At 43.9% G+C, this 115,343-nt stretch carries 103 protein-coding genes (2 of these 103 cut by a window edge); 34 read left to right on the top strand and 69 right to left on the bottom strand.

The features are described from left to right. On the top strand, positions 1-748 hold the 3' portion of the coding sequence (locus ACTHQF_RS07645; protein WP_440429455.1) for an SDR family oxidoreductase. 23 nt of this gene lie to the left of the window's left edge; the window shows 748 of its 771 coding nt (coding positions 24-771); its start codon lies off the left edge, out of view; its stop codon occupies positions 746-748. Between the two features lie 145 nt (positions 749-893). Then, positions 894-1,118 carry a CDGSH iron-sulfur domain-containing protein gene (locus ACTHQF_RS07640; protein WP_440429454.1) on the top strand — a complete coding sequence of 75 codons (225 nt, stop codon included), beginning with the start codon at positions 894-896 and terminating at the stop codon, positions 1,116-1,118. A gap of 84 nt (positions 1,119-1,202) precedes the next feature. Here the strand turns inward: ACTHQF_RS07640 and ACTHQF_RS07635 are convergent, their stop codons facing one another. Then, positions 1,203-2,099, bottom strand: coding sequence for a hypothetical protein (locus tag ACTHQF_RS07635; protein ID WP_440429453.1), 897 nt, complete (start codon positions 2,097-2,099; stop codon positions 1,203-1,205). A gap of 339 nt (positions 2,100-2,438) precedes the next feature. Between ACTHQF_RS07635 and ACTHQF_RS07630 the strand changes: the two genes are divergently transcribed. The 6 genes from ACTHQF_RS07630 (at position 2,439) to ACTHQF_RS07605 (ending at position 7,898) form a co-directional block, all read left to right on the top strand. After that, complete coding sequence (locus ACTHQF_RS07630; RefSeq protein ID WP_440429451.1) at positions 2,439-2,633, top strand: hypothetical protein; 195 nt, start codon at positions 2,439-2,441, stop codon at positions 2,631-2,633. Positions 2,634-2,742: 109 nt separating this feature from the next. Beyond that, positions 2,743-4,446, top strand: coding sequence for a tetratricopeptide repeat-containing sensor histidine kinase (locus ACTHQF_RS07625; protein ID WP_440429450.1), 1,704 nt, complete (start codon positions 2,743-2,745; stop codon positions 4,444-4,446). Further along, positions 4,447-5,112, top strand: a complete 666-nt coding sequence (locus ACTHQF_RS07620; RefSeq protein WP_440429449.1) for a response regulator — start codon at positions 4,447-4,449, stop codon at positions 5,110-5,112. 194 nt (positions 5,113-5,306) lie between these two features. Then, on the top strand, positions 5,307-5,711 hold the full coding sequence (locus ACTHQF_RS07615; protein ID WP_440429448.1) for a hypothetical protein: 405 nt from the start codon (positions 5,307-5,309) through the stop codon (positions 5,709-5,711). A gap of 2 nt (positions 5,712-5,713) precedes the next feature. After that, positions 5,714-6,982 carry a hypothetical protein gene (locus ACTHQF_RS07610; protein WP_440429447.1) on the top strand — a complete coding sequence of 423 codons (1,269 nt, stop codon included), beginning with the start codon at positions 5,714-5,716 and terminating at the stop codon, positions 6,980-6,982. A 1-nt stretch (position 6,983) separates the two neighbouring features. Next, positions 6,984-7,898 (top strand): hypothetical protein, encoded by a 915-nt coding sequence (locus ACTHQF_RS07605; RefSeq protein ID WP_440429446.1) that lies wholly within the window; start codon positions 6,984-6,986, stop codon positions 7,896-7,898. A 46-nt stretch (positions 7,899-7,944) separates the two neighbouring features. Here the strand turns inward: ACTHQF_RS07605 and ACTHQF_RS07600 are convergent, their stop codons facing one another. The 4 genes from ACTHQF_RS07600 to ACTHQF_RS07585 are packed head-to-tail and all read right to left on the bottom strand — an operon-like array spanning position 7,945 to position 12,029. Then, complete coding sequence (locus ACTHQF_RS07600) at positions 7,945-9,015, bottom strand: dipeptidase (RefSeq protein WP_440429445.1); 1,071 nt, start codon at positions 9,013-9,015, stop codon at positions 7,945-7,947. A gap of 51 nt (positions 9,016-9,066) precedes the next feature. Then, positions 9,067-10,179, bottom strand: a complete 1,113-nt coding sequence (locus ACTHQF_RS07595; protein WP_440429444.1) for a D-TA family PLP-dependent enzyme — start codon at positions 10,177-10,179, stop codon at positions 9,067-9,069. A gap of 18 nt (positions 10,180-10,197) precedes the next feature. Then, a complete protein-coding gene (locus tag ACTHQF_RS07590) occupies positions 10,198-10,668 on the bottom strand; it encodes a RidA family protein (protein WP_440429443.1) in 471 nt (156 codons plus the stop codon). 47 nt (positions 10,669-10,715) lie between these two features. Continuing rightward, on the bottom strand, positions 10,716-12,029 hold the full coding sequence (locus tag ACTHQF_RS07585; RefSeq protein WP_440429441.1) for a gluconate:H+ symporter: 1,314 nt from the start codon (positions 12,027-12,029) through the stop codon (positions 10,716-10,718). Positions 12,030-12,295: 266 nt separating this feature from the next. Here ACTHQF_RS07585 and ACTHQF_RS07580 point away from each other — a divergent pair, with 266 nt between their 5' ends. From ACTHQF_RS07580 to ACTHQF_RS07555, 6 genes are all read left to right on the top strand, one after another. Beyond that, positions 12,296-13,180 (top strand): NmrA family NAD(P)-binding protein, encoded by an 885-nt coding sequence (locus ACTHQF_RS07580; protein WP_440429440.1) that lies wholly within the window; start codon positions 12,296-12,298, stop codon positions 13,178-13,180. A gap of 88 nt (positions 13,181-13,268) precedes the next feature. Beyond that, entirely contained in the window at positions 13,269-14,033 is a 765-nt protein-coding gene (locus tag ACTHQF_RS07575; RefSeq protein WP_440429439.1) for an SDR family NAD(P)-dependent oxidoreductase, read from the top strand. Between the two features lie 72 nt (positions 14,034-14,105). Next, the gene (locus ACTHQF_RS07570) at positions 14,106-14,318 is read left to right on the top strand and encodes a hypothetical protein (RefSeq protein WP_440429438.1); all 213 of its coding nucleotides are present in this window, start codon (positions 14,106-14,108) and stop codon (positions 14,316-14,318) included. Positions 14,319-14,334: 16 nt separating this feature from the next. Continuing rightward, a complete protein-coding gene (locus ACTHQF_RS07565) occupies positions 14,335-15,021 on the top strand; it encodes a helix-turn-helix domain-containing protein (RefSeq protein ID WP_440429437.1) in 687 nt (228 codons plus the stop codon). 295 nt (positions 15,022-15,316) lie between these two features. Next, complete coding sequence (locus ACTHQF_RS07560; RefSeq protein ID WP_440429435.1) at positions 15,317-15,667, top strand: DUF2200 domain-containing protein; 351 nt, start codon at positions 15,317-15,319, stop codon at positions 15,665-15,667. A gap of 401 nt (positions 15,668-16,068) precedes the next feature. Further along, positions 16,069-17,358 (top strand): polysaccharide biosynthesis protein, encoded by a 1,290-nt coding sequence (locus tag ACTHQF_RS07555; RefSeq protein ID WP_440429433.1) that lies wholly within the window; start codon positions 16,069-16,071, stop codon positions 17,356-17,358. 924 nt (positions 17,359-18,282) lie between these two features. Here ACTHQF_RS07555 and ACTHQF_RS07550 read toward each other — a convergent pair. The 29 genes from ACTHQF_RS07550 to ACTHQF_RS07410 form a co-directional block, all read right to left on the bottom strand. Beyond that, the gene (locus ACTHQF_RS07550; RefSeq protein ID WP_440429432.1) at positions 18,283-19,164 is read right to left on the bottom strand and encodes a glycosyltransferase family 8 protein; all 882 of its coding nucleotides are present in this window, start codon (positions 19,162-19,164) and stop codon (positions 18,283-18,285) included. Positions 19,165-19,245: 81 nt separating this feature from the next. Further along, positions 19,246-20,955 carry a hypothetical protein gene (locus ACTHQF_RS07545; RefSeq protein ID WP_440429430.1) on the bottom strand — a complete coding sequence of 570 codons (1,710 nt, stop codon included), beginning with the start codon at positions 20,953-20,955 and terminating at the stop codon, positions 19,246-19,248. Positions 20,956-21,174: 219 nt separating this feature from the next. After that, on the bottom strand, positions 21,175-22,338 hold the full coding sequence (locus ACTHQF_RS07540; RefSeq protein ID WP_440429428.1) for a DegT/DnrJ/EryC1/StrS family aminotransferase: 1,164 nt from the start codon (positions 22,336-22,338) through the stop codon (positions 21,175-21,177). Between the two features lie 5 nt (positions 22,339-22,343). Further along, positions 22,344-23,351: an SDR family NAD(P)-dependent oxidoreductase gene (locus ACTHQF_RS07535; protein WP_440429427.1), complete on the bottom strand. Its 1,008-nt coding sequence runs from the start codon at positions 23,349-23,351 to the stop codon at positions 22,344-22,346. 6 nt (positions 23,352-23,357) lie between these two features. Next, positions 23,358-24,074, bottom strand: coding sequence for a NeuD/PglB/VioB family sugar acetyltransferase (locus ACTHQF_RS07530; RefSeq protein ID WP_440429426.1), 717 nt, complete (start codon positions 24,072-24,074; stop codon positions 23,358-23,360). 53 nt (positions 24,075-24,127) lie between these two features. Further along, a complete protein-coding gene (locus ACTHQF_RS07525; protein ID WP_440429425.1) occupies positions 24,128-24,496 on the bottom strand; it encodes a hypothetical protein in 369 nt (122 codons plus the stop codon). 1 nt (position 24,497) lies between these two features. Then, a complete protein-coding gene (locus ACTHQF_RS07520) occupies positions 24,498-25,469 on the bottom strand; it encodes a glycosyltransferase (protein ID WP_440429424.1) in 972 nt (323 codons plus the stop codon). 47 nt (positions 25,470-25,516) lie between these two features. Further along, positions 25,517-26,632 carry a DegT/DnrJ/EryC1/StrS family aminotransferase gene (locus ACTHQF_RS07515; protein ID WP_440429423.1) on the bottom strand — a complete coding sequence of 372 codons (1,116 nt, stop codon included), beginning with the start codon at positions 26,630-26,632 and terminating at the stop codon, positions 25,517-25,519. Then, positions 26,633-27,136, bottom strand: a complete 504-nt coding sequence (locus ACTHQF_RS07510) for an acyltransferase (RefSeq protein ID WP_440429422.1) — start codon at positions 27,134-27,136, stop codon at positions 26,633-26,635. After that, positions 27,137-28,192, bottom strand: a complete 1,056-nt coding sequence (locus tag ACTHQF_RS07505) for a Gfo/Idh/MocA family protein (protein ID WP_440429421.1) — start codon at positions 28,190-28,192, stop codon at positions 27,137-27,139. Positions 28,193-28,794: 602 nt separating this feature from the next. Continuing rightward, complete coding sequence (locus tag ACTHQF_RS07500) at positions 28,795-31,350, bottom strand: adenosylcobalamin-dependent ribonucleoside-diphosphate reductase (RefSeq protein WP_440429420.1); 2,556 nt, start codon at positions 31,348-31,350, stop codon at positions 28,795-28,797. A 342-nt stretch (positions 31,351-31,692) separates the two neighbouring features. Continuing rightward, positions 31,693-32,709 carry a glycosyltransferase family 2 protein gene (locus tag ACTHQF_RS07495; protein ID WP_440429419.1) on the bottom strand — a complete coding sequence of 339 codons (1,017 nt, stop codon included), beginning with the start codon at positions 32,707-32,709 and terminating at the stop codon, positions 31,693-31,695. Then, positions 32,696-33,877 (bottom strand): hypothetical protein, encoded by a 1,182-nt coding sequence (locus ACTHQF_RS07490; RefSeq protein WP_440429417.1) that lies wholly within the window; start codon positions 33,875-33,877, stop codon positions 32,696-32,698. Before ACTHQF_RS07490 ends, ACTHQF_RS07495 begins: the two co-directional genes overlap by 14 nt. A gap of 6 nt (positions 33,878-33,883) precedes the next feature. After that, positions 33,884-35,050: a glycosyltransferase family 4 protein gene (locus ACTHQF_RS07485; RefSeq protein WP_440429416.1), complete on the bottom strand. Its 1,167-nt coding sequence runs from the start codon at positions 35,048-35,050 to the stop codon at positions 33,884-33,886. A 27-nt stretch (positions 35,051-35,077) separates the two neighbouring features. After that, positions 35,078-35,953 (bottom strand): class I SAM-dependent methyltransferase, encoded by an 876-nt coding sequence (locus ACTHQF_RS07480; RefSeq protein WP_440429415.1) that lies wholly within the window; start codon positions 35,951-35,953, stop codon positions 35,078-35,080. A 61-nt stretch (positions 35,954-36,014) separates the two neighbouring features. Beyond that, complete coding sequence (locus ACTHQF_RS07475; RefSeq protein WP_440429414.1) at positions 36,015-37,337, bottom strand: WcaI family glycosyltransferase; 1,323 nt, start codon at positions 37,335-37,337, stop codon at positions 36,015-36,017. A 76-nt stretch (positions 37,338-37,413) separates the two neighbouring features. Then, the gene (locus ACTHQF_RS07470; protein ID WP_440429412.1) at positions 37,414-37,995 is read right to left on the bottom strand and encodes a hypothetical protein; all 582 of its coding nucleotides are present in this window, start codon (positions 37,993-37,995) and stop codon (positions 37,414-37,416) included. Positions 37,996-38,063: 68 nt separating this feature from the next. After that, complete coding sequence (locus ACTHQF_RS07465; protein ID WP_440429410.1) at positions 38,064-38,276, bottom strand: PID-CTERM protein-sorting domain-containing protein; 213 nt, start codon at positions 38,274-38,276, stop codon at positions 38,064-38,066. Between the two features lie 65 nt (positions 38,277-38,341). Continuing rightward, positions 38,342-39,247, bottom strand: a complete 906-nt coding sequence (locus ACTHQF_RS07460; RefSeq protein WP_440429409.1) for a glycosyltransferase family 2 protein — start codon at positions 39,245-39,247, stop codon at positions 38,342-38,344. Further along, positions 39,216-39,743 carry a DapH/DapD/GlmU-related protein gene (locus tag ACTHQF_RS07455; protein ID WP_440429408.1) on the bottom strand — a complete coding sequence of 176 codons (528 nt, stop codon included), beginning with the start codon at positions 39,741-39,743 and terminating at the stop codon, positions 39,216-39,218. Before ACTHQF_RS07455 ends, ACTHQF_RS07460 begins: the two co-directional genes overlap by 32 nt. 66 nt (positions 39,744-39,809) lie before the next feature. Then, positions 39,810-41,012: a glycosyltransferase gene (locus tag ACTHQF_RS07450; RefSeq protein WP_440429407.1), complete on the bottom strand. Its 1,203-nt coding sequence runs from the start codon at positions 41,010-41,012 to the stop codon at positions 39,810-39,812. A gap of 9 nt (positions 41,013-41,021) precedes the next feature. After that, positions 41,022-42,179 carry a glycosyltransferase gene (locus ACTHQF_RS07445; RefSeq protein WP_440429406.1) on the bottom strand — a complete coding sequence of 386 codons (1,158 nt, stop codon included), beginning with the start codon at positions 42,177-42,179 and terminating at the stop codon, positions 41,022-41,024. A gap of 36 nt (positions 42,180-42,215) precedes the next feature. Further along, positions 42,216-43,574 carry a hypothetical protein gene (locus tag ACTHQF_RS07440; protein WP_440429405.1) on the bottom strand — a complete coding sequence of 453 codons (1,359 nt, stop codon included), beginning with the start codon at positions 43,572-43,574 and terminating at the stop codon, positions 42,216-42,218. A 32-nt stretch (positions 43,575-43,606) separates the two neighbouring features. Next, a complete protein-coding gene (locus ACTHQF_RS07435) occupies positions 43,607-44,845 on the bottom strand; it encodes a glycosyltransferase family 4 protein (protein ID WP_440429404.1) in 1,239 nt (412 codons plus the stop codon). A gap of 65 nt (positions 44,846-44,910) precedes the next feature. After that, positions 44,911-47,253 carry a GumC family protein gene (locus tag ACTHQF_RS07430; protein WP_440429403.1) on the bottom strand — a complete coding sequence of 781 codons (2,343 nt, stop codon included), beginning with the start codon at positions 47,251-47,253 and terminating at the stop codon, positions 44,911-44,913. 12 nt (positions 47,254-47,265) lie between these two features. After that, positions 47,266-47,793, bottom strand: a complete 528-nt coding sequence (locus tag ACTHQF_RS07425) for a UpxY family transcription antiterminator (RefSeq protein WP_440429402.1) — start codon at positions 47,791-47,793, stop codon at positions 47,266-47,268. A gap of 45 nt (positions 47,794-47,838) precedes the next feature. Beyond that, a complete protein-coding gene (locus ACTHQF_RS07420; RefSeq protein ID WP_440429401.1) occupies positions 47,839-48,594 on the bottom strand; it encodes a polysaccharide biosynthesis/export family protein in 756 nt (251 codons plus the stop codon). Positions 48,595-49,187: 593 nt separating this feature from the next. Further along, on the bottom strand, positions 49,188-49,862 hold the full coding sequence (locus ACTHQF_RS07415; protein ID WP_440429400.1) for an ATP-binding cassette domain-containing protein: 675 nt from the start codon (positions 49,860-49,862) through the stop codon (positions 49,188-49,190). Between the two features lie 314 nt (positions 49,863-50,176). Then, complete coding sequence (locus tag ACTHQF_RS07410; protein ID WP_440429398.1) at positions 50,177-51,118, bottom strand: NAD-dependent epimerase/dehydratase family protein; 942 nt, start codon at positions 51,116-51,118, stop codon at positions 50,177-50,179. Between the two features lie 91 nt (positions 51,119-51,209). Between ACTHQF_RS07410 and ACTHQF_RS07405 the strand changes: the two genes are divergently transcribed. Continuing rightward, positions 51,210-52,055, top strand: coding sequence for a helix-turn-helix domain-containing protein (locus ACTHQF_RS07405; protein WP_440429396.1), 846 nt, complete (start codon positions 51,210-51,212; stop codon positions 52,053-52,055). A gap of 110 nt (positions 52,056-52,165) precedes the next feature. Here the strand turns inward: ACTHQF_RS07405 and ACTHQF_RS07400 are convergent, their stop codons facing one another. Both ACTHQF_RS07400 and ACTHQF_RS07395 read right to left on the bottom strand, forming a co-directional pair. Further along, complete coding sequence (locus ACTHQF_RS07400) at positions 52,166-54,340, bottom strand: cation:proton antiporter (RefSeq protein WP_440429395.1); 2,175 nt, start codon at positions 54,338-54,340, stop codon at positions 52,166-52,168. A gap of 12 nt (positions 54,341-54,352) precedes the next feature. Then, entirely contained in the window at positions 54,353-54,904 is a 552-nt protein-coding gene (locus tag ACTHQF_RS07395; RefSeq protein WP_440429394.1) for a hypothetical protein, read from the bottom strand. 148 nt (positions 54,905-55,052) lie between these two features. Between ACTHQF_RS07395 and ACTHQF_RS07390 the strand changes: the two genes are divergently transcribed. After that, positions 55,053-55,337, top strand: a complete 285-nt coding sequence (locus ACTHQF_RS07390; RefSeq protein WP_440429393.1) for a hypothetical protein — start codon at positions 55,053-55,055, stop codon at positions 55,335-55,337. A 7-nt stretch (positions 55,338-55,344) separates the two neighbouring features. On the opposite strand, the gene ACTHQF_RS07385 is transcribed toward ACTHQF_RS07390, so the two are convergent. Then, a complete protein-coding gene (locus ACTHQF_RS07385; RefSeq protein ID WP_440429392.1) occupies positions 55,345-56,424 on the bottom strand; it encodes an acyltransferase family protein in 1,080 nt (359 codons plus the stop codon). 135 nt (positions 56,425-56,559) lie between these two features. Next, positions 56,560-58,512, bottom strand: coding sequence for a sialate O-acetylesterase (locus ACTHQF_RS07380; RefSeq protein WP_440429391.1), 1,953 nt, complete (start codon positions 58,510-58,512; stop codon positions 56,560-56,562). Between the two features lie 116 nt (positions 58,513-58,628). Between ACTHQF_RS07380 and ACTHQF_RS07375 the strand changes: the two genes are divergently transcribed. Beyond that, positions 58,629-59,396 carry an oxygenase MpaB family protein gene (locus ACTHQF_RS07375; RefSeq protein WP_440429390.1) on the top strand — a complete coding sequence of 256 codons (768 nt, stop codon included), beginning with the start codon at positions 58,629-58,631 and terminating at the stop codon, positions 59,394-59,396. A gap of 15 nt (positions 59,397-59,411) precedes the next feature. On the opposite strand, the gene ACTHQF_RS07370 is transcribed toward ACTHQF_RS07375, so the two are convergent. Further along, on the bottom strand, positions 59,412-60,614 hold the full coding sequence (locus ACTHQF_RS07370; RefSeq protein WP_440429389.1) for a multiheme c-type cytochrome: 1,203 nt from the start codon (positions 60,612-60,614) through the stop codon (positions 59,412-59,414). A gap of 141 nt (positions 60,615-60,755) precedes the next feature. Here ACTHQF_RS07370 and ACTHQF_RS07365 point away from each other — a divergent pair, with 141 nt between their 5' ends. Then, positions 60,756-62,558 carry a glycoside hydrolase family 15 protein gene (locus ACTHQF_RS07365; protein ID WP_440429388.1) on the top strand — a complete coding sequence of 601 codons (1,803 nt, stop codon included), beginning with the start codon at positions 60,756-60,758 and terminating at the stop codon, positions 62,556-62,558. 35 nt (positions 62,559-62,593) lie between these two features. Then, positions 62,594-62,869 carry a hypothetical protein gene (locus ACTHQF_RS07360; RefSeq protein ID WP_440429387.1) on the top strand — a complete coding sequence of 92 codons (276 nt, stop codon included), beginning with the start codon at positions 62,594-62,596 and terminating at the stop codon, positions 62,867-62,869. A 45-nt stretch (positions 62,870-62,914) separates the two neighbouring features. Here ACTHQF_RS07360 and ACTHQF_RS07355 read toward each other — a convergent pair whose 3' ends face one another. The 4 genes from ACTHQF_RS07355 to ACTHQF_RS07340 are packed head-to-tail and all read right to left on the bottom strand — an operon-like array spanning position 62,915 to position 70,236. Further along, complete coding sequence (locus ACTHQF_RS07355; RefSeq protein ID WP_440429386.1) at positions 62,915-64,000, bottom strand: Gfo/Idh/MocA family protein; 1,086 nt, start codon at positions 63,998-64,000, stop codon at positions 62,915-62,917. 9 nt (positions 64,001-64,009) lie between these two features. Next, positions 64,010-65,464, bottom strand: a complete 1,455-nt coding sequence (locus ACTHQF_RS07350) for a Gfo/Idh/MocA family protein (RefSeq protein ID WP_440429385.1) — start codon at positions 65,462-65,464, stop codon at positions 64,010-64,012. Between the two features lie 26 nt (positions 65,465-65,490). Then, a complete protein-coding gene (locus tag ACTHQF_RS07345; protein WP_440429384.1) occupies positions 65,491-68,916 on the bottom strand; it encodes a DUF1080 domain-containing protein in 3,426 nt (1,141 codons plus the stop codon). A gap of 48 nt (positions 68,917-68,964) precedes the next feature. Then, positions 68,965-70,236, bottom strand: a complete 1,272-nt coding sequence (locus ACTHQF_RS07340; protein ID WP_440429383.1) for a Gfo/Idh/MocA family oxidoreductase — start codon at positions 70,234-70,236, stop codon at positions 68,965-68,967. Between the two features lie 228 nt (positions 70,237-70,464). On the opposite strand from ACTHQF_RS07340, the gene ACTHQF_RS07335 reads away from it, so the two are divergent. Next, the gene (locus ACTHQF_RS07335; protein WP_440429382.1) at positions 70,465-70,755 is read left to right on the top strand and encodes a hypothetical protein; all 291 of its coding nucleotides are present in this window, start codon (positions 70,465-70,467) and stop codon (positions 70,753-70,755) included. Between the two features lie 16 nt (positions 70,756-70,771). On the opposite strand, the gene ACTHQF_RS07330 is transcribed toward ACTHQF_RS07335, so the two are convergent. Next, positions 70,772-71,494 (bottom strand): response regulator transcription factor, encoded by a 723-nt coding sequence (locus ACTHQF_RS07330; RefSeq protein ID WP_440429381.1) that lies wholly within the window; start codon positions 71,492-71,494, stop codon positions 70,772-70,774. A gap of 218 nt (positions 71,495-71,712) precedes the next feature. On the opposite strand from ACTHQF_RS07330, the gene ACTHQF_RS07325 reads away from it, so the two are divergent. Further along, the gene (locus tag ACTHQF_RS07325; RefSeq protein WP_440429380.1) at positions 71,713-74,166 is read left to right on the top strand and encodes a TonB-dependent receptor domain-containing protein; all 2,454 of its coding nucleotides are present in this window, start codon (positions 71,713-71,715) and stop codon (positions 74,164-74,166) included. Between the two features lie 5 nt (positions 74,167-74,171). Here ACTHQF_RS07325 and ACTHQF_RS07320 read toward each other — a convergent pair whose 3' ends face one another. The 3 genes from ACTHQF_RS07320 to ACTHQF_RS07310 form a co-directional block, all read right to left on the bottom strand. Then, positions 74,172-75,431, bottom strand: coding sequence for a mechanosensitive ion channel family protein (locus ACTHQF_RS07320; RefSeq protein WP_440429379.1), 1,260 nt, complete (start codon positions 75,429-75,431; stop codon positions 74,172-74,174). A gap of 96 nt (positions 75,432-75,527) precedes the next feature. Continuing rightward, positions 75,528-76,859 (bottom strand): Gfo/Idh/MocA family protein, encoded by a 1,332-nt coding sequence (locus ACTHQF_RS07315; protein ID WP_440429378.1) that lies wholly within the window; start codon positions 76,857-76,859, stop codon positions 75,528-75,530. Positions 76,860-77,090: 231 nt separating this feature from the next. Next, the gene (locus ACTHQF_RS07310; protein WP_440429377.1) at positions 77,091-78,596 is read right to left on the bottom strand and encodes a catalase; all 1,506 of its coding nucleotides are present in this window, start codon (positions 78,594-78,596) and stop codon (positions 77,091-77,093) included. 191 nt (positions 78,597-78,787) lie between these two features. On the opposite strand from ACTHQF_RS07310, the gene ACTHQF_RS07305 reads away from it, so the two are divergent. Then, positions 78,788-79,558, top strand: coding sequence for a DUF5602 domain-containing protein (locus ACTHQF_RS07305; protein ID WP_440429376.1), 771 nt, complete (start codon positions 78,788-78,790; stop codon positions 79,556-79,558). Here the strand turns inward: ACTHQF_RS07305 and ACTHQF_RS07300 are convergent, their stop codons facing one another. Beyond that, the gene (locus ACTHQF_RS07300; protein ID WP_440429375.1) at positions 79,559-80,821 is read right to left on the bottom strand and encodes a YeiH family protein; all 1,263 of its coding nucleotides are present in this window, start codon (positions 80,819-80,821) and stop codon (positions 79,559-79,561) included. A gap of 79 nt (positions 80,822-80,900) precedes the next feature. Further along, positions 80,901-81,989, bottom strand: coding sequence for an ATP-binding protein (locus tag ACTHQF_RS07295; RefSeq protein WP_440429374.1), 1,089 nt, complete (start codon positions 81,987-81,989; stop codon positions 80,901-80,903). A 124-nt stretch (positions 81,990-82,113) separates the two neighbouring features. On the opposite strand from ACTHQF_RS07295, the gene ACTHQF_RS07290 reads away from it, so the two are divergent. Next, positions 82,114-82,596 (top strand): GNAT family N-acetyltransferase, encoded by a 483-nt coding sequence (locus ACTHQF_RS07290; RefSeq protein WP_440429372.1) that lies wholly within the window; start codon positions 82,114-82,116, stop codon positions 82,594-82,596. On the opposite strand, the gene ACTHQF_RS07285 is transcribed toward ACTHQF_RS07290, so the two are convergent. Continuing rightward, the gene (locus tag ACTHQF_RS07285) at positions 82,597-84,024 is read right to left on the bottom strand and encodes an MATE family efflux transporter (protein WP_440429371.1); all 1,428 of its coding nucleotides are present in this window, start codon (positions 84,022-84,024) and stop codon (positions 82,597-82,599) included. It abuts the gene before it with no gap. Positions 84,025-84,113: 89 nt separating this feature from the next. Between ACTHQF_RS07285 and ACTHQF_RS07280 the strand changes: the two genes are divergently transcribed. Next, positions 84,114-84,986 (top strand): sugar phosphate isomerase/epimerase family protein, encoded by an 873-nt coding sequence (locus ACTHQF_RS07280; RefSeq protein WP_440429369.1) that lies wholly within the window; start codon positions 84,114-84,116, stop codon positions 84,984-84,986. Positions 84,987-85,051: 65 nt separating this feature from the next. Here the strand turns inward: ACTHQF_RS07280 and ACTHQF_RS07275 are convergent, their stop codons facing one another. After that, complete coding sequence (locus tag ACTHQF_RS07275) at positions 85,052-86,017, bottom strand: TIGR03885 family FMN-dependent LLM class oxidoreductase (RefSeq protein ID WP_440429368.1); 966 nt, start codon at positions 86,015-86,017, stop codon at positions 85,052-85,054. Between the two features lie 159 nt (positions 86,018-86,176). Here ACTHQF_RS07275 and ACTHQF_RS07270 point away from each other — a divergent pair, with 159 nt between their 5' ends. After that, entirely contained in the window at positions 86,177-87,178 is a 1,002-nt protein-coding gene (locus tag ACTHQF_RS07270) for an SDR family oxidoreductase (RefSeq protein WP_440429366.1), read from the top strand. 216 nt (positions 87,179-87,394) lie between these two features. Next, positions 87,395-88,627, top strand: a complete 1,233-nt coding sequence (locus tag ACTHQF_RS07265; protein WP_440429364.1) for an alpha/beta hydrolase family protein — start codon at positions 87,395-87,397, stop codon at positions 88,625-88,627. 18 nt (positions 88,628-88,645) lie between these two features. Here ACTHQF_RS07265 and ACTHQF_RS07260 read toward each other — a convergent pair whose 3' ends face one another. The 4 genes from ACTHQF_RS07260 to ACTHQF_RS07245 all read right to left on the bottom strand — a co-directional run bounded on the left by ACTHQF_RS07260 (position 88,646) and on the right by ACTHQF_RS07245 (position 93,882). Continuing rightward, positions 88,646-90,643, bottom strand: coding sequence for a PAS domain-containing sensor histidine kinase (locus ACTHQF_RS07260; protein WP_440429363.1), 1,998 nt, complete (start codon positions 90,641-90,643; stop codon positions 88,646-88,648). A gap of 75 nt (positions 90,644-90,718) precedes the next feature. Beyond that, entirely contained in the window at positions 90,719-91,147 is a 429-nt protein-coding gene (locus ACTHQF_RS07255) for a DUF1810 domain-containing protein (RefSeq protein ID WP_440429361.1), read from the bottom strand. Between the two features lie 204 nt (positions 91,148-91,351). Beyond that, positions 91,352-92,608 carry a murein hydrolase activator EnvC family protein gene (locus tag ACTHQF_RS07250; RefSeq protein WP_440429359.1) on the bottom strand — a complete coding sequence of 419 codons (1,257 nt, stop codon included), beginning with the start codon at positions 92,606-92,608 and terminating at the stop codon, positions 91,352-91,354. An 83-nt stretch (positions 92,609-92,691) separates the two neighbouring features. Further along, entirely contained in the window at positions 92,692-93,882 is a 1,191-nt protein-coding gene (locus ACTHQF_RS07245; protein ID WP_440429358.1) for an NAD(P)/FAD-dependent oxidoreductase, read from the bottom strand. A 56-nt stretch (positions 93,883-93,938) separates the two neighbouring features. On the opposite strand from ACTHQF_RS07245, the gene ACTHQF_RS07240 reads away from it, so the two are divergent. Together ACTHQF_RS07240 and purE are read left to right on the top strand one after the other, a co-directional pair. Next, positions 93,939-95,078, top strand: coding sequence for a 5-(carboxyamino)imidazole ribonucleotide synthase (locus ACTHQF_RS07240; protein ID WP_440429357.1), 1,140 nt, complete (start codon positions 93,939-93,941; stop codon positions 95,076-95,078). Next, on the top strand, positions 95,078-95,575 hold the full coding sequence (purE, locus tag ACTHQF_RS07235) for a 5-(carboxyamino)imidazole ribonucleotide mutase (protein WP_440429356.1): 498 nt from the start codon (positions 95,078-95,080) through the stop codon (positions 95,573-95,575). The genes ACTHQF_RS07240 and purE overlap by 1 nt, the downstream gene beginning before the upstream one ends. A gap of 28 nt (positions 95,576-95,603) precedes the next feature. On the opposite strand, the gene ACTHQF_RS07230 is transcribed toward purE, so the two are convergent. Further along, positions 95,604-96,167, bottom strand: a complete 564-nt coding sequence (locus ACTHQF_RS07230; RefSeq protein WP_440429354.1) for a YqgE/AlgH family protein — start codon at positions 96,165-96,167, stop codon at positions 95,604-95,606. A 51-nt stretch (positions 96,168-96,218) separates the two neighbouring features. On the opposite strand from ACTHQF_RS07230, the gene pdxH reads away from it, so the two are divergent. Genes pdxH through ruvB form a run of 3 tightly spaced genes read left to right on the top strand, consistent with a single transcriptional unit; the run spans position 96,219 to position 98,832 of the window. Then, entirely contained in the window at positions 96,219-96,869 is a 651-nt protein-coding gene (pdxH, locus tag ACTHQF_RS07225) for a pyridoxamine 5'-phosphate oxidase (protein ID WP_440429352.1), read from the top strand. A gap of 9 nt (positions 96,870-96,878) precedes the next feature. Further along, the gene (locus ACTHQF_RS07220; RefSeq protein ID WP_440429350.1) at positions 96,879-97,769 is read left to right on the top strand and encodes a 3-hydroxyacyl-CoA dehydrogenase family protein; all 891 of its coding nucleotides are present in this window, start codon (positions 96,879-96,881) and stop codon (positions 97,767-97,769) included. Between the two features lie 40 nt (positions 97,770-97,809). Then, on the top strand, positions 97,810-98,832 hold the full coding sequence (gene ruvB, locus ACTHQF_RS07215) for a Holliday junction branch migration DNA helicase RuvB (protein ID WP_440429348.1): 1,023 nt from the start codon (positions 97,810-97,812) through the stop codon (positions 98,830-98,832). Between the two features lie 165 nt (positions 98,833-98,997). On the opposite strand, the gene ACTHQF_RS07210 is transcribed toward ruvB, so the two are convergent. Continuing rightward, on the bottom strand, positions 98,998-99,207 hold the full coding sequence (locus ACTHQF_RS07210; protein WP_440429346.1) for a hypothetical protein: 210 nt from the start codon (positions 99,205-99,207) through the stop codon (positions 98,998-99,000). Between the two features lie 77 nt (positions 99,208-99,284). On the opposite strand from ACTHQF_RS07210, the gene queG reads away from it, so the two are divergent. Then, positions 99,285-100,220, top strand: a complete 936-nt coding sequence (gene queG / locus ACTHQF_RS07205) for a tRNA epoxyqueuosine(34) reductase QueG (RefSeq protein ID WP_440429345.1) — start codon at positions 99,285-99,287, stop codon at positions 100,218-100,220. A gap of 73 nt (positions 100,221-100,293) precedes the next feature. Here the strand turns inward: queG and ACTHQF_RS07200 are convergent, their stop codons facing one another. After that, positions 100,294-102,153: a M1 family metallopeptidase gene (locus tag ACTHQF_RS07200; protein ID WP_440429344.1), complete on the bottom strand. Its 1,860-nt coding sequence runs from the start codon at positions 102,151-102,153 to the stop codon at positions 100,294-100,296. Between the two features lie 12 nt (positions 102,154-102,165). Continuing rightward, the gene (locus tag ACTHQF_RS07195) at positions 102,166-103,197 is read right to left on the bottom strand and encodes an exonuclease domain-containing protein (RefSeq protein ID WP_440429343.1); all 1,032 of its coding nucleotides are present in this window, start codon (positions 103,195-103,197) and stop codon (positions 102,166-102,168) included. A gap of 132 nt (positions 103,198-103,329) precedes the next feature. Here ACTHQF_RS07195 and ACTHQF_RS07190 point away from each other — a divergent pair, with 132 nt between their 5' ends. Then, the gene (locus ACTHQF_RS07190) at positions 103,330-105,306 is read left to right on the top strand and encodes a DUF3857 domain-containing protein (protein WP_440429342.1); all 1,977 of its coding nucleotides are present in this window, start codon (positions 103,330-103,332) and stop codon (positions 105,304-105,306) included. Next, complete coding sequence (locus tag ACTHQF_RS07185; RefSeq protein WP_440429341.1) at positions 105,306-107,210, top strand: DUF3857 domain-containing protein; 1,905 nt, start codon at positions 105,306-105,308, stop codon at positions 107,208-107,210. The genes ACTHQF_RS07190 and ACTHQF_RS07185 overlap by 1 nt, the downstream gene beginning before the upstream one ends. Here the strand turns inward: ACTHQF_RS07185 and ACTHQF_RS07180 are convergent. The 10 genes from ACTHQF_RS07180 to ACTHQF_RS07135 form a co-directional block, all read right to left on the bottom strand. Beyond that, positions 107,207-107,332 (bottom strand): hypothetical protein, encoded by a 126-nt coding sequence (locus tag ACTHQF_RS07180; RefSeq protein WP_440429340.1) that lies wholly within the window; start codon positions 107,330-107,332, stop codon positions 107,207-107,209. The two genes, ACTHQF_RS07185 and ACTHQF_RS07180, sit on opposite strands and share 4 nt — an antisense overlap. 1 nt (position 107,333) lies before the next feature. Continuing rightward, on the bottom strand, positions 107,334-107,834 hold the full coding sequence (locus ACTHQF_RS07175) for a C40 family peptidase (RefSeq protein WP_440429339.1): 501 nt from the start codon (positions 107,832-107,834) through the stop codon (positions 107,334-107,336). A 2-nt stretch (positions 107,835-107,836) separates the two neighbouring features. Beyond that, positions 107,837-110,446, bottom strand: coding sequence for a DNA mismatch repair protein MutS (gene mutS / locus ACTHQF_RS07170; RefSeq protein ID WP_440429337.1), 2,610 nt, complete (start codon positions 110,444-110,446; stop codon positions 107,837-107,839). A 98-nt stretch (positions 110,447-110,544) separates the two neighbouring features. Beyond that, the gene (locus ACTHQF_RS07165; RefSeq protein ID WP_440429336.1) at positions 110,545-111,270 is read right to left on the bottom strand and encodes a menaquinone biosynthetic enzyme MqnA/MqnD family protein; all 726 of its coding nucleotides are present in this window, start codon (positions 111,268-111,270) and stop codon (positions 110,545-110,547) included. Between the two features lie 5 nt (positions 111,271-111,275). Further along, the gene (locus ACTHQF_RS07160) at positions 111,276-111,887 is read right to left on the bottom strand and encodes a histidine phosphatase family protein (RefSeq protein ID WP_440429334.1); all 612 of its coding nucleotides are present in this window, start codon (positions 111,885-111,887) and stop codon (positions 111,276-111,278) included. Beyond that, the gene (mqnE, locus tag ACTHQF_RS07155) at positions 111,887-113,080 is read right to left on the bottom strand and encodes an aminofutalosine synthase MqnE (RefSeq protein ID WP_440429332.1); all 1,194 of its coding nucleotides are present in this window, start codon (positions 113,078-113,080) and stop codon (positions 111,887-111,889) included. Before mqnE ends, ACTHQF_RS07160 begins: the two co-directional genes overlap by 1 nt. A 101-nt stretch (positions 113,081-113,181) precedes the next feature. Continuing rightward, positions 113,182-113,652 (bottom strand): beta-carotene hydroxylase, encoded by a 471-nt coding sequence (locus ACTHQF_RS07150; protein ID WP_440429330.1) that lies wholly within the window; start codon positions 113,650-113,652, stop codon positions 113,182-113,184. After that, on the bottom strand, positions 113,652-114,164 hold the full coding sequence (locus ACTHQF_RS07145; RefSeq protein WP_440429329.1) for a hypothetical protein: 513 nt from the start codon (positions 114,162-114,164) through the stop codon (positions 113,652-113,654). Before ACTHQF_RS07145 ends, ACTHQF_RS07150 begins: the two co-directional genes overlap by 1 nt. Continuing rightward, positions 114,164-115,000, bottom strand: a complete 837-nt coding sequence (locus ACTHQF_RS07140) for a phytoene/squalene synthase family protein (protein WP_440429327.1) — start codon at positions 114,998-115,000, stop codon at positions 114,164-114,166. Before ACTHQF_RS07140 ends, ACTHQF_RS07145 begins: the two co-directional genes overlap by 1 nt. Next, positions 114,984-115,343: the final stretch of a phytoene desaturase family protein gene (locus ACTHQF_RS07135; RefSeq protein ID WP_440429326.1), read on the bottom strand. It continues 1,137 nt past the right edge of the window; 360 of the gene's 1,497 nt are visible here — the last part of the coding sequence; its start codon lies off the right edge, out of view — the gene reads right to left on this strand; it ends in the stop codon at positions 114,984-114,986. The genes ACTHQF_RS07140 and ACTHQF_RS07135 overlap by 17 nt, the downstream gene beginning before the upstream one ends.

Below are 115,343 nucleotides of genomic sequence, written 5' to 3'. Positions count from 1 at the left end.
GGCCGTAATTACAGGTGGTAATAGCGGCATCGGATACGGGATTGCAGAAGCTTTCAGAAATGAAGGTGCAGTTGGGGTGATCACCGGAAGAAACCAGGCAACACTAGACCGTGCTGTCAGCGAACTTGGCGCCGGTTTTATGGCCGTTGCTGGGGACGTCACAGATTTGGAGGCACTGGAAAGGACCTTTAAGATGACCTATGAAAAATTTGGTAAAATAGACGCCCTGGTGGTTAACGCCGGTGGCGTGGTAGACGGTAGCCCCATGTCCGGTATCGCTGAGGTGACTGAAAGTAACTATGACGGATACATGGACCTGAACCTGAAAAGTTCGTACTTCACGGTTCAGAAAGCACTTCCGTACCTGAATGATGGAGCCTCGATCATCCTCATTGCTTCCAGCGCTGCACACCGAGCCGCACCAGGCATGTCCATTTATGCGGCAGCTAAAGCTGCAGTGATATCTTTAGCGGCAGGCTTGTCGCTCGACTTGCTTTCCAGGAGTATCCGGGTTAATGCGCTTTCTCCAGGCTCGATTGATACACCTGTCTTTGGTAAACTTGTGCCGGAAGAACACCTGGCGCAGGTGAAACAGCTCTGGACGGACATCATTCCAGTGGGCCGCCAGGGCCTACCATCTGAAATTGGCAAAACCGCGGTATTTCTTGCCTCAGACGATTCTTCCTTCATCGTGGGTACGGAAGTTCTGGTGGACGGCGGTATGACCAACATCAGTTTAATGAAGTAGCCATTATGTATGCACGCTCCTGATCAATCGCTGCGCCGAAACCTGCGTGCCTGGTTGGCCTTGTCAAGGTTGAATGTTTCTAAATTAGAATCATATTCCAGCGGTAGATTCCAATAGCCTACTTTTGATGAATAATCTGAATCAAATGGCAAAAACGAAACTTACGATCAATAATAATGGATCAGTGAAAATAGAGGGCGATTTCGAAATCGTTGACAAGAATGGCAATGTGTACGGGCTCCAGGGACGTACGGTTTTAGGCATCTGCCGTTGCGGAATGTCTAAGAACAAGCCATTTTGCGATGGTTCACACAATGGGCATTTTGAGCATGAAGCGGTTGCATTTGATCTTCCGCCGAAAAAGGTGTAAGGTTTACTACTTTAAAACCCCTGCAATCTGATGATTGCAGGGGTTTGTTGTATATAGCCTTTTTGGTGCAGCTGTCTGCCGCTCCTACTTGTGTCTTGATTTTAGTTCCCGTTGAAAGATATAAGCGCTTAAACGACTTAGCTTCTTCTTGTGCAGGGGATGCTTGCCGGGAGCCGTGAAGTACTCGAATTGTTTTTGATGTTTTAAGTACCAGATCTTTCCTATTGATCTTTCCGTGATCGTATCTAGCAGGGTTATTTTTTTGAAGCTTTCCAACAGGAAAGTGTCTAAGGCAATCTTTTCTATTTCAGTGCCTAGGCTGGTATTACAAGCCACCGCCTCATAATGATCTTCCTGCCAGTACATACATTGTTTACCATCCATTCCCTCTCCGCTGAGCTTATGAGCGATCATGCCACCGGAACCAAAGAGAACAACCATAACGGGGATAAACATCCAGTCGCGCCCTTTAACACCGCGCAGTAGTCGAATGAAGCTTACCTTTTTACTGCTTTTAGTCATGCTGCTTCCTGCCGGGTCCTGGGTATTTCCTGAAAGCTTGTTGGCTTCATTTTCTCTTTCCTCTGTATTCATCAGGCTTTCCTTCTCTTCCTCCCCTAAGCCATAATCCCTTCCGAACACATACGGCCGATGCTCATAATTTATCAGCAAGGCTGCAAGATGCACCTGCTTATCATCCGGATTATCAGTCGAGCCTTTAAGAAAATTGATCACAGGTTTAAACTTGTCGATCTCTGTTCGCTGCACGGCCTTGATGTATTCGCCAAGGTTTTCCTGATGCCCAAAAAATAGTATCAGTGTTTGTTGATCTTTCTTGGAGTCATAACCTTTTTGAAGAACGTGTAATAGCTCCTCTTTGATACCAGCCGGTGTAGGAGATTGTAGCCGCAACGAGACCTCGCCGGCATGTACTTTTTCACGATAGGTCCGCAGAATAACTTGCTTGTAAGTAGAGAACATTAGTTTGAAGTTTCGGCGAAAATAAGTCGGAATTATTGGATTTCAATACGCTTTTCCGGAATACAGGCGGAAATAGCGGAATGAACGGAATCATCTGGTTATCAAGGCCACTTACGCTGTCACCTTTGTTTTGAAATCGACGCCGGGTTTTCTACTGCCCGGTTAACAGATCGCCTGAGCAGCAACAATCGGGGCAATTAGAATTGAACTGGGAAGCAATCTTTTTCCCCGCCCAAGCTGCTCGAAACCCTTCCCAAAAGCGGCGCCGCTTAAAACTGCAGTAAGCTATCGATGAGGTTCGATATGCCCTGCCATTAAGCAAATCAATTTTTCAAACAAATGTTTTTACCTTTTGTAATTGCCATGTTATTGGGCCTGGCATCCCCTATGCAACAAACTGCAGGAAATATCAATACAAGTATTCAGACCACTAATGGTACAGACCCAACCGAAGGAGGTGGTGTAGACAATGGTGGTGGCACCGGAGGTGGACACAACGGCGACAATGGTCAGATTCCGCCACCAAGGCCTTAATGCAAATTTGCCCGGGTGCATCTAAAGATTGTGCCCGGGCTTTTTATACGCAGTAAATTAGTGTATAAGCGTTCCGCTGTTTTTCTTAATTTAGGCAAAAACATGATCATTGAAACCTGCGATAATAATAGGCTTTTTAATTCTGATATTTCAACTACTTTCAAGTTGCTCAAAACATGAGGATAAGTCCCATAAGGATGTAAAGAATCCGAAAACAAGATCCCCATTTACCGATAAGGCATATGCATTTCAGGATGCTGGAAAGTCTGATAGTGCCTTCCTTGCCTTTGCACAGGCCAAAGAGGCTTATCTTAAGGCCAAGGATAGTATTATGCTGGCCAGCACGTTGACTAACATGGCCCTAATTGCTACAGAAGCCGGCGACAACTTTGATGGCCAGGAGTACAGTATGGAGGCATTGAAGTATTTGGATCGAGCAAATGCGGAACACCATCGTTACATCCTTTCCAACCTGAACAATCTCGGGATCGCCTGCTATGACCTGAAAAAATATGATCAGTCGATTGAGTTTTACAATCAGTCACTCCCTCTAATCACCGATAGCTCAAGTTTACATATCACGAAAAACAATATTGCCAACGCATACCGTGAACTGGGCAAACACCAGGTGGCTATCCGCCTCTACCAGGAGGTTTTGGCTAAGGCGCCGGCGGATGGTACAAGAGCTAGAACAATTACCAATTTAGCAGAGGCTCAATGGCGGTACTCACCTCAGTATGATCCGGTTCCATCTTACCTGAGCGCACTGGAAATACGCAGGAAGATTGGGGATCTTTGGGGCCAGAATTCAAGTTACGCGCACCTTGCAAACTATTACTGGACCATAAAACCGAAGGCTGCCTTACACTACAGCAGGTTAATGTATGAACTTGCTGTGAAGCTCAGGAACCCCGACAACCAACTGGAAGCACTTAGTAAACTGGCAGATCTGGATGGTCAGCATAGATTGAACTACTTTAGACGTTATCGCAGGCTCGAAGACAGCGTTGCCAAAGTTCGTAATGCAGCAAAAAACCAATTCGCATTGATCCGCTACGAAACAGAAAAACATAAATCGGAACGATTCAGGCTGGAGAAAGAAAATGCGGAGAAGGAAATTCAGATTAGTCGCCGTTCCTATGCTTTAGGAATGGCAGCGATTATCGTGCTGGCAACAATCATTATATCGATAATGATCTATCGGAAGCGGAAGCGGCGGTTAGCAGAGGAGGCCGAAAAAGCTGTTCGCGAGAGTAAGTTACGCACCTCAAAAGACATTCATGATGTGGTTGCAAACGGTCTCTACCGGATGATGTCGGAGGTGGAATATGGTACAACAATCAATAAGGATAGGCTTCTGACGCAGATTGAGGGGTTATATTTTAAGTCGCGGGAGATTTCACATGCGGTGATCGCCGAGCCTGCGGAGTTCTTAGCACGTTTCAACGAGCTCACCTCCTCTTTCTCTACAGATGAGGTCAAAATTGTAACGGCAGGGCTAAATGATGAACTTAACGCAATCCTGGACGAACCGCTTAAAGATGAGGTCATTTTGATCTTGCAGGAATTGCTGGTGAATATGCATAAACATAGCCAGGCAAGCCTGGTTGTACTTCGATTTGAAACGACTAATAGAAGTTTGAAGATCCAATACCGTGATAACGGCATCGGATTGGCAGCTGATGCCTCAGAGGGACTGGGTTTGCGCAATACGGAAAGCCGTATTGCTGCTTTGAAAGGAGTAATTACCTTTGAAAATCATGCGGATGGCGGGCTCAAAATAATTGTTCGCGTTCCTTTAAAGTCGATTTAAATGTTTGAAAAAGTACTTATCGCAGAAGATCACCAGACCAGCAGTAGAGCCGTAGCCAAGACAATTCAGGATCTTGCAATTCCGGTTTTTGATTATGTTTATTATTGCGATGATGCATACACCAGAATTAAGAAAGAACTGGCAGCTGGAAAGCCTTATGACTTGCTAATTACTGACCTTTCATTCATCGAAGACCACCGGTTGCAACACCTTAAAAGCGGAATTGACCTCATTAAAGCAGCACGGGAATTACAACCCTCGCTAAAAGTCATCATCTTTTCTGTAGAAGGTCGCCCGGTCTTGATTAAGTCATTCTTCTCAACGTTGCAGATAAACGGATTTGTACAAAAGGGACGCCTGGACGCCATTGAACTTGAACAAGCGGTTCGGACGATTGTCAAAGGCCAAACCTTCATTTCTCCAAGGATAAAAGAGCAGATCAGTCCCAGCAATAGTCATCAGTTTACGAATTATGATCTAACGGTTATATCGCTCCTGGCCGCTGGCATGCAGTTGAAGGAAATTCCGGCTAAACTTTCGGAGTTGAGGATAACGCCCAATGGCATGAGCAGCATGGAGAAGCGGCTGAACCACATCAAGACGGTGTTGAATTTCAAAAAGAATGAACAACTGATCGCCTTCTGCAAAGACATGGGGATTATCTAGCTCCATTACAGCACTTTGAGCAAATTGAACATATTTCCGGCAAGCTATGACTTCCTTATTAGAGGGTTAAACTTTCATCTTCATCAATACGGTTTTCCGTATGGAATACTTTCGCGGTAAAACTAGCTTTGGAATTGGCAATAACTTGAATATTAGTTAAATATCAAGCCTCATTAACCCAAAGCAATAAAAAAATGGAAAACCAGATTACCGCTACGCTTCAAAGCCGATTCTTACGGCTTTACCAAATGGCCTGTGCTGACGAAAACTTTGACGCTCCCGAAATGAAACAACTATACCTTTTTGCTGAGCAGCGAGGGGTCGAAACTGCTCAGCTGGAAAGGATTCTAACAGATCCTTTGGCCAGAATTTCCATTCCTGAGTCAAGGGATGAAAGAATTGAATTCCTTTATGACTTAGCCCTAATGACATGGGCGGACAAGGAAATTACCGAAGATGAATACAGTGCATTACAAAAATTCTGTCGGCGTTTCCAATTTGAAGATGCTCATATAGATGACATTTGCAACTTCCTGCTGACCTGTGCAAAACAGGACATGACTCTTTCTCAAGTAATTACTCAAGTAAAAAATAATTAATTATGGAAGCGATCAGTAAGATATTTTCATTAAAACAGCCGACGAGGTCGAGTGCTAGTTCAAACGATGAAGTTAACGATGATGTCCAGGTGCGTATCACTTATTACCAGAGTGGTTACGGAGCCTCACAAAAAGCGTACGGACAAGCGATAACATTGAAAGCATGTCTGCAAAATGTATACAGCAGTTTTGAAGAACAATGTCGCAAGTTGAAAGAAGAGCAACGAACATTGAAACAACCCTACGTGGAAGAAAAGACCCGGCAAGAAAGCGAATTAAGGAATGCAGAAACTGCCTTGTCAATTCAGCACGACAAATTGCAACAACAGGAACAAAAAATAGAACTCGTAAAACAAGATATCGAGACTATTAAAAGCAATCCTGAGAAGCACGGAATAACTGATAGCAAACAGCCTCACGCATTGTTTTACATTGGATTACTATTGCTCGTTCCGATCACTATTTATTTGTTTGTTTTCTATATATCAGCCACTTATTCAGCACTGTTCAAAATCTTTTCGGATGATAGTCTGAGTACCGCAATTTTTGACGCCCAGGCGCTTAACAATGCTATGAAAGAAGGTTGGTTAGAAGGAGTTCTCGTTCTCACAATACCTAGTGTATTCCTTGGATTGGGCTACATTATACATATGATGCAAAAGGGAAAAGGAATCAAGAACCTACTCAGGCTTGTCTCACTTTTTATAATCACATTCCTTTTTGACGGCCTTTTAGCATATCAGATTGAAAAGAAGATATATGACTTCACCAAAACACCTACTACGCCGGCTTACAACCTGAGAGTAGCACTTGGTGAGGCGGAATTCTGGATGATTATTTTCGCGGGCTTTGTTGTGTACATTATCTGGGGACTTGTATTTGACTTTGTTATGAAAGAATTCGAAGAAATCGACAAGATCAAAGCTTTTATTAGAGTTAAGCAGCAGGAACTAAAGAGGTTAGAAGATACGCGGACACAAATCAATATTGATATTGAAAAAACAAAGCAACTTATTAGCACTATTAAGGGCCGGATAGAGGAACTTCAGAATAAAATAGACGGGTTCATTCTCAACATAAAGCAGTATATGCATTATCACAATCAATATATCGAAGGATGGTTTCAGGCGATAAATGGGGAGTTAGCTTTGCCGGATGCAAGGAAGACCGCGTTGTTAGCGGATTGTGAAGCAGTGGCTAATGAGCATTTAAAAAGTCTTGACCTAATTAGGCCACAGCATCAACATATCATTTACTCGAAAGTCTCTTAACATGAAAAAAAATCTATTCTTCTTCACCACATTAGTGCTCGCAGCTATGTTATTGATAAAAGCCGGTTGCGCAAGTGATAATACGGAAACAACAAATAAACCAGCTGTATCAACGAAAAAAAAGGTCGACAAGCACCTTAACTTGAGTATTTTCCTTGACCTTTCTGACAGGATAGATCCTAAAAAATATCCCAATCAGACGATGGAAATCTATCAGCGTGATCTGGGCTACATCAAGAGTGTGGGCGAAGCGTTTCAAGCTCATTTAAATGGCAGTAAAATTAGTGGAATGGACGAGTCCATACAATTATTCTTTGAGCCTGAACCAAAGGCTCCTGAGATCAACGATTTAGCTAGGGAAATGAAATTCACCTTTGACAAGTCGAACGTAACCACAGAAACAATTTCCAGTGTTGTGCCAACCTACGTGTCTTGTTCGGAAAAAATTTACAATATAGCCCTGAAAGACAACAAATATATCGGGGCTGATATTTGGACATTCTTTAAGAATAAGGTTAAAGACCAATGTATTAAACCCGCTCATCGTAATGTTTTAGTGATTCTTACAGACGGTTATATGTTTCACCAGGACAATAAAGTAAGGGTGGGAAATCAGACCTCTTACTTGACGCCAGAGTTAATAAAAGAAGCAAAGCTGAACAGTTCAGAGTTCGCTAGTAGAATGGATGCTGACAAGTTTGGATTTTTACCAGCGACTTCTGGACTTGAAGACTTGAAAGTGTTAGTGATCGGGATCAATCCCCAGAAAGGAAGAAATTTCGAAGATGACGTTATTAAAAAATACTGGAGCGACTGGCTGCAAGCAATGGGCGTAACCGCCTTCGAAATAAAGGGCATCGATTTGCCTACTTACATGGATAACATAATAAAGAATGCCGTGACTGTAAAAAATTAGACCACTTCAAAAGCCACCCTTAAGGTGGCTTTTTCTTTTTAAAGTCTTAAGCCCAAGCCTTTCTTAAAAACCGTAACCAATTGCCATGCATCAACTTTTCAATGTCTGTGTTACTATAGCCGCGCTTGGCAAACAATTCGGGAACTTTGCCCAGGTCTGCGATGGACTCCAGATCATAAGGACATTGCTCCTTGCCAAAGCCACCATCCAGATCTGAGCCGATGCCAACATGATCGGTATTACCCGCCAGCTGGCAGATATGATCTATATGATCGATCATCACTTCCAAATTACAATTCGTACTTACTGGCGTTGAGAGGCCCCGCTCCCAACCTGGCACCATCATCCAGGCATCCAGTGCAGCTCCGATTACAGCACCCCTGCTTATTAATTCTTTGATCTGCTCATCTGTAAACTGCCGGTTATGATCTACCAGTGCCCTGCAGTTGTTGTGTGAAGCCCAGACTGCGCCGTTGAAATGATCCATTGCATCCCAAAAGCTTTCATCACTCAGGTGGGTGGCATCCAGAATAATGTTCAAACGCTCCATTTCCGCCAGTAAAGCATAACCATGAGGCCCCATTTTCCCGGTTGCATTGGTACCCTGCGCATACCTGCCAGGCCCATAATGTGCCGGGCCAACTGCACGCAAGCCATAGGCATGGGCGATTTCCAGATGGCCAACATTTACCAGCGAATCTGCACCTTCAAGGCTCAGGATATAGCCAATGGGTTTATGCTCGCTGGTATTGTCCTCCTGCCAAAGTTTTATATGCTTTTCCAGACCATCCAGGTCCTTCACTTGCAGCATCTCCCCTGCAGCTTCCATGGCCCTGTACCAGGCCAGCTGCCCCTGGGTTTGCGCCCATGCTTGTTCTGGTGAATGCCAGCCAGGTAGTGGGTTGTCTGGTGCAACATAGCGTGCGATTTGCGTGGCGACAACCAAACCGATATTCCCTTTTCTCAGCGCTGGAAGGCTAACCACCGCCTTACCACGGTCGGGTTTATCTTTTAAGCCTACTTCCCGGCTGTTTATAGTTTCTATCGGGAGGCGAAGGTCGCGGTTCCATTCCATCGCATTCATGCTCAAATCCAGGTGGGCATCTATTGTAAACATCGGTGTTGGGTTAGATTATCTTATATTCTAGTTAGATCATGTATTGGCTTCTTAGATCGTGTTTTTTCTTTTTCTCGAAATAATCTGCCAGCTTTCTGGAGCTCTTCTCGAGGAAACACTTATTAGCTGGTCATATAGTGCTACAGTTGGACAGACGTGGAATGGAAGCCCATATAGCACATCGCCAATTTTGTACTGATGGTTCTCGCCGGCGTCCATTACCAGGTGTTCTTCACTTTGGCTAACCGGCACAAGTTCTGGTGCATTCAAAAAAGTGATCCGGTTTGATAAGGTGTTTTCAGCCGCAACCGCTTTATGCCCAAGATCCAGGCAGATGAGCCTTTCATCCGGCAGAGAGACAACCCGGGAGATAACCAAGGCTGCAGGTAAGAAAGGCTGCTCTGAAAATGCTTTTTGATAGCCTTCGTCCCAAAGCGCAAAGGTTCCCGGGCTGCATTCAAAATCCGTATCTTTTGCGAAAATAGGCATGGTGGGTGTACCCCCGGCAATAATAATTGGTTTGTGCTGATGCTTTTCTTCTATCGCTCGGCTTAAGGTCTGCAGTACTGTGATGATTTCCGCTGCCTTTTGCTGCCGTATACTGAAATCAGCGTCGTGGATGTGTCCATCATAGGCATGAAAACCAAGCACATTTAGGCCTTCTACATTGAGCATGCTCTCGTAGAGAAGCTTTGCCCGGTCCGGCCGAATGCCAGTTCGGTTCATGCCGACATTCAAATCAATGTAGACCTGGAACGTTCTATGGTGCTGCCTTGCAAGTTTGGCGATGCTTCTAGCTGTTTCCTCGTTATCAACCAGACAGGAAAATTTGGTGTTCGGAAACTGCTCCTGTAAAGCCAGGAATCTTGTCAGGTTTGGTCCAACCGGCTGATAAGCCAGCAGAACATCCGGCGCAGCACAAGTACCTAGCATTTCCGCTTCTGCGATGGTTGCACATTTGAATTTCTGCAGGCCTGCAGCCAACATCATTCTGGTAACTTCAGCTGATTTATGGGTTTTTACATGTGGGCGTAAACGGCTTTTCTGATCGATCATGCTGATGAGCAGGTTGATGTTCTCCTGAATTCGATCTTCATAAAAGATGAGTCCCGGCGAGTTTACGCTTGCAGGATCTTCCAATGGATACCAGTTTGCTTCTATCATGGATGATTTTTATTGGTTTTAATGAAGTTCAAAAAGCGCCTCAATTTCCACTGGAATATTGTCCGGGAGGGATCCGAAACCAACGGCGCTTCTTACACCAATTCCATGCTCAGGTCCCCATACTTCTGCGAACAGCTCGCTGCAGCCATTGATGATGAAAGGGTGCTTTTCGAAGTCTGGACTGCAATTCACCATGCCGAGTACTTTGATTACACGCTTTACTTTGTCGAGACTGCCTATGTTGGCCTTTATGGTTGATAGCATCGTGAGTCCGACCTGTCTTGCTGCAAGCTTGCCTTCTTCCTGACTCATGCCGGCACCTATTCTGCCGATGATCAATGATTTGTCGTCTTTTACAGGTCCGTGTCCACTTAAGTAAAGGTATTTACCATCAATAAGGCAAGGTTTATACACCCCGAGCGGTGCAGGTGCTGGTGGCAGGTTTAATCCCAGTTTCTCAAAACGTTGATCTGCTGTTAAGTTTTCCATATAAGTTGTAGTTCTTTGATTTATTAAGGAGTGGCCTTAGCGGCAAGTTACAAAAGCGCATGGAGAATCAAAACGCCAATCAAGCCCATTGTGCCGACAATGGTTTCCATCAGTGCCCATGACCGGAAGGTGTCTTTAAGGCTTAAATTGAAATATTCTTTGAACAGCCAGAAACCGGAGTCATTTACGTGTGAGAACATCAGGCTGCCAGCCCCAACGGCTAGCACCATTAGGTTCGGATCCGTGTGTGCAGCGCCCATCAGCGGGAAAATGATACCTGCCGTTGTAAGGCCTGCTACAGTGGCGGACCCTACCGCAAATCGGATAAGCGCCGCGATCAGCCATCCCAGGATCAAAGGATCGATCGCAATGCCGTCCAGGTATCTTGCGATTTCCAGGCTTACACCTGTTTGAACCAGAATCTCCTTCAAAGCGCCCGATCCGGTAATGATCAAAAGGATCATCGCAATATCTTTTACCGCATCACTGTACAGATTCATGATGGCATTCATTTTCATTCCTCTGACCAGGCCAAGGGTGTAGGTCGCGATCAGCACCACAATCAACATGACTATCGAAGGATTGCCTAGGAAGGTTACCACTGGCGTAATGGGCGATCCGGCCGGTAAGGTTAAGGGAAGAAAGGACGCAAGCGCAAGCAGGATTACGGGTAACAGTGCTGTTAAGAGGCTTACCCAACTTCCTGGCAAGGCTTCTTCCGGCAGTTCTTTAGTCCGAAATGCCGCCAGTGGCTGTGCTTCTATATGTTTAAGTGATTTCGCGAAGATCGGCCCGCCAATAACAATTGCAGGTATGGCGATGATCATACCGTAGAATAGGGTTAGTCCCATATTGGCATCAAACTGTACGACTAGCGCAGCCGGTGATGGATGCGGGGGAAGGAAACCATGGGTGACAGACAACGCGGCTAGCATCGGTAGACCGATGTAAATGGCATTGAGCTTATAACGGTAGACCACGGAAAAGATCAGCGGAACCATCAACACAAATCCAATCCCGTAATATAGCGGTATGCCAATGATAAATCCGGTAATAACCATTGCCCATTGGATGTGTTTTTTGCCGAAGGTGCTCATCATGACCTCTGCAATTTTTTGCGCTGCACCACTTTCCGCGACGAGCTTACCAAGCATCGCTCCTGTCGTAATGATGATGATGAGCGATCCGAGTACATCACCCATCCCTTTCTCTACCGCTCCGGCAATTTTGGGCAGTGGTAAGCCTAACGTGATGCCGGCGATAATGGATACGATGAGGAAGGAAAGAAAGGCGTTGATCTTGAATACCGAGATCATCACGATCAGCAGTAAGATGCAGAGGAGTACGGTGAGTATGGTCATCAATTAAATATCAATGTATTTAATTAATAATCAAAGATTAATTCTTAGATGTCAAACGATTTGTTAGTTGCTCTTCTACTTCTAGAGTATAGTTTCAGTATATGCATCTATTCCGGATCTATCATCATCAAAACGGCATGGCCGGATTTGTTCCGCATTGTTCTTATTGGCTGCTATCCCGGACGATATTTGGCTACAAGGAGAGGAGATTCGGCTACTTCAGCGTTGTATATGTTGTACACTTTTGTATAAATCAAAAGGAGCACATGAAAATTATTGTTACAGGATCTTTAGGACATATCAGTAGCCTACTGGCCATTAAGCTGTTGAGTATGGGTCAGTCCGTTACCCTAATCAGTTCAAAGCAGGAGAAAGCAAAGGATATTGAAGCATTGGGTGCCAGCGCAGCCATCGGCAGTGTTGAGGACAGGCAATTTCTAGCCTCGACCTTTGCTGGCGCTGATGTGGTCTATTGTATGATACCCCCCAACTTTTCCGCAGTTGACCAAGGTGCCTATTACGAGCGCATTGCACATTCCTATGCAGAGGCGATCCGTGTTGCTGGTGTTAAGCGTGTAGTTCATTTAAGTAGCTATGGGGCACATCTTCCAGCAGGTACGGGCATTATTGCAGGTTCGTATAAGGCAGAGCAAATCCTCAATGCAATCTCTGGTATAAGCCTGACGCATATTAGGCCGGCTTATTTCTACTACAATCTTTTAAGTTTTATTCCGATGATCAAATCTTTAGGCTATATCGGATCGTTGTACGGTGAAGAAGATTTATTAGCAATGGCGGCTCCTGATGATATTGCTACGGCGATTGCAGCCGAAATTACGCAGATTGAAGGGATGAACAAAGTACGTTACGTTGCCAGTGATGAAAGAACCTGCACTGAAATCGCTTCCATTCTAGGGCAAGCCATCGGAAAACCGGATTTAAAATGGCATATCTCACCTGAAGAACAGGTGCTTCAAGCCTTACGTTATCAGGGCATTTCGGAGGAATTGGCCCAGAGCCTAGTGGAACTCGCAAGGGCTACACATAGCGGTATGCTGCGGGAAGATTTTGATAAGCAGAATGTTCAACCTGGAAAAGTAAAGTTGGAAGCATTCGCAGAAACGTTTAGTTCCATTTACCAGGGATCATAATATAACAGGATGCGAGTAAGCACCAGAGACAGAAGTCAAAAAAATAACAGAAAAGCAAATCAGAATAACAGTATAAAAACGAAATAAAATGGAAAAAAGAAGCAAAATAGCGTTGATTACCGGTGGTAGTCGAGGTTTAGGAAAAAACATGGCATTGGCGGTCGCAAAAAATGGCTTGGATGTATTAATTACCTACAATGCAAATCAACAGGCTGCAGATGAGGTTGTAGCAGAGATTAAGTCTATGGGTCAGAACGCTGCAGCATTTCAACTTGACACAAGTGATATTAGCAACTTCGCAGCCTTCGTGAGTACGATAAGCGCGTATCTGCTTGAGGAAACCGGAAGTTCAAAAATTGACTATCTGGTAAACAATGCTGGAACAGCCTTATATGCGCCTGTATCAGACACAACTCCGGAACAAATGGACGCAATTTTCAATATTCATTTCAAAGGCGTGTTCTTCTTAACACAGCAGTTACTGCCTCTGATCAACGACGGCGGCGGAATCGTGAATATCTCTTCTGGCCTTACTCGTATTGCAATGCCGGGATCGTCTGTTTATGGTTCGATGAAAGCTGCAGTAGAAACGCTTACCAGATACCTGGCGAAAGAACTCGGCAGCAGAAAAATCCGCGCGAATGTCATAGCTCCGGGTGCAATTGCGACGGATTTCGGAGGCGGTCGCGTACGTGACAACGAAGAGATCAATGCTCAAATTGCCAGCGTAACAGCACTGGGCCGTGTAGGTTTACCAGATGACATTGGTGGTGTGGTTGCGTTCCTTTGTAGCGATGAAGCTTTCTGGGTTAATGCGCAGCGGATTGAAGTTTCCGGTGGCCAGGCGATTTAATAACGAATGATCCAGCTAGTCGGCGCAAGCATTTAGCGTTCGTGATCTGGCAGCAATAGTTATCTTTATATTATGAAACCTTACAGGATAAAATCGATAAGTGAATTTCACAACATCTTCAATCTACCGAAGCCGGAACATCCGCTGATCAGTGTGGTTGATTATGCTGAACTTGTCGTAGCGAAAAGAACCAGTGACGTTACCGTAACGGTTTCAGATTATTATTCGATTTCGGTAAAACGTGGACTGAGCCAGAAAAATCCGCTATGGTCAGCAGGAATATGACTTCGATGAGGGCGTGATGTACTTTCTTGCACCCGGGCAGGTGTTACATGCAACACCGTCAACCGATATGGATCATCATGCGTCTGGGTGGATATTACTGATCCACCCAGACTTTCTTTGGAACAGCAGCCTTGCTGCTATAATTAAGCGGTACGAGTTTTTTGACTATTCCGTTAATGAGGCACTATTTCTGTCAGATAAGGAAGAGGCCATACTGAATAACATCATCCAAAACATCCAGCAAGAGTATCATGCGAATATTGATCGTTTTAGTCAGAACATCATTATCTCACAGTTGGAAACACTCTTGAACTATGCTGAACGCTTCTACCAGCGACAGTTTATTACGCGAAAGATCACGAACCACCAGGTTCTGGACAGGTTGGATAAGTTACTGAAGGCATACTTTGAAGATCCTGCGCTTGTGAAGAAAGGGCTGCCAACGGTGCAGTATATCGCTGATGAACTGAATGTTTCTACTGGTTATCTAAGTGGACTGCTGAAGGTGTTGACCGGACAGAGTACGCAGCAGCACATTCACGACAAACTTATCGAAAAAGCAAAGGAGCGGCTATCGACGACGGACCTTTCCGTAAGCGAAATTGCATATGGGTTGGGCTTTGAGCACCCACAGTCGTTTAGCAAGCTGTTCAAGTCCAAAACCAGCACTTCTCCGCTGGAATTTCGACAGTCTTTCAATTGATATTTACCTACCCTTGTGTGGGTTGGTGATAGCCTCTTTTAGGCAGACCTGGTCACATTGTTTATTTCCGCTGACATAGATCCAATTTTGAGGTGTATGCGGTCTTAACTGCGGCTGGTCATCATGGCAATGCCCATTTTAACTGGCAAGTCGTCAGTGATTGAATTTTTTGGATGCGTAGTTAGGGTACTTGCTGATATAAGAACCGGCAAAGAGCAGCACCTAATATTGATTACTTTTCCGGTAAGAAGAAAATTCGTTATTTTAGTTACTACCAAACCAGCACGTTATATAAATGGATCATTCAAGAGTATATAAGATGTCTGTTGCAAGTGTCTATCCGCACTACATCAACAAGGCAGAGCGAAAAGGGCGCACAAAGGATGAAGTAGATGAAATCATCTTTTGGTTAACGGGGTATAATGCAGATGAGTTAGAGAAGCACCTGGAGGATCGCACTGACTTTAAAACATTTTTTGATCAGGCACCGATGATAAACCCGAATGTATCTAAGATCACGGGTGTTATTTGCGGCTACCGGGTAGAGGAAATTGAGGATGAATTGATGCAGCGGGTGCGTTATTTAGATAAGCTGATTGATGAATTGGCGAAAGGGAAAAAGATGGATAAAATCCTCAGGAAATAACCAGAAATGCAACGGTCTTGACGCTAAAAGATGATTTTTTGCGCACTAACATTAAAGGTTTATAGCCTACCGAATTTCAATTGGAATTCATTTGGGTATACGTTTGATCATGCCCGCAGCAGCATTAGCGTATTCTAGAATCGGCCGTTAATTACCTTGATTAGGATGGCATACATCATCTAAAAACCAGTTTAAGTAAATTCTATTTTCCATCCCTTTTTTTTTACAAGTAAGATATACATCTGATAATAGATGACTATATTGATGTGCCTATTAGCGAGTGTGTTATTGCTTTTAAAATGGATCTGTGTTAAGTTAATTTGGCATTGTAACAGATAATCTGGCTATTGTGCAAGGGGATCTTTTCTGTCTGATTTATTTACAATCATTAAAATGCAAAGATGATTATATCGCTCCATAAAATTAAGACGCATCCTAAGTATGAACAAGTTTTAACATTTCTTAAACTGACGCTAATCACGGGTAGTGCTCAGCTTTCTATCCAAGTTGTTGGTTTAATTTCAGGTATCGTAATAATTCGACTTCTTCCACCTCAGGAGTATGCATTCTACACCTTAGCCAATGCCATGATCGGAATGATGTCACTTTTGGCTGATGGAGGCATCTCGACTGGCGTGATGTCACAGGGCGGGAAGGTCTGGGATGATCCGGAGAAATTGGGCACCGTGTTGTTCACCGGTATGAAGTTAAGACGGCAATTCTCGCTGATCACGCTAGCCGTAACTGTACCTGCTTTCGCGTACCTTCTACTCCATCAAAATGCAAGTTTACTGGTAACTTTCTTGATCATCCTTTCCGTTATTCCTGCGTATTATGCATCCTTGTCGGACTCACTTCTTGAAATCGTACCGAAGCTACATCAAGACATTAAACCCCTACAACAAAACCAAATGGCGGTTGGTATATCAAGGTTGTTGCTATCTGCAGTTTTCTTGTTTTTCTTTCCCTGGGCTTTTATTGCTGTGATAGCGGCTGGTATCCCCAGGATCATCGGCAACATAAAACTTAGGGCAATAGCAGATAAATTTGTTGCCAAGGCAAGAACTGCTGACCCTTTGGTTGAAGCTGAAATAATAGCTGTAGTTAAGAGAAGTTTACCAGGCCTGATATATTACTGCTTATCAGGACAAATTACCATCTGGATTCTTTCCATATTCGGAAATACTTCATCATTAGCAGCTAGTGGGGCGCTTTCCAGACTGGGAATGGCCTTAAATGTACTTTTGGTCATGATGGGTACGCTTGTCGTTCCCCGATTCGCCAGATTACTGCCTGATCGAAAACTCCTGCTCACTAGGTTTTTGCAGATTTTCACTTGCATGGCAGCCGTTACTTGTATTGTACAAATGCTTGTCTTTACTTTCTCCAGCCAATTACTTTTTGTGCTAGGGCCGACTTACTTCCATTTAGAAAACGAATTGTTCGTCTACTTTTTGGGTAGCAATGTCACTCTATTAGTTTCAACCTGTTACGGGTTACATACCAGTAGAGGCTGGATCATAAAGCCTGTTTTTTCAATAGCTTACAATATTACCTTTTTGATTGTTGGAGTTTTGATCTTCAACGTATCTACCTTAATGGGTGTATTTTGGTTTACTCTGTTTGTTAGTTGTTCTCAACTATTGATGCATTCTCTCTTCACGCTCTACAAAATTCATCAAGAAGATTAAAGGTTTGTTAATTGAAGCTGCAGCTAACCTAGACCATGCAATGGATAATTTTTCCCATCAAGTGGGATTTACATCAAAGCCTGGAGCCTGAATACCTTAATTAAACGGAGGTACTGAAACGACTATATGCAACTAAACCAAAGCCAATTAGGACTAATTGTTAACTGTATTATAAACCTGATTTAGCATCAGTGATTTTCGATTTCGGCGTACACCACGAATTTGGAAACGGATTAGTTTTGATTGATTCAAGCTGAATAAGTATTTCGGTATGGTTGTACTAATTAGTTAGGTGACAGCAGAATACCGCTCCAGAATAATTCAAAAGATTTTTAATTGCGCAGGTGCGAATGTTGAAGGCATTTTCTGTTGCTGTCGTGTGGATCGTACAAAACCTCGCTGGTAATAAGCTAAAGTATCTTAAAAGCTTGATTAATTAGGGTTAAAAAAACGAAAGATCACAGAATATATATGCGCTTGTAAAAACACTGTTTTTGATGCGACCGAGTATTAAAGGATAGTGGAGTTCCTGTCATTTAATTACATAGTTGAAAGATCAACTTCCTGATAAGTTTAGCAGTGGATTTTAAGTTCAGAAAGATGTTATCTGAACATCAATGAACCTTTCAGAAGGAAAAGTTCAATTGCCTTGAATACTCAGGAGGACGAGTAAGTTTTTCAATGTTTTCCGATGATTGAGATTATCTTGAAAACATTTTGGCTATGAGGCGTTGTATTGGTGGATGTTAATAGGATTGAAAACTAATCAACCGGTAATAGTAGAACATTTGACACAGATTAAACATCTAGTTAGATGGGTATAGTTCCGTTGAAATCCATGAATAATAAAACGGCAGAGTTTCTGTTTATCGTTTTTCTGAATTCTAGATTTTAGTAGTGTGTTAACACGAATAGATTTCATTGTCATTGAACAAGTTTGTCCTTAAATGAACGGACGTATGATCTTCGAATATTCCAGGCCCTTACCAGATCAGCAGTGGTTACACCACTTAATCTGGTGATCCAGTTTTTGCGATCGTATTTCGACCAGGTTTGATACCCACTATGAATCAGAAAAGCAAAAGGATCCCAGGGCTTAGGAGAGCCGATAAAGTGAAGTATCATCTTCGTGGAAGCTTCTGGTCTTTGTGAAATTGGCGACCATTCGCAGTTGAACGATTTTGGAAGCTTCGCGAAATGACCGGAACACAAAATATTCAATATTGATTGATCTACTGATGGGAGTTCCAATGCATGTTGTCGTCCAATTTTCATACAATCTTCCTTTATGTTTTTTATTCTCCATTCTCGTAAATTCAAGAGCAATACACCGGAGTTAAAATATTCTAGGTTTCCGTCCAACCCTACTCTATCTGCATAAAACTTGTTTCCATAGGTAAATTTGAACCGTCCCCCGCCGACTGCTGCCAAACAGTGACCATCGAAATTAAATTGCTCGACTTTCAATACGTCTTCTTCCACGACCAGGTCGGAATCTAAATAAAGAACCTGATCTTCAGGGATGAGGTCGACCAGAAGTAGTCTACCATAACAGGTCCAGTCACCATGCAAGGACCGGAAGGAACCAAATGTTGCGTAAGGGTCGAAATCAATAAAGGAGAACTTGCCTCCAAATCCTTCCTGATTCAAGAGCTTTGCGATGTTCCTCTTATCCTTTTCGCTATGACCTGCACAAAGGAACCAAAGGGCCAACTTGCTTGAATCCGAACAATTTTGAATAAGCGAGGCAAGCGCAACGTGAAGTCCCTTTAAGCCTAACCTATTGTTACAAAAAGCAATATTCATATGTACTTTGGTTTTTGATTATATGATTACAATTTCACAGTGGTTTGCGATCGTAACGACGATGGAGAATTATTAATCTAACTATTGGCTTTTTTGTACCAGGATCGTTGATGGGCGTGCTTTCTTGTCAGCACGTGCAAAAAGCATGTATGGCCCATAGCTTGGAGCGCCTTGTATATACCAGCTAAAAATACCTCCTATGCTCCTATCGGAACTGGTAATGTTACTTTTAGGTTGTTGCATGCCGATATGAATGGCGCCATGATAATCTAGCCCAGAAGACCTCAGCTGGGCACTGAGATCTTCATCAAGTTCGCTTCCGGAGAAAATTGCATAATCCATCTGTGCCAGGAGTTTCATAAACCTGTCTTTTGGCTTGAAATCATTTTCCCGAATCCAATTACCATCATCGTCAAAACTAAACTGAATGTATGGGGTATACATTTCCCAGCCAAGTGATCTGCCGGTGAAGTAGAATTCGTAGGTAAAGGCTAAAAAGACCTTGTGATTACCAGTGCCAATTGCCGACCTTGCGGCCGCTTCAATTAGGTTCCTTTCACGTTGCGCACCATCCTTGTAAGCGAAGGCTGACCGGAGAACTACCGAGATGCATATGGACCAAAGCACTGTAAAAGCTAACAAACCTGCACTTACTCGTTGCACGGCAGGTTTGACTGATTTACGCTCTGCTTTTAGAAAAAGATTGCCCGTTAGTACCATAAAATATGGCAAGAGGTATAAAAGACGAAATTCGTAAACAAGGGTCGTTAAAATAATAATCAACGTAAATATGAAAGCTATTATGATACCCCGCTCCCGTCTGAAGAACAGCGCCCATACACCAAGTAATGGTAAAAAAGGGCCTAACGTTTTTATAAATGCCTTCGCGATTTTAGCCCAGGATTGGTAATTGAAAATACCAGAGATGCGTTCGAAGGATGTTTTGCTAGCATTAACATTCAATGCAACCATATTTTTCATATCCTCGAAAATTGGCGTTAGTTGATGCCGGATAGGGATAAGAAGCAATATCGAGGTAAGTAAGCCTCCAATAACGAAATATAAAAATAGCTTGCCTGTTTTTTGTAAAGAGTTTCTGGTAAAATGTCCGTCGTAAAAGGAGCTTAAAAACTCTGCAAGGATCAGGGGATAAAGGAACAAAGCGGAAGGCCATACAAAAGCGGATAAAGCAGCGAGTACGCCTGCAAGCATCACCAGAAGTATTCTCGTTGTTCCTTCTTTATTGCTGGAAAGCCGCAGCAGCCAACATGATGTTAAGCAAAAAGCGATCACCCAACTATCTGTTCTGGCCATCCGCTGTGAAAGCGTGAATAAAGGATCGAGCAAAAAAGCCAAGGAGAGTAAGCCAGCGAACGCTGCAGGAACCTTTCGTTGATTAAGCCAGGCTAATGCAACTGTTGCTGCTGCAAGGCCACCAATTAACGCGACAATACGGGGGCCCACTCCGGAAGTACCCCCAAACTGATAACCAAGTTCTGCAAAGACCGGACCCAAATAAGACCAGAGTAGAAGCGGTTTGTCGCCGGCGACCCACCAGGTTACAGACCACCGGCTTAGTGGATCCAGTGTGAGTCTGCCGTAGTCGGTAATCTGTGCTTCATCTTGCATTAAGCTAGGTAAGACATCTAGCGTACTTGCTTCTACCAAACACAAAATGACTGCTAGGATGAACCAAGTGATGAAAATCAGTTTAGTTATGCTTGCCTTGTCTTCGTACTTGTGGCTAATCGGATTATAGTTATTCGTTTGAAGCGCTTTAATGATCATCATTGAATTTGAAAGCTTTTCGATTTGTTAAATTTTTGGTGCCGCTCTCCGGATAGATCGCAAAGGCCACCTGATTTGTGAAGTAGGATCTCGGCTATAAATAGTTAATTGGCATGGGATCATGTGTGAGCAGTTCCGGCCCACGATTCTTGCATCTTAATGGTGACTACGGTTCCGCTAATCGCGAGTGCCGTCATGTTGCATTTTAGATCACCAGGAGGCCTAGAAATTTTCAACTTTCGCCGAAAATGCTTTTGGATTCTTAATCATGGCACAGAATGTCTCAGCGATATAAATTACCTCCTCCTGTTCCATAGGTACGTATAATGGTAGTATGATAGAATTATCCTGCATATCCTCCGATATAGGTAGTACAACCTCTTTGTGGGACCGTTTGTAAGCCGATTCCCGGTGCGTGGTCATCACTCCTCTCCGCGTAGCGATGCCCCAGTCTAGCAACAGTTGCATGAGTTCATTTCTTTTTAACCCGTATCCCGCTTTCAAATAGATGCTGTAAGATTGGAAGTTACTAAACTGTCCATTCTGCTCAGCCGGCAGTTTTATGTGTGGTAATCCCCGAAACGCTTCATTATAAAACCTTGCAACTTTGCGTCGTTCATTCACGATCCAATCCAGTTTCTCCAGCTGCTTTATTCCTATGGCCGCCTGGATATCTGTCATTCGATAGTTGTAACCAACTTCTACATGATCTTCAAAAACAACTTCTTTTGACTCGTGCCGAATTCTGTCATTTACAGACATTCCATGTTGGCGTAACATTTTAAGCCGCTCATAATAGTCTTGCCTACTCGTTGTGATCATTCCACCATCACCTGTAGAAATGACCTTTCGTGGATGAAATGAAAAGCATACAAGGTCCGAATGGCTGCCGATTTTGGCTTCTTTGTATGCTGATCCTGCAGCACAGGCCGCGTCTTCTATAATTGTCAGATTATATTTAATTGACAGTGCTTGAAAGGCATCCAAATCTGCAGGAAATCCAATTTGGTGAACTACTAATATGGCCTTTGTCTTTGAAGTGATGCGTCGTTCAACATCTACGGGATCAAGGTTGTAAGTTCCGGGTTCCACTTCCGCAAAGATTGGGGAGCCACCAACGTAGGTTATAGCGTTTGCCGTTGCGATATAACTTAAGGAGGGACAAATTACCTCGTCGCCCACCGTGATGCCGGCTACGATCATGGAAAGATGTAGAGCTGTTGTACAGTTGGACACGGCAACGGCATATTTCGCTCCTGTATAGGCAGCAAATTTCTCTTCAAATTCCTGCACTTTAGGACCCTGTGTTATCCATCCAGTCAATATGGTGTCGTAAGCTGCTCTTGCATCTTCTTCGGTAATGTAAGGTTTTGCTATTGGTATCATATTCTCTACTTTATCCAGTTTATTTCTTGAACATCACTCAGAAGATTTTGACAAGATACCCTTTCCGTGTAGTAAGCGATTGTCTCTTGAATGCCTTGGTCAAATGAATAAGAAGGTTCGAAATCGGTAAGTGCTTCAAATCTATCTGGTCGCACCCACAAGCGAGGTACATCAGCGGGTCGTTCAGGCTTGAAATTGATTCCAAGATCTGATTTCCTCATTTTAGAAAGTATATTTTCGAGTAAGTCCTTCATAGAGATCTCCCGCCCAGTCCCAATGTTGAAGGTTTTGCCTGTCAGCTCGTCTTGTCGACCACTTTCAGCAGTATCAAGCAGCGTCTGTAAGGCCAATGCAGTATCCTTTACAAAGAAGAAATCTCTTGTGATGTCCCCCTTGCCGAATAGAACTGGGGCTTCGCCATATAGTATTTTGACGATACTCCGGGGAATGATCTCGCCTGCGTCACCTTCATAATGGGCTCTAGGTCCATAATTATTGAAGATCCTTAGAACGGTAATTGGAAGTTTATAACACTCGTAGTAGGCATTGGCATAGTGTTCTCCGGCCAGTTTACTCGCCCCATAAACTGTGAGCGGATGGGTTGGAGCCGCCTCTGTTATGGGGAAGTTAGTCGTACGTCCGTAGATTTCAGAAGTTGATATATAAAAAACATGCTTGACTGCTACATTTCGGGCCGCTTCTAAGATGTTTAGGGTCCCCTCAGCATTTACCCTGTGATTTTCGAATGGACTGTGAATGGAATGACGTACGCCCAGGCATGCCAGGTGAAACACGAAATCTACCGCCTCCATAGCTTCTCTACAAGTAGATTTACTTAATATATCTCCCTGAATAAAGCTGAAATCCCGATAACTTTGCGCATGATCGAGATTTTCCAAAGATCCGTTGGATAAGTTATCCAACACGGTCACGCGGTAACCGCTCTCCAGCAGTCTATCTGTTAAATGAGAGCCAATAAAGCCAGCACCTCCTGTTACTAAAATATGTTTCATGTTGACTTAATGTTTTGGGATTTGTTCTAACCCTTCTAGCTGTGCCCTTGGTGGAAGGGTATGGAGATTATTTTTGGACTCAAGTACCAGCGCCGGGTTTCCTGCGACAGTAGTGTTCTCAGATATACTTCTAATAACATTACTTCCAAGGCCAACCAAGGCCTTATCTCCAATCTGTACTCCATTAATGACGTTTGTACCACTTCCGATGTAGCAGTTCTTCCCTATGCTTGTGCCACCGGCGATCACCACGTTACTGCCGATAAGCGTATAGTCATTCACCTTGACGTCATGATGAATGACTGAATTTGGCAATATGCATACGTGATTTTTGATTATTGCATTACTTGTAATAACAACGCCAGCCATGATCAGGCAATTGTAACCGATACTTACGTTTCTTCCGATAGAAGCTCTCGGATGAATTGCCGTGATAAACCGATCCGGGTTTAGCTTTAGCGAGTTGATGTTTTCATTACGGTTCCGGAATGAAGATGGACTCCCGGGCACTGCCAACACCAATAACTCGGAATAATCTTCGATAATCGATCTCCGGAATATCTTGTGGTTGGAAGAGCACTTTCCTTGGTCATCATCAATGAAACCAATCACTTCATATACCTCATGGTCTATGCAATCCAGGGCCTCAATCCCATTCCCATTATAGGGGAAGATTACCAGCTTTCGTTTCGCCATTAGTCGTTCGGTTAATTTTAGTCTCATGTGAAGTCGTTCTAACCTCAGGGAATTGAGCATTGAACCAGCGCATGTCGCATTTAGGCTTGCGCCTGGTTATTCAGGCTCAGTATCAGAATTCCGGCTATTATGAACAGGAGCCCCACGTAAGAGCCAAAAGAAAGGCGGTCTTGAAATAAGTAGTAGCCGACCACGACGGTTAACAAAAAATTTATGCCCGTGGCGATAGGAATTACAAATGAAAACTGACTGCCTGATAGTGCTTTAAACATGGCCAGCGCAGAGAAAATAATGAATAATGCAGCAACCACAAAATGGCCATTGAAAAAAAGGCTCACCCAGTCTTGCCAGCCAGCTAATTTAATATGCTTTAGTTGGAGCTTGACAATAGCCGCACCGCAGACATTAAAAGTCGCGTAAATCAGTATATAAAAAATTGTTAACTGCATTTTACAAAACGTGTATTTCTTCAGGTGCCATAACCTTGGATAAAATGTTAAGGTCCGCTGCTTCCTCAATTACAAACACTGGGCGCTTTCGACTCGCGTCAAGTGTACGCCATAAATATTCGGCAATAATGCCAAGCGATATGTTTGTAATTCCGAAGCCAAGCATAAGAACGGACATGAGTGCAGGCCAGCCACTTGCCAAATCATCAAACAGGAGCGTGCGAACAACAATATAGGCAGTCCAAATTAGACCGAGAATAAAGAATGTTATGCCGACTAGCGATACCAGCCGTATCGGTGCAAACGAAAACGCTACAAACGAATCGATGAATAGCTTTATCTTTTTAGAAACCGTCCATTTAGATTTTCCGACAAGTCTCGCTTTTTTGTAATAGGTGACAGCTGATTGTTTAAAACCGAGGCTAAGTACCTGAATGAAGATGGATGAATTACTTTCAATATTATTGTTGAGGCAATTCTGAACCTTTCGGCTGAACATCACAATATCAAATCCATTTTTTGGAAAGTTCGATACAGCATATTTTTGCATCATGTATGCGTATCCTTTGGAAAAAAGCTTTTCCGTTCTAGTCGTTTCCGTTGAGTTGCGGTAAGCCCAGCATATATCGGCTTGAGAATCTTTAATTTTGGCAACCATGCTGTCTAACAGCTCTATCGGGTCCTGCAAGTCTGCATACATAAAGGTGATGTATTCTCCAGTTGCACGTTCAATCCCAGCTCTCAAAGCTGCATGTGAACCGAAGTTCTTGGATAAGCTGATAATTCTTGCAACATACGAGAAGTGTTTTGCAGTTTTTAGCTTTTCGACGGTGTTGTCGGTTGAGCCATCATTTACAAAGAGGACCTCTGCGGAGTAATCAGTTCTTTGGAGAAAAAAGGTATTTAGTTCCCCGACCAACATATCAATATTATCCTGCTCGTTCAGAACAGGAATGATCACAGAAAGTCTCATATTCCAAAATTTTAGGATTCTGCAAAAGCTTGCTTAGTATCTGCAGTTTAAAAGGTGTTTACTGTTTCGATTATGTAGGACACCTCCGAATCACTCAATTCAGCATACATAGGGAGTGAAAGACAGTGTTGAGCTAGATATTCAGCATTTGGACATGCACCTGAATTATACTGCAAATGTGAATAGGCTTTTTGTAGATGACAAGGTACAGGATAGTGTAAACCGGCATGTATATGATGTTTCTTAAGATATTCGCTTAGTCCATCCCTGTCCTCAGTGAGTACCACAAACAAATGATAAACAGAATCTGCCCAGTCAGGTTGCGCTTGCATGGTTATCTTGGTATTGTAGATTTCGGACTGGTACCGTGCAGCAATTCCCTTTCGTCGGCGATTCCAGCCTGGAAGATGCCTTAGCTTAACTTGCAAGGATGCCGCTTCAAGTCCCCCCATTCGCATATTGTATCCTATCTCGTCATGATAGTATCGAATCAAGGATCCATGATTACGCAGACTTAACAATTGCCTATGAATGCGGTCATCATTTGTACTGATTCCGCCAGCTTCTCCGCAGGCACCAAGATTTTTCCCGGGGTAGAAGCTGAAGCATGCCAGATTACCGAAGCTCCCTACAGGCTGACCAAGGAATTTAGCACCTTGAGCTTGGGCCGCATCTTCTATAAAATGCAAGTTGTGTTTAATGCACAGTTCCTGAATGCCTTTTACATCAAATGGCTGTCCATATAGATGCACCCCAATGATAGCTTTGGTTCTGGAATTAATCTGCTCTTCAACTGCATTTACATCTATTTGCCACGTGTCCGGTGTGCAATCGACAAATACGGGCGTTGCTCCGCTGTATGTTACTCCCCAGGCTGTAGCAATAAAGGTATTTGCCGGTACAATGACCTCATCGCCCAGCCCGATGCCCAATGTAATCATCGCGAGTTGCAAAGCCGATGTGCCATTGTTTACTCCAACAGCGTGTTTAGTGCCACAAAAAGTAGCAAACGCCTGCTCAAATTCCTCAACAAATGTGCCCCCGGAGAAAGCGGCACTATCATAAACTTTCTCGAAAGCAACAAACATCTCCTCTTTTATTTGTTGATGCTGTTTCTTTAGGTCCAGGCAGGATATCGTGTCCCTGAATGCTACTGTTTCCATCTAAGCTGTTATTTGATTTAGTGATTTGATAAATCTGGCGGGATTTCCTGCGTAAACGGTGTCTGCTGGAATATCTTTGGTGACCACTGAACCAGCACCAACCAATGCATTCTTGCCGATCTTAACCCCACATAGGATCGTGACGCTAGAACCTATCGAAGCCCCTTCAGCTATGAAGGTTTCGATACAAGTCCAGCTTTTCTCAGTTTGCAGGGCCCCATTCTGGTCCGTGGCGCGCGGAAAAAGGTCATTAATGAAGGTGACATTATGGCCGATAAAAACATTATCCGAGATGTGCACGCCTTCACAAATGAAACTATGACTGGAGATCTTGCAGTTCTTGCCGATCGTGGCACCTTTTTGAATTTCCACAAAGGACCCGATTTTGGTTCCATCACCTATGGAACAGCCGTAGACGTTAACGAAATTATAAATGTGAACATTATCTCCTAATTCCACGTCTATAATACTCTGTCGCTCGTTGTTTATGGTAATTCTTTTCATCTAGTTAGTTAAAATAGGTGCAGGTACATGGTTTTCTTCAGGCACAAGTGCGTTTAAGAGGACTTCACATCCGTTGTGCTTAATAGACTTGTTGGATGCCTCCAGGATTTTTATGACCGCTAAACCCAGATTTGAAGAGGATTTTGGCTCTTTATTGTTTATTATGCATAAAATGAAGTCGTTTGCCATTTCCAGCAGTGCTTCATTAGTATTTAATTTTGGTACATGTATGTCCCCGATCCTGTAGTCGACCAGAATACTATTTTTGTCTTGCAACCTGGAATGTTTATATCCTGAATCATAAATCTTTACCTTTTCTGTCGGTTCCAGGTCGTTGTATAAGATCATTTTCTGGTCGCCTCCAATTAGCATCGTCCTCAACTTCACCGGACTGGTCCATGAGCAACTGAAATGTGCTATGAAGCCTGATTTATAGTTGACAGTTAAGTAGGCAATATTCTCCATTTCATTGCTGGTATGTGTAATTCCAGTTGCGTTCACGCTGTACGCTTGTTCATCAATTAAATAGTTCAGGATAGAGATGTCATGTGGTGCCAGATCCCATAGTACATTAATGTCCGGTTGAAACAGTCCCAGGTTTATTCGTGTAGAGTCTAGATATTTAATGCTTCCGAGTTCACCACTGTCGATTAACTGTTTCATTTTTGTAACCGCCCCAGTGTAAAGAAAGGTGTGGTCTACCATCAGCAATAAATTTTTCTCCCGGGCAAGATTTATAAGGATTTCAGCCTCCTCTATAGAGGATGTCATCGGCTTTTCCAAAAGCACATGTTTTCCCTGCATCAAAGCCAATTCTGCGAGCTGAAAGTGCGTCGACACTGGTGTAGCAATGATTACAGCATCAATATCCTTACTGTAAATTAAACTATTAGCGTCCTTGTACCCTTTGATATTCGCGTACAGCTTGCTCATGTTCATTAAACGTTCTGGACGTGGATCGGCGACAGCGACAACTCTGCAATTGGTTGCAAGGTTAAAATTTCTGACTAAGTTGGGGCCCCAATAGCCGAAGCCAATTATTCCTACATTGACCATAATAAGTTTGTCTTTATGAAGTTGTTGTTGATAGCAGAATCGGTTCAGCTTACATCTTTGAGAATGGCTGATCATAGCCGTTTCAAATCCGTGCGGAACTAAGATTTGTGAATGTGCTAAGTTGTATTGATAGTGAAACTATTGAGTTATTAGGAGCGTTTGCAGACCTGCATATTCGTCCTTTGGAGGTTTGTTAGATGTTGAAACACGGCTTCGCCCTTTGTCAGTCCCAACAGGAGTCGTTTTCTGTATTATGGATTCAGAATCAGCTTTTGAGCTTCTTACTGATGTGAATTTAAGTTAAGAACTTTAAATAAACGAACCTTTTTGTGAATTGTGAAGTGTGTGGCTGTTGTATGTGAAATGATGTGCAACTGTCTTTATTTCAGCATTATATCTGCTGTTGAGTTACAGGTATACCGTGCCGGTGTAAACATAGCGTCGGAATTAGTTTTGATAGACTTAGTGAAAGCTTAAGCAATAAAGTGGTACAACTTGCTTGGGCGGCTAAGTGTTAAATGTCGTGACAAGAGAATACTAAAAAACAGAAAAGCAGATATAATATTAATCACATCTGCTTTTCTGCTTTCATCCGACCGATCTTAGCCGCATTTAGAAGACCCACAGTCTTTACATGTCAGGCAACCTTCCTGATATTGAAGGTTTGTAGAGTTGCAATTTTGGCAAAGTTGTTTTTTTGCTTCCGTACCATCAGGTACATAACGCTTTAGGGCGCGTGCCACCCCATTTTTCCAGGTGTTTATCGCCTCATCCAGCTGTAAACTATTTATCAGGTCAACGACTTTCTCTATTGGCATGCCGTGTCTAAGTGTGCTCGATATTAACTTTGCGTAATTCCAATACTCAGGGTTGAACTTGTAGGACAATCCCTCTATCGTAGTTTTATGTCCACGCTTGTTCTTGTACTGAAAGTCATAACGTGAATTACCATCTGCGTCACGATTCTTAATTATTACTCCATCATTTACCCAGCGTGGAATTAGAATTCCATCTTCATCATCAGCGAATCCCGTGAATATTTCATATGGTTTGCCGTCTATTAGGCCAATGAAAGCAATCCACTTATCTCTACTATTTTGGAATCTAACCACATCAGCTTCCAATATCACGGGCCGGGTAGTCGGAAAAGCACGTTCTGCAGTTTCGGTTACGGCTTCTTCCTTTTTCTCTGTGTTCGATATCAGTACTCCTGCACGTGAACCGTCTCGGTAGACAGTGACACCTTTACAGCCAGACTTCCACGCTTCCATGTAAAGTTCACCTACCACCTCTTCTGTAACATCAGCCGGCATGTTGATCGTGACGCTAATAGAATGATCAATCCATTTTTGAATAGCACCTTGCATTCTCACCTTTTTAAGATAGTCTACATCGTTAGATGTTGCCTTATGATATGGAGATTGTGCAACAAGGTCATCAAGTTCTTTTTGTGTGTAATTTTTAGTAAGATCCTTTCCATTGACCTCCATCCACTGCTTGAATCTATGGTGAAATACCACATATTCTTCCCAAGAATCACCAACTTCGTCGACGAAGTCTACACGAACATCTTTATCATTCGGATTGACCTTGCGCCTGCGTTTGTAAACTGGCATAAATACAGGTTCAATTCCAGAACTGGTTTGCGACATCAAACTGGTCGTACCCGTCGGTGCAATGGTAAGCAGGGCGATATTTCGTCTACCGTGCTCTAGCATCTCGTAATATAACTGAGCATCGGCCTCTTTCAAACGGAGTATAAAAGGATTTTTCTTCTCTCTTTCAGCATCGAATATTGCGAAGGCTCCTCTTTCTTTAGCTGTGTTTACAGAAGCTCTATACGCCTCGATCGCAATAAACCTGTGTATCTCAATTGCGAAGGCCGTGCCTTCGTCACTGCCATATCGAAGTCCCATTGCCGCAAGCATGTCTCCTTCTGCGGTAATGCCAATTCCGGTTCTTCTGCCTTCATTAGCCTTATTCCTGATGTTTATCCACAAGTTTTTTTCTGTACGTTTAAGTTCTTCATCTTCAGGATCATCTGCAATCTTCTGTAAAATCGCATCGATCTTCTCCAGTTCCAAGTCGATAATGTCATCCATGATGCGCTGAGAGGCATGAATATGCTCTTTGAATAAGTCCCAGTTAAAGTAAGCCTCTTTTGTAAATGGGGCCTCCACATAGGAAAATAAGTTTATTGCAAGTAGCCTGCAAGAATCATATGGGCAAAGTGGTATCTCGCCGCAGGGATTCGTTGAAACCGTATTGTAACCTAAATCTGCATAGCAGTCAGGAACGGATTCCCTGATAATGGTATCCCAGAACAAAATGCCTGGCTCCGCAGAACGCCATGCATTGTGGACTATTTTTTTCCATAGTGCCACTGGATCAATTTCTTTGCTATAAAGTGGATCTGCAGAATTAACTGGATATTGTTGTTTGTAGGTTTTTCCGGCCTGCACTGCTTCCATAAATTCATCATCTATCCGTACAGAAACGTTGGCACCAGTAACCTTTCCTTGTTCCAGTTTAGCATCAATGAAACCCTCAGAATCGGGATGTTTAATCGCAACTGAAAGCATGAGGGCACCTCTTCTTCCATCCTGAGCCACCTCACGAGTAGAGTTTGAAAAGCGTTCCATGAAAGGGACAATACCGGTTGAGGTTAATGCTGAGTTTTTTACCGGCGACCCTTTGGGGCGGATATGGGAAAGATCATGACCAACACCACCGCGCCTCTTCATCAGCTGCACTTGCTCCTGGTCTATTTTCATGATGCCTCCGTAAGAATCCGAATCACCTTCGTTCCCGATTACAAAGCAGTTAGATAAAGAGGCGATCTGATAGGGATTACCAATTCCGGTCATTGGGCTACCCTGAGGAATAATATATTTAAAATCTTTAATCAACTCATAAATAGCCTCCTCAGACAAAGGGTTAGAGTACTTTTGTTCAATTCTAGCCACCTCTCCTGCTATTCGTCGATGCATGTCATTGGGAGTTTTCTCGAAGATGTTTCCAAAGGAATCCTTCAATGCATACTTGTTCACCCACACTCTGGCGGCAAGATCATCCCCATTGAAATATATAAGTGATGCTCTATATGCTTCATCTGCGGTATAGGTCACTTCCTCTTTAGACTGATTTGCTATTTCCATGATAAATTAAGTTGATTTAAAAGAATTGATTCAAATCTAATCAAATGTCAAGTTTAAATAGTCATTCAGGTATAAAGTTATCAAAATAAATATGTAACTATCTAGTAACCACAACAATATTAATTGTCGTAGGTAAAAATGTTTCAAATTATTGTTACATATATAGAAGTTTGTGTATTTTATTTAAATGAGTGTCAGACAAAGTGGAATTAAATGGTTGCGACTTTCTGCGGCATGACCTTCCGCTTGTTCCAAGCGTAAATCTTGTTTGACATGCGAAAACCATGTGAAATATTAGCATTGATACATGCTGAACAAAAAACACCCACTATTTAGGTCAACTCACATTTTAAGTCGTAACAATAGTGGTGGCAAAGAAGACTTTAATATATTTTTCAACGAGCCTTTCATCTCGTTGTAGTAGTCCAGCGCACCTCCATATCCATTTAAGTAAAGCCATGAAAAGAGCCTTACCCGAATTGCAGGTGATAGCTTGCGAAGTTCATCCAGCAAAAGCATTTTTTCTTCATTACCATAGACGTCCCAACCTAGGCAGTTAGCATGACTGCAAGCCAGATGAGTTTTTCTCCGAATTAATGCCTGCTGAGTCCATCTTCGAGCGTTGTAAGCTGGACCAATCACCTCATCAAAAACCCTCCTTATTCCTTCAATCTCGCTTCTCTTGCGTCGGGTTCTCAGCTTTTGTTGATCCGTCCATACACGATAGCAGGCCAAGGTTTCTGAGATGTAAATGTTCCCATAGCCAGCAGCTGAAATGGCGGTAGCTAAGTGATAATCCTCCCCAAAATTGGGTCTGTCTGAAAGATAGTTCACGCGTTTAAGCGCACTTTTTCTAAACATGATAATATTTGCGGCTACTTTGTAGCCTTTAGGAGCCTCCTTTAGTGCTTCAACATCGGACTGAAATCCAGCTTTTCTAAAAAGCCTTCGCTCTTTCGAATTTGAGCCGTTTTCATCCACCTCTTGCACTGCGGCATGCGCATAGCCTGCATTGGGATGTCTCAATAATGCCGTGGCGAGCTGCTCAATGTAGCCTGGCTTCAGGTAGTCATCGGAGTCTAGACGAACTATAAATTCACCTGAGGCCATGCGAAGGCAGGCGTCAACATTTTTGGCAATACCAAGATTATACGAATGTCTTATAACCTTCAGACAAGAGATTTCTTCCGAAAGTCTATCCAGAATCATGCAGGTTGAGTCTGTACTGCAATCGTCGCAAACAATAATTTCAAATGGCCTTGAGGTTTGCTCCAATACGCTTCGGATCGCTTGCTCGAGAAAGACATCTTGATTATACGTGCAAATACAGACGGAGATCGTTGGTCTATTTTTTTCCATAAGGATCACTATGCTCTAGGTCTTTAATCAGTTTTTTGGCTGCTTCTACCGCGCAAAACGGCTTTTTTGGTCTTGCAGGGCTCAAGCATGCTTCAATGCATCCATCATGAAGCGCGTAGATGCCATCAAAAAATTTAGGCGTATCAACGTCTCTTGCAATCCAGGTTTGCCCTACACAGATCACCGGGAGTTTATGTTCCAGCATTGCTGCAACCGTACCGCTTTTATCAATCATCGCAAATGCGCTTGTTGAAATGCCGATGTCTGCGTTGCTCAATAAAAAGGAAATCGTTTCTGCAGGTTGTTCACCTTTCACATCAACAGAGATTCCCGCTGACATACAGGACGATACCCAAAGCTCCTGACATGTTCCGCATCTACCGACTAGCGTCAGCTTAATCTTAAGGCCATGTCGTTCCATAAATTTAGATGCCAGTTCGATAAACTTAGCCAGCTGTGCTTGAGGATGTATTGTCCCAAAGACAATCAAGGAAATTTCGGAGAAGTTTGGACTATTGAACCAGTTATCGGCACAGTTAATATCAGGTACAGCCGATTCAACGTGCTGTAATTGATACGCCCTAGCTTTTACTGGAATGTTGGAAAATAGTGGCAAATATCTGACATTAAGTCCCAGATGAATCAATTGTGCATGATATAGTTGACAAGGAGTATGAATACTTTTCGGCCGTAACTTGGTGATTAAAGCCTTTATAATCTGCTTCTGAAGGCAACCCCATATAACATGTTTTCTGGATGTGCCTTTTGGCATTCCAACCCAGAGTTCATGAAACATGATGTGCCACTTGAATCCGACCTCCAACTTTTTCAAAAAGGATCCTAAAGCCAATGGCAGCCCTTTGCTTTGGAAGGAAAACGGTACAAATTGCAAACTTACCCAATCTGGATTCAACTGCTTAAGCCAAGCTTTAGAAAGTTCAAGCCGGTGCTTCTCTGGCAGAGTCGAAGGAACTCTCAACGTGCGTACCTCGTGTATCAATCCTGGCACAATATCATTTACGTCACTATTGTTTACGAACCAATCATTTATGGAGAGAATACTAACCTTGTGCCCGACGCCACTGAGCACTTCAGCTAACCTAATGGTATAATCTCCTACACCATCACACCCGGGCTCAAGCGTACCACAAATAAAAACGATTTCCATTATCAGTTAGGCTGTTTTCAGAGGATAAGTTTTGTTTAAAAAATCGATAAAATCTTGTATAAGCTTTTTGCTTGCAAATTTCTCAACTACAATCCTCCTTGTTCTTTCCCCTTCAATGCTTAGTCTGTTCATTTGCGCCGATTCGATGTTTATTCCATTCACCACCGTACAATCTTTGATTTTTTTGTATAAATTCCCCTTCACACTCAGATCTACAAAGCCAGAGTACTCGTTACCTAAAATAAATTGAGCAGCTTTATGTGGGTGACAGATAATAGGAAGTCCGTGCAAACCGGCTTCTACTAGCACTGCACCTAGCCCCTCATTTAAGCTGGGTAACACAAATAGGTCTGCCGCGCGATATGCCTTCCCCAAATCGTCCTGATTAAACGTGTGCCATCGAACGTTAATATGCAACTCCGCAGCTAGTCTTTTTAGATATGGCGTTTCATTTTCAGGCTGACCACAAAGGAGTAACAAAACGTCATTTAAGCCGTTGGCCATTTCCTCAAGTAAGTAATTTATGCGCTTATGATGAATGTTCCATGCTGCTACACACAACAATACAAATTGACGCTCATGAACGCCGAGTGCATTTCTGGCCTCAGACTTTGTGTATGCATAATCCGGTTCTTTACAAATATGAGGGATAACAGCACATCTTTCTGCCGCTGTGCCGGCTACTAATGCTTCCTGAAGGGCAAATTGGTGTAAATAAATCTGATAGTCAAATTGCTTTGCGAAATCGTGTCCAACAGGAGCACCATCACAAAACATCAAGCGATACTTCAGCTTAAATGCTTTCCGGTATTTCAACAGCATTTTAGCAAGCGTAGCTTCCTGGAGCCATATGATATCGGGTTTGTAGACAAGCAGCTGAAGTAGGAAGCCGAAACTATACGTCAGTTGCTCAAGTCTACACCCATCATGGATTACGCCTGTAATCCTCAGGATCTGGGCAACTTTCCCGTTTCTGGGTAAGTTCCAAATTCTGCTAGCACCCGGGAACTTGCCACCAGAAAATAATTTCGCGCTGATTTGCTTTTGAAGCTTGATATGATTGTACCAGGTGCTCGTCGAAATTTCAAAACCTCGGGAAATGTTACCTAATCCTGCACTTAGGAAAGCGATTTTCAATTCTCTTTCACCGATAAAGACCTTTTGTGTTTCCATTTAATCAGTAACAGCTATTCTTGTCTGCTAATTGGCAAATTTCTTAGCCACACACATCAGTGAAAGAGCACTGGTTTTTGCGCCCGGATTTCTTCCTGACAGAATATTTCCGATTCGGTATTTCAAGTCGGCTTTGCCAAGTTTTCCTTTTAGTGCATCAGCTCCTACCTCATGATTATGAGGATAAACGTTTACCGAGAACCCGAGCGGGCCAAGGAGATTTTTAAACATATCTTGTGTTACACCATGCCCGGGTTTGTGATGTATTTCAGTGGCGAGTGCCCAATACTGCTGATTATCGGTTTTGTGAAACCCGTGCCCAATTAGCTTGTAGTAGTATAGCCGACCATTCCACAGCAACTTTGCTAGACCCTTATAGTTCCAGGCACTTTTTTGAGGATCATGATCTGTAACTAATAAACCTCCGGGCTTAACAAGGCGGGCTGCTTCCTTTAATACAGCTTCCATATCTTCACAGTGATGTAATGCCGCATTCAAAGTGACGATGTCGGCAAATCCCGATATCAGCGGTAAATTGGTAGCGTCGGCGAGTAATGGCGTGTATCCAAGGTCCGCTGCAATCTCTAGAGATTTTGGAGCCACATCGATGCCGATAAGCACTTTAGGTTTACCCTTCAAGGTCGCAAAGATATTACCAGGACCACAGCCAATATCTACCACAACTTTGTCTGTCCAGTCGCCCAGTGCCGCGGTCCATCTGGATTTAAAGTTTTCATTTCTGTGGCAATAAATTAAGTATTCTTCGGCCCAATCGAAATTTCCGAAATAGTAGGCGTTGGCCTTAATTGCTTCTGATGGGTTTGGGATTGAACACTCTAGGTAACTGCCCACTTCATTGATTTCAGTACCTGCTTTGAGGTAAGGACTAATGATCGTTTTCATACTCGGTTTTTTTGTTTATTTGGTAATATTTGAATTGTGAATTTTTATTCTGCACTCGTACTCAAACCTTAACCTCCATCGGTGCGAATTGAGCATTCATATTGTATTGAATCGTTTCAGGAACATCAAACTCATAAGCTTGTTCAAGGTGCGATGAGTACTGGGAGATAATATTTGCGATAGAAAAATTTTCCGAAGCATAGCGCTTAGCATTGTTACTTAGCTCGCTGATGTCACTTTCCAGCCCAGTTCGAATAACCGAAATCAAGGATTCGACATTCTCTGGAACAGCAATCAGACCAAGGTGGTGTTCGGCTACTAATTTGTATAATGAGGAACTTTTAATTGTAGTTACAACCGGGACGCCTCCGACTGCCAGTATGTTCGTCAACTTAGAAGGCATGACCAGATCAGTGGCATTCGCTTTTTGAATAATCAAATGCAGGTCTGCCATATTCAGGAAGTGGTTCAATTTCTCGATCGGCTGTGTTGGAAGAAAAGTTAAATTGTCAAGTTTTAGCTTTTCCTTGATGGCAAAAAGTTTGTTTAGGTATGGACCGGAACCACAAATAACGAATTTGATTTGTGGTTGGTCACAAAAGGAAGCTGCAGCATAAAGGATGTTTTCTAAGCCCTGCTTTTCACCAATTGCACCGGAATAGAGCACAATTTTATCGGTCTTTTTAAAATTAAACTCTTCCTTCAACGAAGATTTATCATGTTCGGGAAAAATCACCTTGTAATCGACCCAGTTTGGAAAGAACTGAACCCTACGTCCGCATTTTAACGTAACCTTTTCCATCATGCCAGCGGAAACACTGCTAACAACATCTGCCCTTTTCAGAATGTACTTTTCAATGCCAAAAAGGATTTCAATAAGTGGTTTGGATTTTATAATATTTAGGTCCCGTGCAGCATCAATCTGTAGATCCTGAATGTGATACAGAAATTTTGCACCCTTTATCTTCTTGTACAATATTGCGAGAAGGCCCGTTTCAAACGAGGGAACCACAGAAATAACATAATCGTGCTTTTTCTTAAACAAAAGGGCAAAAATGATCAGGAACGATGAAACGAAAAATGAAAGACCATTAAGCATTCTCTTAGCACCTGTAGGGGTACTTGGAACATATTGCGGACATCTGTAAATACTCACATTCCTTTCATAAAAAGGCTTGTAATATTTGACCTCTTTCCGGTACCAAAACGCCTTTTTTGCGTAGGGTTGCTGAACTTTCCATTGTGGATAATAGGGAAATGACGTAACGACTGTACAATCATATCCATTTTGTGCTAACCAGTCTATCATCTCCCCATTGTATTTTCCAATTCCGATGGGTTCTGGATAGAAGTTGCCTCCGATTAATAGTACTCGAGGTTGCATAATTTGAGATGTTTGTGATGAACATTAAAAAAGATTTAGTCACGTTGAGCAATTTGACCGCTAGAGTAGCAGTTGTTTAATTCGCAGATTGAATGTTCTTTGTAATAGTTGTAGGTTCAACTTTGTCTTCAGAATAGGAATACATCAATAATCCTATTAGGGTATACGCGGCAATGTTAAAGAGATCGTGGTGATCAAGTGAGGAGTTCTGAGCCCAGTTTCTGTCTAATGCAACCAGAAACAGTGCTATTCGAAAGCAGTTTACCAGGTAAATACAAAATATTCCGCCAATCCACCATAGAAGTTTCTTTTTCAAATTTCCTGAGTTTACGATAACAAAGGCCGTCCAGAAGCTCATGATTCCAATTCCCAAACAAGGAAGCCATATTTCTACTTCTATATCAGTTCCTATTTTCATCATCTGGGCGCCGGAGATATAGGACTCGGTTCCGAGTGCATTCGCGATAACATTAGCGGCTACCATCAAAATGCTCCGAATCCATTGAATGTAGTTAAGGTAGCTGTCAAGAAACGGGCTATATTGTGCCCCCTCCGGAGATACTATTCCGTGGTAACCAATGGAAAAGAAGTTTAGAACCAAGGTAACCGCTGTGAGCTTCAGAAAAAATGTAAAACTGAAGTGTTTTATCCATTCCATTTCATTGTAGTAAAACAATAGTCCTTATCAGCCGGGTTGGTTTACTAAAGACTATTGTTGGTTAAAGGTTAGTTCTGATTTGCCTTGCGTTTGTTATAGGCTTTTTTAATACCATATGCCACGCCGGCAGCGATTAATAAGCTGGCGCCACCATCAAAAGGTGCACCATGGTGTCCCGGATTACCCGGGTTGGTCTTCGGCGGAATGTTAAGCGCACTTGCCGCCATTGTCATGCAGGTTAAACATGACACCAGGAGAATTTTCATTGTCATTTTTTTCATAATAATTGATTAAGGGTTTAAACAGATAAGTAATAAGTTCACGAGATACGTGCTGGAGATGTGATTTAGAGCTGGCTTTCTCTTATTTTGCAGTAAATCTGGGTGTAATAAGAAGTCCGGAGTATCGCATGTGCAAACCCTCTGGCACCATCCCGAAATCCGCGGAATAGAATATATGTTCCTAAAAAAAAAAGAGGTATAATAAAAATGCTCTTCATCAGGCGATACTTTAACTTTTGCTTCAATGTCCAGTGCTCAGATGCATTTCGTTTTTGAATCGCTTTCAAGAACCTTGCGGCCTCCCAACTTGCATATTCATTATGTTTAATCACAAACTTTGAAGTTCCATTTAAATCCCTGTGGTCGATCTTGCATTTAATGCTTCCTATTTCGCCAAGAATAATCGGGTGTTCGTGCACTTCCATATCGAGGTTGCTCCACCTATCCTCATCAATTTGTTCGTATTCGCCTTTGCCGACCTGAAATAACGCTAGCTTTTTCAAGGGATAACCACCTTTAAGCTCTTTCCCAAGGAAGTAAACCGTATAGTTCAGCCAGTATCCGCTTTTTTCACTACCGGGTAGTGTAGACCAAAGCTCTGTTTTGAATTCTGGTGTAAGATACTCGTCTGCATCGACGAACAACACCCATTTAGTGGCGAGCGTATGATTTCTTAAAAACCAGTTTCTTTTTTTTGGAAATTTTCCATTCCATGCAAAGTCAATCACCTCTGCTCCATAACTTGCGGCAATTTCTTTGGTACGATCGGTACTACCAGAATCAAGTACAACAACATGTGCAGCCAGATCTCTACCAATCGCTTCAAGACATTTCGGTAAATTTATTTGTTCATTTTTTACTGGAATTGCAATCGTTAGGTCAAGCAGGTCATTGTGCGACAGCACAGGCAAAGTCTGCACCTTTGCGGGATCTAGTGTTTCACTTTCTAAAATTATGGTACTGTTTATCATAGGTATTATCGTTGAATATTCTTGCTTTTATTGGTTTACAAGGGTGACCAGCGCAAATTGTCCAGTCTGGCATATTCTTGGTAACCACGGAACGAGCACCTATTACGCAGCCCTTGCCGATGGTAATTCCTGGGTGGACGAATGCTTCTGCAGCTATCCAGGCATGATCTCCGACGTGTATAGGCATCGTGATCAGCGGGAAACCACTGCTACTATGATCGTGAGTTCCAGTGACCAAATGGGCTCCCTGGGATACTACTGCTCGCTTACCAATTGATATTTCTCCTTGCGAATAGAGGGTCACACCTTTCGCAATGCCGCATTCATCTGCGAGTATTAAGTTCCATGGGGCCCAGATTTTTACGCCAGGGTAAACATGAACCCGTTTACCGACCTTTGCTCCGAAAATGCGTAGTAGAAATCCTCTCCACCTATGGAATGGACGTGGTGAAGGATTAAAAAACAGGGTAGCTACAACTTCCCAGACTAACCTCATCACCCTATTTTTCAAAGAAAAAGACGCTCCAGCGTGAGTGTCGCTATTTATCATATTCTGGATTGCTTAATGGAGTGCATTAATTAGATTAGTTGTTGCAGAGGTAATGGCAAAATGCCGCTGAAAACAAATTCGAGCTCTTTCCTGCATTATTTCTCGGAGGCTCTGGTTTGTCGACATCCAGCGAAATAGCATATCAAATGTCCCATCAATCGTGTCATCACCAATGATTGCTGCCTGTTCTTGTAGAATCTCCGCCTGGATGTTTACCTGGCTAGAGATTAGAACTGGCTTTCCGCATGCTAATGCCTCTACAACCGCGATCCCAAAATTTTCTTGATGGCTTGGCAGAATGAATGCTTCGCATCCATATAGTGCTGCCCACTTGTCCACGCCTGCAAGCATACCTGTAAATCGAACTTTTGACTTTAGCCTTGGTTTTTCCAACGTAAAACTCTGCAGCATCATCCCATAGGAAGAGTTCATTCCAGGTCCTGCAATTACAAGCTGGGGCACTTGTGTCGCATCATAAAGCAATAGCAACTTGTCGTAGGCCTGTAATAGCAAGTCTACCCCTTTTTTATTGTCAATCCTGCCGAGAAAGAGAATGTATTTTCCATATTGAACATCTGGGCAAATTTTACTGAAGTGTTCAATCATGCTGAACTCAAAACGAGGTGGATTCATAACACCTAAGCCAACTATGAGCTCCTTTTTCGGACGGTACGGCCGGAATGGTTGTCTGGCAAGCATACATTCTTGTTTACACGTAAAGAGTAAGCCATTAGAGTTGTTGACAATACTTCCTTCAATTACTTTCCAATACAACCAATTTCTAAGCGCTTTGGCTCTTCTCACTTTTGAACGTTGAAAATACGGGTCTAACATACCATGTGGCATAATGAAGAGATTTGGTATTTGTTCGTTTTTCTCTCGCCCGGAATCAACGAGGCTCTTATACTTTGATAGGGCCTTAGCAACAGCAAAACTGGAGTAGAGCCACAATCCATGAACGATTACGGTATCGAAGCGGCTGAAATTATTCAGGAGCCAGGGAATCAATGCGTCTGAATAACTCCACCTTCCGCTGGAGGGGCCAAGGTTGTTTACTCGATAGTTCACACCAGTTTCTTGCCTAACGGGTGCATCCAGGGTTAAAACCTCATTGTATATGCCTAATCTGGTAATTTCAGCGGCCATGGTTCTCACCGCCTGACTAACACCTCCTCTTTCCGGGTCAATCGTGTCTACTACATGCAGCAACTTCATATTTGGATTTTATACAACCTCTGAATATATTTTCTCAATCCTATTCAATGTAGATTCAAGATTAAAGCGTTTTGCATTCTCAAAACCAGCCTCCCTCCTGATAATAATAACATGTTCAGGTGCGGAGATGGCCTTTTCCACTACTTGAGCAGATTGATCGGCCCAAAATCGAACTTCTCGACCGCCCTTAGGTCTGCGGTCAATGTACAATGCGGCATTTCCGCCTACCTCAGTCATAGGTGCCTGGTTGGTGGTTATCACCGCACACCCACAAGCCATAGCCTCTCCAATCGGCCAACCAAAACCTTCGGCTAAAGAAGGAAAGAGTAGTATTCGAGCACCGGAATATGCGTACCGAAGAAAATCATCATTTCTTCCGGTAATGAAATGGATATCCTTTCGATAGCGTGATCCACAAACGACCTCAATTAGTTCCTCAGATGGATATTCGCCAACTAAAAGCAAGGGTATGTTAAAGTCGGTGATCAAACGCCAAGCACTATATATTTCAACAACTCCTCGCCTGTTCTTGTACCACTGATTTCCACCCACATGTAGGATGTAACCGTTGGACACCTTTATGCCGGTATTCGTGTGGATGTATGTTCTTGCCGACATAGGATCAAGTGGATAAAACTTATCTTTCAAGCCGTTATAAACGACTTCATTCATTATGTTGCGTTCTGCATGAAAATGCTTCAAATGTTCACTGGTCTTTTTCGAGACTGCAATGAAATTTTTTGCACGACAGAAGCCTCTTTTAATGAAATTCTGATAATACCGTCCCGTCCAGCTCGTAAAATTTTCTTCAATCAACCCTGAGGCAGATTGCAGTGCCAAAAAGTCGTGGCAATGGACTACATGCCTTTTCCTGCAAACGAGCGGTATCCAAGGTCCAAGTGCCTGATCAGTAAAGACAAATAAGGTATCCTTCTTACATCTACTAATTTTTAGGCGCACGATTGCTGGAAAAATGATAAACTGATCGAGATAGCCAAGCCATTTACGGGTTCCCCCACCAGCTGAAAACTTGGAGAATTCAGCCTCAGGTCGCCAAATTTGAACGTTGTGTCCTCGTTCCTGCATGCCGCTGTATAAGATGCTTGTAAAGTCATCCATGGAACGTAACTTCAGAAATAAGGGATGTGCAAAAAATACGATATCCACGCTTCTAAATTCTTTAAAGTCGATGATGAGAATACGTTAATAGACCCTGGCTGGAATACCATGATTTTCGCGACTATGAAGACTTGCCAATGCTAAGCCTGTTACGATAATACAAAAACCTAATGAGGTCGGTTGAGCCCATCCGGCATGAGCGATTGAAAGTGCACCTACACTAGAGAGTATCCATGGTAAAACAACGCCATGTCTTGCCTTATTCAGGCTCATAATGACCAAACGCATCGCGAGTTTGAACCTTAAGAAGACGATTGCCAGTCCGAAAACAGGACCTATTTCCCCTATTATTCTGCCCCATTCACCTTCAGCAATCAAAAATTGTCTGCCGCCGGTTAATAGCATTGAGCCAACATTTGTGCCCATACCGACACCATTGCCGAAGAACGGCTGATTTGGAGATAACATGATGGCATGAATTAAGCCCCCGAGAAAACGGTCGAGAATAACGCCGTCCAACCCCCCTTCGGTCGCATTCGCACTCTCAAATCGCGAGGTGAATGCTGCCGTAGCCGTACTAAAGTATGGGGTGAAACTTAGGATCACCAATGCACCAAAAGTTGCAGCGATAATCAAGATCAATCCTCCAGTATACTTTGGATTAAGTAATATCGCTATAAATGCGAAAGACAAGGAAATTGTCAACTGAAATAGCAAAGTCCGGCTAATCGAAAATGGAACTGCAAGTAGAATGGCAATGCTTCCAGCCACCAGCAACATTCGGTTAATTTCCTTGACATGAAACCAAAAATAAATCACAAAGCACGCTGCGAAATTGAAAAAAAGTGCGGTCCCATTTGTGAATGAAAATGTCCCGGGCGGCCGATAAAAATTCATTGCACCGCTAAACCCACCACCGGCCTCCCCACCAACACTTTTGTTAATCCATGCTGTTTGCGGACTATAGAATTGGGTGATAATCAACATGACCATGGGAATACTGATAAATACTGTCCACCGACCAAGCTTGAGTATGTCCTCGCTATTTAACACCTTGGCAATAACGAATATCAGCGGGAAATGCAACAGGAAAATGCGGGAGCCATAAATCGCAACAAACAGGTCACCATGTCCCACAAAGAATGCAGTATAGATCGCCAGAAATCCAATTATTGCTGTCGACATGGTATATTGGTTATATTCAATGTAACCTTGCCTCCAGGCAGCAATCAATATCCACAAGGCCAGAGGATCTCTTAGCACCAACAAAGGCCCAGATAGGGAAGGCAAAAACCACTTGCGCAATGCGCCGTCAAATAGGACTAAAAGAAAATAGATCCATACCGCAGTAACAATGCGGTCTTTGGCAATTTCCCTTTTTTCGATTTTGACATCCACGGCAGTGTTTGTTTGGACACCTGCTGGATATTTGAGCGTATTCATCTGTATAAACCGTAAATGTTTCAGGGGTTAGTCTAGCTCGCGGAATGTTCCAGAAGTTTCGAAACAATGTGAGACCCATAGGCCTCCCAGGTATAGTTAGCGGCATGTTTTTGTGCGATACGCCCCATCTCCTTTGCTTTAGATCTGTTTTCCAAAAACCAATGGAGCTTATTTGCGATTGCCTCTGCTGAACGTATTGGAACCAGAAACCCTGTCTCTCCTTCTACTATTAAGTCTGCGCCCCCAGTATTTGGGGTGATGATTAAAGGAAGTCCCTGACTCATGGCCTCCTGCATCACCAAGGCGCGCCCCTCAACAATTGAAGGCAAGCATAACACATCGCAGGATCGCATAAGATCCAGAACTTTATGATGAGGTCGGTTTGTCATATAGGTGAATGATGGAAGTTGAGCGCGGTAGAATTCCAGTGGAGCCGTTAAAGAGCCCATGACGACCAGCTCAATATGAGGGCTATTCACCAACTTTAATGCTTTGAACAAATCTCCTAAACCTTTCCTTTGGGACAATGACCCCACAAACAACACTCTTAATTTTCCTGCATTAGCTGAGCGATGGGCACTTATGTTTGCTATTGAGCAATCTGGTGAACCAAAAGGTGACACAATAATTTGTTTTGTTTTCGCCCAGTCTGGAATAGACTCCTTTACAAACCCACCGGGCGTAACTACCACATCTGCCAATGCCATTTCCTGGGTTTTACGTTCAAGTTTTTCCTCGGAGTCGTTTATACCTCCGCCTAAAGTCACCGCCCAACAAGGAAGTCGATCCGCTTCTTCCTGCATTAGCAATCGCCCGGTTTCCCAGTAGGCAATTGGTAAATCATAAATACAGGTTAGTCCGCGCTCCTTGGCTCGTTTAAATGTCTGCAATGAACCATCTTCATATCCGTATACGGCACTTACTTGCTTTTGCTTTTCTAATCTGCATACCCGCGATGCCACTTCATGGTCTAATTTTCGGTACACAGCATCAATACCCGCCCAGGAATTTTCCTTTGTGGTGTATCTTTCAAGGCCAAATTTAGGAAGTAAGATTCGTGCCAGTTCCACTATCGGGTGTGACTTTAACAGGTTTGACGAAACCGGAAAATGCCGCCTAAGAAGTTGCTCCTTAATATTGGAGCTCATAAAGTTTAGCCATTTAGAACCGGAGTGAACAGCAATCGTGGTATTAAACTCCGCAAGCATATTCGTGCGTTCTAAAGCGCTTATAACTGCTCGGACGTTTGCGTTTCCGGTCGGATGAGCCATGAGTATTTTCATCTCTTTAGGTTAATATTCAAAATATACGGGCTCGAAGCACCTTAGGGTTCGAATCAGTTGGCTCTGAAAATTGAAAAACTCAATTTGTTCTGATCACCCGTATAATACTGAGCGCCATATTTCTTAGAATAGGCAAGGCCTTCCCCGCTTACCACCCCATTAAACACAAGATGAAGGTTATTTAAACTTCCATCGTAGCTAAGTTGGTTGATAGACCTTAGCTGAGATTTGAGTGTATAGTTCTGGCGTAAAATAAATAATGTTGAATCACTATATTTTGTCAATATCAGGGCGTCCGTCACCAGTTCAACGGGTGGTGTGTCAACAAGGATCTCGTCAAAATGCTGGCGGAGCCAGGCAATAAGGTCATCCATTGCGGGTCGCTCTAACTTTTCCGAAGGATCTTCATTACTTGCTCCTGCGGATATTACAAAGAGATCTGGATGGAAGTTTGAAGACTGCACAATTTGTTCTTTAAACGCCTTTCCATCCAAATAGTCACTCAGCCCAAGTTGTTCGCGAAGCTGCAAGGAATTGGCAAGCTGAGGCTTTCTTAGATCCGCATCCACAATTACCGTCTTGCGTCCGGCAGCTGCCATTACCGCAGCCAGATTTCTGCATATCATGCTCTTTCCCTCACCAGGAATTCCAGAAGTCAGCATGGTAACTTTGCCATATCCATTTCTACCGTTTATATGACTAAGTTTGGTCCTTAACGTTCTAAACTGTTCAGCCATCATTGTTCTTGAACTTGCTGCATCCAGCATCGTGGGCATTGACTTTTGGTAGGATAACTCACCGATCATCGGTACCTGCACCATTGCTTCAATTTCACTTGCCGTTATAACTTTATTATTCAATAGCTGTCTTGCAAAGATAACTCCAGCAGGAAATACCAAACCAAAAATGAAAGCCAATGCATAAGTGAAGTTTGCGTTGTGTGTTTCTGGAAATCCAAAATGTGCCTGATCTACAATTCTACTGTCGAGTAGCTTGGATGCATTATTCATCCCTGCCTCTTCTCGCTTTTGAAGTAAAAAAATGTACAGCTCTTCCTTAATACTTTGTTGGCGCTTGATATTGATATATTCTCGTTCCTGCCCAGGCAACTTCTTGATAGAATGCTCAAAGGTTTTGTTGAAGCCCCTAAGTTGGTTTCGGGTTGCTAATAAACTCCGCTTAATTCCTTTTATATTTTCCCTGATCGCGTTTTTTGTGATGCTGATTTGGCGGTTAATGGGAATAAATAAAGGATTTTTCTCGGGAGTATTCGATAGTAAGCGTTCTCGTTGGGTTTCAAGTTTGATAAGCTGATCAATTAGGGAAACCAGTCCTGGATCAGAGATCCCAGTAATCGCAGGTGCATTACCATCACTCACAGGAGAATTGATATATTTCTGAATTTCGTTAATGATTTCAAGCTGTACATTTACGTCATTCAACCTGGAATCATTAGATTTTACATTTTCCAGGTATACTTGAGACTCAGCAGACAAATTCGTGATTCCTCTACTACTTTTATACGTTTCAATCCGTTTTTCTATGTTGTTCAGCTCAGCCGTGATCGAATTCAGCCGGTCATTTAAAAAATTCAGGGTACTCTGGTTTACCTTGTTTTTATAATCTATGGAAGCCATATTGTAGGCTCTGATGACTCCGTTAATTACGTCTGCACCACGTTCAGGAACAGTCTCGTACATACTAAGCAGTACAATGGCGCTTTGTTGGGTTTGCATTACGGCATTGAAGCTCGAAAGATAGCTTCCCGTAACAGCGCCCGGGTCTTCTACATAGATTCGAATCGTTTGACCTAAGTATCTTTCAATGTTTTCAGTTGGTATAAGCTTCCATGAGCCCCAGGTACTCTTAAGTGGTTCACCGAACGAATAGACAGTTTCCGACCTGGCTTGCTTTAAAGAGAATGATTTTTTATCGTGAATAATGATCTCCAGGAACTGCGTGGAATGGTCGCGTCGCGGCTCATTGACAACCAGCCTTACTGGAGTACTGCCGTATACATCAACTGGTTTGAAGTCGGCCATGGTATAGTACGAAATTGCTAGATCCAAATCTTTAACTACTTTCTCCATGATCGTTCTTGATCTTAAAATTTCAATCTCGTCTTCTACCTTTTTAGCCACCGATACCTGTTGGCCTTCCATCTTTACGCTTGGGCCAACATTCTCATCATTGATCAAAATCTTGGCCTGCACTGTAAAAATAGGCGTGTCCGATTTTAAATAGACATATCCAGCCACTAAGCAAAGTAAGATACTGATCACAAAGTAAGGCCAAAACCGAAAATAGGCCTTGAATACACCGACTAGGTTTATCGGACTATGGTCAGATGGAGCATTCTTCAACCCTACGGGCAAGCTATATGGGGCGTTACTCATTTTCTCTTATTTTTAAATCGCAATCCGTTGGATCATCTGCCCCTGCTTAGTTATCTTTTTTACGTTATCGATTTCAACTTCTGTCGTCATGAAGTATCTTAAGGAGGGTAGTGAAACACGCACAGACTTTTTGCCGATTGAAATTACACTCCCTTCGATATCCGCAAAAGGCCCATTTATTATTTTCACAGGGTCCTGCACATTAAGCAAAAGCGGTTCTAGTCTCACATTCACATAATTATTCAAAAATTCTTTGATGATGGAGATCTCCTTAGCCGGAATGATCGCCGGTCGACCAAGCCAATAAACGAAGTTAACAACGCCCAGTACCTGCCGGATCTTGGCTAATTCCTTGTTTGAAATTTTAACAAATACGTAAGACGTAAAAAGCGGTTCTTCCACCGTTTTTTTCCGGTCACTCCATTGTCGGACGACTTTGTTTAGGGGACAATAGCTTTCAATGTTAAGTTTGCTTAGTTGTTCTGCAACTTTCTTTTCCCAGCGTGACTTTGTGTACACGGCATGCCATTGATATTCCATAAAGCGTGGTTTGAGCGTAAGAGAATTATTATTTAGATTTTAAAATTATCGTGTGAGAAAAATTGCAGCAACCGATACGATAGACAATAGAAGACCTATCCGTTGGTAAGTTGGATCGAGTGAAGCAAACTTACTTTTTCCGGCTTCCGCGTAGATGATGTCGTTATTTCTAAGATAGTAATAGGGTGAATTAAATAAATCCTTAGAGCGAAGATCTACAGGGATGTACTCGCGCTCCCCATTCTGCTCGCGAATAATAATTAAACGCCTGATTGCAGTAATGTTCAGGTCGCCTGCCAGACTCAAGGCTTCAGGAATGGACAACCTAGTGCTTTGTACATTGAAAAGTCCTGGGTTACCAACGTCACCAATTATGGATATTTTAAAGTTCAGCAGCTTCGCAATAACTACAGGTTCTTTCAAATAAGGCTGCAATTTGACCTGAATCCGCTCGCGTACCTGTGCAGTTGTTAAATTTGCCACCTGCATGGATCCAATTACCGGAAGTTGTATTTCTCCGTTCTGGTCAACAGTATATCCGGCAGAACTTGCTGTGGCACCTCCTACGCTGTTTGAAGCAAAGTTAAATATTGCTGATGATTCAGGATTAAGACTACTGATGCTGATCGCTAGAACATCTTCAGGTTGAATCGTAATCGGACTGAAGTTTTTGATCGGTTCCCGCGTTGTCGACTCTCGGTTAAGATCCTGGAAATAGGTCGCTTTCTTGTAAGAGTTGCAAGAAATAAATAGCAAGCTTATTAAAACAAGGAAGCTGGAAAGCTTAGTAAAAAATCTCATAATTATGTAAGGAGTTTGATTTGCGTTAATTTCTTCCTGATGCTGAGCATCACTGAGAATTTCTACTTCGACTGCATGGCTTCGCCCACTTTCAGTCACATTTACTTGTTGATCTGAAGGTTTGTTTTTAAAGCAACTAAAGACTTAATTGCTGTTAGTGAATTTACCTCATGTGTTATAAATAAAAGAATCAATTTAATTATTGTGTAAATACCTGCGTAATTCGAGAAATTTCAGGTGTACCTGTGTAATTACTTATGGTGAAGCTGTGAAATTCAGGGTAAAGTAGTCATCGTTATCTGTAACTCCGTGTTCCACAGTATATTTGGCCCAAGTCTCAACGGACATTTGGAAGCCTAAAATCCGCCCATTTATCTACATTTCGAATCTTATTTCCAATTCTCCAGGCTAGCCCACCGAACCGACCTGAATTGAGCCCGAAACAAAATTTTAGAAATCGATGTCTTTGTTTAACATTTACGAAATGCTTGCCAGATACTTTCTACATCATAAGGCGCTTCCTCTATAAAGTCAGGCTTGCCAACTGTGCGCGTAGCGCCAGGAATATTAATATTGGTCTTTGTTAAATGTGCTTATGTTTCCGGAAGCGCTGTAGCCGGCAAATATCCGAGTGCCACCAAATCCCTGTACTCCTTTACAGGTTTTGTATTTCCATTATCAAGCATTACCACATTCGTAGATAGGTCTAAAACATTTTGATAATCGTGGTCAGTAATGATAAAACCTTTGTCTTTTGAATGTTCTTTGATTAAGGTTTTGATTACCTCGATATATAATGGTGATATGCCACTGAATGGCTCATCAAGCAACAGATATTTTGCACCTGAATGTAGCATGATCACAATTTCGACCAGCCGCCGCTCTCCTCCAGACAACTGTCCAGGCTTATGCTTCAAAAAGGGCTTAATAAACTCGTTTTGTTTGACTGGCATTCTTGATCCCTCGGTACAAATGCAGCTAATCATATCCTTAATCTTCACGTGACCTGGTAGGAAGCCTTCAAGTGGAAGGTATTGTATCATTTTATGGCTATTATACAACGAGCCGACTTTAACACCATCCACAGAAACAAACCTGTTCTCTGCCCTGATTGTCCCAAAGATGATCTTCATTAAAGTCGACTTCCCTGAACCATTTCGTCCAAGCAACCCGACAATCTGCCCGGTTTTACATGAAAGAAAAATGTCGCTAAGAAGCTGTCTGTCCCCAAACTGCTTCCTAACACTATCGACATGTAAGCCGTTCATAATAGCATAAAACTCAATCCCACAAGCGAACTGATGACAACTGTAGTTAACCAAAGAAAAGGCCTATTAAGTCCTTGGTTGTGATAAAAATAGTATTCTCCAGGATATCTGATTTCATAGCTCAAATAATGGAATAGTGGAAGTAAAAAGAAAAAGGAGAAACCAAGCCCGCCGAAAAAATTAACCAGGGTCATACCGAAACTTGAGAGTACAGCAGAAAATAGGAACGCTGGGAAAACAATCCTTTTATAGAACAGAAATAATCCTTTAATCGTGCGCATTATGCAAGAGCTTTAGCACAACAATATAGATATTTATGGTCGATAATTAAGCTTAAACCAATCTGCTGTTGTTTTAATTGCCTCCTCATAGGGAGTTGGAACAAATCCGTAGGCCTTTTCGAATTTTGCAGAACTAAATAGAAATGGGAATTCATCTTGATAGTTCATCTCATAAGCGTCATGCATAAATGGGTTAAACCAGCCGATCATCTTTAACAGCCATTTAGGTAACACCGTTACCTTATCTGAAGCGTTCATATATTTTGCCGCGATTTTAATGAACTGTCTACCGGTTGCAGCTGGTTGGACACTAGGCAGATGCCAGACCTGTCCATAGGCACTTTCATCATGGCTTAAAATGTCCAATGCACGAGCGGCATCCGGGATGTAGTTGTAGGACCTTGGTACATCTGGGTTTATAAACCATTGCGCTTTTTTCCCTTTAGCCATATTCGTAAAGACCAGAAGCCCTGCCGCACTTTTGTCTACGACTTCAGGTCCGTAGAAATCAACTGCCCGTGCAATAACCGCATTGATTTTCCCGGCTCGCATTTCTGATTGCAAGGTTGCTGCCACCTCCGCTCTAACAGCCCCCTTTTTACTCGATGGATGATAAGGTGTATCTTCCGTGATCACACCATCTACTCTACCATACATATAAACGTTATCGAAAAATACCAGCTTGGCGTTTGATGCTTTACAGGCCTCTATAACATTATGAATTATTACAGGCCATTCTGCTTGCCATACCTTAGCATTATAAGTTATTCCAACAAGTAGATAAACGATGTCCGATCCCTCAACAGCCTTAAAGACCTGCTCCCGGTTAAGCAGGTTAGCCGACATGTTTTCCACGCCCGGTACTGATCTCGATGATCTGGATACCAATCTGATCTGATGTCCTTTCGCACTTAGAATTGGAAAGAGTGCATTTGCAATGGTGCCATTGGCACCAAGTAAAGTATGAAGTCCCATGTTGTTGTAAATTAAAGTGTTACTTTTGTTTGTTACTTTACAAATCTACAAGTAAGGTCAACATCGAAATTGTAAGAAAACGAAATGATCTATGAAATATGCTGGTCATAAATACCCCGCATCGGCAGCTCTTTCAGCGTTGATAGAATACATCTATACGATCTCTATCCCTGATCATGCAGAAGCACAGCTTTATCACATCGCGCCAAGCCTGGAGCGAATGATTGTATTCAACTTTGGCAGCACCTATCAATGTGCGGCGGGTCCGGACGCAGCTTTTAAGGATGTTTCAGACCGGGTTGTGATATTAGGGCCAGTGCGTCAGATGTTCAATGCCTTGCTTACTCCGGGATCTGATTTGCTGGTTTGTTGCTTCATCAATGATGGTTTTTATCGACTTGAGTCCTCGATAGGCTCCAGTAAACTATTGGATGAATTGAATGTCCTGTGGAGTGCCTTGAAGGGGGTATTTCAGGATGAAGACCGGATAGATGTACTAAATGCGTACCTGCTTGCTCATGCCGCTTCATCGGATCCGGAAGTTCATGCATTGGTAGACAGCATTACAGAAATCCATCATTCCAGTTTGAATCCTGTTGATGTCGTTGCTGCTAAAGCTTCCGTGTCATCGCGCACGGTTCAGATGCGCTTTAAAAAATATGCCGGATACTCTTCTAAGGCTTTACTTCGGTATCTTCGCTTCAAGCGGCTGATCGCATGGCTAGTCGTTAATCACGCATCAGAATTCAGTTGGATGGACCTCGTCCTGAGATTTGGCTATCATGATCAAAGCCATATGATCAAGGATTTTAGATACTTCACAGGATTATCACCAAACAAGCTGTTGCAAATATGCCGGCAAGAAAATCTTTGTCTTAGCCGAGATTACCTGGAACACCAGGTGGCACTGCCAGCAGCAAATCAGGAAATCGACTGACGCCCGGTAAAATAATTCAAAATATATTTTGCATCTGATATAATATTGATGTTTATCCGACGTAATATTACACGAGAGCGTTAATTAAATGGAGCGGTAATGGTCGGAGATCATTGCCGCTTCTCTTTTCTGCCAAGTCGACCTTGAATCACGCGCCTGAATCTACCTAAGGTGCCAAGTCTGTTTCCGATACTTTCGATCACATTGTCCTTTGCAGGCTGGATATCGGCAAGGTCAAGCCCCATATCCAGCTGTTTTGGATAGATTATCAAAAAGCTATTTTGATCAAAATAGGTGATCAAATAATGAGGCAATTTGTTTAGCTGCCTCAAATAGGAAACATGACCTTTCCGCGAGGATACAATAACAAACAAATCATTTTTTCTGATTTCACGAGAGAAGATCAAAAAGTCATCCCAGTCATTAAACTCTTTAAACATCATGGAAAGTTGAGGGGAAATGCGCAGACCGGCCTGCCGGATTTGCGCTAATGTCCGCTCCGCCCCATAGAAAGTTGTCGAAAGCGCACTGTGTTCAGCCAGGGTGATGATGTTGCTGAGCCAGTGGATAAATCCGGGTTCCAACTCTGCATTTGGCGGCACCACAACCAGCATCCTCTTTATGGTATTTATCGGTTGATGTGGCTTATAGATATGGACTGTTTCGCGCACCCTTTTCAAAATGTTTTCTGCTTTAAGCCCTAAAAAATCATCTCTGCCGGCATTCTGGTGTAAGCCAATAACGACATCCGTGATGTTGTATTCCTTAATCGTATATACAATGCCATTGCTCGCACTTGCATCAAATCGGGTAAGGGGAATGATCGTATTATCTGTAGCAGAAGCATGATTTATTGCTCGATCGAGCAGCTTTTTCCCTTTTTCATGGCTTGCACCATCTATAGCTTCTTCATTTACCACATGCAAGGCAAAGATGTCGCTCATGGCTTTCTTAGGTTTCAGCATAAGTCCAAGGTCTACGATGCTCGCGACACTATCTGGATAAGCCAACGAAAGTAGTATCTTCCTGTCGCCTAATTGGGGAATGTTCTCCTGAACATCATTGGCTTCTAATACTAGTTTGCTCGATGCACTTTCTACGACAAAGGAACTTACCGCACAACTTACCAGAATCAGTAAAATTGTTCCGTTTAATACATCTTCGTTCAAGAGCCTTATTGGTTCACCGGTTGGTGCTTCTCCAATGATAATGTTGTAGCCAACGAGTATAATGGCTAATGTCGCTGCAGCATGCGAGGTACTCAGTCCAAATATCAAGTTACCCTCTGTTTTACTTAGCTTGAATGCCTTTTGAGTTGCTTTAGCAGCGATGTACTTGGTTATTATAGCTACCCCGGTAATCACCCCCGCAACTTTCATCGCCCCCCAACCGCGTACAATTATAGATACATCAACCAGCATTCCAACCCCTAAGAGAAAAAATGGTATGAACAAGGCATTCCCAACGAAGTTAATCCGGTTCATCAAAGGAGAGGAATGTGGAACAAAGCTGTTTAAAACCAACCCCGCAAAGAACGCCCCGATAATTGCCTCCAGTCCAGCGGCTTCGGCCAGGAAAGAAGCCAGAAAGACCGTTGCAAGTACAAACACATATTGTGAAACACTATCTTCATATTTCTTAAAAAACCATCTGATAACCACCGGAAATAAGAAGAATACAATACAAACGAACACTATTGAGGAAAGGCCAAGCTGAATCCAGAAAGCTCCTGAAACATCATCTTTTGTAATGCCCGCAACACCTGCCAGGATAAGTAAAGCTAAAATGTCGGTGATCATCGTCCCCCCTACAGTAAGTGTAACAGCCTGTTTACTGGCAAGTCCATACTGACTGGCAATTGGATAAGATACGAGCGTATGGGTAGAAAACATGGATGCAAGCAGCAGCGCAGAAAGAAATCCGTACCCAAGTATATAGTAACAGGCTAAGATCCCGACCGTTAAGGGTAGCACAAATGTAGTAAGCCCAAAGAAAATAATCTTGTTCCGGTTTTTTTTGAACTCCGAGAGATCAATTTCCAATCCAGCGAGGAACATGATATACAGCAAACCAACGGTACCGAATAATACAATGCTACTGTCCCGCCTAAGGAGATTCAAACCATGCGGACCGATGATCACCCCGGCTAAAATCAGCCCAATAATATGAGGAACCTTAATTTTACTAAAGATGATCGGAGCAAAAAGAATTATAAAGAGTACAATGGTGAAAATGATCACCGGGTTTGCAAATGGCAACGAATAGTCTATGTTCAATAATATCATAAATATCCGATTCTATAGTTTATTCAAGTTTAGCCTGTAGAAGATTTTACATCCTCCTGCTTGGGTAACCTCGCGGCGTCCAACCATGACTCCACCTTCAGCCGGTGTCAGCACAATTGAAATCACAGTTCCGGTTGCCTGGTTGTCCGCATTCAACTGCAATTCACTCCCATTATAGAGTCCGGTGTAAAGCGTATTTACAGCCCCATTAGTCATCCCCTCAACAATGAACAGGTCATTTCTATACGACAAATTCCATTGCTCATTCCTTACGTCTCCTATTGCTGAGCCGGAGCAATTGGTCTCAACACAGGTCATCTTAACCTGCCATTTGCCGGTAAGGTTTGGGTTAATAATGCCTTCAGGAACATTGCTGTTTGTAGTATCCAACATTTGCTCTCGTTTTTCCAACTCCTGAGCTTTAAGATCAAGCTCGCGTTCCTTAACCAAAAGCGAGTCCCGCAGTTTTTCAAGCGCAATGCCCCGAGCTTTCATTTGCTGCGCTTCCTGATTGTTGCAACTGAACATGATAAATGAAAAAAGTAAAAGATAAATCTTTTTCATACGTTCTCAATTTTTATATAGGCCTCTGTAAATATTATAACTTAACGTAAAACTTGGCACTTTGTTGGCTAACGTGGTATGTATCCAATTTATTTCCAGCAAAGTGGATTGAAAATTGTGAAATACAGGTACAACTAACACCTATACCATGAAAAAAATCAAGCTTTTCTCCTCCCTTGATACGGCAATGCTTCAGGCTGATATTAACAGCTGGTTGGCTGAAAACAAAGATGTTCATATTCTCGAAACCAACTTAACGAGCCTGACTTCTGCAAGCAGGGGCATTCATTCAGACAGCGCAAAAGCTGAATATGCTTTTTACATCCTCTATACTCCGGCGACTGAAAGTGAAGAGGAAAGTGTAATTGCTGCGAGCAAACAACTGCCAGAGGAACTTACACAGGTAATTACGAATATCTCCGAGGCAAATTAAGTGCATATTACTTTTTCATTTTATTACTCAAATATCGTCGAACTGGAAGATCATAAAACTTCATGGTCAAGTACGCAAAAAGCAGCAGCAAAAGCAATCCAATGATAACTATACCGCCAAGAAAAAATCCCTGAGGTTTGTTAGCGGTGTAATAATGCAAAAACATAAACATCACGGCATAGTGGGTCATATATAGCGGATAAGATATGTCTGCAGACAACTTGCATATGTTCTTAGCCGCCAAGCCCGTTATTGCACCGGCACCCAACATAATCATCAGCGGAAAATATACCAGAACAATGGCAAGCTCCGCTGGCCAGCCCCAGTTTGAAGGCATCAGAAATGCAATACTCAACAAAACCGTCATACCCAGAAACCCGAGTCCGTTTCGAAGAATCAGGTTATAACGAAAAATGAGCATGCCTGCCAGAAAAGAATAGGAAATCCGAGCTGCGCCATCCCAAAAGTTTGATCCAGCCCATCCACCTAACAGCGAGCCGGCACTGGATGCAACATAATACAGCCAAGCTGCCGAGAACACGAGCAAAATCAACAAGATTTTGCGGGGCAGTCTAACCAAAACTAATGCATAAACAATATTCGCAATGTACTCCCAGAACAATGACCATGAAGGCGCATTCAAGCCAAACAGGTTAAAAAACCGGTCTTCCATCACTGGAAAAGGAATCATCAGCATCGAGCAGATAAAAATCAACAAAAGCCGACCAGCACGGTAAGCTTCTGGATTTCCGCCGAATGGGTCAAACAAAAAGGCCAATAATCCTAAAACCGATCCAAATACAACCAAAGGATGTAACCTGATTATTCTTGCCTTAAAAAAGGTCGACAAGCCCATTTTTTTAAGCCGGTCATCGTAAGCATAGGCCATAACAAATCCCGATAAACAAAAGAAGAAATCAACCGCCATAAATCCGTGCCCAATAAAATTTTCGCTAGGATCCGGGTATATGATCTCCATAAAATGAAAGATTACAACCGCTATCGCGGCCACTCCGCGTAATCCATCTAAGGTGTCAAAATGATGTTTCGACGGAAGGGTTTGGGTTCTGGCACTGGGGTCAAACATGTATATTCATTAAGTTTTGCTGCAAGATAACAATCCTGAATTGAACACCACAAAACTACAGCAGCCATTTCGCTCTATGATGATCTTCACAGATCCGAAGGCGCTAATCACCAGGTGTTAAAGCTGCGCTATAATTTACTTATTTTTTGGCGGGTCTGTACGAAACGGTACCGCAGGAAGTCCGGCGCTATTAACCAGGTTGCACGCAGGATTGTCTGCCCAAGCATATCTTACCGCTACGGGATTGGCTACGCCGGGTGCGGACACAATCACATTATTACCTTGTATACTTGCTTCCGCCCAATGGAACTTGCCGTCAGAGCCAGCTATAGCAAAACCCTTTACTTCTTTGCCATCGCTGGTCTTCAATCCTTTCCCTGTCTCTTCAAAAGTAACACGCAGCCGCTGCCCTTCAATTTGATGGTTTTTGTAAACCGGACTTTGTGCCTGTATATTCTGCTGATAAACCTGCTTCTTAGCCAGCAACGCCAGGCGCCGCCCAACCTCCTGTTTGTTCTTTGGATGGATATCATCGGCCGCCCCTACATCGATAATTACAGCCATCCCCGTATTAGGTTCCGATAACGTCATCGTTTGTGCCTCCCGTAACTTCGCCCAGTCACTTTCGGCGGGCATCTCCTGACGTTTCATGTAGTTTGCGAGCTGTACATACAAAAATGGCAAATAACCCTGGCCCCATCTTTCGCGCCAGTCTCTGATCATCATTGGAAATAAACTTCTATATTCATCTGGAGCAGATGCATTGTCTTCTCCCTGATACCAAAGGAATCCTTTTGCACCATACGAAACAATAGGATTGATCATCGCATTGTACAGGTAACTTGGATAGCGATGATAGTTCTTTATGGTCGGTAGAGATGCCTCCATATCCGTCATAAATTTCCAGGTGCCTGCCAAACTGAACCTGGTATTTCCGGCGCTAACGTACATACCATCGGAAGCGGGATTAAAGCCGCCTCCGCCCCATAGGAAAGCCATTCGTACGGCGACTACGTTTCTGCCCTTCTTAAGCAAGCCGCTCGGTATGTTATACTTATGACTGAGATTCGCGTTCCATTCCGTTTTTGCGATCTCCCGCCCGTTAATATACACAGAGTAGTTCATCTCGGGATGTCCAAGTTCAATGCTCAGGTCCACTGCCCCTGGTATATCGGCGCCCACTGCTAGCTCTCTTCTAAGCCAGACAATGCCTTCATAGCCCGGCATATTCATGTCCTTAAGTGTTGCTGGCATCTCGATGGTTCTCCAACGGCTATCGTTGTATGCCATACCAGTTACGCTGCTGACAATCGAAGTGTCGGCCTTATAAACAATGTCCCAAAATTTAAGAAGATCCAGGCTGTCTTTGACAAAATGAGCCGCTGTAATAGAATCGTTCGTCATCACCCGCGACTTTGTTATGGGCGACTCCAGCAATTTGGGCCTGCTTGTCCAGGCTTCCACCGGTGTGCCACCCCAGGTAGACTGCACAATGCCGATCGGCACCTTTAAGTCTCCATGCAGCGATCGTGCAAAGAAGTAAGCGACCGCCGATGCTGTCTTAACACCAGCAGTATCCATCGAAACCCAGGAACCGCCAGCTAAAGTGTCCTGTGGGACTACTTGCTTGGCATGTGGCACATTGAAAAACCGTATCGCTGGATAGTTGGCGTTTTTAATTTCCTGCCCCGCATTTTGGCTCTGCGACACTTGCCATTCCATGTTGGACTGACCTGAAGCAATCCATACATCCCCGATTAAAATATCTTTAAATGTCAAAGCTTCCTGTGTACTTTCTTCCCCAAACACCGACATTACATATGGCCCCCCTGCGTTCATTGCTGCCATTTGTACCCGCCACTTGCCATCTCGTCCGGTTATTGTATGATAACGCTGCCCTCCAAATTCAATGGTAATTCGTTCACCAGCTTTTGCACTCCCCCAGACCGGGATCGGCTTGGTCCGTTGCAGAATCATGTGATCACTGAAAACCTTGGGCAGACGGAGCTGTGCAAGAGCTAAATTGCCCGCTCCCAGTAACGCAATCCACAGCAAGAGTTTTCGAATGAAGTAAAAAAATGAATGCATATCGTTGTAATTTGAATTTGATGTTAATATACATAATTGATATAAGTACAGGTCCAATGTAGGGGGCGTTAATTGAATTTGGCATATACATTGGAACAAGTTGCAAACGATTGGTCATGAGCTATTTTGTAGATAAAAATTCTATTGTCCGAAGAATATGGGGTAAAGGCGACACCATATTGTTTATTTTCGCTGGTGCTTCTGCCGAATTTGCGCTAAACAAGGCTGTAGATTGGCTGTACTTTACAGGTCGTCTCCCTGCGGATCCACTGGGCAGATTGTTCTCCACCGTTTCTTACGCGCGCGGCATCGTTTTCGCTGAATATGAGCAAGCATTGCAGGTTATTGACAAGATTTCCCACATTCACAAAGCAGTTGAAAATAGCCGTGGAGCAGAAATACCAGCATGGGCCTATCGCGATGTCTTATTCATGTTGATTGACTATTCCATTAGATCTTTTGAACTGCTGGAGCGGAAACTTAAGCCCGAGGAAAAGGAAGAGGTTTTCGAGGTCTTCAATCGTATGGGTATGCGGATGGGGATAGAGAACTTACCATCTATTTATCACGAATGGTTACCCGCACGGCATCAACATCTGCAGCAGGATCTTCAGAAAAGCGGCCTAACTACAGACCTGTATAAGCAGTATCGAAAACACCTTGGTACAATCCGGTATTGGATCTTAAAGCAAGCACAATTGCTGGTGGTGCCTGAAAAGGTTTGTGGGGAACTCAACTTGGGCAGGTTACAACTATTAAAGCCAATGTTGGTACTGTATAAACTCAGCAGACTATTTAAGCTGGATCAACGCTTAAGGAACATTATTCTTCCTAAGGATTACAAGGCACAAATCCTAGACTTGGATATTATTCAAAGCCGTTAACCGGTCTGGCTCAGCTTATTTTACGAGATCGTTGTATATCGCAATTCGATGGGTTCTGAGCTGATAAGGGATCTTCTCTTTACTGTCGCTTTTCTGAAACCCAATTACATTAGAGCTTTTTTCTGGCATATGGCAGTCGATGCAGTTTTGCTTGAGCACCGCCTGCGCCAAACCTTTTAACTTCGGATGGTTGTCTGCCTCATGACAGGTCATACACTTGTTTGAATATAGGGCAATGTTCTTTGGCTTATCATCATGAATATCATGGCACGAAATGCAATCCGCCTTCCCAACAATAAAGCAGGGACTGGCTTTGAGCAGTTGCATCTGGTTGCCGTGTACATCGGGTTCACCGCCATTAAAGGTGTTAAACTGGGGGATATGGTTCAGTGTATCTCCCGGCTCAAAGGCGAACTTTGATCCGTTGGCTTGAACTTCGGTACCTGAATGGCATAAACCACACATGTCTAACCTCCGACTTAAAGGCAGATCCTTATAGCTGATCATGTGCGATGGCCGCTTCTCTTCTGGATTATCAAGGTGGAATTCTACGTGTTCGGCAGCAGGGCCATGGCACCGCTCGCAATCAATACCTGAGATCATCGAGCCTTTTACGAATTGCTCTTCTGCGTTCAATCCATCCGGTTGTTGTGGCTTTTGTTCAATATAGGAGCTATGACACTCTAAACACCGGGCAATTATCGGCCGTCCAAAGTAGATCTGGTCATCAGGGAAACCAGGACTGTTTACCCACTGATGTGCTCTGCTCAGGTAGTTCAGTGGCATTTGCATCATCTGATCTCCATACCAGAAACCAAAGGTGAAAGCCCGGTTGCCAGATCCAAAAACAACTTCAGTACGCTCCGCTTTAACTTCACGACCATTTACGTAGGCAACCTGGTACAGGCTGCCATTCCTTTTCTCGATGCCCACTCTTGTGCCTGGATTAAAAATAAACTCACTTACCGGTAAAGCTAAACTGTCCAGATATTTACCATCTCTTACCGTTCCACTGTCAGCCAGCAGATCCCTGGAAGTCCTGAAATGGGCATTATGAGCAAAATTGCTACTGAGGTCCTGATGACATTTTACGCAAGCCGTACTCCCGGCGTAGGCCACTCCTCGTGGATCGCTGCTTTGTATTTGTGTGCATTGTACAATGACAATAAGTACAGTCGTTAAGACAAATAGCAGTAGGACGAAACGCCGTTGACGCATGAAATATCTGGTTTATTTGGATCGGTAAATGGTTGGTTAAATTACAAATATTTTAAACTAAACCAAGTCCTGCTGGAATGCCGCATCCCGCACTTCGGCTTCCGCAAACAAATTTGTTTTTGTGGGTGTTAACTTTTAACTATGGCAAAGACAAAGAACTACCTTCCTATAGAAGACTACGGGATTATCGGGAATATGAAAACCGTTGCAATTGTCTCCTTAGAGGGTGCAATAGACTTTATGTGTTTCCCCAGCTTCGATTCCCCAACGATATTCTCCAAGTTGTTGGATCATGACAATGGTGGTAGTTTTTCTGTTACCCCACAACTTAGATTCAGTAGAACAAAACAACTTTATATTCCAGGTACGGCAATATTACTAACCAGATTTTTCTCCGATGAAGGGATATCTGAAGTCACCGATTACATGCCAGTAGCCGGTAATAATGGAAACAGCTTCTGCGCCATTGTACGTAAAATAAAAACCATCAGGGGGAAAGTTACCTATAAAATCAGATGTGAACCTCGGTTCGATTATGCCCGTGCAGCACACGACATTCACCAAAAAGGTGCTAACGAGCTGAATTTTTGTGCTGTTAATGACGGCGACGCTATGGTTCGACTACTCGCAGACTTTCCATTGCAGCACAACGAAAGAGACGGCTTCGCGGAGGTCACGCTGAATCACGGTGAAGAAGCGCTCATTGTGCTGGAATCTGTAAAACGAACACAGTCAGATCTGTTACACGATCTGGAATTTTATCAACATAAATCTTATCAGGATACGGTTCATTATTGGAAAAAATGGATTAGCAAATCTACCTATTCCGGCCGGTACACAGATCTCGTCGTACGCTCAGCAATTACACTGAAGCTATTAACCTCCACTGAGCATGGCTCCATGGTCGCTGCACCTACATTCAGCATCCCGGAAAGCATGGAAGGAGACCGCAATTGGGACTACCGATTTACCTGGATTCGGGACGCTGCATTTACCATGTATGCCTTTCTTCGCCTGGGATTCACTGAAGAAGCTGCAAGTTTTCTCAAATGGATCCAGCTACGTTCAGCCGATCCGGTGCTGCACCTGATGTATGCCATAAATGGCGAAAAGGTCATGGAAGAAACTGAACTGGAGAACTTTGAAGGCTATATGGGGCGTGGAAAGGTGAGGATTGGCAATGCCGCACGTGACCAGTTTCAGATGGACATCTATGGCGAACTTATAGACACCATCTACATCTATAATAAGAATCATACAAAGATCAATTATGAACTTTGGCTTACCATACAGAAACACATCGACTGTGTCATCGATTACTGGGAGAAACCCGACCATGGTATTTGGGAGTTTAGAAATGGAGAAAAAGAATTTTTGCACAGCCGGCTGATGTGCTGGGTAGCTATGGATCGTGCTATAAAGATTGCCACAGATCGCTCCTTTCCTTATCCTGGCCCGGAATGGAAATCCATCCGCGACAAAATCTATAAAGACATCTATGATGGTTTTTGGAATGAAGAACTCGGTGCCTGGGTGCAATACAGAGGCGCTAAAGTTGTGGACGCTTCTGCCCTGCTTATGCCACTTACACACTTTATAACTGCTGACGAACCACGCTGGCTATCCACCATGCGCGTGATTGAAGAACAGCTTAGCACAGACGTGCTCGTTTATCGCTATCATAGTGAAGATGGCCTCGATGGAAAGGAAGGCACTTTCAATATGTGCTCTTTCTGGTTTATAGAGGCCCTAGCCAAGAACAAGGAAACCGACAAAGCACTGGAGTACTTTGAAAAAATGACTGGATATGCTAATCACCTGGGCCTTTTCAGTGAGCAGATTGGAAAACGCGGTGAACACCTCGGGAACTTCCCTCAAGCTTTTACTCACCTGGCCTTGATCAGTGCAGCCTTGGAACTGGATAAACAGCTTGACCGGATTTAAGTTGAACTATTCAAAAACTTAACTGTTATCGGAATATGAACGAAATGGACGAATTTGAGTTTGAAGCTTCAGAACAACCTGAAGAGGCTTTTCATATTGAGGTAGATCTTTATGAAACGGGTGATCATAGTAATGTACTGGTTGTACCATGTAATGACACCTATATCGTGGTATCGGGCGATGAGCATCTCTGTACGCTGCAGAAGACCTGTGATGAACCTGAATGTTGGGAACAAACAGACGGACTTGTAGAGGATGAGCTGGTAGAACGCTTGGGATCAGCGATTAGTGGTTATATCAGTCAGCTGTAGGACCCTCTGCCACTAATCGCTGGTATTTTGGTTTTGGTTGTTCGCTTAATGTAAGCGAACAACCTGGCCTGTTTTTACAGACTCGTCACTTGCAAATGCAACCATCAGACTATTGATCGCGTCTGCCGCTGGCTGACTAAGATCAAGATCTTCTATTATTGCCTTCAAGAAGTGACGCTGTTCCCTGTTGCAGAGTTCCTGATGGTCCGGTTCATCACTAAGATCAATCCAATCATCTGGTCTGGAGAACTCTTCATGCTCATCCAGATCTGCGTAATGAACTTTCAGCGATTCTGTTTTGGTATGTGCATCGATAACATCTGAGTGTCCAGCGGACGCTGCTTGCTTTGCCACGATGGATACTGCGCCTTTTGGTCCAAACACATCCTTTACAAAGAAAGCCGTTTCACTGATCATTGGCCCCCAGCCTGCCTCATACCAACCCACAGAACCATCCTCAAAGCGAATTTGCAGGTGTCCGTAGTTGTAGTTTCCAGCTGGGATTTCTTCTGTTAAACGTGCACCAATTGCCGTAACTTCCACTGGTTTCGAGTTCGTCATCTGACACATAACATCAATGTAGTGAACCCCGCAGTCAACGATAGGACTTAAGCTCTTCATCAGATTACGATGAACCGTCCATTTAGAACCCTTGCTTTGCTGGTTTAGGTTCATCCGCATAACTAAAGGTTTACCCATGTCCTGTGCAACCTCAATGAATTTTTGCCAGGATGGATGATAGCGTAAAATGTACCCTACCAAAAGTTTACGATTAAATTTAACTGCCGCCGCTGCCACACGCTTAGCACCTTCAAGGGAATCTGCCAGCGGTTTTTCAATGAACACGTGACAACCTTGTTCCATTGCCCGGATCGCAAAAGCTTCATGGGTATCCGGATAAGTTGAAATACAAACTGCATCGGGCTTTGTTGCAATTAGGGCTGTCTCAAAGTCGGAGAACAATTCATATCCCCCGCCCAACTTCTCGTTTAGTTTATTTTTGCTGGTGCCGGTTGACACCAGACCGCAGATTTCAAAGCCATCCAAAAGGTGGTATGCCATGGCATGTGATGCACCCATGTTTCCGCAGCCAACAACCAGTACCCTAAGGTTCTTATTTTCCTGTTCCATATTATGCTTTTATGCGCCGAGGCTCCAGCCCTGGCGGTATTCTCTTTTAACAAATTGATTTACTTCATCGAAGTTCGTTACCCGTAAATTTTCCTTATCCCACAGTAGTTTGATGTCACGACCGGGATAAGTAAACCGCTTTCCATCCGCTGTTGGCTTTTGAACGTCTGTTCCCCTGATGGCCAGGTTTGCGATCAATAAGGTTTCGGTAAGCGGACCAGCGATCTCAAATGGGGAACTTAACTGCTTTTTGCCATAACCGGCGATGCAAGCTTCCACCCAGGACCAATAATGTCCGTCTACGCTACCTGGAACACGTTCCACGCTTTGTTTTACCCGCACCTCATTCGTGCGTGATAAAGGAAGCAGTCGTGGATTTGCCCCGTATACGTCACAGATCATTTTGCCTTTGGTACCTTCGAAAAGCACGCCATTTGCTCCGAACGCCTCGTTCGGTGCAAGTTCCTCAGGTCTTTCGGGCTTGATACCCCCATCCATCCAGTGGATTTTCAGATCATCCTTAGTCTTTTTCGTTTTTTTGAAAGTCATGATTATATGGCTTGAAGGTGGACAGCTGTCTGGGAAATAGCCACGTTTAAATTCATCAACATAGATACTTCCAACGCTGCATTGTACTTCTATTGGCGTATCAAGCTCGAGAATGCGAAACGGGGGTTCTACAAGGTGTGCACCCATATCCCCGATTGCCCCGGTGCCAAAATCCCACCAGCCGCGCCAGTTAAATGGCACCAGCTTTTCTACATAGGGGCGGTAGGGCGCACTTCCTAACCAAAGATCCCAGTCCAATTCTGAGGGCACCTGCCCTGATGTTTGTGGCCACAAAATTCCCTGAGGCCAGGAAGGCCGGTCGGTCCAGCAGTAAACGTCCTTTACTTTACCGATGACGCCGCCATTTACCCAGTCTTGTAGTTGCCTCACGCCGTCACCTGAAGCACCCTGGTTGCCCATCTGGGTAACAACTTTATAACGCTGAGCCGCTTCTGTCAGTTTACGTGCTTCATAGATGTCGTGCGTCAAGGGCTTTTCTACATAAACATGTTTACCCAGCTGCATGGCAGCCATCGCAATCATCGCATGGTTATGGTCTGGCGTTGAAACCACCACAGCATCTATGTTTTTGCCCTCACGATCTAACATCTCCCTGTAGTCTTTATAATACCTTGCATTAGGAAAGTTTTTAACGGTTGCAGCTGCACGACGGTCATCAACATCACACAGGAATGAGATGTCGGCTTTTCCGCCTTTATAAATGTTGGCAATGTTGCTTTGACCCTTGCCTCCAACACCAACCCCAGCGACCTGAAGCCGGTCGCTAGGTGCGGTAAAGCCATTTCCGCCAAGTACATGCCTTGGCACAATCATAAAACCAGCGGCGGCAAGGCCCGCTGTTTTTATGAAATTTCTTCTTGAACTTAAAGCTGAATCTTCTTTCTTTTCAGTCATTTTAACGATTTCTATTTATCGGGAAATTATTTTTTACTTAGATCTTTGATTCTGATATTTCTGAATTTCACCGGCGAACCATGACCTAAAAAGCCAATGTGTCCGCTGTCACGCTTAAGGCCCGGATGTGGCTTACCATCAGCAGCACCATTCTTACGTGCCTCGGTAATATCAGCATCCAGGATCTTGGTGCCGTTTAGGATCACCTGGATCTTAGGTCCCTTTACGATAACCTCCTCATAGTTCCACTCACCAGTTGGCTTTAGGAAGCCACGTTTGGCAGCAGCCGTTCCATAAATGGATCCATGATATTGGTATACATGCAGGTCTTTATAAATTGGAGCATCATCATCAAGAATTTGCAACTCCATACCCTCATATGCGGCGTCGCCTTCAAGCGGTGCCCGGATGCCCAAACCATTGTTCGCTCCAGGAGTTAATTGGAATTCAAATCGGAAGATAAAGTCACTATACTGATCCTTGGTGAACAGGTTGCCACCAGAACCCTTACCTGGTTTCGGGCGAATGGCCATATCACCATCTTCAATCACGTAATCGGTTGTATTTCCAATCCATTCATACATATTTGTACCATCAAAAAGTACTTTGAAACCTTCTTTTTTCTCTCTAGCACTAAGTTCAAAAGGTTTAACCCTTGGTATTTCTCGAATGTAGACATTGCGATAAGCCACCGGTGAGCCATGAGCCTGCAATTCAATCTGCTCTTCAGCAAATATCGGAAGCGTCCTGTCCCAGTAGTTCTCCAGAATTACGTTATCAGTCACCAGCTCTCCATTCAGGTAAACCGTTACGCGGTCACCTTTCATCAGAATACGGAAGGTATTCCATTCATCAAGGGCGTTGTCGGCCACTTTCAATGGTTTGCTTGGATGAATCTTGTTGTTGTACAGGCCACCTGAGCCCACCTGTGCACCATCTTTCACACGTGCCGTATCCCAGATCTGCACCTGTGGGGTGCCGCGCAGGTAAATACCGGCATCGCCATTTTGCTTTTTATCGTCAATGATCTTCCAGTCTACCAGCATTTCAAAATCACCATACTTCTTTACCGTAGCCAGGTTATCGCCATGGATCTGGAAGCGCAGCTCACCATCTTCTACTTTCCAGCCTTTATGCATCAGCTCATCCGCTTTAACCTGGGCAGCGGCAAGGGTCTTAGCATCCATCTTGGCTCTTTTAATTGGGTTTTCAACCAAGCCCTTCCAGCCAGTGAGGTCTTTACCATTAAACAACGGTACAAAGCCTTCTCCCTTTGCCATTTCGTTCATGTATTTTACAATGGCTTGCTTTTGATATTCACTGTCTCCACCCTGAAGGGTATTCATGGTTTTATTAAGCAGATCTTTGATGATGCTGCCATGATAGATGCTATCGGCTAGAATGATGGACATTACCGTTGACGCCGCCCGTTGTTTCAGTTCCGGATCATCAAGAAATTTACCCGCTAATACCGCCGCATTGAAGGTTTTTGCCTGTTCCAGATCAGCAAGGATCGCCATGCGCTGCTGGTTTGTTTTTGCCACTGACATGGCATCATTTAACTTAAGATATTTTTGCTCTGGCGTAAAAGCTGCCTGACGTACCAGACGCAGATAACCGGTTAATGCCTGATCCAAGGCCTGCGTGCTTGCCGCCGTTCTGCTGATCTTCAGCAGTTCTGGTAGGGACTGCAAGTCTTTCCAAGAGCCTAAGGCTAGAATTGCCGCGTTTTTACTTGTTTCATCTCCTGATGCATAAGCGGCGGAAACCGCTTCAAGTGCCTTTGTTCCGCCGAGGGCAGCAAGGATACGGTAATAGGCAGGCTTATGCTCCGGAGCAGCTGATGCCAGCTCTTGCAGCACCACAGCAAGCTGTGCCTCGGTCTGCTGTGTACCCTTTAATGCGGAAATCACCGCATCCTGAAGGGCTACAGACTCCATTGACGTTGCAGGCTGCTGTTTTAGCAGGCTGAACAGTTTGGGAATATCCTTTTCTGAAGCTACATGTCTCAGTGCGGAAAAGGCCGCGCTGCGAACAGCAGGATCTTTTGCTTCCAGGTAAATATAAACTGCTTCAATATGTGCATTTGCTCCTCTAGCGGCGAGCACATTCAATAGTGCCACCTGAACCGCTGGTTTGGCTTTCGGAAGATACCCGGCCAATTGATTAGTAATGCCATCACCTTTCATGCGCAATAAAGCGTGTGATGATCCTGCTATCGAGGCACTGTCACCCTTACGCATTACATCGTACAAATCTGGTATCACCGAGGCACCACCAAGTTGCGAGGCACTTTGTATCGCTGCCTGCTTTACACTTGCATCTTTATTTTTCATGAGTTTAACCAGTGCAGGTAGCGCCGCCTTGGCATTTGCCTGACCTAACATAGTAGCAATAGCGGCTTTGGTCTGGTCATCAGCTTTACCCATTTTCTTGGTCCACAATACGCTGTTCGCTTCATTTACATCAGCGCTTGCAAATTTCAATGCAGCAGCCTTGTATTCCATTTGCTTATCCCCCATGGCATCAAGAAGCAGCTCCATGCCTTTTGCTTTATCCGCATGATACATGATGTTTAAGGCTGCAGTACGTACATGTAACTGGTTTTCAGCCTGTACCTGCTCATGTAGCTTTTTAGCAGTATTTAAAGCCAGGGCATTGTTCCCCTCTTTCTGCAGGTTTGCCGCATATTCAAGCAAAGCAGCAGTTGATCCGCCTTGGTCATATTGAAAGTTTGCGTTTTTTGCTGCTGAAAAAAGTAAATCTGCAGAGGAAGGGTCAGCAAGATCGGCCAATGCAGCGAGCGTCACCTTCTGTAGTTTCACATCGTTAGTTTGAACCAATTGATTCAAGGCTGGTGCCGCTTCTTTGTTGCCAATCAGGCCAAGAGCTTCAATCAAGGATAGTTTAGCTGCCCCCTGAGCTGTAGGCAGTGCGGCAAGCAAGGCCGCTTTTGCCTTCGGGGTGTTAATCTTCACCAATGCTCTTGAAGCTGGATCTGCAAGCATTTCATCATTTAAATATTGCTGAAGCGTAGTGACTGCATCATCTTTGCCTATGAGTTCAAGCTGGCTGATCAGGAATGATTTAACCTGCTGATCACCTGCCTTACCTAAGGCCGTAATGTAAGCCTGTACGGCTTGGCCCCGTTGGGCTTCTTTGCCCCTTTGTGTCACAAAGGCAGAGTAACCACCAATGGCATATTCGAGGGTCGCATTATTGCCCTGCCCCGCACTGGAAAGTCCAGAGATAAGGGTCAGAAAACCCTCTTGTCCAAGCTGCTCAATCTCGAGCATATTGCCCTGGAGTTGCTTCGCATCCCGGGCGGGCAGCTGTGCCAGTAGATCGGCCACCTTAGTGGTAACCGTACGCTGGTCTGAACTCGCCTGTCCATGTACAGAAATTTGGAAGGAGGCCAATGCCAGCATTAAAAATATTGATCTTTTAAACATGATTCTTTTGTAAAGTATTTTAATGGATTGTCTGAATGGAAAACAGGCTTATATAATGTATGGTGCACGCATCACTGGATTGATCATCCGGTTTGCTGCATCATCATCCACAAACACTTGTTTTTCGGGATCAAACTTCAATGATCTCCCCAGCCGCAGTGCCGCAAGTCCTATATTGATCAGGGTGCATGAACGATGCCCATTCTGCTCGTTTAAGGCAAACTGCTTCCTGCTTCTTACCGCCTGAGAAAAGTCGGTCACTTGCTCTGGTGGTTCCGGAAATGCCGCAAGTTTGCGCTCCAGATTTGGAATATCCGATTTGAATCCAGGGTATAATTTTCCTTTAGGTCCTTCGATGTATGGCACGTTTGCATCTTTACCTTCCCCATCCAGTATAATCTGGCAGCCATCAGCATAGGTGTATGTAATTCTGTTCCAGATGCCCACAGCATCCGTATGCTGTTGCGGCGCATCAATTTCCACCGAGACCGGGCTGGTATCATCTTTACCTAAAAAGTACTGGATTGGATCAAGGTAATGTTGTCCCATATCACTCAACCCGCCACCATCATAGTCCCAATAGCCGCGGAATGTCTGGTGTACGCGATGTGCATTATACGGTTTATAGGGTGCTGGCCCAAGCCATGCCTCATAGTCCAGTTCCGCCGGAACTGGTTCAGGTGCCAGATTATCTTTACCTATCCAATAAAACTTCCAGTCGAAACCGGTGTGTTTGCTCACCGTGACTTTCAGCGGCCAGCCTAATAGCCCACTATCGACCAGCTTTTTGATCGGCCGAACCGGGGTGCCCATTCCATAGAAATTGTCTTTAAACCTGAACCAGGTGTTCAGCCGGAATATCCTACCATGTTGCTGTACAGCTTCCATAACCCGCTTTCCCTCACCAATGGTGTGGGTCATCGGCTTTTCGCACCAGATGTCTTTTCCGGCATTCGCAGCATCTACAGCCATGATCCCATGCCAGTGCGGCGGGGTGGCAATGTGTACGATGTCAACCTCCGGCAATTTGATCATCTCCCGGTAGTCGCTAAAGGTTTTAACGCCCTTATCTAACATGGTCAGGGACTTTGCAATATGTCGCTTGTCCACATCACAAATGGCTACCACTTGCGTGCCGTCGTATGGGAAATGGTTTCTGCCCATGCTGCCCACGCCTATTACAGCTTTAGTAAGTTTATCGCTAGGTGCAATAAACCCCTGCCCGCCCAGTACATGCCTCGGCACAATGCTGAAAACGGCAAGTCCTATCGCCGACTTCCGAATAAAGTCTCTTCTGGAGTTTTGTTGGTTTTCGTTCATTAGTATTATATAATTTGATTAGGAATGAACATTTTCTCGTTCATTTCGAAGTTAATGGAAAATCCATTTGCTAGTTTGAATTTTTAGTTCAATTTCGAGTTGAGACATGTAGAAAATCTGTGACGGAATTTAAAATCATAGGCAAATACCATCTAACAAAATGAAATTCAAACCCTAACAAGCCTGGATTGTTAATGATTGAGAACCTGAAATCAAATGAATATGGCCATGGTAAATCCAATAGAAGATTATGAGCAGCAAAAGATCAACAGCACTGCGAAGCAGACAGTAATCATCAACGAAAACGAAACCGGAGAAACAGATGAACATGATCCAGACTTTCATGATACCGCTGGCCCGGAAGATCCGGACTCAGCACCTGATAGTAGTGGCGATGCAACACCCTTGGATGTCGAAGGCGCAAAGCAAACGAAGACTGAAGACCCCGAGGATCCTGGACTTAATCATACTGCGGAGGATGATCTTAGCCTTAATAAGCCAGACAACGACTTATTCTAAGGCCGGCATCTGAAGTTTATACCAAGTTGAAAGCTACTGCAAATTTGATCAGGCCGGCCAGCGAGTTGACTTCAAGCTTGTGAATGATGTTTTTGCGGTGCGTATTGATCGTGTGTATGGATCGAAATAGTAATGTGGCAATTTCATAGCTGCTCTTTCCCTCCACGATCAAAACAATGATTTCTTTTTCTCTGGTGCTTAGTGTATTGTACTTGTGGAAGTTTCTTCGAATATAATCGTCATGCGTTATCATTGTGCCAATTCGAAAACCAGCCAGGTTTAGCGTGTTCACTGGAACAGCAATATGAACGAGATTTGTCGTTGATGGATGCTCTGGAGCAGCAATGAGACGTGAGCTTGTGAAATACCAACCATATGCAGAATCCACATCGGGACGTACGCGCTGCAAAAAAGAATGAACCTTGCCAGGGTCATTAAGCGCAACAAATTCAGTAAGTGCAGCCTTATGCGCCAGTAGCTCTTCGGGTGGGAAAAATTTTCTGAAGTATTCTGCGCCAAGTGACGTGAGCTCTTCGCTACTTTGGTGCAGGATGTCACAGCCAAACTTATTCATGTACAGATTTGTCATTGCATCTAAATCCTGAATCATGACACTGCCAGGAATATAGTCGCAAAGATCTGTAAGCGTTAAGGATTGTTTGCCAACCTGATTGCCTAAACAAAAGATATCTGATTGGAAATCTAAAAGCTGTTGTTGGAGGGCGCCTGTTAGAGACATTTTAGCGGAATTAGAATATGTAACGTCTGTTTGCTAATCATCCTAACCCCGTATTAAAAATACTAAATAAACTTTCAGATTTCATCCACACACATCCGGAATATTCAAAGATTTTTTTGAGCTTTCTGATGATTTCATACTCCAGTAGGTTGAATGTAACGATCATAATATGAACCTTATACCTTCGGGCTTGTTGAATAACTGAAAGCTCAATATATATGGCCAGATTTCTTGTAATAACCTTTTTATTGAGCGCGGTTTCGCTGCTCAAAACCTACGCACAGACTAACACAGGGATAAGCGGAAAAATAGTGGATTCCCTTAGCAGAAAACCGTTGAACTACGCTAGCGTGGCATTGCTGAACCAGGCTGATCGTAAACCCGTTGATGGGAGCCAAACCGATGAAAAGGGGATTTTCAACTTTAAAACAGTTCCAGCTGGCACCTATATTCTTCGCGTAGGCTTTGTGGGCTATCAGACCTACGAACGTGGAGGAATCAAAGTTGATCCAAATGTACCCCTCAATTTAAATGAGATTAAGTTACGCATATCAGGTGCGAACGTCTTGAAAGAAGTTGTGGTGGAGGGCAGCGTGCCCGATATGCAGATCGGCATTGATCGAAAAGTGTTTAATGTTGATCAGAGCCTGGTTTCACAGAGTGGATCCGTTACTGATCTGCTTAGTGACATTCCATCTATCTCTGTTGATGCCGACGGAGCAGTAAGCTTGCGCGGATCCAGCAGTGTCCGCATACTCATCGATGGTAAGCCTTCAGCGATGGCCGGCAGTGACATCACCCAGGTGCTACAGTCCCTCCCGTCCAATTCCGTGCAGCGTGTTGAGGTCATCACCAACCCCTCTTCGAAATACGATGCAGAAGGGCAGTCTGGTATAATTAATATCGTACTGAAGAAAAACCAACGCACCGGGCTTAATGGGGCGGTTACGGCCTCCGGAGGATCCTATCGAAATTACAACGGAGGAATTGCCCTGAATTATCGCGACAGCAGCTTCAATTATTATGGCAACTATGATTTTAGGAAGTTCAGGAGACTTAGCGAAGGCCGCAGCGACACCAGGTACTTTGAAAATAACGGACTGATAAATAACGAAAATGAAGGTGACCGTTCAGGTGCCGGCCATACCGCTAAACTCGGTGTGGACTATTTTATAAACCAGACGACGACAATCGGTGTGTCTGGAAACATAAGTGTACGGGACAACCAGCGGAATGAAAACATCTTTTATCGTTATGAGAACCTTCCTGATCTCGATGGCACAAGTACGCGGTATGCAAGGCAAACTGAAGATGATTTTGGATACGACTTAAATTTAGATTTTAAAAAAGAGTTTAAACGGGAGGGCGAGGTATTGACCATCAATGGCGCGTACGGCAAGAATAAAGAAGACGGCGTGAATACCTTTAATCAAACCTTCAGTAATCCACTAAGTCCAGCGGATCGTCAGATCAACGACACCTACGAACGTGGCGATAACATTAATGTTCAGCTTGATTATATCCGACCGATCAATGAAAACAGCAAACTCGAAGCAGGATATCGTACCACCATTGAAAAAGATGATGAATCTCAAATTTCAAGGCGATTCGATCCAATAAGTGGGAATTTCCAACCAGACTATAACGTTAGCAATAAGTTCGACCTGGAAGAAATTGTACATGCCGCTTACTTCAATTACCAGAACAGGATCAACGAAAATCTAGGCTATCAGGTCGGATTACGTGCAGAACAGGCCTACCTCAATACGATCACGGAGAACGTAGATCCAGCCACGCCGGAGAATGAGCGTTTTACGCCGGGTAGGCTGGATTACTTCCGGCTGTATCCAAGTATATTTCTGACGCAGTCATTTTCACAGGATCAGCAACTACAGCTCAGTTATACCAGGCGTGTAAACCGCCCTAATGGCTGGCAGGTAAATCCCTTTATCAATATTTCAGATCCCTTGAACATCCGCCAGGGAAATCCGAATCTAAAACCAGAGGACATCCATTCCTTTGAACTTGGTTATACACGCGAAATCGGCACCACCACCCTCACTTCTTCGATCTACTACCGCAGGGTGAACGACGTTATCCAAAGTATCACCCAACGCATCGAAGGCACAAATGCAGCAACGATATCAGAATGGCGTAACATCAGTAAAAATGAATCGACAGGCTTTGAATTAATATCAAAAAGTAGCATCGGCAAAGCAGTTGATCTTACCGGCAACCTGAACGTCTTTTACAACAAATTCAAAGGTGCTCCAGAATTTAACCTGCCGGCCCGTGAAGGTATAAACTGGGATGCAAACCTTTCTACAAACATCCGCCTTTCAAAGGATCTTTCAGCCCAGATCAGAGCGGATTATTCCGCACCAAGGGTATTGGCACAAGGACGCTCAATCGGCAACTTTGCCACCGACGCAGCACTGCGCTGGAGTATATTGAATAACAAAGGTAGCCTTCTGCTAAATGTACGTGACGTGTTCAATCAACGGCGGTTCGGCGGCTACACGCAAACAGAACAGTTTATCCGTAACTTCCGTGACCGGAGGTCCTTGCGTATGGCAATGTTAACCTTCAGCTATCGCTTTGGTGGCCAGGATCGTGAAAAGGAACAAAAAGAAGACTGGGATGATCGTGAAGAGAACAACCAGGAACCATAATCCTCTTAATCGTTCATGGTAACGCCCTCATGTTCATAGATCTTAAGGTCAAAATAGGTCGCTGCAGCCAAAAGATGGTCAAATATATCCGCCATAATATGCTCGTATTCTACCCATTTGGTCGTACCCGTAAATACATAAAGTTCTATGGGCAATCCTGTTGGGGTTGGGGCTAACTGCCGTACCATCATCGTCATTTTTTTGTTCGTACCAGAATGATGAGCCAGATAACTATCAATATACTTACGGAAAAGACCCGCATTCGTTAGATTGCGTCCATTTACCAAAAGGCTTTTATCAACGCCATTCCGGGCATTACTCTTGTCAATATCTTTCTGCCGATGATCAATGTAGCTGGTTAACGACTGTATCTTACGAAATTCCTCCAGCTCCTCTGGTTTAATGAAGCGTATGCTGGTTTGACGGATATAGATGGCCCTTTTGATCCTTCTCCCCCCGGATTCACGCATCCCCCGCCAGTTGTGAAAGGAGTCTGAGATCAGCGCATAGGTGGGAATCGTAGTGATCGTCTTATCAAAGTTCTGAATCTTTACCGTAGTAAGATTAATCTGAATAACATCACCGTCAGCTCCGTATTTAGACATGGTAATCCAATCCCCTATTCTAACCATGTCATTGGCACTTACCTGTATGCTTGCTACAAAGCCCATGATGGTATCTTTAAACATCAACAGCAACACTGCTGATAAGGCACCCATTGCAGTAAAAAACGCCACAGGTGATTTTCCCGTCAATGTAGAAAATATAATTACCGCACCCAGGATCATCAGGATAATACGGATAATCTGTAGATAGCTATCAATCGGCTTCTCTTTAAAAGCTTGTTTTTTACGGAGCGTATCAGCGCCGGATTTAATGACGGACATGATCATCCAAATCATCACTAGAACAAGATAAACATCAGACAGGGCACCGAATAAGCGGCTGAACTTCGGAAAATCGATGAAAACAACTGGCAGCGCGACGTTGATGATTACGATTGGGATGATCAGGGCAAGATAATAGGCAAAGCGATTTTCAAGAAGGAAGTGAAAAAATTCCAACCTTGAGGTTTTAACGATTCTAATTAGTGCGATACGAAGCAGACGCCGGATCAATTGGTGAACCACATAGACCAGGATGATTGTGATTACCGCTAATAGAAATGCATTCAGGAATTTAACGATAGAATGGTGAATACCAGAATGCATCAATAGATCGTATGTCCAGCGTCCTATAAAATTTAAGTCATTGTCTTTATTCATGTATTGCGTGCTATGGCTGCAGGATACTAATAATAAACTAAAAAACCAACCTGATCAGGATCAGGCTGGTTTTTAGAATAGGTTTTCATCGCTTCGTTATACTTTCGGCAACGTATAGCCATTATGATATTCAGACATCAAATATTTCTCATTGATGGCTTTATTTGTGAATAATTTGCTGTTCTCATCCCAGGTGAGCTTCTCCCCGCTTCTAAATGCAATATTACCCATCTGGGCGACAGTAGCAACGTGTGCACCTGCCTGGATGGAACATGCCAACTCTTCTTTTTTTCGGGAGCGTAAGCAGCTGAAGAAGTTGACCATATGGTTATTCAATCCATTATCTGAGGCTTTTACAAATGGCATGGAAACCTTTTGTTCACTTTGTTTTTCTTCGATAATTTCCCAGCCACCACGGTTCAGAATCAGTGTTCCGTTATTACCAACATAAGCAATACCATGATCTCGGTTGTAAGATCCGTTGTCGATGCCCATGGCAGAATCCCACACTAAATTGAATTTATCGAACTCATACAGTGTGGTTAAGGTATCTGGCGTTTCTTCATAAAGGTCAGGATAAGCAAAGCGTCCACCAAGTGCCGATATCGTCTTTGGTACTGGCGACCCCATTCCGAGCAAGCCATAATCCAAGAGGTGAACCCCCCAATCGGTCATCAAACCGCCCGCATAATCCCAAAACCAACGAAAGTTAAAGTGATACCGGCTGGCATTAAAGGGGCGCTTTTTTGCAGGACCAAGCCAAAGGTCGTAGTCAGCACCTTTTGGAGGCGCGGAGTCTGGAACCACGGGTCCAGGTTTCATCCAGCCTTGGTAACACCAAACCTTTACGGTCCGGATATTTCCAAGCTTCCCGCTTTGCACAAAGTCTACCGCATCCTTGAAGTGCTGCTGACTGCGTTGCCATTGACCTGCCTGTACTACTTTGTTGTATCTCTCCTGCGCAGCGACCATAGTTCTGCATTCCAGAATGGAGTTTCCGACAGGTTTCTCTACATAAACATCTTTTCCAGCCTGCACCGCATGAATCATCATCAATGCATGCCAATGATCAGGACTGCCAATGATAACAGCATCTATATCTTTTCGATCGAGCAAGCTGCGATAATCTTTGTAGGTTTTAACCTTGGCGGGATTTACTTTAAGGTCTTTTAGTTCAGCCATGCGCTTATCCAGCACATTTTGATCGGAGTCGCAAAGGGCAACAAGGGTCACGCCTGGCACCAACAGGGCGGCTTTCAGGTTTGCCCAGCCCATTCCATTGATGCCGATCACGCCGATATTGATCTGATCATTTGCGCCGATGGTCTTTTCATACAAAGCATAGGCAGGATTGTCGAGCGTTGAAAGCAAAATGGTACTGCCAAGCGCAGCACTACCTGTACGTAGGAAATTTCTTCTGTTTAGCATTTGGTTTTATTATAGGTTCATACAGCTTGTAAAATACGAAATCCCTTTAATACCGCAAACAGAATGAATCATTGTCGATCCAGCTACGAATTCGAGTTCGCTCCTGGCCGCCCTTTCGCCGCCTCTTCATCGCCTATTGTTCGCCTATGCTTCGGCTCCAACCGAAGAAAAGGCGTTCAAGAAGCGGATAAAAGCCCTTGAACGCCTGATTGAGGTCGCGGAAAGTCTAAACTAGTGCCTTGATGCCATAGCTTGTTCGATATCTATATTCAAGCCCTTGGCAATTGCCATACCCAATTGAATATCCGCACGGAAGAAGTGGCAAAGCTGAAGATTAATGATCTGCATACGTTTTGGTCCGCTGATGCCCATCATGGAACCTACTATGTTATTTACCAGGTTCTTTTTGTCCTCAGGACTTAATACTTTTCTATAAAGATCGCCAGGTTGCGTATAGTGATCATTGTCACCTTCACCAGCATTGCGGTCGTACCAGTCGGCCACGTTAGAATCAAGTTCCCATGCTGGCTCTTTATAGCTTGGATCCGGCATAACATCACCGAAACTATTCGGGAAGTAGTTTGGATCATCACCGCCGTTTTCGTCAATTCGCATCTGCCCATCGCGGTGGAAATTGTTCACCATGAAAGGACAACGATTTACCGGAATTTGTTCGTAGTTGATTCCCAGGCGGTAGCGCTGTGCATCTGCATAGGAAAGGATTCTACCTTGCAGCATTCTGTCCGGCGAGAAACCAATTCCGTCAACCAGGTTAGAAGGTGCAAAGGCTGCTTGCTCCACATGTGCGAAGTAATTGTTTGGTAGCTGGTTTAATTCGATCTCCCCCACTTCGATAAGCGGAAACTCAGCGTGTGGCCAGATCTTGGTAAGATCAAAAGGATTCCAGCGGAAGGTCTTCGCCTCGGCTTCAGTCATCACCTGTATTTTCAAGGTCCACTTTGGAAATTCCTTGTTATCGATTGCGTCGACGAGATCTCTTTGTGCATGGTCCATATCTACGGCATGCATCTGATTGGCTTGTGAAGCATCCAGATTTTTAATGCCTTGCTGTGTCTTGAAATGGAACTTCACCCATACCCTTTCATTATCCGCATTGATCATCGAATAAGTATGGCTACCAAAACCATCCATGTGTCTGTAGGTCAATGGCGTACCCCGGTCAGTCATCAGGATCATCACCTGGTGCAGGCTTTCCGGATTTAGAGACCAGAAATCCCACATCATGGTAGGGCTTTTCAGATTAGTTCTTGGATCGCGTTTTTGAGTATGGATAAAATCACTGAATTTCTTTGGATCCTTTACAAAGAAAACTGGAGTATTGTTACCTACAAGGTCCCAGTTTCCATCCTCTGTGTAGAATTTAATGGCAAATCCACGTGGATCACGTTCTGCATCAGAACTTCCTTTTTCACCACCTACCGTGGAGAAGCGAAGGAAAATGCGGCAGGTGTTTCCGATTTTAGAGAAGATCTTCGCTCGTGTGTATTTGGTGATATCGTGGGTGATCTTCAAGGTGCCGTAAGCACCGGAACCTTTTGCATGTACCACGCGTTCTGGAATTCGCTCTCTGTTGAAGTGGGCCATTTTCTCATGCAGAATAAAATCCTGAAGAAGCAAAGGCCCGCGGCTACCTACGGATTGCGTATTCTCATGTTCAACATAAGGTCTGCCGGATGCGGTAGTGAGTTTTCTGTGTGTTATATTTTCATTTTCCATACTTATAAATTTTTTCTAAAAGTATAGAGAACACCCGAGCAAAGAAAAGCATTAATATCTATAAGAGAATAGACAATATCTATTTGATACGAGTAAAACGCAGATTATTGCGCATCAGAATGCCTGATTCTCACTTGAATGTTCGAATATTTATATAGTTTTGATTTACCATAACATTACCACCAACCTCCATGAAAAAACACCATCAAACGTTTTTGCGTAGAACGCTCCTTTGTTCATTTTTTGTTATAGCACTTTATGGCTGTAGTAAAGATGAAAACACGAATGACCAGGCCCGAATGTTGCTGGGCGACGAGGTAACGGTTGGCGAAGGCACAGCCCGCTCCTTTATTTCTTTAGATAGCCAAGGTGATCCAGAACAAATTGGCTTTACCTTTACGGCCTCGACCTTGGAAAATCTACCAATGCACAGCGCCATGTTCGAAATACCTGTTCCCAAAGGGAACAACTCCATGGTCGATCATATCTCCTTTGATTTCAATGCACACGGGCATGAGCCTCCTGGGGTGTACGACGTTCCGCATTTTGACATTCATTTTTACAACATCAGCAAGGCCGAACGTGCGGTTATACAACCAAATACGGCTGCAATGGACCTCTTGCCTTCAGCAGAATATATCCCGAAAGACTATGCGCCTATTCCAGGTGGTGACGTCAACATGGGAAAACATTGGACCGATACTACAGGCAGCGAGTTTCATGGTAAACCGTTTGACAAGACCTTCATCTACGGTAGCTATAACGGTATGTTCATCTTTCATGAAGCCATGGTTGCCCTTAGCTATCTGCAAACCAAGCAGAATGTCACCATGCCTGTTAAGCAACAAGCAAAGGTGCAGGTAGGTGGCTACTATCCAGCTGCTTTTTCCATCACATTCGACGAGGCTAAGCAGCTTTACACGATTTCAATGGACAACCTGCAGCGCAGGATTGCACAGTAGTTAGCCGAACAGCAGATAAGCAAGTAATAAGGTTACCAGAATGTTGAATAACTGCGCAAGCAGAAATGCATATAGTGGTTTCTTATTGTCATGTTTAAAAAGGTCCTTGAAGTTTGTCTCCAGTCCGATGCTTGTAAAAGCCAAGGTGAACCAGGTATTTTGAAGGTTTTTCAAGCTGTCTTTCGCAGGCTTGATGACGTCCGGCGACAAGGCAAAGGAAAAAAGCAGTGAAGCTGCAACGAAGCCCAATACAAACTTTGGAAAGCGCTCCCAAATGACTTTTAGGGTTGGCTTTTCGACTGTACCCGAGGATTGGGAACTGCTGTTGTAGGTCCAATAGATGCTGATCGCGAAAGCAGCCATTCCGAGCAGCACGTTTTGAGAAAACTTCACAATTGTGCTGATCTTCAACGCTTCTTCACCGACCAGGGTGCCCGATGCCACTACCGCCCCGGTCGTATCTATACTACCGCCCAGCCAGGCACCTGTTACTTGCTGGGAAAGCGACAGATAAGAAGCAATATAGGGCATGAAGATCATCATGGGGATTGCGGTGATAAGCACCATTGAGATCACGTAGGATAATTTCTTTGGATCGCCTTTTATGGCTCCGGATGTGGCGATCGCAGCGGAGACACCGCAAATTGATACCGCGCTGGATATCATCATGGTCAGTTCTTCATCTACCTTTAGCTTTTTACATAGCCAAAAAGCGAAATACCAAACGGAGAGGACAACAACCAACGCTTGAATGAGCCCCAATGAACCCGCCTTTAAGATATCAGAAAAGATGACGCCGGTACCTAATAGTACCAGACCAATTTTTACGAATAGCTCCGTAGATAGCGTGTCTTTGAACCATTGTGGCAGTTTAAACAGGTTTCCAATGGCGAGGCCGATAGCAAGACTAAAGATGACTGCTTCCAGATTAAGCGTTTTTACAAAAGCATTGCCGGTGAAGATCAGCGCTACAATGGTGATGAGGAATACCAAAGGGAATCCCATGGTAAAGCGACTTATAGATTTGCCGAGCAGCATGGTCCCAATGATCCCTACCACTAGTAGAAAGACAAATTGTATTCCGATGATGCCGAGGTTGGCCGCTGAAAGAACATTGTCGGTTAAAGAAGCAGCACTTTCCCACTTGAACGCGGGTACCGGAATGATGTAAAGGAATAAGGAGCAAAGGATCACAAGAAATCCGAGGATAACAACAACCCAGTCCTCGTGTAAGGATAAACGTTTAGTAGAGCTTTCAGGCATAGATTTAAAATTTAATCCGCCAAGCACATTGAACTTGACGCAGCTTTTAAAAATAAAGGGAAAAATTGTAAATCATGCCTTATTTGGGAATTGTAATATAAAAGGTACTGCCGGCATCAACCTGACTTTCGAACGAAATCTTGCCACCATGCAGCTCAACAATGGTTTTTATGATAGACATACCCAAGCCTACCGGCTTTTCTCCTTTAAGGCCCGTACGACGTGCAGGTGTAAACTTTTCAAACAATACGTCGTGAAACTCCGGAGGGATTCCAATGCCGTTATCTCGAACGGTGACCAACACACTCTTCTCCTTTTCGGTAATATCAACCTCAATCATTCCATTGTCGTAGGTGAATTTGATGGCGTTGGAGATCAGGTTGTTGAACACTTGCATAAGCTTGAGGGTATCAAACTGCAGATATATCTTTTTTGCGCTGCTGCTGATCTTGAATTGCTTCAAAATAATATCGGAAGACTTTCTATAATTTTCAATGACATCGGTGATGCCAAACACAATGTCCGCGCGCTCCTTTCGCAGGTCCACCTGGGTCGATTCCAAAAACTCCTGATTTACGAGGTCTCTGATCAGACTAATGTTTCTCTCGCAAAGCTTTTGTATGACCTGCAGATAATTTTCTATAGCATCTTCTGGTGTATTCTTGGCATGCTGCTGAATCGCCTGGGCCATCATGTTAATCATGCCCAATGGTGTTTTCAAGTCATGGGCCAATACTTCAAGTGTTGAATTCTTCCGCGCATTGATTTTCTCTGCGTAGAGGATATTCGATTTGATTATGGTAATGTCCGTGGCAATGCCAACAAAAAGCTGTTGCTGCGCAGGGTTGCTTAGCGGCAGGACTTTTAGCAAAATATATTTTTTAGTTTGTTCGTCCAGCAAAATCCTAAACTCGATACTTCCGGTTTTTCTAGTTGAATAAATTTGCGATAGAAACTCGAGCACATAAGCTTTATCTTCCGGGTGTATGCTGTCTAACAATAAGGAGGGCTTGTCATAATATGCTGATGCCGGCTTGCTCCAGATCTTCTGAAAAGCAGCACCTATGTATTCCAGTTTATCTGCCTTCGCATTATAGATCAGGTACAAATCTTCTGAAAGTTCAGCAATCTGTTCTATGCTGATAACGTTATTTTCATTAACCTCCATGGTCACTCAATTTTATGTTCGACAAAAAACACCTTTCAGTTGGCTGTAGATAACCTGCATAATGCTTTTTTGAATAAATTTGGCATCCAACAGCATTAAGCAAATCTAAAAAACGCGTCAAACAATGACCACACTAATCAGACCAATTGAACCGAAGGACGACCAGCAGATTGCAGCCCTTATCAGAAAGGTACTTACAGAATTCAAGCGAAATCAACCTGGCACGGTATTCACTGACCCAACAACAGATCAACTTCATCATTTGTTTACTACCGGGGGTTCTTCATACTGGATTGCCTGCAATGATGAGCAGGTTCTTGGTGGATGCGGTATTTATCCCACAGCAGGACTTCCGGAAGGTTGTGCAGAGCTGGTGAAATTTTATCTTGACCCTGCAGCCCGGGGACTTGGATTAGGTAAGCTTTTGCTTGAAAAGAGCTTTGAAGCGGCTAAGGCTGCGGGTTTCACGCAACTGTACCTGGAAAGTTTCCCTGAATTCACAACAGCTATTGCATTGTATGAACGATATGGTTTTAAGCACATTGATGCTGCACTCGGAAACTCCGGACATTATGCCTGCAATGTCTGGATGCTGAAAGATCTTTGATCAGACCTTTATCGTTTTCCAACGGCCTCGTTTAAACAAAAAGTAACCTGCAATACAGATCGCTGTTTCAGCAACTGGAACTGCAATGAATACACCTGTCGGCCCGAATTCAAAGAGCTTTGCAAGTAAATAGGCTAATGGAATTTGAAATAACCAGAATCCAAAGAAGTTGATCCATGTAGGTGTCCAGGTGTCGCCGGCACCGTTGAACGCATTAACCAGCACCATGCCAATCCCATAGAAAACATAGCCCAGACTCATGATGTAGGTAGCTTCAACTGCAATCTCCTGTATCAGCGCATCTTCTGTAAAGAATCCAATGATCTTAGGGCCGAAGACATAAGTGATGAACATTACAAAAGACATAAAACAGATACTGAAGATTGCCGTTTGTCGTACCGATTGTTCCGCTCGGTCAATGTTCTTGGCACCAAGATTCTGTCCCACCAGTGTCGAAGCTGCATTACTCAGCCCCCATGCCGGCAGCATAAAAAACATCATGATACGCAAAGCCGTTTGATAACCCGCAGAACCATGATCCCCTCCTGTTGTTGCAACAAGCTGTGCAAGAAAGATCCAGCTGCAGGAAGCAATCACAAATTGCAGGATTGCCGGCGCAGCGATCTTCACCAGGGTGACAATCTGTTGCAGATCAGGCTTGAGGTAAGCGAGCTTCATCTTAAGCACGCCATTTCCTTGCATAAGGCTGTAAAGTTGGTAGATTACGCCAAGGCTGCGCCCGATGGTTGTTGCAATAGCGGCGCCGGTTAGGCCAAACGCTGGAACCGGGCCGAATCCGTTGATAAAGATCGGACACAATATTATATTTGAGATGTTAGCAATCCATAGACTCCGCATGGCTATTGCAGCATTCCCCGCCCCTCTGAAAATTCCGTTGATCAGAAATAGCAAGACAATGATCAGGCTTCCAGCCATCATAATCTGGATGAAAGGCTCTCCTGCTTCAGCAGTACTGGTTGAAGCACCCATCAATATCAGGATATCCTTGCCATAAAGGAAGCCGAAAATACTGATGAACATATTAATCATGAAAGCCACAATGATGGCCTGCATCCCAGCCTTTGCTGCAAGTTGGGGGTTCTTTTCGCCAATGCGCCGGGCCACAACCGCAGTCGCGGCCATGCTCAGTCCTATCGCCAGGGCATAGATAATGCTCAAGACAGATTCTGTTAGCCCGACAACTTGAATGGCCACGCTGCTATTTGGAAGATGTCCAACAAAATATAGGTCTACCAGTGCAAAAACCGATTCCAGTACCATTTCCAGGATCATCGGGATGGCGAGCAGAATAACCGCTTTCCTGATGCTCCCTTGAGTGTAATCAAATGCATCGCCTTTGATGGACTGCTTGATAAGTTGTAATAATGAGCTTCGCTCCTGATTTATGTTGGTATTAGTTCCGATCATTGCCTTAATAGTGTTGGAATATAATATTGTTTTCTGAAGGTTTTATAGGATATTATCTATATTTAAAAAACTAACCTGAAATATAAACCATGACAAACAGACGTTCGTTTCTCAAAACTTCGGCGCTCCTGACCGCAGGAATACTCGCCGCACCTAATCTTTATGCCTTTGACAAAAAGTACGTTGGCCTGCAACTCTTCACCATTCGCGAGGCAATGGCGAAGGATCCGAAAGCTGCATTAGCAAAGGTAGCAAGCCTCGGCTATAATGCAGTAGAAGGCGCAACATATACGGGCACACAGTTGTTTTACAACATGTCGGGCGTGGAATATGCAAAGACTTTAAAAGATAATGGCCTTATTTCTCCGAGCAGTCATTACATGCTTGGGGAGTCCATGGATGCAAAAGGTACGATTACGAACGGCTGGGAGAAAGCTGTTGATGATGCCGCGGCGATTGGGACAAAATACATGGTATGTGCATATCTGCTAGATCCGGAGCGTGGTAATCTAGACCATTATAAAGCGACCGCTGAGAAATTCAATAAAGCTGCAGAAGTATGCAAGAAAGCAGGCATCCAGTTTTGTTACCATAACCATGATTTCGAATTTGAGGCCCAGAATGGGAAATATCCCTTTGATGTGTTACTTGAAAACACAGACAAAGATCTCGTAAAATTTGAGCTTGACCTTTATTGGGCAAGTAGAGCAAATCAGGATCCTATTAAGTTGTTTAACCGCTATCCAGGACGTTTCCCGTTATGGCATGTAAAAGACATGGATAAATCTACTGCTAAAAACATCACTGAAGTAGGTAACGGATCGATCGATTTCAAGAGAATTTTCGCACAGTCTAAGAAGGCCGGTTTAGACTACTTTTTTGTGGAACAGGACATTTGCCCGGGAGATCCATTTGATTCAATTTCACAAAGTATCTCTTACCTTAAAAAGAATCTGATATAAACTTTTACAACATTCATTAAGCGAGGCTGCCGAATCAGGCAGCCTCGCTTTTTCTTAGGGAGATACTACTGCAGCTTGGGAATGACATGTTTCCCGAAGTCTTCTATAAAGGTTTGTTGATTCTTATTAACGTTATGCAGAATCAATGTTTCAAAACCCATGCTTTTGTAGCTTCTTAAGATTTCGAGGTGTTCTTCCAAGTTTGCAGAAATATGTACAGCTTCATGCATGTCCTCAGGTCTTACATATTTCGCTGCAGCTTCAAACTGTTCTACAGTTGTCAGGTCTGACAGTAAGGAACTCTCAAATATATTGGTCTTCCATTGCTCAAAAGCCCCTTGCAAAGCTAGATCGCTATCGGTGTCATAGGAAAGCTGCACTTTTATCGAGATCGGCTTGCCTGCTCCTCCACCGGAACGAAAAGCAGCGACAATCTCCTTTAATTTTTCCATAGGTTTATTAATGGTCACCAAGCCATCAGCCCAGCTACCTAACCAGGCGGCGGTTTCAGGCGTTACTGCGGCACCGATAAATTTTGGTTTCACTTTGGGCAGGGTGTATAGTTTTGCCTTTTGCACCTTTATGTGACCAGAATAATCAACAAGCTCACCGTTGAGCAATTTTACAATTACATCATGGCATTCTTTAAGACGTTCATTGCGTTGTGCTTTTGCCGGCCAGGGTTCAGCACTGAAGTACTCGTTTATGGCCTCACCGCTTCCCAGGGAAATCGAAAGGCGGTCTGGAAACATCTCCGCTAAGGTTGCTGCCGCCTGTGCAACCATTACCGGATGGTATCGTTGACCAGGAGCACACACCATCCCTATGGGTAGTGTTGTTGCTTGCATTGCTGCACCAATCCAAGAAAAGGTGAAGCCACTTTCACCCTGTGCAGAATTCCAGGGCTGGAAGTGATCAGAGCTGTGCAGGGCGCTGAATCCTGCCTTTTCTGCCAGCACAGCAAGTTCTAAAAGTAGCGATGGTGGGAATTGCTCATGCGAAGCATGATATGCGATCTTGAAGTTGTTCATAAGGATGTTTTGCTAATGGCCACATTAAAACCCAGATAAGGTGATAATGTTTAGGGATTTAGCATCGAAATGACGTTGAATAACCAGTAGGATATTGAGGTTGATCTTGCAAACAAGGCGTGACTCGAACTGTTATAAGGAAACATCTAAATCTATCCTATGAATAATGAGCATAAAATTAGCCGCCGCCAGGTTGTTGGCGGCATCGGAGCAGGACTGGCTGCAGTAGCCGTATCGCCGGTGTTTGGCGCTTCCACGAACAATGGTTCCGACACAAGCCAACAGATCCAGGACCCAAGAAACAAATATCCTAAGCCGCCTTTTAAAGGGCAGTCACAGCCTTGGCCTGGGCTCGCCGGCCAAATGGATCCTAAACCTGACCATGGTGAAAACAGTTACAAAGGCTCAGGCCGGTTAAAAGGGCGTAAAGCTTTGATCACCGGTGGTGATTCGGGCATGGGACGCGCTGCGGCTATCGCTTATGCGCGTGAAGGTGCAGATGTGGCCATCAACTATTTGCCTGATGAAGAGCCTGATGCAAGGGAAGTAATTAAGTTGATCACCGCCGCAGGCCGTAAAGGCGTTGCCATTCCGGGTGATATACGCGATGAGTCTTTCTGCAGCAAGTTAGTTAACGAAGCGGTGCGTGCACTCGGTGGCTTGGATATTCTGGTCAGCAACGCCGCAAGACAACAGACGCATGAGTCCATTCTGGATATTTCCACTGAACAGTTTGACTGGACCATGAAGACAAACATCTACGCGCCTTTTTGGATCATTAAGGCTGCATTGCCACACCTGAAGCCTGGGTCTGTAATCATTGGAACAACATCAGAACAGGCTACAGATCCATCTGCAGAGTTGTACGATTATGCACAAACCAAAGCAGCAACCACAAGTTTTGTCAGGTCGTTGGCAAAACAACTTGCCCCGAAAGGTATCCGGGTGAATGGCGTTGCCCCAGGTCCGATCTGGACACCGCTGCAGGTGAGCGGTGGTGCCACTCAGGAAAAGCTGAAGAGCTTTGGTGGTGACACGCCACTTGGCAGGCCCGGCCAACCAGTGGAGCTCGCATCCATATACGTGCAACTTGCAGCAGAAGATGCAAGTTATGCTACTGGCCAGATTTATGGAGCAACCGGTGGTGCGGGACAACCTTAGCAGCATATTAGTTTATCATTCCATACCGGTTTATTGCTAAACCGGTATACAAAATACAAGCCTCCTGTGCTAGCATCATGCTGTGCAGGGCTTGTATAGAGCAGGTTTTCAGGATCAAAGTGAGAAATTTCTATGAAAATGCACAGTTTTCGCGCAGTATGTTGTGTATACAACGTTTTTGTAAAGGCCTATTTTTGTAGTTTGAAACTTTAATCCATGAAAAAAAATTTTAAACGCTTCGCTTATTTACTGCTCTTCGTTGCCGTTTCGGCCAGCTGTAAGAAGGACAAACCTACACCGGATCCAATACCTCAACCAGGTCCCGAGCCCGCACCAGTAGAAACCAACTATGTATCTGCTGCACCTATTAAAAACTTTACAAGTGTCGACTTGAAAGCAAGAGCTGCTCAATTTGGTTTTAAGAAAACTGCGGAAGATTTCAAGTATGATGTAGACTACGTTAAGCTTGTGTACAAAACCACCTACAAAGGAAAAGTGGTGAATGCAAGTGGACTATTAGGTATTCCTAAAAACACGCCGACTGCACCTTCTATTATCAGTGCACAACATGGTACCATTTTCGTTGATGATGCTGCTCCAACCAACATGGCCAACAATCAAGAAGCTTTCTCAGGACATGTCCTATTAGCATCTGCTGGTTTTATCACTGCTGTACCGGATTATATCGGTTATGGTGATACTAAAGATTTGCAGCACCCTTACTACGATCAGGAATATGCTGCAACTGCAGTCCTTGACATGCTTAAAGCAACAAAAGCATATTTGGCTAAGGAAAAAATTGCGACAAGCAACAGATTATTCCTAACCGGATATTCAGAAGGTGGTTATATTACCATGGCTGCACAGAAGGAAATTGAAGGCAATGCTGCTCATGGCTTAACCCTTACAGCAGTTTCAGCTGGTGCAGGTGCTTATGACTTGCCGGAAATGCTGAACAAGGTAGCAAATGCTTCATCTTACGATGAGCCAGGTTTCTTGGCAACCCTGTTGATTTCATACAATTCACTTTATGAATGGAACCGTCCATTAACAGATTTCTATAAGGAGCCATATGCTTCAAGGTTGCCAGGTTTGTTGGATGGCACGAAAAATCGTGGAGACATCAACAAGGGTTTAGATAAGAGTACTGCTAAGTTGTTTAACAACACGTTCTTTGCGAACCTGCAAAAAAGTGGCGAAGAAACTAAACTGAAAGAAGCCTTAGACCGCAACAGTTTTAACAACTGGACACCTAAAACACAATTGAAGATGTTTCATGGTACAAAGGATGAAGCGGTTTTTATCTCGACTTCGAAAAAAACATATGATAGATTTTTAGAAGCTGGTGCAAAGGTCGACTTCAAGCAAGTTCAGGGAACTACCCACCAGGGAACTTTCATGCCAATGCTTGATGAAACCCTTGAATGGTTCTTACAATTAGATAAATAAGTTTAACACAATAAGCGGCTATTCAGCCGCTTTGTAAATAGGTAAAGTGAACCAGAACTGGCTTCCTTTACCTATTTCGCTTTTAACACCAATTTCGCCTTGATGGCGTTCCACTATTTCTGCGCTCAGGTACAATCCTATTCCGAATCCTGCAATGTGCTTGGTATTCTCAGCCCGGTAGAAACGTTCGAACAAACGTTTCGTGTCTTCGACACTGATACCAGAACCTTGATCCGTAACCTTGATGGTGGCTACCCCTCCTTCAATTCTACAGATTACTTCTATTTTTGAATATACTGGTGAGTATTTAGCCGCATTGCTTAAAAAGTTGCAGATCACGTTACTAATCTTTTCCCGATCTGCATTTACCATAACCTGTTCACAGGGGTGCAAAATGATCTCATGGTTGGCAATCAGTACATGATGTTCTTCAATAACTTCCATAACCAACTCATCTAGATTAAACACTTCTTTTTCCAGGTATATTTTTCCAGATTCCAGCCTGGATAGGTTTAAGAAACCATTTACCAGGGCATTCATCTTGTCCAGCTGTCGATCTAACTTCTCCAGAATCTTGATTGTAAATGCATCATGATTTATGATGGTATTTCTATGTAGAATCTGGATGTAACCTTTAAAGGACGTAAGCGGTGTCTTGAGCTCATGGCTCACCATGCCGATAAAGTCGTTTTTTCTGATTTCGTCCTTTTTCTGTTCAGTAATGTCGAAGCTCACGACCCCCATCTTTATTGGCTCGCCCAGGTAGTTGTACCGTGCTTTCCCGGCGGCCCTGACCCAGTGTTTAGAGCCATCTGGCCATTGAATCGGATACTCGGCATGATAAACAGCATGGTCCTCGATGGCTTCTGTTAATTGTCGCTGTACATAATCTTTAAATTCGGGCGATATTGCGTCGAGCAGGTCTTTGAATGTGAAAGGATCATTGATATCAAGGCCATAGTTCAGCTTACATTGATCTGAGCTGCTCAGCTCCATAGTTTTTAAATCCAGATCATAGGAACCCAGTTTGGCAGCATGAAGTGCGATCTCAAAGCCCTCTTGAGCTTCTGCAAGTGCAATCCTGTCCCGCACCTCCGCAGTAACATCCTCGATGATCCCACTAAAGCGATAAGGTTGCTGATACTCGTTGAATATGGCCTTCCCCTTCGCACGGACAATCCGTGGATGCGTTTGCCGGCGTCCTAAAATAGAGAACTGAATTTCAAACTTCCCATCAGATCCATAGCTTAGCGCTTCATTTACGGCCTTCAATACCCGTTCACGATCTTTTTCTACAATAACCTGCATAGCGTTTGAAAAATCTATCTCATTTAGACTTTGCAGGCCTATCCAGGATCTGAGTCGCTCATTTCCACTGAACTTCATGGATTGCGGGTCTATATCCCAGGTTCCTAGCTGTGCGGCATCTATGGCAAAGTTTAACTGATCCCTGCTATCTGAAAGGCTTTCATTGAGCTTGATGACATGTTCGGTTGATTGCAGTAATTCTTCATTCGCACAGGTAAGTTCTTCAACCGTTGCTTCGAGTTCCTCGTTTGCTGCGGCGAGTTCTTCATTTAACGCCTGTTCGCGGGCTTCTGACTCCCGGATGCTCATCTCCGTATTGTACCTGTCGGTTACGTCTGTAGCCGTATTTAAAACGCAGTAGGTTTCACCCTGCTGGTTTTTTATGGCCTTGTACATAAAGTCGAAGTAGAAAAGCTGAGCGGTGCCATCTACCACGAGCGTGGCGGGGAAATTTACAGTTTTGAAGGTTTCTCCGGTGTGCAGTACGTTTCGATAAATCTCCAAAAAGGGTTGATCTTGCAGTTCCGGCAGCGCTTCTTCCATGGTTTTACCAATAACATCCTTGTCTTTCCCCCAAAGATTGATCATAGCATCGTTTGCTGCCTGAATGATCATATCTTCGGAACTATAAATAGCGGTGGCAGTTCCTGAAAGCGAAATTATCTGGAGCACATGGCTACTCGCGTATGCGTTTTGATTACTGAACATTCTTTAGTCTTTAATTCAAAGATAAAAAAAATGAACAATAGACAATTTGTGCCGGTTATGATGATCCACAAAGGCTTAAGCCCCGTTCAAAATACTAATCGTTTTCGAGTCAGGTACGCCCAGAAAGAATTTATCCAGAACCTGCTGAAACACAGGGGCAGTCCCGGGAACTTGACTGAACAAGGTCATTGATGATCTTAATTTAAGATCATCAGGGCTACCAAAAATTGCCCTGGCATCATTTCCCGCCGAGCTAAGTAACACTTTTGTGATCTCAATTAATCGCCTTCCGAGTACAGGATGTTGCAGGTATGCTTCAGCTTCTTTTAGATCTTTGATTGCGTAGTAGCTTGACATAGCACTGAACCCCAATCCACTGATCTGGGGGAAGATGTTCCACATCCAGTGGCTTCGTTTATGACCGGCATTGAGCTCTTCAAGCGCAAGGCTGTAGTCCTGCTCCTGGGCATCTAGAAAGCGAATTATTCCTTCGTTGTTCGACATAGATCAAGATTAGGTTTACCAGTAAAAGTACTCTCCAATTAGGAGAAGTATATGAGGAACCATTATTATTAATGCGGAGCATTATGATCCAGACACTAATGGAAGCCTTGTTCTTTCAAAATAGTTCGACCTCTAGGTGCACAACGCAAATCCCTGTACAAAAGTGTTTATAAAAGGTACACGAAAATGCAATACGGACAGCGGCTATCGTCTGAGAATCCAGGCCTCTGGATTCAATGGTGTTACAACTCTCCAGATCTGGAAATCGAGTTCCGAAACGCCATCTTTAGTAGCAACTGATCCAATCTGTTGTCTGGTGGTTACGGTCTCTCCTTCCTTCACCGTAGGATTTCTTACGTTCTGATAGATGGTGCGGTACTCTCCATGGCTGATTAAAAGCGTATAGGTACCCATTGATGGGATGATTCTGGAAACTTTACCATTGAACACTGCTTGAACAGCGGCTCCTTCCTGCGTGGCTATCTTGATGCCTGTTTGGTCGTACTTTGCCTGCCCTACGGTGTGTATTCCGAAGTGCTCTGTAACCGCGCCCACGTCTAATGGCCATGGCAGTGAGCCGCGATTGCTCTCGAAATCGGCCGACAGCTTGGCTGCACGCGGTGTAGCATTAAGATATTCGGCATTTGTTTTTGTAGCTGTTGCGGGTGCTTCCCGGTTTTCGGCCTTCGCTTTGGCTGCTGCAGCCAGCTCTTCAGCTTCTGCCTTACGCCTTGCGTCTTCAATGTCTTTCAAAATTGCCGCTCTAATGGCCCGATCAAGCGCAGCTTGCTGGCGCTTCCGCGCTGCGATATCACCTGCAAATCTCCGTTCTTCCTTCTTGTACTGATTCAGTACCGCCGCTTGCTGCGATTTATTCTTCCCGAGTTTTTCACGTTCTATTTCCTGCTCTTTAAGCAGTTCGCTTTTTTGTTTCAAACTCTTGTCCAGGTCAGCAAGCTTTACATTAAGATTCTGCTCCGTGCCCATGATGTAGTTTGCCTGCTTCATCCGGTACTTACTGAACTGCTGGAGATACTTAACACGTTTGTAGGCTTGGTTGAAGCCCTCGGATGCAAAAATGAACATCATTTTATCATAAGAATTCCTGTTGCGTTGCGCGAATCGAATCATACTGGCGTATTCTGTCTTCAATTGTGCAAGTTGGTCGCGAAGGGAAAGCACCATGTTTGTGTTTTCATGGATCTGACCGTCAAGATTCTTGATCTCGGTGTTAATTACACCTATCTTGTTTTGCATCAAGGCTATTTTAGCATTGATGGCTCGAATTTCTGCTAATGTCAGCTTTCTGCTGGTTGCAGTTTTATTTAAATTACGCTGCAACAACTCAATTTCTCTTTGAAGCGCTTCTTTCTTGCTTCGTAGCTGGCTGCTGCTTTGCGCGAACACTGAAGTTGATAGAAATATTAGAATCAGGAGCGCGAATAGTTTGTTGATGTTCATTTATCGAGTAAAGTGGAACTTTTTTATTTCTTAAAGATTGGAATTCAAAATGATTTTTCAAGGATTTAAAGCAATAATCTTCACTATAGGTGCTGCGCGATCACGAAACCGCTGGCCCAGGCCCATTGGAAATTATATCCGCCCAGCCATCCGGTGACATCTACACACTCACCTCCGAAGTACAGTCCTGGCACCTTTTTACACTCCAGGCTTTTCGATGAAAGTTCCGCGGTGTCTATACCACCCCGCATCACTTCTGCCTTGTCATAACCTTTGTCTCCTGCTGGTTTAACAACAAACTGATGTATAGTCCGGTGTATTTCAGCAATTTCTACTTTGGTAAGAGCAGCAACAGGTTTATTCAGCGGCAGGTACTTACCAAGGGCCTCCGTCAGCTTTTTGGTATATAACCGGTTCAGCAAGGTAGAAAGCAGGGTTTTCCCTTGTTGATTGCGTTCCTGTTCGATCAGGGTGGATATATTTTCGTGTGGCAGGAGATTTATATTGATGGTCTGGCCTGGTCGCCAGAACGAGGAAATTTGCAGGATTGATGGTCCACTAAGTCCCCAATGGGTAAAGAGTATGTTCTCTTCAAAGCTAATTTCTGCATTGCTAACCTCACAAAAAACCGAATTTCCGGCAAGTTGCGCATACCATTCTTCATCCTTCCCAGTGATGGTAAGTGGCACGAGCGCGGGTGCAGTTTCCACCACATTGATCTGGTGCTTTCTGGCAAGGCGCAGGGCGAAGTCGGTTGCACCCATTTTTGGGATGGGCAGCCCCCCTGTAGCGATAACCACTTTCGAGGCCCGTAACACATGCGTTGCGGAATGCTGATGATATTCGACTTCAAAACCATCTTCCACCTTGCGAACAGAATCGACCTCCGCATTGCAGCGAATCTCTTGCCCAAGGTCCTGGCACAAATCTACAAACATTGCAACTACATCCTTTGCATTCTTTCCATCCGGAAACAGTTGGCCTAGCGTTTTCTCCTTTCCAGTAATTCCATTTACCTCAAAGAAGCTAATGGTGTCGTAAACGGTCCATTGATTAAAAGCAGATTTGGCAAAATGTTTATTACCGGAGATAAACTGTTCCGTGGAACTTAACAGGTTGGTATAGTTACAGCGTCCACCGCCGGAGATTAAAATTTTAGCGCCTGGTTTAGCACCTTTTTCAAGTATAATCACCTTTTTTCCAAGGTATCCAGCCTGTACAGCGCACATCAATCCACAAGCTCCGGCACCAATTATTATAGCATCTACCTCCATCAATCCGTTTTATATTGTATTTTTGTCTCAAAATTAAGCATTACTTTCATATCGATATGGCAAAACAGATTAGTGATTTAAAATTAGGCATATTGGGCGGCGGCCAGCTTGGCCGGATGATGATCCAGGAGGCGATAAACTATAATGTCACCACGCTTGTACTTGATCCTGATGCAGATGCCCCTTGCAAACACATCTGTAACCACTTTACCCATGGTTCCATATCCGACTATGATTCCGTATACAACTTTGGTAAAAAGGCCGATATCATAACCATTGAGATCGAAAAAGTAAATATTGAAGCCCTCGAGCAACTAGAAAAAGAAGGTAAATTAGTATTCCCACAAGCGAGGGTAATTCGGTTAATTCAGGATAAAGGTGTTCAGAAGCAATTTTTCAAGGAAAACGACATTCCAACTGCACCTTTTCAGCTGGTAAGCAACAAAAAGGAGCTCATCAACCCAAATTTCCCATTCCCTTACATGCTTAAGCAACGCAAAGATGGCTATGATGGTAAAGGCGTAATGAAGATGGAATCTCCTGCTGATATAGATGCCGCGTTTGACAGTCCTTCCTTGATTGAAGAACTTGTGGACTTTGAAAAAGAAGTTGCCATTATTGTTGCTCGGAACAGCGATGGAGAGATGAAGACTTTCCCAATGGTAGAAATGGAGTTCAATGCTGAAGCAAATCTGGTGGAATTCCTGATCAGTCCTTCTACCTATCCAGAAGATTTGCAGCTGAAGGCTGAAAACATAGCTAAAAATGTGGCCTTAGCACTAAACATTACAGGGATTTTAGCTGTCGAGATGTTTATCACTAAAGATGGGGAAATACTTGTTAATGAGCTTGCTCCACGTCCTCATAACAGTGGTCATCATAGCATTGAAGGCAACTTTGTTTCTCAATTTGAACAACATCTGCGGGCTATTTGTAATCTTCCTCTAGGCGACACCCGGTCACGAAGCAATGCGGTGATGATTAACCTGCTTGGTGAAAAAGGACATGATGGTGTGGCGGTTTATGAAGGGTTAGAGAAAATTATGGCGCTAGATGGTGTTTATGTCCACCTTTACGGAAAAAAATATACCAAGCCTTTTAGAAAAATGGGGCACGTTACCATAGTAGATCAAAATCGGGAACAAGCAATTGAAAAAGCAAACCTGGTTAAAAACACCTTAAAAGTTATATCCTAATGAGCGCAGTAGTTGGCATTATCATGGGCAGTAAGTCGGATTTAAACATCATGAACGACGCTGCTGAAATCATGAAAGCATTTGATGTGGAATTTGAAATCACCGTTGTATCGGCACACCGTACTCCGGAACGGATGTTTAACTATGCTAAAGAAGCTGCTGGCCGTGGCATTAAAGTAATTATCGCTGGAGCGGGTGGTGCGGCGCACTTGCCAGGTATGGTGGCATCCATTACCACCCTGCCAGTGATCGGTGTACCCGTGAAATCCTCTAATTCTATCGACGGCTGGGATTCCATTCTCTCCATTCTCCAGATGCCAAACGGTATACCGGTGGCTACCGTGGCGCTTAATGCAGCAAAGAACGCTGGATTATTGGCGGTGCAGATCCTCGCTACCGGAAATCCAGAACTTGGAACACGTATGCAGGCCTACAAAGATGAACTTCGCACCGTCGTAGAAGCATCTGCAGCCGAACTGGAAAACAGCACCAATTGATAAAATAGCATCTGCTGAGAGGGCAGCCCTAATTAAGATTGGGATTTTGCGGGAAATTAACGACATGGGCATATTTGGGGCCCAGGTTTACTATTACATCACGCCAGACTTCCTCTTCATTGCCACTGAACAGAACATCTGCATCGTACTTATCTGAGACTATCCAGGTGTTCTGACTTATTTCTTCCAGCAGTTGGGCCTCGGCCCAGCCAGAATAGCCGATAAAGAACTTCACCTCGTGTTGACTGAGCATATTTCCAGCTAAGAGGACCTTCAGCGTTTCAAAATTACCTCCCCAATAGATTCCTGGTGCGATGAGTTCGCCATCGTTCATCTTTTCATAAGCACGATGAATAAAGTGTATGGTATCATTTGCGACCGGCCCTCCTACATAGATTGGAAAATCTGCGTGTTCGAACTCCGGGATCAAATCACTTAGCATCAAATTACTACGTTGGTTGAGTACGAAGCCTATGCTGGCTTCCGGTGCATGTTCTGCAAGCAAAATTACAGATCGTTTGAAGTTTGGGTCGTTTAGAAATGGCTCAGAAATCAAGAGGCGACCAGTTTCAGGCATTATAGGACTTAACATTTGGCAGGATTAGTGGTAAAATTCAATAAACTATAAGCTAAATTTGTGACTATGGAATTGACAAAAGAATCCCTTCAGAACTTACGCCAGGAATATCGGTCGGCTGTATTGTCAGAGCAAGATATAGACCAAAATCCGGTTGTGCAGTTTAAAATATGGTTTCAGCAGGCACTCGACGCACAGTTGTACGAACCTAATGTGATGACACTCGCTACAGCGACGGCAAACGGTATCCCGTCAGCGCGGATTGTACTATTGAAAGGTTTTGATGAACAAGGCTTTGTTTTCTACACCAATTATGAAAGTCATAAAGGGCGTGAACTCCAGGAGAATCCACGCGCTGCATTGGTGTTCTTTTGGGCGGAGCTGGAACGCCAGGTTCGAATTGAGGGCGAAGTCAGTAAGGTCGCGCCAGAACTTTCTACGGAATACTTTCATTCACGACCACACGGCAGCCAAATCGGCGCAATGGTTTCCCCACAAAGCCAGGTAATCAAGAGCAGAGATGAACTGGAGAACCATATTGTCATTCTGAAAGAAAAGTATGCAGATCAGGTTGTTCCACGACCTGACCATTGGGGCGGCTACGTAGTTAAACCAACCAGCATGGAGTTCTGGCAAGGCCGTCCAAGTAGGCTTCATGACAGAATCCGCTATAAGTTCGTTGATGGCAGCTGGATAATTGATAGATTAGCACCCTAATTTAAGAATATGAACCAAATAGCAGTAATCGGTTCCGGAACTATGGGTAACGGAATAGCACATACTTTTGCCCAGTTCGGATACAAAGTTAACCTCATAGACATCAATCAAGCCGCTTTAGATAAGGCTTTAGAAACCATAAACAAGAACCTTGGCCGTCAGGTAACGAAAGGGACGCTTAGTGCTGAAGAAAAAGATAATACACTGACAAGAATCACGACCTACAGTGATCTTCGGGCTGGCGTGGAGCATGCGGATCTGGTTGTAGAAGCCGCTACTGAAAACCTTGAACTTAAATTGAAGATATTCCGCGACTTAGATGCTGCAGCACCTGTGCACGCTATACTAGCGAGTAATACATCTTCCATTTCCATTACGCACATCGCCTCCGTAACTACCCGTGGTGCACAGGTGATCGGTATGCATTTCATGAATCCTGTGCCGGTTATGAAGCTGGTTGAAGTGATCAGAGGTTATGGAACCAGCGATGAAACTACCGCGAAAGTGATGGAGCTATCCACCAAGCTCGGCAAGACACCTGTGGAAGTGAATGACTACCCCGGCTTTGTAGCGAACAGAATTTTGATGCCAATGATCAATGAAGCTGTTTACACGATCTTCGAGGGCGTAGCAGGCGTTCACGAAATTGATACCGTGATGAAACTCGGTATGGCTCACCCGATGGGTCCGCTGCAGCTCGCAGATTTTATAGGTCTGGACGTTTGTCTGGCTATCCTCCATGTTTTACATGATGGTTTTGGGAATCCGAAATATGCACCATGTCCCCTGTTGGTGAACATGGTACGTGCTGGTAAGCTGGGCGTAAAAACCGGCGAGGGCTTTTACAACTATGCTGCAGGTACCAAAGATGCCCCAGTTTCATCTAAATTCTTAAACTAACATTTTTAGCACACCCATTTATTTATGCTAACTTTGCGCCATGAATGAACATCTCGATCCATCTTTCGACAACCTGAGCCCAACGGAGCGTGATATCGAGAAAGTGCTTCGTCCGCAGGCTTTCGATGATTTTACCGGACAGGAGAAGATCATGGAAAACCTGAAGATCTTCGTGGCTGCCGCAAAACTGCGCGGAGAACCGCTAGACCACGTGCTGCTGCACGGTCCTCCCGGCTTGGGTAAAACCACGCTGTCGCACATTATAGCCAATGAGATGAACGTGGGTATCAAGATTACCTCCGGGCCGGTATTAGACAAACCTGGTGATTTGGCCGGGCTACTCACGAACCTGGAAACGGGTGATGTGCTCTTTATCGATGAGATCCATCGATTGAGTCCGCTGGTTGAGGAGTACCTGTATGCAGCGATGGAAGACTTCAAGATCGATATCATGCTGGAAAGTGGCCCCAATGCAAGATCTGTACAAATCAGCCTGAACCCTTTTACACTTGTTGGTGCTACGACCAGGTCTGGCTTGCTTACCGCACCACTACGTGCCCGCTTCGGAATTAATTCAAGGCTCGCCTACTACGATGCGAAGTTATTAACCACGATTGTACAACGTTCCTCCGAGATATTAAAGACCCCAATTACAGATGAAGGTGCCTATGAAATTGCGAGAAGAAGTCGTGGTACGCCCAGAATCGCAAATGCATTGCTAAGAAGAACCCGCGACTTTGCACAAATAAAGGGAAACGGCCAGATTGATACAGACATCGCCCGCTATGCATTAACTGCACTCAACGTCGATGAGCATGGCTTGGATGAAATGGATAATAAAATCCTGCTTACGATTATAGACAAGTTCAAAGGCGGACCAGTGGGACTTAAAACCATTGCAACCGCGGTTGGAGAAGACGAGGGTACAATCGAGGAGGTTTATGAACCGTTTTTGATTCAGGAAGGTTACATTATGCGTACCTCCAGGGGGCGTGAAGTAACTGAAGCCGCATACAAACACTTAAACAGGCTTTATCACAACCAATCTGGACGATTATTCTGATCATCAAATTGAATTGAACAAGCTGGATGCTGACGATATTGCGATCGTGCAAAGCGCATCCTTTTAACAGTCAAGATAACTACGAGGCGAACTAAGATCTCAAAAGATTAAGAAATTCAAAACGGAAGTTCCTGTTTTCTAAATGGAAACAGGAACTTCTTATATCTACTTGCGATACACAAACCAAAGTATAAACAGGATCACTAGAATAATTGGGATGATCCACTTCAATGTCGGCCCCGCACCTTTATCATTCTTTTCAAATACCGCCTCTTTTGAAGGTCCCGGATCCGATTTATGTTTGTCGTAATCGTGTTCTATTGGCTTTGGATCTGGATTTACATCCTTATTGTTTTGTGGTTCAATATTTTCCATTTTTAGTGTTTTTATGTTTATTATTACAACAACTTTAAGATTGAAAGGTTTGTGGCCAATACTTTATCTTTGCTGCGATGGAAGCAAATGCCACAACCTATAGCAATTTGATAAAAGCCGAGGCTTTAAGGCTTGGCTTTGGCCAATGTGGCATTTCCAGAGCAGAATTCCTTGAAGAAGAGGCACCTAGGCTGGAAGCATGGCTACAAAAAGGACTGCATGGTACAATGGGCTATATGGAAAATCATTTTGATAAACGCCTCGACCCCCGTTTGCTGGTTGAAGGCGCAAAATCCGTCATTAGCCTGAGTTTAAACTACTATCCCGAAGAAACGCAAACTGATCCTGAAGCACCCAAGCTCTCCAAGTATGCTTATGGCCAGGATTACCACGAGGTGATTAAAAGTAAGCTCAGCAACCTTCTTAACTACATACGAACGGAGATTGGTGAAGTCAGTGGACGCGCCTTTACGGACTCGGCACCGGTGTTGGACCGCGCCTGGGCGAAGAAGTCAGGCCTGGGCTGGGTAGGAAAAAACGGCAATGTCATATCTAAAAAGACAGGCTCTTTCTTTTTCCTTGCGGAATTAATCATTGATCTGGAGCTGGAATACGATCAGAATATCCAAACTGATCATTGTGGAACCTGTACCCGATGCATCGATGCTTGCCCTACAGAGGCCATCATCTCAGCCGCGGTAGTTGATGCTAATAAATGTATCTCCTACTTAACGATCGAACTAAAAGATGAAATCTCTACACAGTTTCAGGGGAAAATGGAGAATTGGATGTTTGGATGCGATATTTGCCAGGATGTTTGTCCCTGGAACAGATTCTCTGTACCACATACCGTAGCAGAATTTAAGCCTCAACCCGGACTGCTTCAGATGTCTAAAGCGGATTGGGAAGACATCACCCAGGATGTGTTTAGCACCATATTCAAAAACTCTGCAGTCAAACGGACGAAGTATAAAGGCCTCAGCAGGAACATTAATTTCCTGAAGCAAGTTTAAGTGAGTAGCATTCTCCGCCTAAGTAAACCTACATAAAGTCAGCAAAGCTACGAGACGAAAAAAGCAGACTACCCTAAAGGGTTAAGATGTTGTCGCTCTTGTTCTTATCAGGCGTATGTGGCCCGCCAAGCAGAATACGTTTCAATTTCTTTCCGGTGTTGACCTCAATGGTCACTTTTGAGGCACCTGTTTCCCAAACCCCAATGCTTCGGTGTACGGTATCCCTGGTACCGTCTTCAAAGGTCAGGTTGAGGTCTATTGGAAGCGGCTTGTTGCTTTTGTTCTCAATGGTCACCTCATAGCCCTTGGCGCTTTTTGTAGCACCTGCAATCGCCAGGTCAGTCACCCCCTCTTCAAAAAACCAGCGCTTCCAAAACCAATCCATATTCTTACCGGCACCTTCGTTCATGCTGTAAAAGAAATCGTGCGGCATTGGGTGTTTGCCATTCCAGTTCCTGATGTAATGGTGTAATGCTTTTGTAAACAGTGGCTCGCCAAGATAGTCGCGAATAAACAGGTACCCCATCGCTGGTTTAGGATAGGAATTGGTAAAAGTTCCTGCACCTTTTAGTTCAGTGGTAAGAGTTACGATCGGGGTATCGTCCTTTCTACCAGAAGTATTTGCAGTTGGCTCTACGCCATAGGTATCAACCATCTTTGGCTCGATCATAGGGCCGATCTCCCATTCGCCGATCGTCGCCCAGCCTTCATCCATCCAAGCGTGTTTAGTCTCATTTGTTCCCATGTAAAAAGGAAACATGGTATGAAAGATTTCATGTACCGTTAAGGTGATGGCATCATCACGCTCCTTTACCGGATTATCATTCACCATCATTGGAAACTCCATCTGATCTAAACCATCAAAGATCGTCTCATGAGGATAAGGATAAGGCCATTTAGGAAATACATGGCTCATTGCATGAACAGTACTGCGGGCAAAATCGACCACCTCGTAGTAGTCTTTGTGTTCAGGATTAAACACCGCATCTACCCTGGTGCGTCTTAAAGTGCTGGAATCCACGAGCACGCTGGTAGACTTCCACAGATAATGGTTACTAATTGCAAAGGCAAAATCGGGTACATACTTTGCTTCATATTTGAAGGTATTCTGCCCTTTGTTCGTTACAGAAAACTTCTCCAAATCAGCTTTAGAAATAATGTTTACGACAGAATCCACACGTTCTGCAAGACGTAATCTTTCAGCAACAGGTTTGCTAAACACCTTATCTGCGTTCTTCAGATCACCCGTGGCCCATACGACGTAATTGTCAGGTACTGTAATCTCTGCTTTGAAATCGCCAAAGTCATTATAGAACTCTTCCTCCCCGGTATACGGATATTTGTTCCAACCATCGAGGTCGTCGTAAACCGCAACTCTCGGAAAAAAGTAGGCTACAAAGTACGCACCCTCGTCTACCTGACCGGTTCGAATATGTGAACCTTTATTCAAGGTGTAACTATATGTTAGTTTAAGGGTCAGGCTTTTACCTGGGTTTAGTGGAGCAATTGCTGCATGCATATTGGTACCCTCTATGACGTAAGCGTCTTTGTTCAACACTTGCTCGCCAATACGAAGATCGGTGATGGAGACGCCCTCATGTTTATCGGATTCGGCGATGCGGGATTTTCCAACTACACCCTTCTTGTATAGATTGGGGTATAACTTAAACCAGAGTTGCTTCAGCGTGTCCGGACTGTTGTTGTGGTACTTGATTTCTACTTGTCCACTAACCAGACGACTGGATGGCTCAAACTTCACTTTGAGCGCATAGTCCGCATGGTTCTGCCAGTAATTTTTTCCTGGCCTTCCTGTAATAGCTCTGGTACCCTTTTTATAGGCCTTTTCAACTTCAGGAGGTACTGGCAACCCCTGCTGAGCAGTGGCCGCACTAAAACAAAGGCCTAAAACAAGGGCCAGGAAAGCATTCTTCATGAAGTACGGGATCTATTTACCAAATTTCATCTTCAATTGCTCCAACATATCTGTCGTGATATCTTTAGCAGGCTTGCTATTTGCCTGCTTGAAGCTCGGACGGTTAGCAGGAACCGGGTTCTTTTGTACAGGCTTTACCTCAACTGCAGCAGCGGACTGCTCAACGCCAGTTTCCGGGCCTGCCTTTTGCGCTTGCAAACTTGCTTGCTGTGCTTGTTTAGCCGCTTTAGCTTCGTCTTTTTTCTTGTTCCAACGCAACCAGATCTCATCCAACTTCTTTTTGGTATATAAAGGAAAATCCCCCTGTTTCATCCAGGCGTAATAACTCGGTTCAATGTCGAACACCTGCTCACAGCATTTGCCCTTATGTTTACCGAAGTTGAAGGTCTCCTGATTGTCTTCATTATATACAAGACGTCCGGCAAAGTCAACCGGTTTATTCATATTGGTAAACAGATGAAGCGCATCTACATCGTTCTGTACAGGCTTACTGATGTTACCCTGTTTATCCTCAAAATCGATGTCTTTATAACGCTCCAATTGCGCCAAAAGAACATGATATGTTGCTGTTATATCCGCCTCTGCAGAGTGTGCATTTACAATGTCTTTATCGCAGTAAAACTTGTATGCTGCTCTAAGCGTACGTTGCTCCATCTGGTGAAAGATATTCTGCACATCAACGAACTTACGGTCAGACATGTCAAAATCCACACCAACACGAAGAAATTCTTCAAGCAGTACCGGGATATCAAAACGGTTGGAGTTATAGCCCGCAAGATCAGCGTCGCCAATAAAGTCTGCAAGCTCCTGAGCCACCATCCTAAAGGTCGGGGCATCTTTTATATGTTCATCATAAATACCATGAATTAGCGATGATGCCAGTGGAATTGGCATCTCCGGATTAATGCGCATGCTTTTTACGATTTCAGTACCATCAGGCATAGCCTTAAGAATGGCAATTTCAACGATCCTGTCAGAGGCTACATTTACACCAGTTGTCTCAAGGTCAAAAAATGCAAGTGGGCGTTTTAAGTTTAATTTCATTATAGTCTATTCTATCTGTTCAGTGCGGTTTACGCAGCTGTTTAAATCAAAAGTCGTAAAAATCATCCGCTTATTTCAATTTATTTGATATGCATCGGATTTCATTTATCTTCGACCATCTAATGCTCATTTATGTATAAACGCTTCAAGATAGTAGCACTTCTACTATTGACCTTCAGCGCTGCCCAGGCGCAAAACTTCGAATACGGCAAACACAAACCTTCAGATTTTTTAGCTACTAAAGCAACCGTCGACAGTACTGCAGATGCAGAAGTCATCCGCGAGTTCGGCAGTGGACGAATCCAGATTGATGATGCCACTGGAAACCTTTATGTCGACTTTACTTATCACGTCAAGATTAAGATCTTTAATGCAGAAGGCTTTAAACAAGGGAACGTCGAAATTCCACTTCGCATCTACAACAGTGCTGCAGATGAGATCCGGGATATCCAGGCAACAACTTACTACCATGACAACGGGACGATCCGCGGAAACGAACTCGATCCAAAACAGGTGTTTACGGAGAATCAAACCCGGTTTTTGAAGCTTGTCAAGTTTACCATGCCTAACCTCAAGCCCGGCAGCGTGATAGAATATGCCTACAAGATCAGGCGCCAAAGCATTTTCAACTTCTCCTCCTGGGATTTTCAAAGTGAGATTCCTAAGCAACACAGCGAATTTGTGGCATTCATTCCTGCCAACTACAACTTCAACGTCTCGCTTAAAGGACCGCGTGGCCTAAGTTCACAGAATGGCGTTGTGGAAAGAGAATGTCTCAGAATAGCAGGCAATGCGATGGATTGTTCAAAAATGACCTACATCATGAAGGACGTTGCAGCCTTCAAAGAAGAAGCCTACATGACGGCGGCCTCGAACTTCAAATCAACCATCAACTTCGAGTTGTCAGATGTACAGCACCTGCGCGGTGGCAAATCGAACATTACCAAAACCTGGAAAGATGTTGATTATGAGCTCACAACAGAACGTAAGTTCGGCGGGCAGATGAAACAAAAAGACCTGTTCAGCAGTAAAATGCCAGAGATCCTGAAGAACACCACGGATTCCCTAAGCAAGGCCAAAGCTGTTTTCGCCTACATCAAAGATCAGATCAAATGGAACAACTATCTGGGAAAATATAGCGACAAGGATGTCAAGAAAGCATTGGAAACACATTCAGGCAACATTGGCGACATTAACCTGGGGCTTATTGCAGCGCTAAACGCCGCAGGCTTTAGCCCAGACGCGCTGATCCTCTCTACCCGTCAAAATGGTATCGTTAACAACTTGTATCCAGTAATTACCGAGTTCGACTACGTGATCGCCAAGCTCGACATCGCTGGAAAAACATACCTTTTAGACGCTTCAGAGCCGCTGTTGCCTTTTGGCCTGCTTCCTCTGCGTTGTCTGAACGGCAAAGGGCGTGTGCTGAACTTCAAGAAACCCTCGTACTGGTATGATGTCACTGCAAGCCAGAAAGATGCTGTGAAGTATAACTTTGTAGCAACACTGGAGGCCGACGGTAAAATCAAAGGCACCCTTTACACGTTTTCAAGTGGCTATAACGCCTTCCGTAAACGGGAACGAATCGCTGAAGCAGGATCAGTAGAGGCTTTCGTACAACAGCTCGACGATCAAAACCCCTCTTTCAGCATTACCAAACATGAGGTTTTTAATGTCGACAGCCTGGACAGAATACTCGAAGAACGTTACGAAGTGACCATGGAACAGTTTGAAGGAACTGATTACGATAAGCTTTTCTTCAATCCAAACTTCCTGAACCGCATTGGCACCAACCCTTTCAACTTAAATGAACGTAGCTATCCTGTCGATATGGGCAGTGCGACGGAAACGCGTGTTAGCATGATATTAAATCTACCGCAGAACTTTGTCCTTGCAGAAGCGGCTAAAGACATGGGGCTTGGACTGCCAGAAAACGGAGGCCGGTACCAGACACAAACTAAACTGGAGGATAAGGTCCTAAGTTTTAGTGCCTTGTTCCAGCTTAACAAACCGGTTTATAGCCCGGAAGAGTATCTTTCACTTAAAGAATTCTACAGTAAGATCATCCAGCAACAAAAAATTGATTTGATCCTTCAGAAGTCCAAATAATGCGCAAAATAGCCATCTTGGTGATGTTGATCACCTTACCTGCAATCGCCTCCATTGCACAAACGTTTTACCGGGCAGCCGATATCCCCCAATCGCTCAAGGCAGGCGCGAGTGCTGTGATCCGGAATAAAGAAACCAATGTAACCATGTTGAGCTCCGATAACGTCATTTACACCGTTACACAAGCGATTACGGTGCTTAATAAAGGCGGTGCTGACTATGCAGACCTGGTATTACCCTACAACAAGATTACGCAGATAAAGAGTGCCCGCGGTTATATCCTGGACGCACAAGGGAATCAAACAGCGAAATTTGCGCTCAACAATTTCATCGACCAGAGTGCGGTCAGTAATTTCTCATTGTATGAAGATGATCGGCTCAAGTATTATACACCGGTAATTACCTCCTATCCCTTCACCATCGTCTATGAGTATGAGGTACGAACCAAGCAGAACCTGATCATCCAGGACTGGTATGCAAATCCATATCCCGAGCTAGCCGTAGAGAAAAGTACATACACGTTCAGCTACAATCCCCTGGAAAAAGTCCGTGTAAAAGCATATAACTACAGCGGGAAAGTAGCCGAAAATCAAACCGATAAGCTACATAGCCTAACCTGGTCTGTCGAAAATATGCCTGCCTTCAAACAGGAACCCTATGCGCCTTCTGCAGATGATTACCGGACTTACGTCAAGATTGTGCCTGAACAATTTAGCTACTATCGTACAAAAGGGAAGTTCAGTAACTGGGAAGAGCTCGGTCAATGGATCTACACAGATTTGATCAAAACGAGACAAAATCTGGACCCTAGTACAGTAGCGGAAATGAAATCCCTGGTGCAAGGGCTCAGTTCAGACCGGGAAAAGGCAAAACGCATCTACGAATACATGCAGCGCAAAACCCGCTACATCAGTGTGCAGATTGGTATTGGGGGCTTTCAGCCGATGCTTGCCAGCGACGTCGATCGCCTGGGTTATGGCGACTGTAAAGCGCTGGTGAGCTACATGCAAAGTTTGCTGGCAGCTGTTGACATTCCATCCTACTATTGCGTGGTTTATGCAGGCAGATTCAAACAAAACATGGATCCATCTTTTGCAAGTATGGATCAGGGAAACCACGTCATCCTTGCGCTTCCATTGGGTAAAGATACCACATGGCTGGAATGTACAAACCAGAATGTACCCTTTGGGTTCCTGGGTGATTTCACCGACGACCGCCTGGTACTTGCATGTACAGAAAACGGCGGTAAGCTGCTTCGAACACCTGCGCTTAGTTCAGCCATGAATGAAACTAAACGTAAAGCCATCTTAACAGTCGATCAATCCGGCAATATTACCGGAACCATCCAGACCACCTTCAAAGGTGCTCAGTATGATACACATGAGGATATCATCAGAAAGCCGCTAAACGAGCAAATCAAAGCGCTGAGTAGCTTTTATGATGTCGACAACATGAATTTCAATCAGCTGCGTCTCAGCCAGGACAAAAGTGAGCTGCCCAGTACCACAGAGGAGTTAAACATTCGAATTGCTTCCTATGTGCCGAAGAATCAGCAAAGCGCCTATTTACTACCAAATGCTTTCAACAGGTTATCTAGTACCAGAACAGTAGCCAACAGAAAGTTACCGGTATACATCAACCGGGGGTATACAGATGAAGACGAAATTGTGTACCAGTTGCCAGCTGGTTATGAAGTAGAATACCAACCGAAAGATCTGGACCTGAAGAACCAGTTCGGCAGCTTCGTGTCCAGGATCAGCAAGAAAGGTGCGGAACTCGTCTATTACAGGAAGCTCGTTCTAAACAGTGGCAGCCATGCTGCAGCAGATTATACTGCTTTTGCTGAATTTATGAACCAGGTTGCGACATCCGACCGTTCGAAAGTGATATTTAAGACCAACTAACTCAATAAGATTATTCCAGCGGCAATCGCGACGATCATAAGCACATACATGAGGATCTCGGTTGCTGCAAACTTCTTTTTCGAGGTCCAAAAGTTGTCTTCTTCTTTAGGCTTTAATCCCATATCAGTTATTAATTGGTCCTGCTTTCACAATTGCGCGCTGGAAAGCTGGCAATGATAAATCTTCTACAATGATTCCCCTGCTCGGTGAAGCATGTACAAATGAATCTCCGTTCAGATAAATACCCACATGGTCTATTTCTCTTCCTCCAAAGGAAAAGAAAATAAGATCACCCTCTTTGAGCTGGTTGAGGTTCTTTTCCTTGATCACTGAAGCTTGATCTACAGAACGACGTGGTAGCTGCTTACCATAAATATCCTTTTGCACGAGGTAAGTAAAACCTGAACAATCAATCCCACGTTTGTCGAGCCCACCTAAGCGGTATTTTACGCCCGACCACTCATTAATATATCGGTATAGCTGTTTATTCTTCAAATTTGCCATGGCTTCGGCTGCTTTGGCGGCCTTGGTTGCCGAAGGCACATAACGCTTAGAACTGCAGGCCGAAAAGAAAACGGCCATAGAAAGCAGCATCGCGAATGGATAGCTTATTCTCCTTATCATACTTAATTTTTAATTAAACGCTGAATTTCATCTAGTTTCAGCAAAGCCTCTACAGGCGTTAATACATTCACATCAAGGTTGTTCAGCATATCCCTGATCTTCACCAGGACGGGGTCATCAATAGCAAACATGTGCAGTTGATAAGCCTGATTTTGTACTTTCTTGATGCTGTCCTTGATGCTCTGCCCCTCGGTACGATCGATCTCCAGCTTTTTTAATATCTCATTAGCACGGTTAATCAATTTCGGCGGCATACCAGCCATCTTCGCCACGTGAATACCAAAACTATGCTCGCTGCCACCAGGCACAAGTTTACGCAGAAAGATGATCTTGTTACCAGCCTCTTTAATCGAAACATTAAAGTTTTTGATCCGGCTCATGGTGCTTGCCAGTTCGTTCAATTCGTGATAATGGGTGGCAAACAAGGTTTTTGGCTTGGCAGATGGATGGGTATGCAGAAACTCTGCAATGGCCCAAGCTATGGAAATGCCATCATAGGTGCTTGTTCCACGTCCAATCTCATCCAGGAGGATCAAGGACCGGTCCGAGATGTTGTTAAGGATACTGGCAGTTTCATTCATCTCAACCATGAAAGTACTCTCTCCTGAGGATAAATTGTCGGAGGCACCTACCCTGGTAAAGATCTTGTCCACCAGACCAATTTCAGCAGCCTTCGCAGGCACAAAACAGCCCATCTGGGCCATCAGTACGATCAGTCCTGTTTGTCGCAATATAGCCGACTTACCAGACATATTCGGACCCGTGATGATGATGATCTGCTGCGTATCATTATCAAGAAAAACATCATTGGTGATGTACTCCTCACCCACAGGCAGCCGTTTTTCAATCACCGGGTGTCGGCCACCTTTGATATCCAATACCTTGCGAGTGTTCAGTACAGGTTTTACATAATGATTGTTTATGGCCAACTGTGCGAAACACAACAGTACATCCAGTTGGGCAACTAAAAAGGCATTCAGCTGAATGGGTTTGATGTTCGTGCTGACCTGATATACCAGCTCCTGATACAAACGGATCTCGATTTGTTGGATCTTATCTTCCGCACCCAGGATCTGCTCTTCATATTCCTTTAATTCAGGTGTAATATAGCGTTCTGCGTTCACAAGTGTCTGCTTGCGTATCCAGTCTGAAGGAACTTTATCTTTATGTGTATGTGTGACTTCCAGATAATACCCAAACACATTGTTGAAGGCTATCTTTAATGATGGGATACCGGTAGCAGCAGCCTCGCGCTTTTGTATCTCCACGAGAAAACCTTTTCCTCCAAATGCGATCTTACGCAGCCGGTCAAGTTCTTCATCGACCCCTTCCGCAATCACATTACCCTTAAGCAATAAGGCAGGTGGATCTTCCTGAAGCTCACGTTCCAGCCTGGCCCTGATGCTGAGGCAAGGATTGAGTTGCTCGGCAAGCTGTTCCAAAAACGGGTTATTGCTTTCTGCAGCAATCTGCTTTACCGCTTCAATATGCTGTAATGCTTTTTTAAGCTGTGAAAGTTCTCTTGGCCCCACCTTCTGTAAGCCAACCTTGGAGATCAGTCGTTCCAGATCTCCGATTTGCTTGATGTGGTTCAACAGCTCTTCGATCAATCCTGGATGCTGTACAAGGTACTCGACCATACCCAACCGTTCCTGAATAGGCTTCAGTTCTTTAAGCGGCATAATGATCCACTTGTGCAACAAACGTGCGCCCATGGGTGTACTGGTCTGGTCCAATACATCAAACAGCGTTACAGCGTTATCATTCGCCGAGCTGACAAGTTCCAGATTACGGATCGTGAAACGATCCAGCCACATGAACTGGTCTTCTTCCAGCCTTGATATGGCCGTGATATGTTTTAAATTCCGGTGTTCGGTTTCATTGAGATAATGGAGGATTACACCCGCTGCAATAATGCCGGTGCTAAGTTTATCCACCCCGAATCCTTTTAGCGAGCTAACCTCGAAGTGTTTCGTGAGCGTTTCGGTGGCGTAGTCGGCGGTAAAAGCCCAGTCGTCCAAGTGAAAAGTATAGAACTTATCACCAAAGTACTCCATGAACTCCTTGCGTTTGCTCTTCTGGAACACTACTTCCGTGGGCTTAAAGCCCTGTAACAACTTATCTACATATTCAATACTACCCTGCGCAACATGAAATTCGCCGGTGGAGATGTCCAGAAAGGAAACGCCACATTGCTGCTTTTCAAAATAGACGGCAGCAAGGTAGTTATTCGATTTTTGATTTAGAATGTTGTCGTTATAGGCTACCCCTGGGGTTACAAGTTCAGTGACACCGCGTTTAACAATGGTTTTCGTTGCTTTGGGATCCTCCAACTGGTCGCAGATGGCGACGCGCTGTCCGGCACGCACCAACTTAGAAAGATAATTTTCCAGAGAATGGTGCGGAAATCCCGCAAGCTCGATGTGACCATTCGGCCCCTGCCCCCTGCGGGTGAGTACAATACCCAGGATCTGTGCAGTTTTCACCGCATCTTCTCCAAAGGTTTCATAAAAGTCGCCTACTCTGAACAATAATAATGCACCAGGATACTTTGCCTTGATGACATTGTATTGTTGCATTAAGGGAGTTTCCTTCGTTTTATCCTTAGCCAAAATGATTCTGTTTACAAAAACTGTAAATATAATACCTTCAGCTTAGTCTTTGAACCCTGAATTAAATTAAAGTTTCTGCAACAACTGCATTCCGCAGATTACAGCTTTGTTATGTAATCTAAAAAACGGCGTAATGCCTCGCGTTTTTCCGCCGTCAAGCTGAAATCAAGCTTATTCATCAGGTAATCGTCCAGATCAAAATGAGCGACAGCAGGCAAGGCATCTATTACCGCTTTCCGGTTTTCCAGTCCAAGTTCCAGAGCTTTGTCGAAGGCTTGTTTGAAATCCGCGGGAAGTTCTTTGTTCGCCACCCATGCGGCATAAACGAAAGGAAGACCGGTGAAATTCATCCATTGCTCGCCCATGTCATACCAAAATGGGAATACGTTCTTTTTTCCAAAGGTGCGATCTCCAATCAGCACCATTGCATCTGTTTCGGCGTCCAGATCGGTGGTAAATTCAACTTCCTGTTTCCAGTAGAACTTAAGCAACACTTTAGCCAGGTTGTTTGATGTGCGGGAATGCTTATCCAGCTTCACCGTACGGATCTGCTCAACCGGAACATTAGAAAAGATGAATACGGAATTTACCGCTCCGACTGAGCCGATGCAGTAGTTCGCAATGATATTCGCATTTGGCACATGAGGTATAGCAGCCACGGGTATTAAGCCCACATCTACCTGACCATCAATAAGCCGGGCTGCGCAATCTGAAGGAATATCTAAGCTGAGGTCAATTTGATTGATGACATCGGAATGTTCAATGCCGTATATAAAGGGTTTGGAATTTGTATAAGATACAGCGGAAATTTTTACTTTATTCAAGGTAACTATTTTAGATGATCGGTATTGTTAAAATCAAGTATTTCGAACTTCCCATCCTCATACCTGAAGCGATATAAAGTGGTGTTCAGGTGTGGAAAGTCGGCCATTTCAGCAAGTGGCTTTCCAGTAAGGATGCAACAAAGCAGTCTCATTGCACGACCGTGCATGCAGATCAGGATCTTGTGTTCAGCAGGTTTGGAGATGATGTAATCCATATCCTGCTGGAGTCTCGCCTGGACTTCCGCAGGGCTTTCGCCTCCGCTAAACTTCGCGTCATAATTGCCCGATTGCCATTGTTCCGCCAATTCGCGGAACACCGCACGGGAATGTTCGGTTGCGGGTTTGCCCTCCCACTCGCCCCATGCAAGTTCATCCAAACCGGATAGCTGCTCCCATGGCAGTCCGGCATCAATGAACCCTTTAACAGTTTGGTGTGTACGCTTTAAGGAAGAGGTATATAGCTTATCAAAAGGAACTGCTTTGTAGCGTTGATAAAATGCTGCGCCTTGTCTACGTCCAACATCGTTCAAGTCGCTGTTGATGCCACGTCCCTGCACAATGCCAGCAGCATTTAAATCCGTTTCACCATGTCTGATGATATAGATTTCCTTTTCCATTAATTAATAACCGGAAGTTTATAAAACTGCGGTTTTGCAGAATCCTCAAAAACATGATCCGTGTAATCGGTAACAACATTATAGAGCGTATCACGCTCAATAGGCTGTCGGTTTACCTGCTTGATGAGCTCTACGAGTTCTTTGGTGCTCATTCCGGGGCTTTGCTCCTCGGCACCTGCCATAGAATAGATCTTCGTGGTGTCATCCAGCGTTCCATCAATATCATCTACCCCGAAGTTTAAGGAAAGCTGTGCGGTTTGCCTGCTGATCATTGCCCAGTACGCCTTAATATGATCGAAGTTGTCCAGATAAATTCGTGCAATGGCGTAGTTGCGCAGATCTTCTATTACGGAAACCTCCGGCACATCACTCATCTGGTTGTTCTGGTTACGGAACTTCAATGGGATGAAAGCCTGGAAACCTCCGGTTTTATCCTGAAGCTGACGTAACCTTTCCATGTGATCCACACGGTGCCAGAATTGTTCTATATGCCCGTATAACATCGTGGCATTGCTACGCATGCCCAGCTTATGAGCTTGTTCGTGAATGTCTAGCCATTGCTCTGCATTACACTTATCGTTCGCGATTTTGGTTCTTACCTCTGGATGGAAGATCTCTGCACCGCCACCGGGCATCGAGTCTAAACCAGCTTCTTTCAGGTATTTCATACCTTCATAGTGGCTCAGCTTCGCTTTTTTAAAGATGTAGTAATATTCAACCGGTGTTAAGGCCTTAATGTGCAAGTCAGGGCGGTGTGCCTTTGTCCGACGGAAAAACTCCGCATAAAAATCAAGATTCTGCTTCGGCACTACGCCACCGGTGATATGAACCTCGGTAACGGGTTCATCATCGTATTTCTTTAAGGCCTCAATCATGGCATCTACACTCATCTCCCAGCCATCTTCCCGCTGTTTGATTAAACGCGAGTAAGAGCAGAAGTTACAGGTATAAACACATAAATTGGTTGGTTCAATATGAAAATTGCGGTTGAAATAGGTCTTGTCACCATGTTTACGTTCGCGGATGAAATTTGAAAGCACGCCCAAGTAGCTCAGCTCCGCATGTTCATACAGGTATACACCTTCATCGAAAGTGATCCGCTCTGCATTAAGTACTTTAACAGCAATTTTTCTCAACGGCTCAGTTAAACCGGCATCATTGATAAGAAAGTTCAGTTTTGTAATGGTATCCATTTCCATGTCGTGTAGACAAAAGTACAAAAAAATGGCAGCTGCTGGCTTGACCAGTACGGTGCTGCTGTCAGGTATTTGTCAAAGGAAAGGCTATACCCTTGTTACTGTTTGCTCCGCATGGCTTCTCTGAAGTATTTCAGCGGAACGAAAAGCATTCCAAAACACTCACCCTCTTGTTTTCCCATGTGCTTATGGTGTACCTTGTGCGCTTTCCGGAGTGCACGGAAGTAAATGTTGTTGGTACGGGTAAACCATTTGAACCGCTGATGAATAAATACATCATGAACCAGGAAGTATGCGATACCATAAAGTGTAATACCAATTCCGATGAAAAACATAAACCGGTACCCCTCTACAAAGTTGCCTACCGCAAAGAAGAACATTGAAACACCCGCAAACATGACGAAGAAATAGTCGTTCTTTTCAAAGAAATGTGGCGTTTTGTTATGGTGATCCTCATGTAAGTTCCAAAATAGCCCGTGCATAATGTATTTATGCGTAAGCCAGGTCACGCACTCCATCAAGCAGAAGGTAATTAGTACAATCCCAATGTTGAACAATACAGTCATCATTATAAATTCTTTAACATTTCCGTTTCAGCCTTAGAACCCGGCTTGTCAGTGATCAGGTATTTCTTAATTCTGCGATGAAGATCGGGATCTTTGGGAGCACTTGCATCTGCTTTAAGGAAGTTGACCAGTAACTGACGATCCTCCTTTACATTGCCGCTATAGTTCAGCATGGCAGGCACATTGACCTGCGTGGTGTATCGGAAAAAGATAAGTTCCGGGTTCTTTGGTGCTTTTGAAATCGCCAGCTCCAGCAATCGTTTACCTTTTTTGAAATGGGACACTTTATTGATCGGGTTAAACGCATGTTTTGCCTGAATCATTTCAGAAATTGCTTTAAATCCCACTGTTACAGGTGCAGCAGTCTGCTCATCCAATTTCTTAAAACGATCACTAAACTTGTCCGCAACTTTACTGTCATTAGCGGCAAGATCAAGCTGCTTCCGCATGTCAACGAGCCCTCCACCAGTTTGCATCACATGAAGTCCGAGGAAAAGGAATAATATTCTGATCATTATATCAATCTTAAACTATGTTTTACATATGAACCAGCCAGCAGACCCAACTTCTGGGCATTAGGCACCCGAATGCGACTCTCCATAATGCTTTCGCAGGAGACCGACTTAATCTTATTGAACAAGGTCTTGTAGTAAATGTAAGCCACGTAAACACCGAAACGCGAAGAACGCGGCAGCTGTTTGATGCCTACTAGCGCGGCATCAAAGTCCTTTTGGATCTCACATTCTATCTGTTCTTTCTCCCTTTGGGTGAAAACACTTAAGTCGACACCAGGAAAATAAACCCGCCCAAGTCCTTCATAATCATTCTTCAGGTCACGCAGAAAATTGACCTTCTGAAAAGCAGCGCCGAGTTTCATTGCTGAAGGTTTGAGATGATCATAGAGCTCCTGGTTATTTTCCGTGAATACCCGTAGGCACATCAAGCCGACAACTTCCGCAGAACCAAGAATGTATGTTTCGTATGAAAAAAGGGAGTGATTTTTATCCCGCAGATCCATTTCCATACTGGCTAGAAACTGTTCAATTAGTTCCCTGTCAATCCCATATTTATTAACCACATGCTGAAAGCTGTTCAATATAGGGTTTAAACTAATTTTTTGCTCAATCGCACGATAGGTGCTCTCCTGGAACTCTTTCAGCAATGTTTCCTTATCGTATTCATGGAAAGAGTCAACAACCTCATCTCCCAATCGCACAAAACCATAAATGCTGTAAATGGCTTCATGGAACTTCTTGTGCAGACAACTGATACCTAGCGAGAAGCTCGTACTGTAAGTCTTGGTGACGATTTTACTTGAGGCAATGGATATGTCGTCAAATAGTTGTTTCATGAGGATGTTTTTTCGTTAACGCTTTTAAAAGTTCCTGGGCGGCAACTTGCCCGGAAATTATAGCTGGTGGAACCCCGGGACCCGGAACAGTAAGCTGTCCCGTGTAAAAGAGATTACCAAGCTTTTTGTTTTTTAACGAAGGTTTTAAGACCGCCGTCTGACCGAGTGTATTTGCAAGACCGTAAGCATTGCCTCCGTACGCATTATAGTCATCTACGAAATCATTGATGCAATAGGATTTTTTATAGATGATATTTTCTTTGAAAGTCGTACCGCTGAAAGCCTCAATCCTGCTGATGATGCCATCAAAATATCCATTTCGTGTTTCTTCAGTATCTTCAAG

This window comes from Pedobacter sp. SAFR-022 (assembly GCF_051965375.1).
Lineage (GTDB): Bacteria > Bacteroidota > Bacteroidia > Sphingobacteriales > Sphingobacteriaceae > Pedobacter.
The sequence above is the reverse complement of the archived record's forward strand: the minus strand, read 5'-3'. Positions and strand labels throughout refer to the sequence as shown.

Coding starts and splice junctions, on each gene's coding strand:
- ACTHQF_RS07605 (WP_440429446.1), top strand. CDS start 6,984: ATGAAAAAAAATCTATTCTTCTTCACCACATTAGTGCTCGCAGCTATG.
- ACTHQF_RS07525 (WP_440429425.1), bottom strand. CDS start 24,496: ATGCAGTTAACAATTTTTTATATACTGATTTACGCGACTTTTAATGTC.
- ACTHQF_RS07410 (WP_440429398.1), bottom strand. CDS start 51,118: ATGGGACTTCATACTTTACTTGGTGCCAATGGCACCATTGCAAATGCA.
- ACTHQF_RS07255 (WP_440429361.1), bottom strand. CDS start 91,147: ATGTCGAACAACGAAGGAATAATTCGCTTTCTAGATGCCCAGGAGCAG.
- mqnE (WP_440429332.1), bottom strand. CDS start 113,080: ATGGATACCATTACAAAACTGAACTTTCTTATCAATGATGCCGGTTTA.
- ACTHQF_RS07615 (WP_440429448.1), top strand. CDS start 5,307: ATGGAAAACCAGATTACCGCTACGCTTCAAAGCCGATTCTTACGGCTT.
- ACTHQF_RS07535 (WP_440429427.1), bottom strand. CDS start 23,351: ATGAAACATATTTTAGTAACAGGAGGTGCTGGCTTTATTGGCTCTCAT.
- ACTHQF_RS07365 (WP_440429388.1), top strand. CDS start 60,756: ATGGCAAAGACAAAGAACTACCTTCCTATAGAAGACTACGGGATTATC.
- ACTHQF_RS07510 (WP_440429422.1), bottom strand. CDS start 27,136: ATGAAAAGAATTACCATAAACAACGAGCGACAGAGTATTATAGACGTG.
- ACTHQF_RS07150 (WP_440429330.1), bottom strand. CDS start 113,652: ATGATGACTGTATTGTTCAACATTGGGATTGTACTAATTACCTTCTGC.
- ACTHQF_RS07500 (WP_440429420.1), bottom strand. CDS start 31,350: ATGGAAATAGCAAATCAGTCTAAAGAGGAAGTGACCTATACCGCAGAT.
- ACTHQF_RS07340 (WP_440429383.1), bottom strand. CDS start 70,236: ATGAACGAAAACCAACAAAACTCCAGAAGAGACTTTATTCGGAAGTCG.
- ACTHQF_RS07210 (WP_440429346.1), bottom strand. CDS start 99,207: ATGGAAAATATTGAACCACAAAACAATAAGGATGTAAATCCAGATCCA.
- ACTHQF_RS07425 (WP_440429402.1), bottom strand. CDS start 47,793: ATGGAATATCAATGGCATGCCGTGTACACAAAGTCACGCTGGGAAAAG.
- ACTHQF_RS07245 (WP_440429358.1), bottom strand. CDS start 93,882: ATGGAGGTAGATGCTATAATAATTGGTGCCGGAGCTTGTGGATTGATG.
- ACTHQF_RS07565 (WP_440429437.1), top strand. CDS start 14,335: ATGTACTTTCTTGCACCCGGGCAGGTGTTACATGCAACACCGTCAACC.
- ACTHQF_RS07470 (WP_440429412.1), bottom strand. CDS start 37,995: ATGGAATGGATAAAACACTTCAGTTTTACATTTTTTCTGAAGCTCACA.
- ACTHQF_RS07545 (WP_440429430.1), bottom strand. CDS start 20,955: ATGATGATCATTAAAGCGCTTCAAACGAATAACTATAATCCGATTAGC.
- ACTHQF_RS07380 (WP_440429391.1), bottom strand. CDS start 58,512: ATGCATTCATTTTTTTACTTCATTCGAAAACTCTTGCTGTGGATTGCG.
- ACTHQF_RS07185 (WP_440429341.1), top strand. CDS start 105,306: ATGCGCAAAATAGCCATCTTGGTGATGTTGATCACCTTACCTGCAATC.
- ACTHQF_RS07250 (WP_440429359.1), bottom strand. CDS start 92,608: ATGAACATCAACAAACTATTCGCGCTCCTGATTCTAATATTTCTATCA.
- ACTHQF_RS07405 (WP_440429396.1), top strand. CDS start 51,210: ATGAAATATGCTGGTCATAAATACCCCGCATCGGCAGCTCTTTCAGCG.
- ACTHQF_RS07570 (WP_440429438.1), top strand. CDS start 14,106: ATGAAACCTTACAGGATAAAATCGATAAGTGAATTTCACAACATCTTC.
- ACTHQF_RS07270 (WP_440429366.1), top strand. CDS start 86,177: ATGAATAATGAGCATAAAATTAGCCGCCGCCAGGTTGTTGGCGGCATC.
- ACTHQF_RS07375 (WP_440429390.1), top strand. CDS start 58,629: ATGAGCTATTTTGTAGATAAAAATTCTATTGTCCGAAGAATATGGGGT.
- ACTHQF_RS07585 (WP_440429441.1), bottom strand. CDS start 12,029: ATGACCATACTCACCGTACTCCTCTGCATCTTACTGCTGATCGTGATG.
- ACTHQF_RS07595 (WP_440429444.1), bottom strand. CDS start 10,179: ATGATAGAAGCAAACTGGTATCCATTGGAAGATCCTGCAAGCGTAAAC.
- pdxH (WP_440429352.1), top strand. CDS start 96,219: ATGGAATTGACAAAAGAATCCCTTCAGAACTTACGCCAGGAATATCGG.
- ACTHQF_RS07300 (WP_440429375.1), bottom strand. CDS start 80,821: ATGCCTGAAAGCTCTACTAAACGTTTATCCTTACACGAGGACTGGGTT.
- ACTHQF_RS07160 (WP_440429334.1), bottom strand. CDS start 111,887: ATGGAAAAGGAAATCTATATCATCAGACATGGTGAAACGGATTTAAAT.
- ruvB (WP_440429348.1), top strand. CDS start 97,810: ATGAATGAACATCTCGATCCATCTTTCGACAACCTGAGCCCAACGGAG.
- ACTHQF_RS07230 (WP_440429354.1), bottom strand. CDS start 96,167: ATGTTAAGTCCTATAATGCCTGAAACTGGTCGCCTCTTGATTTCTGAG.
- ACTHQF_RS07460 (WP_440429409.1), bottom strand. CDS start 39,247: ATGATAAACAGTACCATAATTTTAGAAAGTGAAACACTAGATCCCGCA.
- ACTHQF_RS07195 (WP_440429343.1), bottom strand. CDS start 103,197: ATGAAATTAAACTTAAAACGCCCACTTGCATTTTTTGACCTTGAGACA.
- ACTHQF_RS07455 (WP_440429408.1), bottom strand. CDS start 39,743: ATGAGGTTAGTCTGGGAAGTTGTAGCTACCCTGTTTTTTAATCCTTCA.
- ACTHQF_RS07520 (WP_440429424.1), bottom strand. CDS start 25,469: ATGAGACTTTCTGTGATCATTCCTGTTCTGAACGAGCAGGATAATATT.
- ACTHQF_RS07355 (WP_440429386.1), bottom strand. CDS start 64,000: ATGGAACAGGAAAATAAGAACCTTAGGGTACTGGTTGTTGGCTGCGGA.
- ACTHQF_RS07140 (WP_440429327.1), bottom strand. CDS start 115,000: ATGAAACAACTATTTGACGACATATCCATTGCCTCAAGTAAAATCGTC.
- ACTHQF_RS07240 (WP_440429357.1), top strand. CDS start 93,939: ATGGCAAAACAGATTAGTGATTTAAAATTAGGCATATTGGGCGGCGGC.
- ACTHQF_RS07610 (WP_440429447.1), top strand. CDS start 5,714: ATGGAAGCGATCAGTAAGATATTTTCATTAAAACAGCCGACGAGGTCG.
- ACTHQF_RS07490 (WP_440429417.1), bottom strand. CDS start 33,877: ATGGAAATCGTTTTTATTTGTGGTACGCTTGAGCCCGGGTGTGATGGT.
- ACTHQF_RS07415 (WP_440429400.1), bottom strand. CDS start 49,862: ATGAACGGCTTACATGTCGATAGTGTTAGGAAGCAGTTTGGGGACAGA.
- ACTHQF_RS07200 (WP_440429344.1), bottom strand. CDS start 102,153: ATGAAGAATGCTTTCCTGGCCCTTGTTTTAGGCCTTTGTTTTAGTGCG.
- ACTHQF_RS07395 (WP_440429394.1), bottom strand. CDS start 54,904: ATGAAAAAGATTTATCTTTTACTTTTTTCATTTATCATGTTCAGTTGC.
- ACTHQF_RS07265 (WP_440429364.1), top strand. CDS start 87,395: ATGAAAAAAAATTTTAAACGCTTCGCTTATTTACTGCTCTTCGTTGCC.
- ACTHQF_RS07575 (WP_440429439.1), top strand. CDS start 13,269: ATGGAAAAAAGAAGCAAAATAGCGTTGATTACCGGTGGTAGTCGAGGT.
- ACTHQF_RS07295 (WP_440429374.1), bottom strand. CDS start 81,989: ATGGAGGTTAATGAAAATAACGTTATCAGCATAGAACAGATTGCTGAA.
- ACTHQF_RS07145 (WP_440429329.1), bottom strand. CDS start 114,164: ATGATCAGAATATTATTCCTTTTCCTCGGACTTCATGTGATGCAAACT.
- ACTHQF_RS07540 (WP_440429428.1), bottom strand. CDS start 22,338: ATGATACCAATAGCAAAACCTTACATTACCGAAGAAGATGCAAGAGCA.
- ACTHQF_RS07420 (WP_440429401.1), bottom strand. CDS start 48,594: ATGAGATTTTTTACTAAGCTTTCCAGCTTCCTTGTTTTAATAAGCTTG.
- ACTHQF_RS07315 (WP_440429378.1), bottom strand. CDS start 76,859: ATGCTAAACAGAAGAAATTTCCTACGTACAGGTAGTGCTGCGCTTGGC.
- ACTHQF_RS07635 (WP_440429453.1), bottom strand. CDS start 2,099: ATGTTCTCTACTTACAAGCAAGTTATTCTGCGGACCTATCGTGAAAAA.
- ACTHQF_RS07440 (WP_440429405.1), bottom strand. CDS start 43,574: ATGAATACGCTCAAATATCCAGCAGGTGTCCAAACAAACACTGCCGTG.
- queG (WP_440429345.1), top strand. CDS start 99,285: ATGGAAGCAAATGCCACAACCTATAGCAATTTGATAAAAGCCGAGGCT.
- ACTHQF_RS07435 (WP_440429404.1), bottom strand. CDS start 44,845: ATGGCTCATCCGACCGGAAACGCAAACGTCCGAGCAGTTATAAGCGCT.
- ACTHQF_RS07485 (WP_440429416.1), bottom strand. CDS start 35,050: ATGGAAACACAAAAGGTCTTTATCGGTGAAAGAGAATTGAAAATCGCT.
- ACTHQF_RS07180 (WP_440429340.1), bottom strand. CDS start 107,332: ATGGGATTAAAGCCTAAAGAAGAAGACAACTTTTGGACCTCGAAAAAG.
- ACTHQF_RS07275 (WP_440429368.1), bottom strand. CDS start 86,017: ATGAACAACTTCAAGATCGCATATCATGCTTCGCATGAGCAATTCCCA.
- ACTHQF_RS07580 (WP_440429440.1), top strand. CDS start 12,296: ATGAAAATTATTGTTACAGGATCTTTAGGACATATCAGTAGCCTACTG.
- ACTHQF_RS07325 (WP_440429380.1), top strand. CDS start 71,713: ATGGCCAGATTTCTTGTAATAACCTTTTTATTGAGCGCGGTTTCGCTG.
- ACTHQF_RS07285 (WP_440429371.1), bottom strand. CDS start 84,024: ATGATCGGAACTAATACCAACATAAATCAGGAGCGAAGCTCATTATTA.
- ACTHQF_RS07385 (WP_440429392.1), bottom strand. CDS start 56,424: ATGTTTGACCCCAGTGCCAGAACCCAAACCCTTCCGTCGAAACATCAT.
- ACTHQF_RS07305 (WP_440429376.1), top strand. CDS start 78,788: ATGAAAAAACACCATCAAACGTTTTTGCGTAGAACGCTCCTTTGTTCA.
- ACTHQF_RS07360 (WP_440429387.1), top strand. CDS start 62,594: ATGAACGAAATGGACGAATTTGAGTTTGAAGCTTCAGAACAACCTGAA.
- ACTHQF_RS07465 (WP_440429410.1), bottom strand. CDS start 38,276: ATGAAAAAAATGACAATGAAAATTCTCCTGGTGTCATGTTTAACCTGC.
- purE (WP_440429356.1), top strand. CDS start 95,078: ATGAGCGCAGTAGTTGGCATTATCATGGGCAGTAAGTCGGATTTAAAC.
- ACTHQF_RS07280 (WP_440429369.1), top strand. CDS start 84,114: ATGACAAACAGACGTTCGTTTCTCAAAACTTCGGCGCTCCTGACCGCA.
- ACTHQF_RS07480 (WP_440429415.1), bottom strand. CDS start 35,953: ATGAAAACGATCATTAGTCCTTACCTCAAAGCAGGTACTGAAATCAAT.
- ACTHQF_RS07560 (WP_440429435.1), top strand. CDS start 15,317: ATGGATCATTCAAGAGTATATAAGATGTCTGTTGCAAGTGTCTATCCG.
- ACTHQF_RS07335 (WP_440429382.1), top strand. CDS start 70,465: ATGGTAAATCCAATAGAAGATTATGAGCAGCAAAAGATCAACAGCACT.
- ACTHQF_RS07495 (WP_440429419.1), bottom strand. CDS start 32,709: ATGGAAAAAAATAGACCAACGATCTCCGTCTGTATTTGCACGTATAAT.
- ACTHQF_RS07330 (WP_440429381.1), bottom strand. CDS start 71,494: ATGTCTCTAACAGGCGCCCTCCAACAACAGCTTTTAGATTTCCAATCA.
- ACTHQF_RS07310 (WP_440429377.1), bottom strand. CDS start 78,596: ATGGAAAATGAAAATATAACACACAGAAAACTCACTACCGCATCCGGC.
- ACTHQF_RS07260 (WP_440429363.1), bottom strand. CDS start 90,643: ATGTTCAGTAATCAAAACGCATACGCGAGTAGCCATGTGCTCCAGATA.
- ACTHQF_RS07390 (WP_440429393.1), top strand. CDS start 55,053: ATGAAAAAAATCAAGCTTTTCTCCTCCCTTGATACGGCAATGCTTCAG.
- ACTHQF_RS07600 (WP_440429445.1), bottom strand. CDS start 9,015: ATGTTTACAATAGATGCCCACCTGGATTTGAGCATGAATGCGATGGAA.
- ACTHQF_RS07505 (WP_440429421.1), bottom strand. CDS start 28,192: ATGGTCAATGTAGGAATAATTGGCTTCGGCTATTGGGGCCCCAACTTA.
- ACTHQF_RS07400 (WP_440429395.1), bottom strand. CDS start 54,340: ATGATATTATTGAACATAGACTATTCGTTGCCATTTGCAAACCCGGTG.
- ACTHQF_RS07320 (WP_440429379.1), bottom strand. CDS start 75,431: ATGAATAAAGACAATGACTTAAATTTTATAGGACGCTGGACATACGAT.
- ACTHQF_RS07630 (WP_440429451.1), top strand. CDS start 2,439: ATGTTTTTACCTTTTGTAATTGCCATGTTATTGGGCCTGGCATCCCCT.
- ACTHQF_RS07515 (WP_440429423.1), bottom strand. CDS start 26,632: ATGGAAACAGTAGCATTCAGGGACACGATATCCTGCCTGGACCTAAAG.
- ACTHQF_RS07430 (WP_440429403.1), bottom strand. CDS start 47,253: ATGAGTAACGCCCCATATAGCTTGCCCGTAGGGTTGAAGAATGCTCCA.
- ACTHQF_RS07450 (WP_440429407.1), bottom strand. CDS start 41,012: ATGAAGTTGCTGCATGTAGTAGACACGATTGACCCGGAAAGAGGAGGT.
- ACTHQF_RS07555 (WP_440429433.1), top strand. CDS start 16,069: ATGATTATATCGCTCCATAAAATTAAGACGCATCCTAAGTATGAACAA.
- ACTHQF_RS07220 (WP_440429350.1), top strand. CDS start 96,879: ATGAACCAAATAGCAGTAATCGGTTCCGGAACTATGGGTAACGGAATA.
- ACTHQF_RS07350 (WP_440429385.1), bottom strand. CDS start 65,464: ATGACTGAAAAGAAAGAAGATTCAGCTTTAAGTTCAAGAAGAAATTTC.
- ACTHQF_RS07345 (WP_440429384.1), bottom strand. CDS start 68,916: ATGTTTAAAAGATCAATATTTTTAATGCTGGCATTGGCCTCCTTCCAA.
- ACTHQF_RS07550 (WP_440429432.1), bottom strand. CDS start 19,164: ATGAATATTGCTTTTTGTAACAATAGGTTAGGCTTAAAGGGACTTCAC.
- ACTHQF_RS07475 (WP_440429414.1), bottom strand. CDS start 37,337: ATGCAACCTCGAGTACTATTAATCGGAGGCAACTTCTATCCAGAACCC.
- ACTHQF_RS07620 (WP_440429449.1), top strand. CDS start 4,447: ATGTTTGAAAAAGTACTTATCGCAGAAGATCACCAGACCAGCAGTAGA.
- ACTHQF_RS07290 (WP_440429372.1), top strand. CDS start 82,114: ATGACCACACTAATCAGACCAATTGAACCGAAGGACGACCAGCAGATT.
- ACTHQF_RS07190 (WP_440429342.1), top strand. CDS start 103,330: ATGTATAAACGCTTCAAGATAGTAGCACTTCTACTATTGACCTTCAGC.
- ACTHQF_RS07370 (WP_440429389.1), bottom strand. CDS start 60,614: ATGCGTCAACGGCGTTTCGTCCTACTGCTATTTGTCTTAACGACTGTA.
- ACTHQF_RS07640 (WP_440429454.1), top strand. CDS start 894: ATGGCAAAAACGAAACTTACGATCAATAATAATGGATCAGTGAAAATA.
- ACTHQF_RS07175 (WP_440429339.1), bottom strand. CDS start 107,834: ATGATAAGGAGAATAAGCTATCCATTCGCGATGCTGCTTTCTATGGCC.
- ACTHQF_RS07530 (WP_440429426.1), bottom strand. CDS start 24,074: ATGAGACTAAAATTAACCGAACGACTAATGGCGAAACGAAAGCTGGTA.
- ACTHQF_RS07590 (WP_440429443.1), bottom strand. CDS start 10,668: ATGGAAAACTTAACAGCAGATCAACGTTTTGAGAAACTGGGATTAAAC.